Origin of the sequence: Erythrobacter tepidarius (genome assembly GCF_002155695.1) — a bacterium.
GTDB classification, from domain to species: domain Bacteria; phylum Pseudomonadota; class Alphaproteobacteria; order Sphingomonadales; family Sphingomonadaceae; genus Erythrobacter; species Erythrobacter tepidarius.
In genome coordinates, this window is the sequence record NZ_MUYJ01000008.1 from 1 (window position 1) to 110,079 (window position 110,079).

The following is a 110,079-nucleotide window of genomic DNA, read 5'->3' on the forward strand; positions in this document are numbered from 1 at the left end:
AGGTCTGGCAGCCGCGCCCCGTCATGGGCGTTGGCCGCGCTGGCATCCCAGGTCCTGATCAGCCCATGCGCCCGGTCGATGCCGATGTGGTTCTTGTAGCCGAACATCGGGATGGCAAGATCGACCGGCTTGAACGCCGCAGGATCAGCACCCTCCTTCACCTTCGCCTTGGAGTATTTGACCGTCCAGCGCGCATCGCGGTCCTTCTGGCGGATCCTGGCGGGCTTCTCCTTCCAGCGCTCCGGGATCTTGCCCTCCTTTATCGCGGCCTTTTCCTCATCGCTATTGCGCTGCCTGGGCGCCGGCACCACGGTCGCATCGATGATCTGCCCGCCCATCGCCAGATAGCCGCGATCGGTCAGCACGGCATCGAAGCGCGCAAAGAGCTTGTCGATCGCCTTGGCCTTCACAAGCTGCTCACGAAACAGCCACACCGTGGTGGCATCAGGCACCTTGCCATCGAGCCCTAACCCCAGGAACCGCTGGAACGAGAGCCGGTCCTTGATCTGGAACTCTGCCGCCTCGTCCGAGAGCGAGTAGAGCGCCTGCAGCACCAGGATCTTGAACATCATCACCGGATCGAACGGCGGCCGGCCGCCTTTGCCACGATCGCTCCGCCTCAGCGCCACGATCAGCGGCCCGCGGAACACTTCAAAATCCACCACCCCCGCCAACCGCTCCAGCGGATCGCCCGCCGCGCTCAACGCCGCATACCGATCCGACAAATCAAAGAAACCCGGCTGACCAACCATCATCGCCTCCGCTCATCGCAGCGCAGAGTGAATCAGATCAGCGCATCAAAGGCGAGGGTTTTTCGAGGTGTCCACGTGCTCAAGAAGCTGCGCGTCGCCAAGGTGCAGACCCCGGTGCTGATTCTCTCGGGCATCAGTGAAATGGATTCCAAGGTGCGCAGCTTCGGCTTCGGCGCGGACGATTACGTCACCAAGCCGTTCCACCGCGAGGAGCTGGTCGCCCGCATCCATGCCGTGGTGCGCCGCTCGAAGGGCCACTCGCAGTCGGTCATTCGCACCGGCAAGCTCGCCGTGAACCTCGATGCCAAGACGGTCGAAGTCGATGGCGCCCGCGTCCACCTGACCGGCAAGGAATATGCGATGCTCGAGCTGCTCAGCCTGCGCAAGGGCACGACACTGACCAAGGAGATGTTCCTCAACCACCTCTACGGCGGGATGGACGAGCCCGAACTCAAGATCATCGACGTGTTCATCTGCAAGCTGCGCAAGAAGCTGTCGCTGGCCTGCGGCGGCGAGAACTACATCGAGACCGTGTGGGGCCGCGGCTACGTGCTGCGCGATCCGAACGAGGAAATGGAAGCCGCGTAATCTGCTTTTCGCAGCCGCCTCCGCGGCTGCGTCCTCGCTGCGTTTCCTCAGCGGCCGAAAATGTTTTCACCTTCCGCGATATTGAGAAGTTCTGAAAAAACATAGACAGCTGGGGAGCGACCTGCTGCGGGGATTATCTCACCTAGCATACCGTTCTCGCGAAGGGCGCGGATGATTGTGCGGGCTGTCGGTCCGGGGATTTGAACCGATTGAATAAAGTCTGGGGTTGTGAAGATCGGCCTTTGAAATAGCCAGTCGAGAGCGCGGACCGCATATTGTGAATGCGTGACGTCGACTACCCAGTCGCGCTTGCGTTGATGCAATGCCAAGATCGCCTGCGCTTTTTCGGTGTTAATCTCGGCTTGGGCTATGATTCCTTTAAGGAAGAAAGCGATCCATCCGGTCCAATCTCCGTTTTCGGAAATTGCCAATAGTCGAGCATAATACTCATCTCGATTTCTTTCGAGGAAATCTGACAGATAGAAATTTGGTGCCGACAGCAATCCATGAGCATACATAAACAACGGAATTAGCAGCCTGCCCAGACGCCCATTGCCATCAAGAAACGGATGGATCGACTCGAATTCTGCATGAACGACAGCCAGTTGAACCAGCCGGTCGATTGCGTCTGCGTGTATGTATTGCTCCCAGAGGTCCATAGCATTGGCCAGTATGTCTGCGCCCGGAGGGACGAAGCGCGCCTGCTCTATGGTGCAGCCATCAGGTCCGATCCAGTTTGGAATGCGCCGGTATTCTCCTGGGTCTTTGTTTCTCCCTCGCACTCCGTCCATGAGGACCCGATGCGTGGACTTAAGCAGCCGCTGCGCCAGCGGCATACCTTCTTGCATCTGTCTGGTCGCATGATTGAGCGCGGCGCGATAATTGAGGACTTCGCGAGCGTCAGCCTTCTTGGGCGTGCTCTCGTCAAAGAGATTTCCTTGTGCCTCAAATTCAAGGACCTCTCCCAAGGTCACCTGGGTGCCTTCGATCTTGCTTGAAAGAACCGCTTCCCGGTTCGTCAAAGGCGAGAGGAGGATATTCCGATTTGGAACTCCAGCCAAGACTCCCTCGTAGCGCGCTATTGCGGCGTTTGCGGGCCCTACGAGAGGGAAAAGTGTTGCCAAATCAATTTCTGCGGGTGGGAATTGGCCTTGGTGGTAATTTACCGGCACTGGAATGAGGCTCCGAATTTGATGATCGTTCGTTCAAAGCAAACGAGTTTGATGATCGCAAAATGAGGTTCTGCTTACATCAAGGCGCTTTGTGTTCAAAGCACGATCATCAAGCTCTAGCTGGGTAAAACGCCCCCGTGAGTTGACCATAGGCATTGCCGGTGCCAAGCGCCCGCCTCATGACGGCATTCAAGGAAGGCGATCCGACCACCATTGCGCGGCTCTATGGCCGCAGCGTGGGCAAGAAGCTTCGTAAGCACCAGCAGGGACTGGTCGACAATCTGCTGCCCCAGATCAGCGTGCCGGCGCAAGGCGCGGTCACCAGCCGCGCGCTGTTCGGGGATGATCGGCCACTGCATTTCGAGATCGGCTTCGGCGGGGGCGAACATCTCGCCTATCGTGCCGACCTGCTGCCCGATCATGGCTTCATCGGGGCCGAACCCTTCCTCAACGGCGTGGCGCAGGCGCTGACCCATATCGAGGACCAGCGCCTCGGCAATATCCGGCTGCACCATGGGGATGCGCTGGAAGTGCTCCGGCGGGTGCCCGACGGGGCGCTGACGATGCTTTACCTGCTCCATCCCGATCCCTGGCCCAAGGCGCGCCATGCCAAGCGGCGGATGATGAACGACGGACCGGTGCGGCTGTTCGCCGAGAAGCTGAAACCCGGCGGCGAGTTCCGCTTTGGCACCGATCATGCGGTCTATCTGCGCCATGCGCTGATGGTGATGCAGCGCCACACGGACCTGTTCGAATGGGTGGTCGAGAAACCCCTTGACTGGCAGGTGCGCCCCTCCGGCTGGCCCGAGACGCGTTACGAGCACAAGGCCCGCACCGTGTACGGCCACGAGGTGTGGTATTTCCGCTTCCGGCGGCGCTAGACGCCGCGGCGCATCCGCCACCACGGCATGAGCGCGAAGGCGCCCTGTCCCGCCAGCCCCAGCAGCGCGTGCGGCTGGCGGAATTCGGCGAACCATTGCGCCGGCGTCATCCCCATCATGGCAACACCCAACGCGCATTCCGCCGCCATCAGCAGCACAAAGGCAAGTCCGCCGGCAGCCAGCCCCTCGCCCGCGCTGGCAATCGCAAGGCGTCGCACCAGCCAGCCGCTCGCCAGCCAGCTCGCCCCCAGCATCACCGGCAATTCCATCAGCGTGGCAGGCACCAGTCCCACGAGCGGCGCCAGCCATAGCACCCGCAGGATGCCGAGCACGAACCCCAGCGCAAAGACCATCGCCCCATAGGCGATGGCGGCGCCGACAATCCTCACCCCACCACGCCCGCGCTCGCCAGCACCGCCAGCGTCAGCACATCAGGCACGGCGGCGGTCATCGGCACGATCTGCACCGGCTTTTCCATCCCGATCAGCATCGGCCCGATCGTGGCATTGCTGCCGAGCTCGCGCAGCAGCTTGGCCGAGAGGTTGGCCGATTGCAGTCCGGGCATGATCAGCACATTGGCCGGGCCGGACAGGCGGCTGAAGGGATAGAGCGCCATCACCTTGGGGTTGAGCGCGGCATCGGGCGCCATTTCGCCTTCATATTCGAAGCCGACATCCTCCCCGTCGAGGATCGCCACCGCCTCGCGGATATTGCCCAGCCACTGGCCCGAGGGGTTACCGAAGGTCGAATAGGACAGAAACGCCACCCGCGGTTCGTGCCCCATGCGCCGCGCCACCGCCGCCGTTTCCTTGGCGATATGGGCGAGCATCGCGGCATCGGGCCGTTCGTTGATGGTGGTATCGGCGAGGAAGGTCGTGTGGTTCTTGCCGATCATCATGTGGATACCGAAAGGGACCGCGCCTTCCTTGGGATCGAGCACCAGATTCACCTCGCGCACGCTCTGCGCGAAGGTGCGGGTCATGCCGGTGATCATTCCGTCGCCATGCCCGAGCGCGACCAGCAGCGAGGAAAACACGTTGCGATCCTGGTTGACCATCCGCCGCACGTCGCGCTGGGTGAAGCCGCGCCGCTGGAGCCGCTTGTAGAGATAGTTGACCATCGCCGGAACATGCTCGCTGTCGGCCGAGTTCTGGATCTCGAAGCTGCCGGGATCGCTGACCGAAAGCTGGTGGAGCTTGTCGAGCACCGCCTTGGTGCGGCCGACCAGAATCGGCGTGCCATAGCCGAAATCGCGGAACTGGATCGCGGCCCGCAGCACCACTTCTTCCTCGGCCTCGGCGAAAACCATCCGCTTCGGGTTCGCCTTGGCGGTCTCGTAAACGCCGGTCAGCACCGAGGTGGTGGGGTTGAGGCGCGAGCGGAGCGCGACGCGGTAGGCGTCGAAATCCTCGATCCGGCTCTGCGCCACGCCCGAATCCATCGCCGCCTTGGCCACGGCGGAGGACACCACCTCGATCAGGCGCGGATCGAAAGGTGCGGGAATGATGTAATCGGTGCCGAACTTGTGGTTCTTGCCATAGGCGCTCGCCACTTCCTCGGGCACCTGCTGGCGCGCGAGCTCGGCGATGGCCTTGGCGGCGGCGATCTTCATTTCCTCGTTGATGGTGGTCGCCTGCACGTCGAGCGCCCCGCGGAAGATGAAGGGAAACCCCAGCACATTGTTGACCTGATTGGGAAAATCGCTGCGCCCGGTGGCGACGATCGCGTCGGGACGTGCCGCCTTGGCTTCATCGGGCATGATTTCCGGCACCGGGTTGGCCATGGCGAAGATGATCGGCTTGTCAGCCATTTTCTTGACCCACTCGGGCTTCAATGCACCCGCCGCCGACAGGCCGAGAAAGATGTCTGCGCCCAACAGCGCCTCTGCCAGGCTGGTGGCGGAGGTGGCGACCGCGTGCGCGCTCTTCCACTGGTCCATGCCTTCCCGGCCCGGGGTGATCGGGCCGGAACGGTCGCACATGATGACGTTTTCGTGCGGCACGCCCATCGCCTTGATCAGCGCGGTGCAGGCGATGGCGGCGGCGCCTGCGCCGTTGACCACGACCTTCACGTCCTTGAAGTCGCGGCCGGTGATGTGACAGGCGTTGAGCAGGCCGGCGGCGGTGATGATCGCGGTGCCGTGCTGGTCGTCATGCATCACCGGGATCTTCATCCGCTCGCGCAGCGCGGCTTCGATGATGAAGCATTCGGGCGCCTTGATATCCTCAAGGTTGATGCCGCCAAAGGTCGGCTCCATCAGCGCGACCGCGTTGATGAAGGCTTCCGGGTCCTCGGTGGCGAGTTCGATGTCGATCGAATCGACATCGGCAAAGCGCTTGAACAGCACCGCCTTGCCTTCCATCACCGGCTTGGAGGCGAGCGCGCCGAGATTGCCGAGGCCGAGGATCGCGGTGCCGTTGGAGATCACCGCCACCAGATTGCCCTTGGCGGTGTAGCGCGCAGCAAGCGAGGCATCGCCGGCAATCGCCTCGACCGGCACGGCAACGCCCGGCGAATAGGCAAGGCTGAGGTCGCGCTGCGAGGTCATCGGCTTGGTCGCGACGATCTCCAGCTTACCGGGGCGGATCGTTTCGTGATAGAACAGCGCCTCGCGCGCGGTGAAGCCGCCCTTGTTGTCTTCGGCCATGATCGCTGATCCCCTGCTTCGCTCCGGTTCTTCGCGGCCCGTCTTAACCGCGCCACGCCAAGAGCGATAGGCCCGAAATCGCCCCGCTTCCGGGGAAAGCGGGCGGGCCTGACATTCCGAATCGCAGGCCTTGGGGCTAGGCGTGCAGCATGGCCGCGCGCGACGATCCGAAACCCACCCCGATGATGGCGCAATACCTGCGCCTCAGGGAAGAAGCGGGCGATGCGCTGCTGTTCTACCGCATGGGCGATTTCTTCGAACTCTTCTTCGAGGATGCACGCAAGGCGTCGCACATTCTCGATATCGCGCTGACCACGCGGGGCGAGCACATGGGCGAGCCGATCCCGATGTGCGGGGTGCCGGTGCATTCGGCCGAGAGCTATCTCGCGCGGCTGATCAAGGCCGGCTGCCGGGTGGCGATCGCCGAGCAGGTCGAAACCCCCGAGGAGGCCAAGGCGCGGGCCAAGCGCGAAGGAACGCCTGCATCCAAGGCTCTGGTCGGCCGCGCGATCGTGCGGCTGGTGACGGCGGGCACCCTGACCGAGGAAGCCCTGCTCAATCCGCGCCGGGCCAATGTGCTGGTGGCGCTGGCCGAATTGCGCGGAACCATCGGCATCGCCTCCTGCGACGTTTCGACCGGCGCCATGGTGTTGGAAGAATGCGCAGCGGACCGGCTCGGCGCGGCGCTGGCGCGCATCAGCCCGAGCGAAGTGGTGGTGCCGGAGGAGTGGCAGCACGGCCCGGATGGGGCGATTACCCGCCCGCGCAGCACCTTCACCAGCGATGCCGGGGCCGATAGGCTGAAGGCGATCCACGGCATCGCCACGCTCGATACTTTCGGAGACTTCAGCCGCGCAATGCTGGCGGCGGCGGCGGGCCTGGTGGCCTATCTTGAGCATGTCGGGCGCGGCAGCCTGCCCTTGCTGTTGCCGCCGGTGCTGCGGGCGGCCGAGGCGGGCATGGCGATGGACGAAGCGACCCGCGCGAGCCTCGAAATCCTCGAGGCCACCGGCGGCGGTCGGGCGGGCAGCCTGATCGGCGCGGTGGATCGCTGCGTGACCGGCGCAGGCGCCCGGCTGCTGGCCGAGGATCTGTCGGCCCCGCTGCTCGACATTGGCGCGATCGAGGCGCGGCTGGCGCTGGTTCAGTTCTGGCGCGATCGCCCGATCGAACGCGCCCGACTGCGCGACATCCTGCGCACCATCCCCGATCTCGGACGCGCGCTGGGACGGGTCGTGGCCGGGCGCGGCAGTCCGCGCGATCTCGGCCAGTTGCGCGACGGGCTCACCGAAGCGGCACGGCTGCATCACTGGCTTGCCGCCGCACCCGACCGGCCGGAACTGCTCGATCAGGTGCTCGAGCGCCTGACCGGCCACGGCGCCCTGACCGACTGGCTGGCGCGCGCACTGGTGCCCTCCCCGCCGACCGAACGCGCGGCCGGCGGTTTCATCGCGGATGGTTACGACCCCGCGCTGGACGCGCTGCGCGCCAGCTCGGGGGATGCCCGCCGCGCGATTGCCGCGATGGAGGCCCGCTACCGCGAGGAGACCGGGATCGCGACGCTCAAGATCCGCCACAATGGGGTGCTGGGCTATTTCATCGAGGTTCCCGCACGTCACGCCGATGCGCTGATGGCGCCGGACAGCGGCTTTACCCATCGCCAGACAATGGCCGGGGCGGTGCGATTCAACTCTCTGAAACTTCACGAGGAAGCCACGCGGATCGCCGAAGCCGGAGGCCATGCGCTGGCAGCCGAGGAGGCCCATTTCGAGGAACTGGTCGCGGCCGTGATCGCAGCGCGCGAGGCGATTGCCGCCACTGCCGCCGCGCTGGCCCGGCTGGATGTCGGCGCGGCCAATGCGGAACGGGCAGCCGAGGGCGACTGGTGCCGCCCCGCGCTGGCCGAGGATACCGGCCTGGCGATCACCGGCGGGCGCCATCCTGTGGTCGAGGCCGCGCTCGCCAGAACCGGGGAACGCTTCGTCGCCAATGATTGCGTGCTCGCCGAGGACAACCGGCTGTGGCTGATCGGCGGCCCCAACATGGGCGGCAAATCGACCTTCCTCAGGCAGAATGCGCTGATCGTGCTGCTGGCGCAGGCAGGGTGCTTCGTCCCGGCTGCCTCGGCGCGCATCGGCCTTGTCGACCGTCTGTTCAGCCGGGTCGGCGCGGCCGACAACCTCGCACGCGGCCGTTCCACCTTCATGGTCGAGATGATCGAGACTGCGGCCATTCTCGCGCAGGCGACGCGGCGCAGCTTCGTGATCCTCGACGAGGTCGGGCGCGGAACATCGACCTATGACGGCCTCGCTCTTGCTTGGGCCGTGGCCGAAGCGGTGCATTCGCAAATCCGCTGTCGCTGCCTGTTCGCGACCCATTATCACGAACTCGCGCGCCTCGCAGAAACCTGCGACGCGCTGAGTCTCCACCATGTCCGCGCCCGCGAATGGCAAGGCGATCTGGTGCTGCTCCACGAACTGGCCCCCGGCCCGGCGGATCGCTCCTACGGCCTTGCCGTCGCGCGGCTCGCCGGGGTGCCCGCGACGGTTATCGAGCGCGCCAGAGCGGTGCTCGCAAAGCTCGAGGCGACGCGCGAGGCCACCGGCGGCATCGCCGCCGGGCTGGGCGATCTGCCGCTGTTCGCCGCAATGCGTGCCGAGCCTGCCTCGGCCTCTCCCGAACAACAGCTCGCCGAAACCTTGCGGAACACCGATCTCGACGCGCTCACCCCGCGCGAGGCGCTCGATCTGCTCTACGAATGGAAGCGCACCCTGCCCCGCTCCAAGGGATGATTTCAACCAAGGCTTAACCGCGCCGGCGCTAGCCTGCGCGGCATGTCCAATTCCCCGCTAGCCAGCACCAAATCTGCGCTGATGTTTGCCGCGATCACGATCTTCGGCACGCTTGTGATGGTGGGCCCGGGTGGCGGTCTGCTCGACCGGACGATGGAACGCTTCGGGCAGCCGAGCGCGCCCGCACCGGAGGAGAACCCGGTCATCGTGCACAGGCAGCCCAAGCCGGAAGCCGAACCGCTCGACCCCGCGGCCGGCTGGGGCCTTAGCGGCGAGGCGATGCTCGGCAATGATGCCAGCACAGAGGTGCCCGCGTCCGAGCTGCTGCCCGAAGAAGCCAGCCCTTCGCCCGACAGCCCGGCCAGAGCGGCCTTTGCCCCGCCACAGGTGCGGCGCAGCTCGGCGCTGCCGCAGAACACCGGTGGGCCGGTGCAGGCGGATTCGCTCGGCGAACTGGTCCCCCGCGACGGCAGCAGCGGCGAGGCTGCGGGCGCCGAGGCGGCCGTGCCCCCGCGACCGATCGGCAACCAGCTTCAGTGAGCCGAGACCTAGCGGGTCGGAACCGGCACCTCGCCACTGTAATCGTAAAAGCCCCGCCCGGTCTTGCGGCCGAGCCAACCCGCCTCGACATATTTCACCAGTAGCGGCGCCGGACGATACTTGCTGTCGCGCGTGGTCTTGTAGAGCACCTTAATGATGTCGAGACAGGTGTCGAGCCCGACGAAATCCGCCAGTTGCAGCGGGCCCATGGGGTGATTGAGGCCAAGGCGGCAGCCCTTGTCGATATCCTCGATCCCCGCGGTTGACTGACCCAGCACGAACACCGCCTCGTTGATCATCGGCAGCAGGATGCGGTTGACGACGAAACCGGGTTCATCCTGCGAAAGCACCACTTCCTTGCCCAGCCCTCTGGCAAAAGCGGTGACGGCTTCGGTGGTCGCGGCCGAGGTGGCAAGGCCTGGAATGACCTCAATCAGGCCCATCACCGGCACCGGATTGAAAAAGTGCAGGCCGATGAAGCGGGCCGGATCGGGCGTGTGGTTGGCCATGCGGGTGATCGGGATCGATGAGGTGTTCGACGCCATGATCGCTGCGGGCGCGAGCACCTGTCCGGCCTTTTCGAAGATCGCGTTCTTGATTTCCTCGCGCTCGGTCGCGGCCTCGATGATGAGGTCGGCATCGGCAAAGTGGGCATAGTCGGCCACCGGCGTGATCCGAGCGAGCAGGGCCTCGGCCTCGGCCGCCTCGATCTTGCCTCGGCCCATCAGCTTGACCAGCGCCGCCTCGATATTGGCCTTGCCGGCCTCGGCGCGGGGCAGGTCGACGTCGGTCAGCATGACCTTCATGCCGTGGGCGGCGACAGTCTGGGCGATACCGGTTCCCATCTGACCGGCACCGATGACAGCGATATTGCGCATGTGGGCTTGGTTCCTCCGCAAGTGCAGCAAGGGCGCTGCCCTAGCGGGGAAGAACGCGGCTGGCCAGCGATTAGCGCGCTATCTGTTCTGGCCCGGAACCCACTTCACATCCGTGCGGCCATCATCATTGGCCACGCGGGCGAGCACGAAGAGCAGATCGGAAAGGCGGTTGATATAGGCCAGCGCTGCGGGATTGACTGGCACTTCGGCGGCGAGCTGCACCATCGCACGCTCGGCAGCGCGGGTGGTGGCGCGGGCGACATGGATGCGCGCGGCTGCCTCGCTTCCGCCCGGCAGGACGAAGCTGGTGAGCGGTTCGAGGCGCTCGTTGAGCGCGTCGATCTGCCCCTCGAGCCAGCGCGCCTGCTGCGGAACGATCCGCAGCACCATGTCGGACGGCGTAAAGTCGTCGTTCTGCGCGGGGGTCGCAAGGTCTGCGCCGAGATCGAACAGATCGTTCTGAACCCGCGTCAGCAGCGCCTTGTGGCTGGCGTCAGCCAGAGCGCAGATCGCAAGACCGATCGCCGAATTGGCCTCGTCCACCAACCCCATCGCGGCGATCCGCGCCGAGTGCTTGGGGCAGCGCGACCCGTCGACGAGGCCCGTCGTTCCGTCATCGCCGGTGCGGGTGTAGATCTTGTTGAGCTTGACCATGATGCGAAGAAATCAGCGCGACACCGCCAGCAGGATCGCCACCACCACGATCGCGAGCGCCTGATACTTGATGCGCGCGAACATCGCCTTGTTCTGGAGCAGCTGCATATCGGTCGCGGTGCTTGCCTCGCCGCTTTCGAGATCGATCTTGGTCGTCTTGAGGAACGCGACGATGCCGCGGATCAGCGAATAGGCCACCAGTCCCATGAGGACGAGCAGAACGGGGACGAGTACATATGCCATGCCTACCTAAATGGACGCCTCCGCCTCAGGTTCCAAGCCTCAAATGTTGCATTCTGAGTTGTTCGGCAAGCATCCGTCCATTCTCGCCCGCTGCACGCCGCTCGGCAAGCGCCGGCGAGCCGCGCCGCTTGGCGAGCTTCTGGCCGGTCTCATCGGTCAGCAACGGGTGGTGATACCAGCGCACCGCCGGCAGGCCGAGCAGGGCTTGCAGGGTGCGGTGCACATGGCTCGCCGCGAACAGATCGGCGCCGCGCGTCACCAGCGTCACCCCGTCGGCGGCATCGTCGAGCGTCACCGCGAGATGGTAGGAGGCGGGCAGATCCTTGCGCACGAGCACCACATCGCCAAGGCCGGAAAAATCGACCGCCTGCGGCCCTGCCAGCTCATCCTGCCACAGCAGCGGGCCGGTTGCGGCGAGCGCCTTGGCCGCATCCAGCCGCCATGCCGCAGGGCGCGCCGGGTCGGGCGGGCGGTGCTTGCAGGTGCCGGGGTAGATCAGGCCTTCAAGGCCGGGGCGCGCGCCCGCTTCTGCGATTTCCTTGCGGGTGCAGGTGCATGCATAGAGCAATCCGCGCGCCTTCAGCGCCTCGGCCGCGGCGGCGTAGCTGGCGAGGCGGGTCGATTGCGCGGGCACCTCTTCCCATTCCAGCCCCAGCCATGCGAGATCGCGGCGGAATTCATCGGCGAGGTCAGGGCGCGAACGCGGGCCGTCGATATCCTCGATCCGAAGCAGGAACCGCCCGCCGCTCGCCTTCGCCAGATCATGCGCGATAATCGCCGAAAGCGCGTGGCCGAGATGCAAGCGCCCGTTGGGGCTGGGCGCGAAACGGGTTACGAGAGGCGTGACGGCAGGCATCCGGTCGCCCATGCCACACGACAGATTGTTACGCTATCCACAGGCTCTCCACAGCGTGTCCCTGTGGATATGCGCCTTGTCACGGGTTTGACTCTTTGCCGTGCAAGGTCAGGATGCAGTCAATCAGGGAGGAACGCGCACCGTGTTCAACGCCGAACTGATCGAAAAGGCAGCCCGGTTCCGCGGTGTCGACGAGGATCCGACCCGCAACCTTTCGGCCTGCCCCGCGCTGGTGCTGAACGCGGATTACACCCCCCTGTCCTACTACCCGCTCAGCCTGTGGCCCTGGCAGACCGCGATCAAGGCGGTGTTCCTCGACCGGGTGGACATTGTCGCGAGCTACGAGCGAGAGGTGCATTCTCCAAGCCTCGACATGAAGATCCCGAGCGTCATCGCGCTCCGGCAATATGTGAAGCAGAGCGAGTTTCCCGCCTTTACCCGGTTCAACGTGTTCCTGCGCGACCGCTTCCAGTGCCAGTATTGCGGCAGCCACCAACATCTGACCTTCGATCATGTCATCCCGCGCCGCCTCGGCGGGAGGACGACATGGGAGAACATCGTCACCGCCTGCGCCCCCTGCAACATGAAGAAGGGCGGGCGCACCCCCAAGCAGGCAGGCATGAGCCTGCATCAGGCGCCGATCCGGCCCACCAGCTGGCAGTTGCAGCAGGCAGGCAGGCTCTTCCCGCCCAACCACCTGCACGAAACCTGGCGCGACTGGCTCTATTGGGATGTCGAGCTGGAAGCCTGACCGGCATCGCCCGGTGCCGTTCCGCCCCCGCCCGCGCCCAGCCCCGACGGGGCGGGCCGGCAAGGCGCGATTCGCGAGCGATCCGCGCGCTCGTCGAGACAGAGACTTCCGGATCAGGCCCGGCCCGGATGACCACAGCAGCACCGCACCATCATCGCCTGGCGGGTGGCCGGGTGAGATCGGGGCAGGGTCGCACGCGCGGGTTCTCTGCGGCGCAGGCAGCGCTTGCCAAGGTCGCGCCGCAGCCTAGGTTACCGCGGCCCGCTGGCCAAACGCGGCATTCTGCCATTCACCGCTCGCCAGCACCTCGGCGAGATGACGCGCGGCAGCCGCAACCTCGGCAAAGCGCAGATAGGCCGGCGCAAAGCCCAGCCGCAGCACATCCGGATCGCGAAAGTCGCCGATCACGCCGCGCGCGATCAGCGCCTGACAGATCGCATAGGCCTCGGGATGGCGGAAGGAGAGCTGGCTGCCGCGCGCGCTGCTGTCGGGCGGGCTGACGCATTCGAGCGCCACCCCATGCGCTGCGAGACACGCGAGGAAGAACTGCGAAAGCGCCTGCGACTTCTCGTAAAGGCGCGCGACGCCGATCTCCGCGATCAGATCGACGCCGACTTCGAGCGCCGCCAGCCCGAGAACCGGCGGGGTGCCGCATTGCAGCTGCGCTATCCCCGGCGCAGGCACATAGTCGTCGGAAAAGGCGAAGGGCGCAGCATGTCCGAACCAGCCGGTGAGCGGCTGCACGAGATCGGCATGGTGACGGTGCGCCACAAAGGCGAAGGCCGGCGCCCCCGGCCCGCCGCACAGATATTTGTAGCCGCAGCCGACCGCGAAATCGGCCTCCGCCGCAGTGAGATCGACCGGCACCGCCCCGGTCGAATGCGACAGGTCCCACAGTACCAGCGCGCCCGCCGCGTGCGCGGCGCGGGTAAGCGCGGCCATGTCGTGCATCGCGCCGGTCTTGTAATGGACATGGGTGAGCAGCAGCAGCGCGATATCATCGCCCAGCGCATCCACCAGCGCCTCGCGTTCCACCAGCCGCCGGGTGGCGAGGCCTTGGGCCTCAAGCCCGGCGATCATGTAGAGATCGGTCGGGAAATTGCCCGGCTCGGACAGGATGACCTTGCGACCGGGGCGCATCCGCAGCGCGGCGGCGATCAGCTTGAACAGGTTCACCGAGGTGGAATCGCAGGCGATCACCTCACCCGGGGCAGCGCCGATCAGCGGTGCTATCTTCGCGCCCACGCGGCCCGCCATCTCGAACCAGCCGGCATCATTCCATGAACGGATCAGCCCCTCGCCCCACTCCTGCTCGAGCACGCGGCGCAGCACTTCGGGCGTCGCCCTGGGCAGCGCCCCCAGCGAATTGCCGTCGAGATAGATCACTCCCTCGGGCAGGCTGAACCGTGCGCGGAAGGGGGCCAGGGCATCGGCGGCATCGAACTCGGCGGCGCGCGCTTGCGGGTTCATATCGCCGTCCTGACGGTAAGCAATTCGGGAAAGAAGGCCTGATTCAGCACCCCTTCAAGATAGGGCACGCCCGCGGTGCCGCCGGTGCCGCGCTTGAAGCCGATGATCCGCTCCACGGTTTTGAGGTGCCCGAAGCGCCAGCGCTGAAAATGATATTCGAGATCGACCAGCTTTTCGGCCAGCTCGTAGAGGTCCCAATGCGCCTGTGGATCGCGGTAGATCGCCGCCCAGGCAGCCTCGACGCTGGCATCGGGGAGGTAAGGCGCGCCCGGATCGCGCTCGACCGCAGCCTGGTCGATCGCGAAGCCGCGCCGCGCCAGCAGGCGGATCGCGGCATCATAGAGGCTCGCGCGCCCGGCCTCGGCGGCCAGCCGCTCGGCCCAGTCCGCGTCGCGCTTGTGCAGCTTGACGTGCTTGCCCTCGCGCCCGCCGAGCATGAATTCCATCATCCGGTACTGCGCCGACTGGAACCCGCTCGACGCGCCGAGATAGGGGCGGATCGCCGCGTAGTCGTGCGGGGTCATGGTGGAGAGCACGTCCCAGCTCTGGATCAGCTGCTGCTGCGCCCGCGCCACCCGCGCCAGCATCTTGAAGGCGGGACGCAGATCGTCGGCCTCGATGGATGCGCGCGCGGCGGTCAGTTCGTGGAGGCACAGCTTGAGCCACAGTTCGCTCGTCTGATGGACGATGATGAACAGCAGCTCGTCATGCGCACCGGATGCGGGATGCTGGGCCGCGAGGATGCGGTCGAGATCGAGATAGCTCGAATAGGTGACTTTGCCGGCCATGCTCCGCTCCTAGCGGGCGGCGGCGCGCGAGGAAACTACCCCTCGATCACCCGCGCTTCGGGATGGTGCTTGTCGATGTGCCTGAGGATGATCTTCAGGTTCTTCGTGTTCGAGCGGAACAGCGCGTCCGCCGCGTCGCCCACCAGCGGGATTGCGCCGATCGCGGTATCGAACAGGACGTTTGCCCCCATCCGCGCCAGCTGCCAGCGCGACATCCCAAGATTGCGCGCTTCCCAGATGATATAGGCGCCCATCGCGGTGGTGATGATCTCGCCCAGCACCGGCACGAGGCCGATCAGAACGTCAAGCCCGATCGGCACATTGATGCCGGGGATCACGAGGCTGCGTTCGAGCAGCTGTTCCATCGCCGTCACCCGGGCGCGCACCGACGCGGCATCGGTGCCGGTCGGCAGCTGCATCGCGATGATGCGGGGCGGAGCGGGGCGGCGATCCATGGTCTTGTCCATGCCGCTTATGTGGTGGGCTGAGACAGCGGGAACAAGGGGTGCAGCCCCCACTGGTTGGCGAGATAGTTGCGGATCGACCCGCGCACCAGCGACCAGCGCACCGGCGCGCCGAGCGGGATATAGACCTCGCTTGCCATCAGCGCGGCATGGGCCTCGCCCAGCAGCTGCTCGCGCAGGGCGGGATCGCGTTGTTCGAGCGACTCGCGCACGAGCGCGTCGGCCTTGGCCGAGCACAGGCCGGCATTGAGCGCGCAGTTGAACTGGTTGAGATACCACAGCGGCGAGGAATAGCGCGCAACAGTGTCCCTTAGCTCGATCTGCGCGCCTTCGCCCGGAGCCACCCGCTCGATCGAAACCCCGATGCTGGCCCAGGCGCGGGCGAGCTGACGAAACAGCAGATCACTGCCCGGGCCGGGCGGCAGGCCGACCCGCAGTCTGGCCTCCTTGCCGGTCTGGATGGTCCACGCCCGGATCCGCGCGGCGGCCGTCGTGCGACGCTGTTCGAGCGTCAGGTTCTGCCAGCGCTGCGCCGGGTAGCGCGGCTGCGCGAAGGCTTCGGGCGGGACGATCCAGCTGCTCGATTGCCAGCCGCTCAGCCCGAAGGGCTGGATCAGCGATCCGCGATCGATCGCCATCGACAGGGCCTCGCGCCGCGCGGGGTCGGCCAGCAGGCCGGTGTCGTCGCGGATCGCCAGCCCCAACAGGCCCATCGCGGGATCGACCTGAATCGTCCCGCGCGACAGCGGGCCGACCTCGGCCAGCGGGAAATCGACGATGCTCCCGCCCAGCACCAGATCGACATCGCCGCGCGAGAAGGCATTGACCGCCTGCCGTGCCGGGCGCGCTTCGACATTGAGCGGGCGGGCGATCTCCTCCCAGTCCTCCTGCGCGGGCTGGCCGCGGGCTTCAGGCGGCAAAGCGATCAACCGCACGATCGGCGCGTTCGCATCGCGCGAGAGCGCCATCGGGCCGGCCCCGGTGCCGTTCTTGATGAAGCCGAGTTCCGGCTGGGCCAGAAGCCGCAGGAAATCGGGCATCGGGCTCGACAGGCGCACTTCGATGACGCGCCCGGTCATGACGCGGATTTCGTCCACCCTGGCCAGATCGAGCCCGAGCGATGTGCCTGCGAGCCGCGCAATCGATTCGCGCAGCAGGCGACGAATCTCGCTGGCAGTGATTTCCTCGCCATCGGGCCAGGTCCTGTCGCGCAGGCGGAAAATGTAGCTCAACCCGTCATCGGTGACGATCCAGCGCTCGGCGAGCGCGGGCACCACCTGGCCGCCGGCATCGAGCGCGACAAGCCCCTCGAACGCGGCGGCGCGCACGTGCTGGGCTGGGGGCGACAGGCGCACGCCTTGCTGGAACAGGCTCTGGGGCGAGCCGATGATGGCGATATTGACCGGCATGGCGCCAGTCGACGGGCCGCACGAGGCGAGCAGCAGCAGAAGCAGGGCGAGCCGGAATCGCATCGCTCCTGCCTAGCAGCTTGCACGGCGATGGTCAGCTTGCCTGGAGCACGATTGCCCGACGCAAGCCGGATCGTCCCTGATCAGATCTTGCGCAACTTGCCGGGCTCGGGCGGCGGCGGGGTGCGGTAAGCCCACAAGGGCCGGAGCAAGGCGGCGGCCTGGTCGTCACCCGACTTGAGCGGGCGACGCGCCTTTTGCGAATCGATTTCCTCATCGAAAGCGATGCCGAAACGATTGTCCTGCACCCAGGCCACGCTGCCGGTGATGCGGCCGAGATTGCGCAGTTCCACTTCGACGCGGTGGCCGCGCTGCACCCTGACGTTGCCTTCGGCCATCATCCCGCCATCGGAAAGATTGCGCACCCGCACGCGCTGGGTTTCGGCGTGCTGTTCAATGCGAATGTCAGCCAACAGGAACAGGCTGTCGCGCGCCACGCTCCGCGTCTCAACGCCCGTCATCTCAGGATCGCCTCCGTGTCATGCCCCGGCCGATCGGCCACGCCAGCGAGCGTATAGCAGCGTGCCGACGGTTGCCCCCCACTGCTAGGCAAAGTCGGTTAACGGGCGGTAAAACATGGCCGGCTGGCAGGCCCGTTCTGTGCGGGTGTCCCGCGACGGCACAGCCCGCCACCGGAAGGTAAGCGATCAGTCGTCGCGCGAGATCTTCTCGCGGCGCTCGTGGGCTTCCTGCGCCTCGACCGTCATGGTGGCCACGGGCCGGGCAATCAGACGCCTCAGTCCGATCGGCTCGCCGGTAACCTCGCAATAGCCGTATTCGCCCTCGTCGAGCCGGCGTAGGGCGGCATCGATCTTGGATATCAGCTTGCGCTGGCGATCGCGGGTGCGCAGTTCGATGCCCCAGTCGGTCTCGCTCGAAGCGCGGTCGGTCAGATCGGCCTCGCGGATCGGCCCGTCGGCGAGCGATTGCAGGGTCTGTCCGGCGGCCGAATGGATGGCCCGCTTCCATTCGATCAGCAGCATCCTGAAATAGGCCTGCTGGCGCTCGTTCATGTATTCCTCGTCCTCGCTCGGGACGTAGCCCTCGGCAACGAGGCGCTTGGCCTTTTCAAGGATATCGATTTCGTCAGACGCCGCAGATGCCATGTGGCCCTCTAATCCCAAAAAGCGGCTCGCGGGGCCATTATGTCCTGACACCTGATGTTCTGCATGGCTCACTTGGTCCCGCAAGATGAAGCTACCGCCGCGCTATAGGCAAGCCCCCCAAGGCGCACAAGCGGCTTTGGCAATCGACTCGGCCAGGCATGGCAAGGCCTGCGCCCCGGCCTCGGATTGCCTTGTCCGGTTAACAAAGTTGCCGTCCCGTTAACCAAAAATTGACCATGATCGCCGACTTTTCGGGGGACGGAGGGCCGCAGGGGGCGGCTCGGACAACTGACGGGGCCAAACCATGCAACTGATAACGATCACCGATCGCGGCACGGATGCTTCACGCGAGACCATGGCCGATCTCGGACTGGCGCGCTTGCTCAGCGCCGCAGCGCAGGGGGACATCAATGCCTGCTTCGATCTGGGAGTCGCCTTTTCGACTGGCAGTAGCGGGGCCGAATGCGATCTGATCGAAGCCCACAAGTGGTTCAACCTCGCCGCCGCGCGCGGCCACGAGGAAGCCGCCCACTGCCGGGCCGACATTGCCGACGAGATGACCGCGCGCGAAATCGCCGAAGCCCAGCGCCGCGCGCGCCAGTGGCTGGCACAGGATGCCCGTCGCGCCGCCTGAGCGGTGTCAGCCATCCTTCCTGAACGGGGTGCGCCGGCCGAGATAGAGCTGGTCGTCCGCCACGCCCGCCCGCTCGCGTTCGAGGAAATCGGCGACAGCGGCGCGAAAGCCTGGATCAGCGATCCAATGGGCCGACCATGTCTGCACCGGCTCGTAGCCGCGGGCGAGCTTGTGCCCGCCCTGGGCACCCGCTTCGACCCTGGCCAGCCCCCGGGCGATGGCGATATCGATGGCCTGGTAGTAACACAGCTCGAAATGCAGGAAGCGCACCGCGCGCGTGCAGCCCCAATAGCGCCCGTAGAGCGCATCCTTGCCGACAAAATTCAGCGCACCGGCAATCGGCATCGCACCATCATAGGCAAGGATCAGCACGATCCGCTCCCCCATCCGCTCGCCCAGCAGGCTGAAGGCCGCGCGGGTGAGATAGGGCCTGCCCCACTTCCTTGCGCCGGTGTCCTGATAGAACACCCAGAAGGCGTCCCAGTGCTCCTCGCGAATCTCCGCACCGGTGAGGTGGCGGATTGTCAGCCCCTCCACCGCCGCCGCGCGCTCCTTGCGCAGATCCTTGCGTTTGCGCGACGACAGCGCGCCGAGAAAGTCCTCGAAACTGGCATAGCCGCGGTTGAACCAGTGGAACTGGATATCGGCCCGCGGCATCCAGCCGCCTGCTTCGAACAGCCGCAGCTGGGCAGGCGCGATGAAGGTCGCGTGGGCGGATGACATCCCGTTCTGCAGGCACACCGCCTCGGCCCCCTTGAGCAGATGCGGGGCGAGGCCTTCGTCAGACAGCAGCAGGCGCGGGCCGGTCGCCGGAGTGAAGGGCACGGCAATCTGGAGCTTGGGATAGTAGCGCCCGCCCGCACGGTGCCACGCATCGGCCCAGCTGTGATCGAAGACATATTCGCCTTGGCTATGCCCCTTGGCGTAGGCGGGCATGGCCGCGAGCAACCGGCCCGCCGCGTCGGTGATGACGATGGGTGCGGGCTCCCAGCCGGTGCCGGGGCCGACCGAGCCCGAATCTTCCATCGCGGTGAGGAATTCGTGGGAGACGAAGGGATTGTCCTTGCCGCCCAGCGCGTTCCACTGCGTGCGATCGAAGCTGCCGACCGAGGCGGCGATGCGGACCGCAAGTTCCGGCGCGTCACTCACGCAAGGCCCTCTCGTTCGACGATCAGCGCATCGGCATGGGCAGATCCCCGCGCGCGGGTCTCGGGCGAGCGGACGGTCCATGTCAGCAGCGCACGGCCGCTCTCGCGCCACAGGCCGGTCAGCGCATTGGGAAGGTCGCGCACATCGCAGGCAAGAAAGTCGGGCTTAGCGCGTTCGAGCGCGTGGGGCGCGCGCCAGGCGTTGCGGTAGCCGTGATCGAGCGTGTCGGTGATGACGAGACCGCGCACCATCGCGGGCGCGTGGCGGGCGAACCATTCGCCCACGCGCAAATCGAAGCTCATCACCGCGAAGGCTCCGGCATAGCCTGCCAATGCCCTGGCGATCGCCATGCACGGCGTGACGATCGCAAGATGAGGCTGGGCCTTGATCTCGACGAGGATCGGCACCCGGCCCGCCACCAGTTCAAGCAAGTCGGCAAGGGTCCAGATCGTCTGATCGGTGTCCATCAGCGCAATCCGGCACAGATCATCGGCGCTGCGCCCGGCGGTCTTGCCGCGCTCCCTGGTGAGCCGGTCAAGCTCCCAGTCGTGAAACACGAGCGGCACGTTGTCGCGGCTCATCTGGATATCGCACTCGATCCCCATGCCGGCCGCGATCGCCGCCTCGGCTGCGCCGCGCGAGTTTTCAGGCACGCCTGGATGGTGCAGGCCACGGTGGGCATATTCCCACTGGGTCAGCCAGTCGGGAGCGCGCCTTTCGCTCATGGCCTGAGCGCGATCACCGCATCGACTTCGACCGCCGCGCCGCGCGGCAGGGCAGGCACGCCGACTGCGGCACGGGCGTGCTTGCCGGCATCGCCGAACACCTGCTCCATCAGGTCGGAGGCGCCATTGGCGACTTCGGGCTGATCGGCGAAATCGGCGGTGCAGTTGATGAACGCGCCCAGTTTGACGATCCGCTCGACGCGCTCAAGCAACCCGGCCGCATCGAGCTGGGCTATGATCATCAGCGCGCAGGCGCGAGCGGCAGCCTGGCCCGCGGCAAGGCTCAAGTCATCACCGAGCCGGCCTTTGACCACCTCCCCGTCGACGAAAGGCAGCTGGCCGGAGACATGGGCAAAGCCGCCATGCACCACCACCGGCACATAGCTCGCCACGGGCGCAGCGGCCTTGGGCAGAGCAATGCCGAGTTCGGCGAGGCGGGCGCGGGCGCTTGTCATGTCGTTCACTCCTCCAGTCGTTCCAGCAGCCACGGCAGAGCCTCGTCCCAGCGGTCGATCCGCGAATGGGCGTGGCCCGCCTTGTGGGCACAATCAATGGCATGGGCAATCATCGGCTCGCCGCACAGGTGCAGCCGCGTGACATGCGGCGTGATCTCGGCAACCGAGGCATGGTGCTGGGCAAGATCGTCGATAAACAAGGCCTTGGTCGGCGCATATTCGTCGATGATCGCCTTGAGCGCCGGTCCCTTCGGCCCCTGATTGGTATAGACGCGGGCCTTGATGCCGACCTTGGCCAGCTGCGCGGCGCGGGCATCGCGGTGCTGATCGGTAAGGTTGGTAAGGATCACCACTTCGGCCTTTTCGGCAAGAGTGTTGATCCCTTCCACCGCACCGGCAATCGGCGTCTGCGAATCCATTTCGGTGTCGAAGAAATGGCGCAGCATCCGCCAGATATCGGCCGGCGCAAGCAGCTCGCCGCTGTCCTGCCAGCGCAGCGCCTCGGCGAAGTTGTGGCCTTCGAGATGGAAGCTGACACCCTGCGTCGTCTCGAGCCATTCCTTGAATGGCGCGACCATGTGCAGCAGCACCTCATCGCAATCGGAAATGATCAGGGGACGGGTCATGCGCGTAAAGCGTCCTTGGCGGCAACCAGTTCCTCGGGGCTTACCGCCAGTGCCTCGGCGGCGCGGATCAGGTCTGGTTCGTGATTGGCGAGAAATTCGAGGCTCGAAGCCAGAATCGCCGGATCGCCCAGCCCGGCCCGCAGACGATCCGGATCGAGTCCCGTCAGTGCCAGGTAGCGCGCCGCCCGCTCATCGCTCTCGAGCACCCAGCCGAGCGCCGCCAGCGCGAGCGTGTGGGGATAGTCGGGATCCGAGGCGGGGCGAAGCGGGATTGTCCTGTCCTTCGGGCAAGAGTAATGATGGGCGCGGGCGATAGGGGCGCGATGTGACAAAGCGGATCATGGTTGTCGAGGACAATGACCTCAACCGGAAATTGTTCTGCGACGTGCTCAAGGCCAACGGCTTCGAAGTCGAACCTGTGTCTGATGGCAATGTCGTGCTGGAAATCGCGCGCGCAAAGGCACCGGACCTCATCATCATGGACATCCAGCTGGGCGGCGTTTCCGGCGTCGACCTGATTGAGGCAGCCAAGCGCGACCGGCACCTTGCGGCCATCCCGGTGCTCGCGGTCACCGCCTTCGCCGCCAAGGGCGACGAGGAACGTATCCGCGCGGCTGGGGCGGAAGGCTATCTGTCCAAGCCGGTTTCGATCGGACCCTTCATGTCGGCGGTCAATGCTTTGATCTAGGCCGCAAACCTGCAGGGGCGGTGTCAGACGCGATTCCAAGCATATTCGATGAGGAAGGTCACCCCCGTCAGGCACAGGCCGACCATGAAGCTCTTGTAGGCATAGGTGAGGAACCTGTATTTCTTGCGCTGAAGCACCTGCCCGTTCTGGTAGATATCGTGCAGCATGGTGCGGAACACGGTTTCGTCGGCTTGCAGCTCGGCGAGCACGCTGTCGACCCACTCGTTTTCTTCCATGTGGGTGAAATATCCGAAAAACAGCTTGTTGGGCTGCCCGTGGGGGAACTTTGCCGAGCTGGGGCTGCTGACCGAAGGCAGCACCGCGAACACCGCGCACATCGCCGAGATGAAGGCGAAGAGCGCGAGCACGCCGAGGGCCACGGGCATGGTGCCATTGGTCGCCTGCCCGACCGAGATGGTGAAGACCAGAAAGGTCGCCCCCATCAGGATCGAGGCCTTGGTATCGGCCATCTGGCTCAGGACGAGGTTGGCCTGCTGGCTGGTGCGCACCAGATGGATCGCGTGGTTCGAATAGCCCGAGGGCGATGGCAGCGACGGCGCTGCCTTGGGCGCATCGGCTTGCCCATGATTTTCGGCCATGTTCATCCCCCCGGCCCGGCCGTGCGCCCCCGGCGACGCGGCCAGAACTTGACAAGCTGCATCATCCGCCGCTTTGCAGCCGTAATAAAGGGCTACAGCCCGCCCGACAACCGATCCCAAGAAAGCACCCAGCATGACTCCAGCTGACGTTGACGCTGCGATCCGCGCTCTGGTCGAGCCCTTCAACAAGAAGGGCATTGCCATCGAGGACTCCACCACCTTTGCCGGCGATCTGGAATTCGACAGCCTCACAGTGATGGATTTCGTCGCTGCGATCGAGGACGAGTTCGACATCATCATCAGCATGAACCAGCAGGCGGAGATCGAAAACTGGGGCCAGCTCGTCGCGGCAGTGCACAAGCTGCAGGATAGCTGATAATGGCCACTGCCATGAACGAAACGACCACCACTGCCGCATCGATCGATCTGCTGGCGAAGTTCGACTCCGTAATCCAGACCCGCGAGCAACTTCTCGCCGCTGGGGTGGAGGATCCGTTCAACCTCGTCATGGAGCAGGTGCTTTCGCCCACCCGTGCGATCTGCAACGGGCGCGATACCATCCTGCTTGGCACCTACAATTACATGGGCATGACCTTCGACGATGACGTCATTGCCGCGGGCAAGAAGGCGATGGAGGATTTCGGCGCCGGGACCACCGGCAGCCGCGTGCTCAACGGCACCTTCCGTGATCACCGCGATGTCGAAGCCGCACTGCGCGACTTCTACGCCAGGAAACACGCGATGGTGTTCTCGACCGGCTATCAGGCCAATCTCGGGATCATCTCGACGCTGGCGGGCAAGGGCGACTACATCATCCTCGACATCGACAGCCACGCCTCGATCTGGGATGGCTGCAAGATGGGTGACGCCGAGGTTGTGCCCTTCAAGCACAATGACATCGAGGCGCTGGAAAAGCGCCTGAAGCGTGTGCCCGAAGGCGCGGGCAAGCTGGTGGTACTCGAAGGCGTCTATTCGATGCTGGGCGACGTTGCCCCGCTCAAGGAAATGGTCGAGATTTCGAAGCGTTACGGCGCGATGGTGCTGGTTGACGAGGCGCATTCGATGGGCTTCATCGGCGAGCACGGCCGCGGCGTCGCCGAAGACCAGGGCGTGCTCGATCAGGTCGATTTCATCATCGGCACCTTCTCCAAGAGCGTCGGAACGGTGGGCGGCTTCTGCGTCTCGAACCATCCCAAGTTCGAAGTGCTGCGGTTGGTGTGCCGCCCCTATGTCTTCACCGCCGCCCTGCCGCCCAGCGTGATGGCGTCGAGCGCGGCTTCGATCCGCAAGCTGATGCAGGGTGGGAACAAGCGCGCGCACCTGTGGGAAAACAGCCGCACGCTCCATAAAGGGCTGCGCGATCTCGGCTTCCGGCTTGGTACAGAAACCCCGCAAAGCGCGATCATCGCCGTGATTATGCCCGATCTCGAAAAGGGCGCGATGATGTGGGAGGCGCTGCTGAAGGAGGGTCTCTACGTCAATCTCGCGCGTCCGCCGGCCACTCCGGCCGGGATGACCCTGCTGCGCTGCTCGCTGTGCGCGGAGCATTCGGCCGAGCAGGTGCAGACCATTCTCGGCATGTTCGAGCGCGCGGGCAAGGCGATCGGGATTATCTAGTTCGCAGGGGCGCCGCCCCTAGTTGATCGTGATGATTCCGTCGACGGCGCGCCATTCCTGTGGTCCGATCAGGTGCTTGTGCGCCACCCGGACCGAGTGCAGCACCGCATCGATCTCGCGCCGCCAGAAGGTCAGGAAACGGTCAAGCTCGGGGAAGCCCGGGGCGACGTCATATTGCTGCATCACGAATTGCTGCAACAGACTGCGGTGATCGGGCATGAAGTAATGGATCTCGACCGTGGACAGGCCATAGCCCTGCAACTGGGCAAGGAACGCGCGATCGCTCATCAACTCTCCTCCTGTAATCGTTGAAGAAAGCTGCGGCCAGACAATCGCACGAATCGGTCAGCAGTCAATGCCATGTTGCAATTTCATTGCGCAGATCGCCGCAATGGGTGAAAGCAGCCCCGATGGAAAATTAACCTATATGGTTATTTCGCTTGACATCGTGACGCTTATTGGTTAAAAGAAGGCATAGTCGGAAAATTGCGATTCGCCCGCAGGCGGCCTTCCCCCACCGGAAGTGCCGCCGATTTCGTTTGTGCTTCAGGAGTGCCCGCATGGCCAAGCCGCCCGGCAAGCGCATTGCCATCCGTCCCGATCTCAAGCTGGGCGAAAGCGGGCGCATCAACAAGAACTGGCGCAGGCTGTTTCTCGATAGCCTCGCCGAAAGCTCGAACGTGACGCTGTCGGCCGAAAGAGCCGGGGTCAGCACCAGCCGCGCCTATAAGGTCCGCCGCGAGGACGCCGAATTCGCCCGCGCATGGCAGATGGCGCTGGCAGAGGGCTATCTCCACCTCGAAATGGAAGTGCTGCGCCGGCTGCGCGACGGCGATTCCAAGACGACCGACGATGGCAGGTTCGACTTTGCCAACGCCATCCGCCTGCTTGCCGCACACCGCGACAATGCCGTGCGCGCAGCCGGCGAGGTGCGCGATGTCAGCCCTGCGGAGATTCGCGCTTCGATCGACCGCAAGATCGAGGACATCCGCCGCCGCATCGCCCGCCAGAAGGCCGCGGCCGAGGGCAAGGGCGCATGATCGGCCCCTACGACGACATGATCGCCGATGAAAGCGAGGATGGCGAAAGGCTCCGCTACGAACTCAGCGAGGCGCTGGACCGCGCGGAACGCAACAGCTTCGCATATCTGTGGGACTATCAGGCCCGGCCGGAGCAGCTCCCACCGCCCGGCGACTGGCGGATCTGGATGATCATGGCCGGGCGCGGCTTCGGCAAGACCCGTGCCGGAGCGGAATGGGTGCGGATGATCGCCGAAAGCCATCCCGAGGCGCGCATCGCGCTGGTTTCGTCCTCGCGGGCCGAAGCACGCGCTGTGATGGTCGAAGGCGAGAGCGGACTGCTGGCGATCTGCCCTCCCGGCCGCAAGCCCCTCTTCGAACCCTCGTTGCACCGGATCCGCTTTGCCAGCGGGGCGCAGGCGCAGCTGTTTTCCGCCGCCGAGCCAGAGAGCCTGCGCGGACCCCAGCACAGCCACGCCTGGTGCGACGAGATCGGCAAGTGGCCGCTGGCGCACGCGCGGGCAACCCGCTGCTGGGACAATCTTCTGCTCGGCCTGCGGCTCGGCAGCGATCCGCGCATCGCTGTCACCACCACGCCCCGCGCCGTACCGCTGGTCCAACGCCTTGTGCGGCAATCCGCCAGCGGCGAGGTGGTGATCACGCGCGGTTCGACGCTGGATAACGCCGCAAACCTCGCCGCACGCTTCATGGAGTCCATCGCCAGCGAATTCGCGGGCAGCCATCTTGCCCGGCAGGAGATCGACGGGGAATTGCTCGAGGATATCGAGGGCGCATTATGGACCCGCGGCCTGCTCGAACAGGTCCGCGAATCCCGCTGCAATGCCGATCATGCGCGGGTTGTCGTCGCGGTCGATCCGCCGGGCGGTACCGTCGGTGATGAATGCGGAATCGTCGTCGCGGCACTGGGCGAGGATGGGATCGCGCGGGTGCTGGCCGATTGCTCGATCGCGGGCGCGACGCCCGAGCTCTGGGCGCGCAACATCGCCGAGGCCGCACGGCAGTGGGGCGCGGATCGGGTGGTAGCCGAAGCCAACCAGGGGGGCGCGATGGTCGAAAGCGTGCTGCGCGCCGCCGATCATGCCCTGCCCCTGCGGCTGGTTCACGCCAGTCGCGGCAAGGTCGCCCGGGCAGAGCCGGTCGCGGCGCTCTACACAGCAGGCAAGGTGCGCCATGTCGGCCTGTTCGCCCATCTCGAAGACCAGCTGTGCGGCCTGCTCACCGGCGGCACCTATGCCGGCCCCGGCCGCAGCCCCGATCGGGCTGACGCACTGGTCTGGGCGCTCAGCGAACTGATGCTCGGCCGCAACGGCCGGCCGCGGCTGGTGCGCTTCGACTAGCGGACGCGAAGCGCCCGCCCAACAGAGGAATATCGATGGCCTTACTCGACATCTTCCGCTCCGCCTTCAAGGGCGGCGCGCCCGCCCGCGTGCCGCTTGCCCAGAGCATGATGGCCGGCTGGATCCCCGCCTGCGAGGGCGGCTTCGGCACGGAGCACTTTGACTATGCCCGCGCGGTCGAGGAGAGCTTCCTCGCCAATCCCATCGCCCAGCGCTCGATCCGGATCGTCGCCGAGGGCGTCGGGCAGGCACCGCTGACCTGCACCGAGCCGCGTCTTGCCGCACTGGTGAATGCCACCAGCGCAGGCCAGTCACTGATCGAGACGCTCGCGGCGCACCTGCTGCTGCACGGCAATGGCTATGTCCAGATCATCAAGGATGCTGCCGGCGTGCCGATCGAGCTGTTCGCGTTGCGTCCCGAGCGGGTCAGCGTGGTGACCGGCCCCGATGGCTGGCCCTGCGCCTATGACTACACCGTGCAGGGCAACCGCACCCGCATTGCGGTGCTGGACGAGGATGGTTGGCCCGGCATCATCCCGATCCGGGCGATGAATCCGCTGGACGACCATCGCGGGGCCAGTGCGCTGGAGGCCGCGCATCAGGCGGTGACGATCCACAATGCCGCAGCCCGCTGGAACCGCGCATTGCTGCAAAATTCGGCCCGCCCATCGGGAGCGCTGGTCTACGAGACAGGCGATGGCATGACCCTCAGTCACGAGCAGTTCGAAAGGCTCAAGCGCGAGCTCGAGATCGCCTTTTCGGGTGCCGGTCATGCCGGTCGGCCGATGTTGCTGGATGGCGGGCTCAAGTGGCAGAGCATGGCCCTATCCCCCGCCGACATGGATTTTGCGACGCTCAAGAGCGCGGCGGCTCGTGACATCGCACTTGCCTTCGGGGTGCCGCCGATGCTGCTCGGGCTGCCGGGAGACAACACCTATTCGAACTATCGCGAGGCCAACCGCGCGCTGTGGCGGCTGACGCTGCTGCCCCTCGCCGAAAAGCTTTTCGCCGCGCTGCGCGAGGGCCTTTCTCCGTGGTTTCCAGACGCCGAACTCGGGATCGATCTCGATCGTGTGCCGGCGCTCTCGGAGGACCGCGAGCGGCTTTGGTCGCAAGTGTCCCAAGCCGATTTCCTGACCCGCGCCGAGAAGCGCCAGATGCTGGGCCTAAGCCCGGAGGAGAATAGCCAATGAGCCGCGAAGACATCCTCGCCGCCCTGATGGCCCAGGCCCGCACGCAAGGGGCCGAACTCCTCACCCTGCGGGCCATTGTCGAGGAGGCAAGCGTGCTCGCCGGCGACCGCGTGCTCGAACGGCTTGGCCTCGGCGATGCCGGGGCCGAGAGCGATCTGATGGAACTGCGCGAACTGCTGCGCGCCTGGCGCGACGCCAAGACCAGCGCGTGGAAAGCGCTCGTCGACTGGGTCATCCGCGGCGCGCTCGCGCTCTTGCTGATCGGGATCGCGGTGCGGCTCGGCGCATGGGACCTGCTGTGAGCGCCCCGCTGCGATTTGCCGGCTATGCCGCGCTGTTCGACGTTGCCGATGCCGGGCGCGATACGATCCGGCGCGGGGCCTTTGCCCGCACGCTGGCCGAGCGCACCGTACCGCTCCCGCTCTACTGGCAACACCGGCCCGATCAGCCAATCGGCATCATCGAGCAAGTGGCCGAGGACGCGCGCGGCCTGCGGGTGGTGGCCCGGATCGACCGGTCCGACAGCCGCGCCGCACGCCTTTTGGCGAAAGGCCAGGTCAACGGTCTCAGCTTCGGCTTCCGCGCGCGCTCGGCCCGTCGGAATCCGGCCGGCCGCGAACTGCTGGACATCGATCTGTTCGAAGTCAGCCTTGTCACCCACCCGCTGCAATATGGTGCCCGCGTTCACCTGGTCGGCTGAGCCGCACGGACGCCCGCCGCACCCACCCCTTCCCACCGGCCGCCATCGGGGCGGCCTTCTTCCCCGCGCAACCGAAAGGCCCTTGCCCCATGGAGAAAATCCCCAACCCCACCACTCTCACCGCAACCGTCACCGATCCGTTCGAGGCCAGCTTCGATATCGTCGCCCGACAGGATCGCGCCGAGGCAGATATCGCCGCGCTGCGCCACGATGTGGACGAGGTGAAGTCGCGCCTCGACAAGGTTGCCCGCGCGGCGTCGCGTCCGGTGATCAGCGGCGGCCCGGCGAGCTACAACAACGAAGTCAAAGGCTTCGTCGATGGCTATCTGCGCCGTGGTCGCGAGACCGAAATCAAGTCGATCAGCGGCGCGAACCCCGCTGACGGCGGTTTCGCGGTACCGCGCCAGATCGACGCGCTGATCGCCAGCCAGCTGCGCGACATCAGCCCGATCCGGGCCATTGCCCAGATCGTCCAGACCGGCACGGCGGGCTACCGCAAGTTGGTCGCGACCGGCGGCACCGCCTCGGGCTGGGTCAGCGAGGTCGCGCCGCGCCCGGAAACGGCGACCCCCCAGTTCGCCGAGATCGCTCCGCCCTCGGGCGATCTCTACGCCAATCCGGCGGCGAGCCAGGCCATGCTCGATGATGCCGCCTTCGACATCGAATCCTGGCTGGTCAGCGAGATTGCGCTCGAATTCGCCCGCGCCGAGGGCGCTGCCTTCGTCACGGGCACCGGAATCAACCAGCCCGAAGGCTTCCTTACGGCGGCCAAGAGCACGGCCGAGGACGGGGTGCGTGCTTTCGGCACCTTGCAATATATCGGCTCGGGCAGTGCCACCGGGCTCGGTTCCGCGCTCGATGCCAAGCTTATCGACCTGATCCATGCGCTGAAATCGGGCCACCGGCAGGGCGCGTGCTTCGTGATGAACTCGGCCACGCTCGCCAATGTCCGCAAACTCAAGACCGCCGATGGCGCGTTCCTGTGGCAGCCGGGTCTGGTCGAGGGTCAGCCTGACCGCCTGCTCGGCTATCCGGTGATCGAGGCCGAGGACATGCCCGATGTCGCGGGCGGCGCCTTCCCGATCGCGTTCGGCAACTTCCGCCACGGCTATCTCATCGCCGAACACAGCGCCACGCGGGTGCTGCGCGATCCCTTCACCAACAAGCCTTTCGTCCATTTCTACGCGACGAAGCGAATCGGCGGGAAGGTGCTCGATTCGAACGCCATCAAGCTGTTGAAGATCGAAGCCTAGGCCTAACGCCAGGCTTCGCTGCAGCGGCACGGCCCGGGGCCCAGGCGCTCCCGCGCCGGCAGCTCGCGCCCGCATCGCTCCAGGCCATCCCCGCCTGACCCGGCGATGCGGGCGCACTTCGTCTTGATCAGAATGTGGGAGAACCCGCGATGCAGCGTATAATCGTGCAGCCGCCGGTGATTGGCGGTGCCGCGCTGGCGGAACTGAAGCACTGGCTGGCCATCACCCGCCCGGACGAGGATGCCGCGCTTGCGCAGCTGCTCGAAACCAGCGTGACCATCTGCGAAGCCTTCACCGGCCAGTCGCCCCTGCACCAGACCATCGAGGAAATCGTGCCCGTCGCCAATGGCTGGCAGGAACTTGCCGCGCGACCGGTCCAGGCTCTGGTGGCAGCCGCAATCATCGCGCAGGACGGCGCCAGAACCCCGCTCGACGAACCAGACCTCGTGATCGAGCTCCGCGCCGCCGGGAGCGCCTGCATCCGCATTAGCAAGCCAATCACAGGCCGGGCCGTGGCGCTCCAGCTGAGGGTCGGGATCGCCGCCGAATGGGACGCGCTCCCGCCGCCTCTGGCGCAGGGCATCATCCGCCTTGCCGCTCATCACTACCGTGACCGCGACAGCAAGGCCAGCACGGTGCCCCCCGCCAGCGTTGCCGCCCTGTGGCGCCCCTGGCGCCAGGTGCGGCTCGGATGATCCGCGCCAGCGCCTCTTGGGCCGGGCTATTCCAGCGTCTGCAGCAGCGCACCCGGCGCCTTGCCGACCGACACATGCGCGCGATCCGCCGCCGCAGGCGCAGTGGCTGGGATTCGGCCGCGGCTTTGTGGCCTGACTTCGTTGACGACAACCCGAGGAGCTGAGCGCCATGGAAAACCAGCTGCGCACTGCCCTGATCGCATGGCTGCGTTCCGACCCTACCCTCGCGAGCATCAACAGGATAGCCGAAGAAGCGCCGCTGTCCGCCAGCCCGCCGTGGCTGGGCATCGCCGCGAGTGCCTCGATCGACTGGGGCACCAAGGACAGGGCGGGCCGCGAAACCCGGGTCGCGCTTGAACTCGAGACCCGGATCGACCTGCCGGGTGCCGACGCCGCTCTGCTCGGCGCGATTGAGCGGCGCGTGCTGGACATGCCGCCATTCCAGCCCGGCTTCGAAATCGCCTCGATCCGCTTTCTGCGCTCGCGCAGCGAGGCCCGCGACGACAACCGCCGGGCAGCGCTGCTCGAATTCCGCTTCCGCATCCTCGAACCTTCCACGGAGTAAGCCCATGCCCGCACAATCCGGTTCCGCCTTCCTGCTCAAGATCAGCGACGGCGCCTCGCCCCCCGCCTACCAGACCGTGGCAGGCCTGCGGACCACGCAGATGTCGATCAATGGCGACACCGTCGTGGTGACCCACAAGGGCTCGGGCGGCTGGCGCGATCTGCTCTCAGGGGCAGGCACCCGTTCGGTTTCGGTCAGCGCCTCGGGGATCTTTCTCGGCAGCAGCGCCGAAAGCGCCGTGCGTGCCCATGCGCTTGCCGGCACGCTCGACGACTACGAGCTGTCGTTCGAGGACGGCGAGAAGCTGCGTGGACGCTTCCTCGTCCAGCGGCTGGACTATGCCGGCGATTTCAACGGGGAACGCAGCTACACGCTCCAGCTCGAAAGCTCGGGGCCGGTGATCGCCGTATGAGCGCTGCTGCCAATCCCTTGCGCGGCGAATACGACTTGGTGATTGCCGGCCAGACGCACCTGCTTCGCCCGAGTTTCGAGAGCCTCGTGCTCGCCGAAGCCGAGCTCGGCTCGCTTTTCGCGCTGGTGGAGCGGGCCGCGCAGGGGGTGCTCACCCTCGCAGAGATCGCTGCGCTGCTGTGGCACTGCCTGCCTGCCGAGACCCGGCCCGAGCGGAGCATTGTCGGACAGGCGGTTGTCGCCATGGGGCTGGTCAATGCCACCCGCCCGGTACGCGCCATCCTCGCGCAGGTGCTTCAGGGCGAGACATGATGTCCTTTGCCGACGCGGCGCGGCGGGCCTGCGCGCTGTCAGCCAGGCTGCTCGGCTGGCGTCCTGCCGAATTCTGGGCCGCCACTCCGGCCGAGCTCGCCATGGCGCTGGCCGACCCTGCCCAAGCTGCCACCCCTGCCCCACCCGACCGCGACATGATTGAACGGATGATGGAGAGCGATCCCGATGGATGACAATTTCGACGCACTGGTGATCGACGTGCGCGCCAGTACTGACAGCTTCGCCGCCGACCTCCAGAACATGCGCCGCTCGCTCGATACCTCGCTGCTCGACGGCTTCGGACGGGCGGGAGCCGTGCTTGAAAGCGGTCTGCTGTCGGCCTTGCGTCGCGGCAGTATCGGTTTCGACGATCTCAAGCGGATAGCCTTCCGTGCGCTTGACGAGATCGCATCCCACGCCCTGCAATCCGGCCTTGCCAATCTGTTTGGCGGCGCGGGCCTGGGCGGTCTCGGCGGGCTGATCGGCCAGTCACTCGGCGCACTTTTCGGTCTGCCGGGCCGCGCGACCGGCGGCTTGGTCTCACCCGGACGCGCCTATCTGGTGGGCGAGAACGGCCCGGAAGTTTTCCTGCCGACAGCCTCGGGCCGGATCGAACGCGGCGATGCGATTGGCAGCGGCCGGGGGCGCGATGTCAATGTTGCGATCCAGCTTGCGGTACCGCGCGGCACGGCTGCGCCCACCGCGATGCGTCGCTCCGCGCGCCAGATCGCCAGCGCGGTTCGCCGCACCCTCCAGCAAGTCTGACAGAGCAAAACCCATGGCATTCTGGCTCGCCCGCGACCGTCGCACGCAGGAAAGCAGCTTCATCCAGCGATTCGATCCGCGCTTTTGGACCGTCAATTTTCCACGCCCGGCGATGGCCTCGGTGGTGACGCTCGGTCCGGATGCGCTGCGGGTGGAAGTCGAACTCCACCATGCCGGAGAGCTGGTCGGATTGATCTGGGACAGCGCGGACACGCTCGATCATCCGCTGCTCGCCTACCAGACCGACCGGGACTACTCGCACACGACGCTGAGCTTCCGCTGGCAATCGGACGGCGTGATCCCGCTCGATCAGCCCAATGGACCGACTCTGACGATCGAAGGACGCGACGCCGCTGGCACTCAGCGCACTTGGTATGTGCGATTGTGGAACTATGCCGAGGGCACCCCGAACGATGCGCAGGTGACGCTGCGCTTCTCGGAACTCGAAAGCGGCTATCACCTGCCCGGCGAACCCGTGCACCCGGACGATATCGACCGCATGTTCATTTCGCTGGTGGCGCCTGGCTATGTCGCGGGCAGCACCGCGCCGTTGCCGGGGCGCTGCAACGGATCTGTGACGATGTCGAGGATCACCACCACTGGTGGACGCGGGATGCTCGAAATCGGCGATGTCCTGCTGCCACCCCATGGCGAGCGGATGGCCACGGCCTATGACGATTCCTACAACCAGACCCCGGCACGGCTGATCCGGTCCATCACCGGCCTCGGCTATCGTGACGATCTGGTCCACTATGTCGGCATGAGCCACTTCATGCGGCTCGAACGGCAGGGCGAAACCGGACTGCTTGTGACCGCATCCGGCACGCTGTGCGAACCCGCGCGCGCATGGCACCGCAACTTCTTCGACTTGGCGCAGGCCGCCGATCTGGAGGTGATCGTCTCGCTCTCCTACGAGCTGTTCGATGCCTACTGCCCAGAGGAATGGAAGCAGCGAACCGCGAGCGGCGCTCCGGCGCTCACCGGATGGGTGCCGCCATCGTCGCTTCTGTCGCCCGCCAACAGTGCCGCGATGGGCTGGCTGATCGATTGCGCCGAAGCCTTTGTCGCTCTCGTCGCCGAAGCCGGACTTCCGGTGCGGTTCCAGATCGGCGAGCCATGGTGGTGGGTGACGGCCGCCGGTGAGATCTGCTTGTACGACCATGCCGCGCGCACCGCCTTTGGCGGGCTGCCGCCGGTGATAGCCGACCTGCGCGCGCCGCTCGACCCAGCCGCAATAGCACTTCTCGACGCCGCCGGAGCACTGCTCGCGCAATCGACCGCCAATCTCACCGCCGCGATCAGAGCCGCAGCGCCAAACGGCGCCGAGGTGCTGCTGCTGGCCTTCACGCCAACCATTCTCGATCCCGCGATGCCCGAGCTTTATCGCGCCAACCTGCCCACAGGCTGGGCCGCCCCGGCGTTCGACCGCTTGCAGCTGGAAGATTACGACTGGCTGACCAGCGGTGCCGATGCTGCGCGGCGCAAGGCCTATGCCTTGATTTCTGCCCGCCTTGGCTACGCGCCTGCCGCTCAGGACTATTTGGCAGGTTTCGTGCTCGATCCGGGCGATGCTGAGCCCTTCTGGACCCGGATCGACCGCGGGCTTGACGAGGCCGCCGATCGCGGCATCGCCCGCCGATATGTCTGGGCGCTGCCGCAGGTCAACCGCGACGGATACACCCGCCTCCCCCCGTCCCCGGAGCAAGCCATGGATGCCTTCGATGATGTCCTTTATCCTCTTGCGTTGGGGCGCAACACCGCCGTAGCGCCCGAATTTTCGACCTCGATTGCGGTCACCGCATCGGGCCATGAGCGGCGCAATGCGCTATGGTCCGACGCGCGCTTGCATTTCGATGTCGGGCCGGGAATCCGCTCGGAAGCGGAACTGTCGGAACTGCTCGCCTTCTTCCGCGCCCGGCGCGGGCCGGCGCGGGGCTTCCGGATCATGGATCCGTTCGATCACAGCTCCAACGGCATGACCGGAACGCCGACTATGTCCGACCAGCTGATCGGCATTGGCGACGGGCTTGCCTCAGATTTCCAGCTGACCAAATCTTATGGCTCCGGGCCGGAACCGCAGATCCGGCCAATAACCCGTCCGCGCCCCGAGACCCTGCTGGTGAGCATCGATGATGTAGCGACATCGGCCTGGACCCTGCGCGCCGGCGGTGTGCTCAGCTTTTTCTCGCCACCCCCTGCTGGAGCCAAGATCAGAGCCGGATTCCTTTTCGATGTGCCCGTGCGTTTTGCCGAGGACCGGATCGATATCTCGGCGGTCAACTTTCGCGCGGGCGAGGCACCTTCGATCCCGCTGATCGAACTGCGCGAGGTGACATGATGCGCGTCTTCTTCGATCGCGAACTCGATACGGTGGCGACCTTCTGGCGGATCTATCGCCGCGACGGGGTGATGCTGGCCTTCACCAGCCACGACCGTGATCTCGCCTTCGGCGGGATCACTCACCGCGCGGCGCCGGGCATGGTGCCGGCTGCGATCCGTCTCAGCGCCGATATCGCCCATGACAGCGCCGAGGCCGAGGGCGCAATCAGCCATGCCTCGATCCGCGAGACCGACCTCGCCGCAGGCCTGTTCGACGCGGCGGCCATCGAGATCGGTGCGGTCGACTGGCAGACCTGCGAGCATCATGTGCTCTACACCGGCGAGATCGGCCGGATCGAGGACGACCAGTCGCAGTTCTCGGCTGAGCTGCGGTCGAGCAAACAGTTGCTCGAACAGGATCTTGTGCCGCGCACCAGCCCGACCTGCCGGGCCGAGTTCTGCGGCCCCGGCTGCGGGCTGTCGGCCACGCGGTTCACGATGATCCATGCGCTGGCCGGGATCGATTGGGATCGCAACCGGGTAAGGTTCGAAGGCGTAAGCCCGGCCAGCTGCGTGGACGGGCGTTTGCGCTTCCTGGCCGGACCTCAGACCGGCATCCGCTTCGACATCATCGATGCCGATGGAGACTGGCTGCTGCTTGACCGGCCGCTCGCCCGAGGCACCGCACCGGGCACCAGAGCGGAGCTGACCGAAGGGTGCGATCACACGATCGCGACTTGCGCAGCCCGTTTCGACAATGCCATCAACTTCCGCGGTGAACCCTTCCTGCCCGGCAATGACCTGCTGTCGCGCTATGGCCAGCCGTGATCACCGACCGCTAACACTCGGGCAAGCGGCAGGGCGACTGGTCGGATGCCGGTTTCGGCTGCACGGCCTTGATCCTGCGACCGGCATCGATTGCGTCGGCCTCGTCCATGCCAGCCTGGCCGCCATCGGTCGGCACCCCATCCCGCCGCGTGGTTACGGATTGCGCAATATCGCGATCGATCCATGGCTTGTATTTGCCGCAAGTTCGGGCCTCGCACCCGCCGCTGGAGAGCCGGGCAATGACGAGGTGCTGCTCGCCAGCCTCGGCTATGGCCAGCACCATCTGATGATCACGACGGGGCAGGACGAGATTGTCCACGCCCACGCAGGACTGGGCCGAGTGGTGCGGCTGCCCCGCGACCGGGCCATGTCCATCCTTTTCCGCTGGCACGTGCCACCAACCACCGAAGGCTAAGCTGATGGCGACACTGCTTCTTACCGCGCTGGGCACTGCTATCGGCGGACCGGTCGGCGGGGCGATCGGCACGTTGATCGGACAGCAGGCTGATGCCGCGATTTTCGGCGGCGGCAATCGGCAGGGCCCGCGCCTGCGCGAACTGAACGTCAGCAGCTCGAGCTATGGCCAGCCGATCCCGCGCCATTTCGGGCGGATGCGGGTGCCGGGAATCGTGATCTGGTCGACCGATCTGATCGAGAGCAAGCGCAAGCAAAAGGGCCGCAAGGGGCAACCTTCAATCACGGTTTATTCCTATTCGGCATCTTTTGCGGTCGCCCTGTCGAGCACCCCGGTCGCGCGGCTCGGGCGGATCTGGGCCGATGGCCATCTGCTGCGCGGGGCACAGGAGGATCTGAAGGTCGGCGGCCGGCTGCGATTCTATCGCGGTTTCGGCGATGATCCGGTCGATCCGCTGATTGCCGGGGACAAGGGCGCAAGCGCGCCCGCTTTCCGCGACTGCGCCTATGTCGTCTTTGAAGATCTCGAACTGGGCGATTTCGGCAACCGGATTCCGGCGTTGAGTTTCGAAATCTTCGCGCATGGCGGCGACACAAGCGTGTCGCTAAACCACATGGTTCCGGCTGCCGTCCAGACCGCGGATACAACCATCGCCCATATCCGGGGCTTTGCTGACGAAGGCGGCGAGCTGGCATCGACTCTCGCGGCGATCGACGAGGTGATTCCGCTCGTCTGCACCTCCGGCAGAGACGGTCTGCGCGTTGCGCCTCGCAGGCTCGGCACCGATGCCCCGGTCACGTTGCCGGCACAGCTGTCCCTGCGGGACCGGGCGCAGGAGGAGGGCCGGCACAGGCAGCGCACCGGCCTGCCTGCACGCGAACCTGCGGCGCTGCGCTACTATGATGAAGAGCGCGACTATCAGCCGGGGGTGCAGCGCGCGCTCGGCTCGCGGCGGCCCGGGCGCGAGCTGATGCTGGAGCTGCCCGCAACGGCGTTCGCGCGCGACGCGCGCCAGCTCGCCAATGAGCGCGCCAACCGTGCACGCTGGCAGAGCGAAACCATGACCTGGCGCATTGGCGAACTCGATCCACGCCTGCAGCCCGGCGACATGGTGCGCGTGCCCGATACGCCTGGTACGTGGTTCGTCCGCAGCTGGGAATGGCTGGACCGCGGTGTTGAGCTGGTGCTCGAACGCGTGCCGCCGGGTCTGATGGCGATGCCAGCAGGCGATCCGGGCACTGTCAATCCGCCACCCGATCAGGCCCTGCCGCAGACCAGCCTCGCGGCCTTCGAGGTCCCTGCTGATGCCGCAACCGGATCATCGACCCCGCTGATCTTTGCCGCGGCTTCGGCTGCAAACAACGCGTGGCGGGGTGCGGCGCTCTATCGCGTGCAAGGCAACACGCTGATCGCACTCGGCAGTTCGGGCACCGTGCGAGCGGTGATGGGCACACTCGCCGAACCGCTCGGCCCATCGCCCGGCGTCATGTTCGAGCCCGAAGCTAGCCTGACGCTCGATCTGGTTGCGGCAGACCTGTCCTTTAACGATACCGATCTCGAGGGGCTGGCCATGGGTGCCAATCGCCTGTTGGTCGGCGGTGAAGCGGTGCAGTTCGCGCGCGCGACGCCTCTGGGTGAACGCCGCTGGCGCTTGCGCGGGCTGCTCCGTGGACGGGCAGGCACGGAAGCGGAAGCAACGTTGGGGCATGGTGCGCAGACAAGCGTGATCCTGTTGGATGAAAGACTTATCCCGCTCGATCCCACCGATGTGCCCCCGATCGCCTCGACCCGGATTGCCGCCATCGGCACTGCTGATGCGGAAGCGGTGATCGCTCCGCTGGCCAATGCCGGACTGTCTCGCAGACCCCCAACGCCGGTCCATCCGCGACTGCTGATCGAATCCTCCGGCGCCTGGGAATTGCGCTGGACGCGGCGAGCACGCGGCCACTGGCGCTGGGAAGACGGCGTCGAAGTGCCGCTGGTCGAGGAACAGGAAAGCAATCTGGTCGGCTACGGGCCGACCGCTGCACCCCACACGGCGTGGTCGCTCGGCGAAGCCCGGTTGCGCCTGTCGCAGGAGGAGCGGGCCGGGTTGATCTCAGCCTACGGCCCCGCCGCTCTCTGGGTGAAGCAGGTTGGCACCTTCGCGCATTCGCCTGCCCTGTTTCTCGCCATGATCAGCTCAGTCTAAGGAAAACGTAATGTCCGACCCGATTGTCTTCCCCGCCGGCACACCGAATGCCCGGCTACCCTTGCTTTTCGCCGGACAGGCGCAGAAGGAGTTTTTCGTGAACCAGTCGCTGGCGATCCTCGACGCCCTGGTACCGCGGACCGTGATCGCCACCCTTGCCGAGCCGCCTGCCCTGCCCGCAGAAGGCGGGTGCTATCTCGTTGCGCAGGAGGCCGCGGGCGCGTGGAGCGGTAGGGCCGATCAGCTCGCGCTGTCGATCGGAGGCAGCTGGCACTTCATCGCTCCCGACGAAGGGATGCTGATGTTCGACCAGAACGCGGGGATCTGGCTCTGCTTTCGGAATGGTTGGCAAGGCGCCGGCGCGATCACGGCACCCAGTGGTGGCGGCGTGATCGACATCGAAGCACGCAATGCACTCGCACAGTTGGTCGAGAATCTGCAGGCTCTCGGCCTGATTGCTTCCCCTCCCGCGTGAAAACCCGCCCAGGAGGGCCAAAAGCCTATTGCGAAACGGAGCAGGAACTTGTCTTTTTTATCACAAACCGCGGATAGAGACATTCTTGCAACACATAGCTGTTATTGAACGCTTGCCTCTTGGATGTGGAAAAGATACAGACTTCGCGTGCCTCAAGCCGATAACAAAGGGGAAATTTGAATGCGCAAACTCGTCATTGGCATGGCGATGGCTTCGACCGCGCTGACCACGCCCGCCATGGCCCGCGAAGGGCAATGGTACATTCAGGGCGATGGCGGCGTGATGATCGTCGAAGACCAGAGTCTGGACGTGAACGGCGTTGCCGGTGATGCCGGTGCTGAATACGACACCGATTATGACTTCGGTGCAGCCGTGGGCTATGACTTCGGTTCCTTCCGTCTGGAAGCGGAAGCCAGCTACCGCGCTGCCGATCTCGACAAGGTGAGCGCTGGTGCGCAGGGCCTCGCTCTGAACCCGACGCAGAATGCCCCCGGCGGTTTCAGCAAGTTCACCGGGACGCGTGATGCGCTTGGCGAAGTCAATGCGCTGAGCTTCATGCTCAACGGCATGTTCGACTTCGGGAAGGACGATGGGCTGCAGGCTTTCGCCGGGGGCGGTATCGGCGTGGCCCGGATTGACATGGATGGCCGCGTGAATGCGAACGGCCCGGGCGTTTGGAACGACTCCGACACTGGCCTCGCGTGGCAACTTCTCGCCGGTCTGCGTGCGCCGATCAGCGATTCGTGGGATGTCGGCCTGAAGTATCGTTACTTCAATGCGCCCGACGTCAATCTGGTGGATCCGCTGGGTCGGCCTCTCGAGACCAAGCTGAGCACGCACTCGCTGCTCGGCTCGATCACCTACAACTTCGGTGGCGAAGAAGCTCCGCCGCCTCCGCCGCCGCCGCCGCCGCCGCCACCGCCCCCGCCGCCCCCGCCGCCGCCGCCGCCGCCGCCGCCGAAGGCGCCGTGCAACACCGGCCCGTACATTGTGTTCTTCGACTTCGACAAGTCGGACATCACGGCTGAAGCGGCGACCATCCTCAATAACGCGGTTACGGCCTATGCCAACTGCGGCACCGCCAGCGTCATGCTGGCTGGCCACACCGACCGTGCGGGTACCGTCAAGTACAACATCGGCTTGGCCGAGCGTCGTAACGCGGCGGTGCGCAGCTATCTGACCAGTCGTGGCATCCCCGATGGTCGCATCTCGAGCGAAGCCTTCGGTGAATCGCAGCCGCGCGTCCCGACTGCTGACGGTGTGCGCGAAGCGCAGAACCGCCGCGTGGAAGTGACTTACGGCCCGGGTTCGGGCATGTAAGCCGCAGCCTCTCGTAAAATCATGGAAGGGGCCGGAGCGATCCGGCCCCTTTTTCTTTGTCATCCAAGCACGCAGGGCATGAGCCCGAAGCTGGGCCCCTCAGCCAACTGCCCGTAAGGGCAAGCCTCTAGACCATAGGAGGGCAAGGGCGCCCGACACCGACCATACAAAGACCGCTTGCGGACTAAATCGTAGGCTTTCGCCCAGTGTCATCCAACGCGGCTCCGCACGCTTTAAGCGCGTGTCGGATGCGCTCAGAAAAATCCGGACGCCAAGGATCGGCGTCAGTCTCTAGCCCGCCGCTGCCGCCGCTTCGGCGCGCTGCGCAATCGTAGCCTCGGCCGTTGGCAGGGCGCGATAGGTGTAGAGCAGAAGCGCAAGAGAGACGGGCGCAACACCGATCAGTGACAGGACGCCGGTGCGCATGCTGCCGCTCAGCTCGGAAATCTGACCGACCATGTACGGCCCAAGCCCGAGGCCAACCAGCGTTGTGGCGAGGAAGAAGGATGCCGTAGCCGTGCCACGCATGTGCGGCAAAACGAGATCCTGGGTGGTGGCGGCTGCTGCCCCCAGCGCTGCCGCTGCAAACATCCCGGCCAGAAAGTTCATCACATAAAACACCACGGCGCTTTCGGTCGTGAATCCAACCCAGATAGGAATCACTGGCGCCAAGATACCGAACATGATCACGAGGATCCGCCCCGAGGTATGGCGCGAGCGCAGCCAGTCCGACATCCGGCCACCGAGGATAACGCCGAGAAATCCGGAAACAGCACCATTCCCCCCGAGAACCAGTGCCAGCTCGTCTTTTGGCAGTTTGAGCACGGTCTCGGCATAGGGCGCCGCCCAGAAGGCAAGCGCATAGGCGCCGAGCGACACCAATCCGTATCCGAGCGCTGTGCAGATGAAGGCGGGCGTTCCCCAGATCAGGCTGAAGGTGGCCGGATCATGTCGCCGCAGGGTCGCAGCCCAAGAAAACACCGCGTAATAGCCGAAAGCGATCGCCGACCACTGCGGCAGGTTACCGGTCAGCCTGATCATGATCAGCGCGAGCATCATCATCGCCGCTGCCATCGCGATATTGACCAACAGCGCCTTCGGCCCCCGTTGCATCGCATGGTAGAATGTCAGCGGTGGCAGCAGCATCGAAAGGTCGAAGAAGAAATCGGCCAGCGGGTGGCGCCCTTCGGGACTCGCGTCTGACTGGCGCGCAGGTTCGCGCAGCGATGCCACCCACAGCGCCAGCAGCAGCCCCGGCACCCCCACGGCGATGAACGCCGCCTGCCAGCCGACCAGCCCCGCCAGACCACCGCCGGGAAAGGTTTGGTCCCAAACCTGCGAGATCTTGGCTCCGATCAACAGCGAAACCCCTCCCCCGATGTAAAGCCCCGAGGAATAGATCGCGAGCGCAGTCGCACGCTGGTGCGAGGGGAAGTAGTCCGAGATCAGCGAGTAGGCGGTCGGACTGGCCGTGGCTTCGCCGACACCCACGCCCATGCGCGCCAGCGACAGCGTCAGATAGTTGCGCGCCAACCCCGATAATGCCGTCATCGTCGACCACAGCACTAACCCGATGGTCAGCAAGCGCACCCGGTGCCAGCGGTCCGCCAACCTCCCGAGCGGCACGCCGAACAGCGCATAGAACACCGCGAAGGCCGCGCCCCCCAGAAAGCCCAGCTGGCCATCGGTCAACGACAGGTCGCGCTTGATGTCAACCGCGAGGATCGAGAGAATCTGCCGGTCAATGAAGTTGAGAATGTAGACCACAACCAGCACCACCAGCACATACCAGCTATAGGCAGACGCAGCCTCTTCGCTGCGGCCGCCGGTCGCTCTGGTGTTGTCGTTCAAAACCAATCCCCTATCCCGTCATTCTGCCCAGAACCAGCACGCAGCCGGTCAAGCATCATAGCGCGTGCTATCGACAATCCCCGCCTCGGAAAAACCCTTTTTCCTGAGGCGACACGAATCGCACAGTCCGCAGGCCAGTCCTTCTGGCGTTGGATCGTAGCACGACCAGCTCCACGCCGGATCGAGGCCGAGGCGCGCGCATTCGCGGGCGATGTCGGCCTTGGTCATGTGCTGGAGCGGCGCGTGGATGGTGAAGGGCGCCCCTTCGACCCCTGCCCTGGTGCCCAGCCTTGCGGTCTCGGTGAAGCTGGCGATGAATTCGGGGCGGCAATCGGGATAGCCCGAATAGTCGAGCGCATTGACCCCGATGAACACGTCGCGCGCTCCCGCCGCTTCGGCACAGGCAGTGGTGAGCGCCAGAAACACCAGATTGCGCGCCGGGACGTAGGTCACCGGGATATCCTTTCCCACCCCGCCCTTGGGCACATCGATCGCATCGGTCAGCGCCGATCCCCCGAAAGCGCGCAGATCGAGCGCGATCTGCGTATGTCGGACAAGTCCAAGCCGCTCGGCGATGCGCGCGGCCGACTGCAGCTCCAGCTTGTGGCGCTGGCCGTAATCAACCGTCAGTGCGTGAACAGCGAAGCCCGCTTCCAGCGCCAGTGCGGCGGTCACCATCGAATCCAGCCCGCCGGAAAGCAGCACCACGGCCAGCGGCTTGAGCGGTTGCAGATCAGTCATGACAGCGGCACTATCACGCCCCCGCACAAAGGCAATCGGGCCAGCCTGCTCAGCAAGAGCCGGTGCGGCGCGCTTCGGCGATGAACTGGAACGGCAGGCCGCCTTCGATGCCCTGGCTCTCCAGCTGGACGAGAACGGGGGTCTCCCGGCGGATGCTGGTGCGGCCATAGCCCTTGCCGGCACAGGTGTATTGCACGGTGACCTTGGTTGCCGCATCCTCCACCACGAAGCGGTTGCAGCCGCTTTCCCGGTGCCGGAGCTGGATCAGTTCCTGACCGCTGCGCAGGCAGATCTTGCGATCGGGCGAACCGTCTCGATAGCGCACCGTCCATTCCCCTTTGGTCAGGGTTCCGAGCATGGCGAGCCCGCTGCGCTGGGCCAGCCCCGGGATCGCAGCGAGACCGATCACGCCTGCCGCGACGGCGCCGAGGCTGATCGCCCGCATCCGGATGATGGCAAGGTGCTTCATCGCCCCTTCATGCCTGCGTTTTGCCAGTTTGGCTTGGAAAAATTGTCAGGCTTGGCGCAGAAGCCGGACGATTTTCGACGAATCGTCAAACCGCAAGCTCGAACAGACGCGAACAGAACGCGCAATCGATGACGATCACGCCGTCGTCATTGCGCATCGCTGCCCGCTCCTCCGGCGGGAAACGGGAGATGATCGTCGCGTAGTGCTCAGCACTGCAGCGGCAACCCCGCGAAAGCGCCGCGCCGGACTGCACCCGCACCTCATCCTCTTCGTGAAACAGCCGCCATATGATCGCCTCGAGCGACAGGCCCGGATCGAGCAGTTCGTCATGGCTGATCGATCCGGCCATCATCGCGACGTGCTCCCAGTCGGGATGCTCCGTCCGCACATGCAGGCGCTCGCGACCTTCCTCGCCATCGGCCAGATGCTGAACCAGCAGGCCCGCCGCCGACCGGCCGCCCGCACCCGCACGGCTGGCGACGCGGATCAGCGTCGGGATCTGCTCCGACTGGCCGAAATAGACCTCGCACGCCTCAGCCAAGCTGCCGCCTTCCAGCGGCACGATACCCTGATAGCGCTGGCGTCCCTCGGTCTCGAAGGTGATCGCGAGGTAGCCATCCCCGAACAGCGCTGTGAGCGACGGATTGGCGCCAAGCCGCGCCAGGCGTCCGGAATCGAAGTCGCAATAGCCGCGCACCGCGCCTGCGCGATAATCGCACACCAGCAAACGCACGATCCCGCCATTGGTCTGCGCCTGCATGGTCATCTGCGCGTGATCGCCCTTGAGCAAGCCCCCCATCAGCGCACCCAGCACCAGCGCCTCGCTCAACAGGTGGGTGATCGGCGCAGGGTAGTCATGCGCCGACAGCACTTGCTCCAGCACGCCGTCGAGCCGCACCACCCGCCCGCGCGCACTTCGGCCGGGCAGGGTGAAGCCCATCAGCTTGTCGGAAAAGGTCTCGCTCGTTTCAGCCATGTGCCGCTATATGGGGACTGATCGCAACGAACGAAAGCCCGGCTTCGGCCCGTTCAGGGAGCGAGCAGCCCGAAGCTCCACAACAGCACCGATTTCTGTGCATGGATGCGGTTTTCGGCCTCGTCGAACACCACCGATTGTGGGCCCTCGAAGACCTCCTCGCTGACTTCCTCGCCAACATGGGCAGGCAGGCAGTGGAGGAACACGGCATCGGGCTTGGCCAGCGCCATCAGGTAGGGGTTGACCTGATAGGGCGCCATCGCGGCAAGCTTCGCCTCGGCATGCGCCTGCCCCATCGAGATCCAGGTGTCGGTGACGATCACATCCGCGCCGCGCGCCGCTTCGGCCGCGTCCTGGGTCAGCGTCACCCTCGCCCCGCCCGCGCGCGCCAGGGCAACGAAGGCCGAATCAGGCTCATATCCTACAGGCGTGGCCACACGGACGTTGAACTTCATCAGTCCGGCCGCCTCGAGGATCGAGTGCAGCACATTGTTGCCATCCCCGAACCACGCCACCTCAAGCCCGGGCAGCGCCTTGCCATGCTCGATCACGGTAAGCAGATCGGCGAGGATCTGACAGGGGTGCGACCTGTCGGTCAGCCCGTTGATGACCGGCACGCAGGCATGGCGCGCCATGTCCTCGATCTTGGCGTGATCGTCGGTGCGCAGCATGATGGCATCGACCATCCGGCTCAGCACCCGCGCGGTGTCGGCGATGGTCTCCCCCCGCCCGAGCTGACTTGAGCCGGAGTCGAGGATCAGCACGCTCCCGCCGAGCTGCCGCATGGCGATGTCGAAGCTGACGCGGGTGCGGGTCGAGTTCTTCTCGAACACGAGCGCCAGCACCTTTCCACTGAGCGGCGCGTCGGCATCGGGCGCGCCCTTCGGCAGGCCGGCACGCCCTGCCTTGCGATCAATTGCGTCATTGATCATCGCCGCGATCGCGTCGCCGCCGGCATCGCCGAGATCGAGAAAGTGCCTGAAACGTGCTGCCCCGGTCATGCCGGCTCCGCCACCTTGAAGCTCGCCGCACCAGCCGAAAGCTTGTCCATGAATTCGTCGATCTCGGCATCGCCGATCACCAGCGGCGGCAGCACGCGAATCGTATTGTCGCCCGCCGCCACGGTCAGCAGCTGGTGATTGTCACGCAGGTGCACGTAAAACGGACGGCTCTCCATCTTCATCTTGAGGCCGAGCATCAGTCCCTTGCCCCGGACGAGTTCGAACAGTTCGGGATAGTTGCCGATGAACTGTTCGAGCCGGGCGCGCAGCCGCTCGCCCTTATCGCGCACGGCGGCGAGGAATTCCTCGTTGGCCACGGCTTCCATCACCGCAAGGCCCGCCGCCATCGCCAGAGGGTTGCCGCCATAGGTCGAACCGTGGGTGCCGAAAGTCATGCCGCGGGCCGCCTTCTCGGTCGCGATGCAGGCACCCAAGGGGAAGCCGCCGCCAATGCCCTTGGCGGTCGCCATGATGTCGGGCGTGATCCCGTAATGCTCATAGGCATAGAGCTTGCCGGTGCGCGCGACACCACATTGCACCTCGTCCAGCACCAGCATCAAATCATGCTCGTCCGCCAGCGCGCGCAGGCCCTGCATGAACGCCACCGATGCCGGACGGATCCCGCCCTCGCCCTGAATCGGCTCGACCAGAAAGCCCGCGGTATGCGGGCCGATCAGCGCCCGGGCCGCTTCCAAGTCATCGAAGGGCGCATATCTGAACCCGTCGAGCAGCGGCGAGAAGCCGTGATGCATCTTGGCCTGGTTCGAGGCCGAGATCGTCGCCATGGTGCGCCCGTGGAAGGCGTTGTGAAAGGTGATCAGCTCGAACCGGCTGGCATCACCCGCATCGCCGGCATTCTGATGATAGGCACGTGCAGTCTTGATCGCGCATTCCACCGCTTCGGCGCCCGAATTGGTGAAGAACACCGTATCGCCGAAGGTGTTGTCGACCAGCACCTGCGCCAGCGCCTCGCCCTGCGGACTGCCGTAGAGGTTCGACACGTGCATCAGCGTCGCCGCCTGGCGCTGGATCGCCGAAATCAGCCCCTCGTGCGAATGGCCCAACAGGTTGACCGCGATACCGCTGGCGAAATCGAGATAGCGGGTGCCGTCCTCGTCGATGAGGTGGCAGTGCTCGCCGCGCACCGGTCGCACACCGCAACGCGGATAGACGGGCATGAGCGGGGTAATCGACATGATGCTCTTTCCTGAAATTGCAAATGCGGATGCATAGGGAGTATCAAATGCAAATGGCGGCCCTGAACCAGAGCCGCCATCTGCATTCCGTTTACTCGTCCGCTTCCCCTTGGTCAAACCGCACAGTGCGGTTCGGGCCGGGTTCAGCCTTGGATCGGCGCCAGATTGACGGCGGAATATTTTCCGCGTCGGTCCACCTCGAGATCGAACTCGTAACGCTCACCCTCGTGGATACCGGCAAGGCCCGAACGTTCCACCGCCGTGATGTGCACGAAGGCATCCGGCTGGCCGTCATCACGCACGAGAAACCCGAAGCCTTTCATCGCGTTGAAGAACTTGACAGTGCCTCTGGCACGCTCCCCCGTCAGTTCGCGCTGCGGGGCTGCGCCCCTCTGCGGAGCGGTGATCACGTCGCCGATAATCTGGAGATCCTGCGCCGACACTTTGCCGCCGCGATCAACCAGATTGTACTGGAGCTCCTGACCTTCGGCGAGCCCTTCAAGGCCAGCGCGTTCGACCGCGCTGATGTGAACGAAGACATCGTCTCCGCCGCCTTCCTGCTGGATGAAGCCGAAGCCCTTCTGGGCGTTGAAGAACTTCACGATGCCCCTGCCGGTGCCGACGACCTGGGCAGGCATGCGGCTGAAGCCGCCGCCACCGCCGGGGCCACGCAGGCCGCCACCGCCGGGGCCACGCAGGCCGCCACCGCCGGGGCCACGCAGGCCGCCACCGCCGCCGCGAGGGCCGCCACCGCCAAAGCGATCGCCGCCGCCAAAGCGATCCCCGCCAAAGTCGCGCGGGGGCGGAAAACCGTCATTCCCGCCGCCAAACGGATCGAAGCCGTCTTCGCCGAAACCGTCGCGCTTGTCGCGGCCGCGCCGGCGTCCCCTATCGTAACCCATATATCAGAACACACCTTGCCACACTGCCCGACCTCCAATGTTCCGATGGCGTGGACAGTGAGCCGCACCGGATACAGATGCACCGGCCCTGCCGACCGGAGCACCCTGTGCGCCATGCATAGCGCACAACGAGTTGCTTTGCGAACGATTTTACCGAGGCCCGCCGCACACTCGGCAGGTCGATGCAGCGTATGGTTCTGCCGGTGCTTGTGCGATCCCGCACGGTTGGGCATGAGGCGAGCAATCGCAAACCCCCGGGCGGCAGGATTTGGACATGAGCGGATTTCGCAAACTCAATGAAAATGTGCTTGTAAGCCCGCAGCTTGCGCTGGAGGACGTGGCCACGGCTGCGGCGCTTGGCGTCACCACCATCGTCAACAACCGCCCCGATGGTGAAGATCCGGACGCACCCCAAGGCGAGGAAATCAACGCCGCAGCGGCCGCGGCCGGGCTGAATTATGTGGCTATCCCGGTCGGTCATTCGGGCTTCAGCCAACCCCAGGTGGATGCCATGATCGCCGCCTTGGAACAGGCCGAGGGGCCGATTCTCGCCTATTGCCGTTCGGGCACGCGCTCGACTTTCCTCTGGGCGCTGGCGGCGGCAAAGCTGGGCGAGGAACCCGAGACCATCGCCCGTGCGGCGATGCAGGCGGGTTACGATGTCAGCCCGATCAGGCCATTGATCGATATGCTCGCCCAGCGTTGAGGCGCTGGCGATGGAATTCCTGCTCCAGACTGCCGGGTCGCTGGTCGCAATTCTTGCGCTGGCGGGGCTGGCGTGGGCGATGAAGCTGGGCGGTATGCCGCGGCTGGACAGCGAAGCGGCCGTGCGCCGGGCGGCCAGCGAAGTCGAGGACGGCTTCATTCCTGTCGCGCTGGCCCGCGATGCGGAAGGGGCGGCCGCGCTGGCCCGCGATGCGGGGGGACGGATCATCGTGATCAAGCGCCACGGCAACCGTTTCGCCGGCCGGGTGCTCGGCCCTGCTGCCCGGGCACGGCTGGAGGACAGTCCGGGCAAGTTCAACCTCATTGTCGACCCGGGCGAGCCGCGCTTCGGCAAGGTCTTTCTCACGCTGCCCGACCCGCAGGCTTGGGCCGAGGCGATCAATGCGGTAGACGGGCCAAGCGATGCCTGATTTCGACCCCACCCAATACGCCGTGCCGTTCTTCGTGCTGGCGGTGCTGGCCGAGATGCTCTGGGCGAAATTCCACGCACCGGAAGCTTACGAGCCGAAGGACACGCTGGTCAGCCTCGCCTTCGGGCTGGGCTCGACCGTCGCAGGTGCCCTGCTCGGCGGGTTCGCCGTGGCGGTGTTCATCAAGGCCTACCAATATCGTCTGTTCGACTTCGGGCCGCAGTGGTGGAGCGTTTGGTGGGCCTGGCCGCTGTGCTTCGTGCTCGATGACCTCAAATATTACTGGGTTCACCGCGCGGGGCACCGCGTCCGCTGGATGTGGGCGGCGCATGTGAACCACCATTCGAGCCAGCACTACAACCTCTCCACCGCGCTGCGGCAGACATGGACCGGCTCGCTGACCTTCGGCTTCCTGTTCGCGGTGCCGCTGGTGCTGCTCGGCTTCCATCCGGCGATGATCGCGATCTGCGGCGGCTTCAACCTGATCTATCAGTTCTGGATCCACACCGAGGCGATCAAGCGCATGCCGCGCTGGTTCGAGGCGGTGATGAACACGCCCAGCCACCACCGCGTGCACCACGCCACCAACCCGCGCTATCTCGACCGCAACTACGCGGGCGTCTTCATCGTTTGGGACCGGATCTTCGGCACCTTCCAACCGGAAGTCGATGGCGAGCCGATCCGCTATGGCATCGTCAAGCAGCTCGGCAGCTTCAACCTCCTGTGGGCGGTGTTCCACGAATGGATCGAGATGATCGCCGACATCTGGCGCGCACCGTGGCGGCACAAGCTTTCCTACCTGCTGCGCGAGCCGGGCTGGAGCCATGACGGCAGCCGCGAAACCTCGGATATGATCCGCGAAAGATGGCGCGCGCGCACCGGACAGGGGGCCTTGCCTACACCAATGTCAGTGGCTGATCGAAACCCGATTGCGCAGGCCAACGAAGCTTTCTAGTCTCCTCCACCAAAGGGAGAGATCATGGAAAGTTTCGACTACATCGTCATCGGCGGTGGCAGCGCCGGCAGTGCGGTTGCCGGGCGTCTGGCCGTGGATGGGACGCGCCGGGTGTGCCTGCTCGAAGCGGGCGGGCGCAATGACAACATCTTCATCAAGACCCCGGGCTTCATGCCCTTCATTCCGGAAAAGTCGAACTACCGCTACGAAACCGTGCCGCAGAAGGGCCTGAACGGGCGCACCGGCTACCAGCCGCGCGGACGCGGCCTCGGCGGTTCCTCGGCGATCAATGCGATGGTCTATATCCGGGGCAACCGCTGGGATTACGACAACTGGGCAGCGCAAGGCTGCACCGGCTGGAGCTATGACGAGGTGCTGCCCTATTTCAAGCGCGCCGAAGCCAACCAGCGCGGGGCGGATGATTACCACGGTGCAGGCGGGCCGCTGTTCGTGTCGGACCAGACGGCGGCCAATCCCGCCTCCCATGCCTTCGTCGAGGCCGCCGCCGCGCTCCAGCTGCGCACCAATCCCGATTTCAACGGCGAACGCCAGGATGGCTTCGGCCTCTACCAGGTGACCCAGCGCAAGGGGGAACGCTGGTCGGCCGCACGCGCTTACGTCGAACCGATCCGCGAGCAGGGCAACTTCGCCGTGCGCACCGACACGCTGGTCGAGAGGCTTGTGATCGAGGCCGGACGTGTCACCGGTGTTACAATCCGTCGCGGGAGCAAACGCGAATCCTTGCTGGCGCGCCGTGGGGTCATTCTGTCGGCCGGGGCGTTCAATTCCCCGCAGATCCTGATGCTGTCGGGGATCGGCCCGGCTGAGCACCTGAAGGCGCACGGCATCGCAGTGGTGCTCGATCGCCCCGCCGTCGGCAGCAACCTTCAGGACCATATCGACTACGTCTCGGGCTGGGAGACGCAGAGCGACGTGCCGATCGGCAGTTCGCTCAAGGGCACGCTGCGCATGGCCGCCGCAATCGTCGAGCACCGGCGCAAGCGGACCGGGGTGATGACGACGCCCTATGCGGAAGCGGGGGGCTTCTGGACCGTGATGCCCGATAGTCCCGCCCCGGACGTGCAATGGCATTTCGTCCCGGCCGTGCTGGAAGATCATGGTCGCGAGAAGGTCAAGGGTCATGGCTTTTCGCTGCATGCCTGCGTGCTGCGCCCCGAAAGCCGCGGCACCGTGCGGCTGGCTTCGCCCGATGCCGCCGCCGCACCGGTGATCGATCCCAACTTCCTCGATGATGAACGCGATATGGCGACCTTGCGCGCCGGTGTGCGGCTTTCGCATCGGATCGTCGAGACCCCGCCCTTGCAGGCCTTCGGTCCCAAGGACCGCCACCCGGTCGATCTCGCTGACGACTCCGCGTTGGACGCGCTGATCCGCAGCCGCGCCGACACGGTCTATCACCCGGTCGGGACCTGCCGCATGGGGAGCGATGCCGATGCGGTGGTCGATCCGACACTCAGGCTCAACGGCCTTGAAGGGCTGTGGGTGGCCGATGCCAGCATCATGCCCACGATCGTCAGCGGGAACACCAACGCCCCGAGCATCATGATCGGCGAAAGATGCGCCGACTTCGTGATCCAAGCCGAGCGGGGCTAGCCCCTAAACCTGGGCAAGCGCGCTGATATTGGCCAGCGGGGCCGCAAGCGCGGCAGCGCGCCAACAGGGCTTGAAATGGCACCGAGGACCCCCGCCTAGGTGGGGGCGAAACACAAAAAAGGGCCGGAGACGCTGGTGGCGGCTCCGGCCTGCTCAAGTCTGTTCGTTCGCAGGAGGAACGAGGTGAGGCGGGGGGAAGGGAGAGGGAGAGAGAGTATCCTCCCCCCGCCAAGCTGCTGAGGGGCGCTTAGTTGTAGGCACGCTCCCCGTGTTCGGAAATATCGAGGCCGTTGACTTCGCTTTCCTCGTCAACGCGCAGGCCAGTGAGAGCCTTGGCGATGGACATGGCGATCGCGGTACCGACGGCGGAGATCACGATGGTGGCGGCGACTGCGCTGACCTGAGTCACCAGCTGCGCACCGATTGCGAAGTCATCGCCGCCCGGTCCGCCGAGCGCCGGCGAATAGACGATACCGGTGCCGATCGCGCCGACGATGCCGCCCACGCCGTGAATGCCGAATGCATCGAGCGCATCGTCATAGCCGAGCGCCGGCTTCACCTTGGCCACGAAGACGTAGCACACCACCGAAGCAATCGCGCCGAGCAGGATGGCGCCGAACGGGCCGGAGTTGCCCGCCGCCGGGGTGACGGCGACCAGACCGGCGATCACACCAGAGCAGAAGCCCAGAGCGGAACCCTTGTGGCCCATCACCCGCTCGGTCAGCATCCAGAACAGCCCGCCGGCCGCCGTGGCGACGAAGGTATTGATCATGGCGAGCGCGGCCGAGCCGTTGGCTTCAAGCGCCGAACCGGCGTTGAAGCCGAACCAGCCCACCCACAGCAGACCGGTGCCGACCATGGTCAGCGTCAGGCTGTGCGGCATCATCGGCTCGGTCGGGTAGCCACGGCGCTTGCCGAGGATGTAAGCGGCGACCAGCGCCGAGACACCGGCGTTGATGTGCACCACGGTGCCGCCGGCAAAGTCCAGCGCGCCCATCACGAAGAACACGCCGCGCGCTTCCCACACCATGTGGGCAATCGGGAAATAGACGATCGTGAGCCACACCAGGGCGAACACCATGGTGGCGGAGAACTTCATGCGCTCGACCACAGCGCCCAGCACCAGCGCGACGGTGATCGCGGCGAAGGTCATCTGGAAGCTAATGAAGATATATTCGCTGATCACCTCGTCGGTGAAGGTCGCCGCGGTGGAATCCGCGGTGACACCTTGAAGGAAGAACTTGCCCCAGCTGATGAACTGGTTGCCTTCCGGCCCGAATGCGAGGCCATAGCCCCACATCACCCACACGAGCATTGCGAGCGAGGCCACGGCCCCGATCTGGGTCATCGTCGAAAGCATGTTCTTGGAACGGGTAAGACCACCGTAGAACAAAGCCAGACCGGGCAGGATCATCAGCAAGACCAGCACCGTCGCGGTCATCATGAAACCATTGTTGCCCGGATTGGGCAGCACTGGCGCGGCTTCGGCCACTTCACTGGCCACGGCGGTCGCCTCGGCGGCGGCCTCGGCCGCCGCAGCGACCGGAGCGGCGAGCGCGGGCGCGGCCAGCAGGACCGCCCCCGTCATCAGCGCCGCAGCATTACGCAAGATACGTTTCATTGAATGTGCCCCCTTACAGCGCGGTTTCGCCGGACTCGCCGGTGCGGATGCGGGTGACGCCGACCAGATCGAGCACGAAGATCTTGCCGTCGCCGATGGCGCCCGTGTTGGCGGTCTGCTGGATGGTTTCGACGATCTGCGCGGCGATCTCGTCACTCGCGGCGATCTCGAGCTTCACCTTGGGGAGCATGTTGGTGGAATATTCGGCCCCGCGGTAGATTTCGGTTTGGCCCTTCTGGCGGCCAAACCCCTTGACCTCGGTGACGGTCATGCCGGCAATGCCCATATTGCTGAGCGCCTGACGAACCTCATCGAGTTTGAACGGTTTGATGATGGCGATGATGAACTTCATCGAAGCCCCCTTTTGCACCGGAAATGCCCGGCACCATCGCACTGCAACAAGCGTGCCACATTGGCGCAACGCCTGCGCAACACGAGAATCCGCGAATTGCTTCGCAACCGCGAAAAAATCCCTGCCTAGAGATTAATCATCTGGTTATAAATTAGGCAGCATTGGCGGTGAGCGGCCGCCGAAAGCCGGGGGTCAGAGGAAATTGCGCAAGGTGGCGATGAAGCGATCGAACTGGTCGTGGTGGAGCCAGTGGCCCGCCTTCTCGAACTCGATCACGCGCGCGGTCCTGAAGTGGGCGATGCGCCCGTCCTTCTCCGGGTTCGAGGCCCATGAATCCGCGCCGTAAAGCAGCAAGGTCGGACACCGGATCGCGCCCCACAGCTGCTCGATGAATTCATCGCCGATGTCTTCGACCGGCCAGACGTTGAGGTGCGGATCGAACTTCCAGCTATAGGTGCCATCCTCGTTGCGGTTGACCCCGTGGACCGTCAGATGCCGCGCCTGTTCCTCGGTGAGGTAGGCGTTCTCCTCGATCATGCGGGCAAAAGCCGCCTCGATGCTTTCGTATTTGCGCGGTGTGCGCCCGGCGGCCTGGCGCTTCTTTGCGATCCATTCGGCAAGGCGCTCGGGATAAGGCACGGCGCGTTGCTGTGCGCGGTATTCGGGCGAGGGGCCAAGGCCCTCGATCGCCACCAGCTTGGTCACCATGTCGGGGAAGGCCCCAGCATAGCGCAGCGCGACATTGCCGCCCATCGAATGCGCCACGATCCGCACCGGACCGACGCCCAATTGGTGGATCAGCTGGGCGAGATCATAAACCATGTCGGCGGCGCAATAGACCCCGTCCGAAACCCAGTCCGAATCCCCATGCCCGCGGTGGTCCATCGCGATGACGTGATAATCCTCGCGCAGCGCCTCGGCGGTCCAGTCCCAGCTGCGCGCATGATCGCGCCCGCCATGCACCAGCACCAGCGGCGGCTTGCCCCGGCCGCCCCAATCAAGATAATGCAGGCGCAGGCGCTGCGAAATGAAGGTTTGCGAAGTCGGACCAGTGCTGTGCATGGGTTTCGCCATGCCGCGAACCTCGCCCTGTCGCAAGACTAGCGTTCCTTGGTGGACGAGAAGGCAAGCTGCGGGTTCTTCTCGATCTGATAGCTCACGTCCCACGGGCTCTTGGCCATGAACACGAGGTCGCCGTCGCGGTCCCTGGCGAGGTTGGCGCGGTTGAAGCTGGCGAAGTCATCCAAGGCCTTGGCGTCCCCCCTGATCCAGCGCGCGGTGGCAAAGGGCGAGGGTTCGAGCACGGCTTCGACCTTGTATTCCACCTCGAGCCGGGAAATCAGCACTTCGAGCTGAAGCTGGCCGACCACGCCGACGACATGGGCCGAACCGATCTCGGGATAGAAGACCTGAATGACGCCCTCTTCGCTGAGATCGTCGAGCGCTTTGCGCAATTGCTTGGTCTTGGTCGGGTCCTTCAGCTGCACCCGCCGCAGGATTTCGGGCGCGAAATTGGGCAGGCCCGTGAAACGCACCTGATTGCGCTCGGACAGCGTATCGCCCACCCTGAGCGTGCCGTGGTTGGGGATGCCGATGATGTCGCCCGCTTCGGCGGTGTCGACCAGTTCACGATCCTGCGCGAAGAACAGGATCGGCGAGTGGATCGCTATCGGCTTGCCGAGGCCCGAGGGCGTCAGTTTCATGCCCCGCTTGAAGGTGCCCGAAACCTGCCGCATGAAGGCGATCCGGTCGCGGTGGTTGGGATCCATGTTGGCCTGCACCTTGAAGATGAAGCCGGTCACCTCGTCGCGGTCGGGGCTGATCTCGACTTCGCCCGCAGGCTGGGGCCGGGGCGGCGGCGCCCACTTCGCAATCGCGTCGATCAGTTCCTCAACCCCGAAATTCTTGAGCGCCGATCCGAAGAACACCGGGGTCAGATCGCCCTTGCGATAGGCATCGAGATCGAAGCCGGGATAGCCCTCGCGCACCAGTTCGATTTCTTCGGCGAGGCCTGCGGGCAGCTCCCCCAGCGGCTCGCGCTTGCCAAGGTATTCGCGGCTGCCCCCCTCGGGCCGGGCGACGGTGTTGCTGGCGAAGTCGAGCACGCCGGTGAACAGCCCGCCCATCCCCAGCGGCGCGCTCTGCGGGCTGACGTCGAGCGCGAGCGCATCGGCGACCTCGTCGAGGATCTCGAACAGCGAACGGCCTTCGCGGTCGACCTTGTTGACGAAGGTGATGATCGGCACGCTCCGCAACCGGCAGACCTCGAAGAGCTTCCTCGTCTGGCTCTCGATCCCCTTGGCGACGTCGATCACCATCACCGCCGAATCCACCGCGGTGAGCGTGCGGTAGGTGTCTTCGGAGAAGTCCTCGTGGCCGGGGGTGTCGAGCAGGTTGAAGACGATGCCGTCCTTCTCGAAAGTCATCACCGAGGAAGTGACCGAGATCCCGCGCTGCTGCTCGATCTTCATCCAGTCCGAGCGCGCCCGCCGCGCCGCCCCGCGCGCCTTGACCTCGCCCGCAAGGTGGATCGCCCCGCCCTGCAGCAGCAGCTTTTCGGTAAGCGTGGTCTTCCCCGCGTCGGGGTGCGAGATGATCGCGAAGGTGCGCCTATTGCTCGTCATTGCGCGCGACGCGGAAGCCCGCGAAGTCCTGGTTGACCGGCATCAGCTCGATCCGGTTGATGTTGAGATGCGGCGGCAGGGCGGCGATCCAGCCGATGGTGTCGGCGATATCCTCGCCGGTCATCGGGTTGACGCCGCGATACAGGTTGTCGGAGGCCTCCTGACTGCCGGTGCGCACGAGGGTGAATTCGGTCTCGACCATCCCCGGCTCGATGCTGGTGACGCGCACCCCCGTGCCGTGGAGATCGGCGCGCAGCGCGAGGGTGAAGTGGTTCACGAAGGCCTTCGAGCCGGCATAGACGTTGCCGCCCGGATAGATGTAGTTTCCCGCGACCGAACCGATCGCGATGATCGCGCCCTTGCGTTCGATCAGCGTCGGCAGGAGCTTGCGGGTCAGCACCACCATCGCGGTGATGTTGGTGTCGATCATGGTCTGCCAGTCGTCGAGGCTGGCGTTCTGCGCCGCCGACAGCCCCCGCGCGAGGCCGGCATTGTTCACCAGCAGATCAATGTCGCGAAACGCCGCCGGCAGGCTGGCGAGCGCGGCATCCATCGCAGGCGTATCGCGCACGTCGAAGCACAGCGGCAGCACCTTGTCCGCCCCCAGCTCCGCGACCAGCGCGTCCAGCCGCTCCTGCCGCCGCCCGGTGGCGATACAGCGCCAGCCGTCCTTCACCAGGCGGCGCACGGTGGCGCGGCCGATCCCGGCTGTCGCGCCGGTGACGAAAGCGATCTTGCTCATCCGCGCAGCTCCCCGCCCAGCTTGGCCGCCGCGGCGACGACCTTTTCGGCGATGGCCTTGAGGTCGGCATCCTTGAAGCTCGCCTCACCCGGCTGGAGGGTGACTTCGAGCGCGATCGACTTCTTGCCCTCGGGCACGCCCTGCCCGGCAAAGACGTCGAAAACGCGCACGCCGGTGATGAAGGCCTTGTCCGCACCCTGCACCGCACGCACCAGATCGCCCGCCGCGAGTGCAGCGGGGACAAGGAAGGCGAAATCGCGGGTGACGGCTTGCAGCGCGGGCGGGGTGAAGCCGGGACGCGCGAAGACGGCGTTCTTCTTGGGCGGGATCGCATCGAGGAACAGCTCGATCGCGGCCACCGGCCCGTCCATGTCGAAGGCCTTGAGCGTCGCCGGATGCACCATCCCGAAGCGCGCCAGCACCATCTTGGGCCCGAGCCTGAGGGTGGCCGACTGGCCGGGGTGGAACTGCGCCCCGGCCTCGCCCATCACCATCAGATTGGCGATGGGGGCACCGGCCGCTTCGAGCAGCTGGAGCGCCAGCGCCTTGGCGTCATAGGCATCGAAGGCCCTGGCCTTGCCGCTCTGCCAGCCGCGCGGGGTCTTCTCGCCGGCCAGCACGATACCGAGGGTGGGCCTTTCATCGCTGAGGCCATCGCTGCGGCGGAAATACCGCCGCCCGATCTCGAACAGGCGCGATGAGGCCGCGCCGCGATCCGCGTTGCGCTTGGCCGCCATCAGCAGGCCGGGCAGAAGCGAGGGGCGCATCGCCTTCATGTCCTCGCTGATCGGATTGGCGAGCACCCACAGGGGTTGGTCGTCCGCCGCGAAGTGCTCCGCCGCCCAGACGGGCAGGAAGCTCCACGTCACCGCCTCGTTGAGGCCGCTTGCGGCGGCGGCACGGCGCAGGCCCCGCTCGAGCTTCTGCAGCGGCGTGGCGGTGGGGCGGGCGACGCCTTCCGCTCGCGGCAAGGTGACGCTCGCGACCTTGTCGAGCCCGTGGATGCGAACGACTTCCTCGACGAGGTCAGCCGGGCCTTCGATATCGTGGCGGCGCAGCGGGCAGGTCACCCGCCAATCGCTTGCCACGCTGAAGCCGAGGCTTTCGAGGATGCGCTGCTGTTCGGCATCGGGCACCGCCACCCCGCCGAGGCGGAGCGTCAGGCCGGGATCGAAGGCGAGGACCTTGGGCTGGGACGGCGGCGAACCGGCACGGATGACTTCGCTGGGCTTGCCCCCCGCCAGCTCCACGATCAACCCGGTGAGCAGATCAAGCCCCTGATCGAGAAACGCCGGATCGACCCCGCGCTCGAACCGCGTGCGGGCATCGGACGACAGGCCCAGCTTGCGCCCGGTGGCGCCGATGCGGGCGGGATCGAAATAGGCGATTTCAAGCAGCACGTCGGTGGTCGTCTCTGACACCCCCGAATCTTCGCCGCCCATGATCCCGGCAATGTCGTGCACTTGGCGCTCGTCGGCGATCACCACCATCTCGGCATCGAGCGTATAGGTCTTCCCGTTGAGCGCCATCACCTCCTCGCCCTCCTGCGCTCGGCGGGCAACCACTGCGCCCGAGAGCTTGGCGAGATCATAGACGTGCGCCGGACGGCCGAAACCGAGCATGAGGTAATTGGTCAGATCGACCAGCAGCGAGATCGGACGCTGGCCTGCGCTCTTGAGCCGCGCCTGCAACCAGTCGGGCGAGCGGCCATTCTTCACGCCCTTCACCACGCGGCCATAGAAGGCCGGGCAGCCTTCCGGATCGTCGGTGCGGATTTCGACCGGGCACGCGCCGCTCGCCGCAAAGGCGGGCATGGAAATCGGCTTCAGCGTCCCCAGCCCCTTGGCCGCGAGATCGCGGGCAATGCCGTAAACGCCCATGCAATCGGGGCGGTTGGGGGTGACGGCGACCTCGATGACCGGATCGGAGCCATGATAGACCGCGAAATCGGTGCCGACCGGGGCATCCTCGGGCAGCTCGATGATCCCGTCGTGATCATCGCCCAGCTCCAGCTCGCGGCTTGAGCACATCATCCCGTTCGATTCGATTCCCCGGATCGCGCTTTTCTTGAGCACCATGCCGCTGGCAGGCACGGTCGCCCCCGGAAGCCCCAGAACGCCCTTCATGCCCGCGCGGGCATTGGGCGCGCCGCACACGACTTGCAGCGGCGCGCCGTCTCCGGCGTCGACGGTAAGCACCTGAAGCTTGTCGGCATCGGGGTGCCGCGCGGCGGTCAGCACGTGGGCGACGCGGAAACCCGCGAGCCTTTCCGCCGGGTCTTCCACGCCCTCGACCTCGAGGCCGATGGCGTTCAATGCATCGCAAATCTCCGCAAGGGTGGCGTCGGTTTCAAGGTAATCCTTGAGCCAGGTCAGCGAGAACTTCATGCGCGCGCTCCCACGCCAGCGGAAAGGGTGGGCTGGTCGAAAGGCGAAAAGCCGTAATGCATCAGCCAGCGCGGATCGCCGTCGAAGAAGGCGCGCAGGTCGTTCATCCCGTATTTGAGCATGGCGATGCGGTCGATCCCGAGGCCGAAGGCGAAGCCCTGCCATTGCTTGGGGTCAAGCCCGGCAAACTCGAGCACGCGGGCATTGACCATCCCGCTGCCGCCGAGCTCCATCCACGCATGGCCCGGCGCATCGCCATGCCCGCCAACCACACGGCGGCCGCCCTCGGTGGCGTAGCCGACATCGACCTCGACGCTGGGTTCGGTGAAGGGGAAGTAGGAGGGGCGCAGGCGCAGGACGATGTCCTCGCGCTCGAAGAAAGCCTTGAAGAAGGTCTCCAGCGTCCACTTGAGGTGGCCTAGGTGGATGTCCTTGTCGACCACCAACCCTTCCACTTGATGGAACATCGGCGTGTGGGTGGCGTCACTGTCGCTGCGATAAACGCGGCCCGGAGCGATGATGCGGATCGGCGCGCCCTGTTCGAGCATCGCGCGGATCTGCACCGGCGAAGTGTGGGTGCGCAAAAGAACGTCCTTCCCGTCCGCCGTCTTGTCCGGAAAGTAGAAGGTGTCGTGCATCGCCCGCGCCGGGTGGGTCTCGTCCATGTTGAGCGCGGTGAAATTGTGCCAGTCGTCCTCGATCTCGGGCCCGGTGGCGACCGCGAAGCCCAGGTCGGCGAAGATTTCGGCAAGCTCGTCCATCACCTGGCTGACAGGATGCACCGAGCCCTTGGGCACAGCTGGCGCAGGCAGGGTGAGATCGATCGTCTCGCGCGCCAGCTGTTCCTCCAGCGCGGCGGCTTCGAGCGCGGCCTTCTTGGCATCGAGCGCGGCGGCGATGCTGGCGCGCGCCGACTGGATCGCCGGCGCCGCGGCGGCGCGCTCCTGCGGGCTCATGCCGCCCAGGGTCTTGAGCGCAAGGCTGACCCAGCCCTTCTTGCCGAGCGTTTCGAGCCGCTGCGCTTCGAGCGCCTCGAGGCTGGCTGCCGCAGCAATCGCGGCGAGCGCGGCATCGGTCTGGGAAGTGATATCGGTCATGGCGTCTGGATGTTCTGCCCGCAGGGATCTCGCCGCCGCCCGCTAGCGGCAAATCGCGGGATTTGCAAAGCGCCAGTGGCGCCGGCGGCCGATCAGCTTGCCGGGCGATGCAGCCCCTGCACTGCTTGCCCGGCCACCGCCATGCGGGCCCGCGCGGCCGCGACCAGAAGCGGCTTGTCAAGATCGGCATAGGCCGAAGGACTCATCCCCATGAAGCGGCGGAAGTCGCGCACGAAATGCGACTGGTCGTGATAATGCGCATCGAGCGTGCCGATCCATTTGAGCGAGGGGTCGAGCATGAAGCGCGCGAGGCTGCGCAGGAAGCGCTGGCGGCGCAGCAGCAGCTTGGGCGGAAAGCCGAAGGCGCGGTGCGACAGGCGTTCGAGCGAGCGCACATTCATCCCGAGCCGCTCCGCCAGATCGACCACCGATATCAAATCGGGATCGATTAGCGCCGCGGTCAGCGCCTCGATCGCCGGATCGACCGGCTGGGCGGCGGCGAACAGCGCATCCATGTGCTGACCGATCAGCGCGAGTTCGGCGGCATAATCGCCATCGCTTCGTGCCAGCGCCAGCGCCAGAGGGACAAGCCGGGCGAAGGCGGGGTCGGCCATGCCGTCAACGATCCGATCGGCATAGTCGCCCGCCTTGGCGGGAAACAACGCCGCCCAGCCCGATGGCATCAACCCGATCCCCCAGATCCGCCCCGATCGCAGGCGGAACCGCGCGGCGCGGCTGGTCGGCCCGGTGACCGCGAAGGCAGGGCAGGGCAGCGGTTCGCCAGTGCCGATCACCGAATGGGCCTCGGTGCGCGACAGGAAGCGCAGATTGGCCCATTCGGGATGGAGATAGTCCTCCAGCCACGGCTCGTGCGGGGAGCACGCCGCCTCGATGTAGTAATAGGTGGTGACGAAAGGACGCAGCGGTTCGCTCGGCAATGCGAAGCGCAGATTGACCGATTTGCCGAAAACGGCGCGCATGTTCTGGCTCTGTCCCGTCGTGACTCGCGCTGCACCATGCGCCCGGCATTGCCGCGATTGCAATCCCCCCGCCGGTCATCCGCGGAGGTTCCCCGACAGGACAAGCGCCCCGGGGGGGCGGAGGGCGTCAGGCACCCCCGGACGAAAGACCGGCCGGCGGATCGAGCGTCTGCGCAGCGCTTCCCCACACCCGCGCACGGGCCTCCATGAACGAGGTCAGGATCGGGTGATCGAGCGCGGCATATTCGCTCGGGTTCATGGTCATGAACTCGCGGAACTCGCGAGTGAATTGGGCCTGATCGTGGTAGTGATCGTCCATCGCCTCGGTCCAGCGACGGCCGCGCTGGAGCATGAAGGTGGTGAGGCTGCGCATGAATCGCTGGCGCCGCATCAGCAACTTGGGCGAGAAGCCGAAATAGCGCATGCACACCCGCTCGAGCGTGCGGATGCTCATCGCGCAGGCGTCGGCCAGTTCGTGCACCGAGGCGTGATCCCCGCGCACCAGCGCGGCATTCACCCGGATGATGCGGGCATCGTCGCGCGTTGGGCGCATGGCCTTGGTCATCGCGGCGACGATCGCGGCATATTGCTCGTCGCGCGTGGCCTCGGGATCACACAAGGTATCGGCCAGACCGGCGAAGCGGCTGAAGGCCGGGTGACTTGCGCCGTCACAAATCATGTTCGCACAAGTGCTGGCATCGGCATCGAAGAACCGCGCCCAGCCCAGCGGCAGGAAGCCGATTCCCCACATCCGCACCGCCCCCAAGCTGAAGCGGCACGGCAGCGAGCTTGGCCCGGTGGCGACGAAGGACGCGCCCGAAACCCGGCTGCTGCCGATCGACGCATCGGGCGTGCTGCCGCAGAAGAACCGGAGATTGCCCCATTCCGGCTGGAGATAGTCGGTCAGCCGCGCGTCACCGGCGGGCATCTCGAGCGTGAGGTGATAGAATGTCGTGAAGCAGCCTTCGAAAGCCGCCGGGGGTTCGCGGAACTCGGCCGCCAGGCGGTATGGCACGGGCGCCGATGCCATGGCCTGCACGCTCTGCAAAGCATTGTTCCCCATGCTCGCAGATAGCCGCATTTGACGCAGTTATACAAGGATGTCGGCGAAATCTTACAAGAGCGCCAATGCAAAGGGCGGGGACCCCCAGGCACCCGCCCTCCGAACTTCAGGAAAGTAAACCCGCAATCCTTCAGGCCGCAAGCGCGGCCTTGGCCTGGGCGATCACGGCCTTGAACACCCCGCCCTCGTTCATGGCGAGATCGGCCATCGCCTTGCGATCGAGCTCGATGCCGGCCAGCTTGATGCCGTGCATGAACTGCGAATAGGTCAGGCCTTCCATGCGGACAGCCGCGTTGATGCGCTGGATCCACAGGGCGCGGAAGTTCCGCTTTTTCACCTTGCGGTCGCGATAGGCGTACTGCCCGGCCTTCTCGACCGCCTGACGGGCGATGCGGATGGTGTTCTTGCGGCGACCGCGATAGCCCTTGGCCTGATCGAGGATCCGCTTGTGCTTGGCGCGGGTGGTAACACCGCGTTTGATGCGAGGCATGTCAGTATATCCTTATCTTGAGGATGCAGGGCGCAAGGCCGCCTGCATCAATCCAGCCCGTAGGGCGCCCACTTCTTGATCGTCGGCGTATCGTTTTCCGAGAGAACCGAAGTGCCGCGGTTGGTGCGGATATACTTGGCGTTATGGCTGATCAGGCGGTGCCGCTTGCCAGCGACGCCGTGCTTGATCTTGCCGGTGGCGGTGATCTTGAAGCGCTTCTTCACACCGCTCTTGGTCTTCAGCTTGGGCATTTTCATCTCCTGTTCGGGGACACGTCTGAACCGGCCCTGGCAGCCCTTGTCGCCAGGCTGGCTGATTGATTCGTGTCAGTGAAGTGCGCGCGCTTAGGCGGGAGACGCACGAAAGGCAAGAGGTTCGGACAATCCCGCCCTATCCCCTTGCATCCGGCGAAAAGTGCAACGCCCGCATTGCTCCTCGGCCCGAATCGCCTATGGGGCGCATGGCATGACCTTTGAAAATCCCAGCCCCACGCTCGATCGCCCGCCGCGCGGAGAGTTCCTGCGCTTCCTTCGTGCGGCCGCAGTCTTCTTCCGCGGGTTTCTCGAAAACCCTGCGATGGTTGCCTCGGTCGTCCCCTCCTCGCAGGCCACGATCGATGCGATGCTGGCCAAGGTCGATTGGGCCCGGTGCAAGCTTTTCGTCGAATACGGCCCCGGGGTCGGCACCTTCACCACCCGCATCCTCGACTGCCTGCCGCCGGACGGCAGGCTGCTGGCGATCGACACCAACCCGCGCTTCGTCGCCTTCCTCCGCGAAACGATCACCGATCCACGCCTTGAAGTGGTGCTCGGCTCGGCCAGAGATGTCGAACGCATCGTACACGAGATCGGCGAATCCCATGCCGACTACATCATCTCGGGCCTGCCCTTCTCCTCTTTGCCGGAAGATGTGGCGCAGGAGATCGTCGCGGCGAGCTACGCGGTGCTGCGCGACGGCGGCGCCTTCATGACCTACCAGTTCCGCCCGACCGCGCGCGCCCTTACCGCCGCGCAGTTCGAGCGGATCGATACCGGCCTTGCCCTGTTCAACATCCCGCTCTGCGTGCTGGCATGGGGCTGGAAGGAAGCGCCGGCTGCGGCGCGCGAAGCGGCCTGATAGGCGGCTGCCTCCTAGCCCATCGCCGCAAGCACGTCCTCAAGCCGCGCCGGATCGCCAAGCGCGATCACCGTGCCGTCGCTGCCGGCATCGAGCGGATGGCCCTGCCAGTCGCTCATCATGCCCCCGGCGCCTTCTACCACCGGCACCAGCGCGGCATAATCGTAGAGCTTGAGCCCCGCCTCGATCACCAGGTCGATATGGCCGCTCGCAACGAGGCCGTAATTGTAGCAGTCCCCGCCGAACAGGATCTTCTTTTCCGCCACTTGCTTGGCGACCGACATAAAGGCGTCGGCCTCCTCGCTGGTGAACAGGTGCGGGCTGGTGGTGGCGAGCACCGCATCGGACAGCTCCTTGAGCGGCCGTGCGGTCGCGGGCTTGCCGTTGAACAGGGTCGGCTGGCCGATCCGCCCGACCCAGCGCTCTCCGGCAATCGGCTGGTCGATGATGCCGAGCACCGGCCAGCCGTCCTGCAGCAGTGCGATCAGCGTGCCGAAGATCGGACGGCCGGCAATGAAGCTGGTGGTGCCGTCAATCGGATCGAGCACCCACTGCCGGCCCGCGCTCTCGTTGCGGGTGCCATATTCCTCGCCGATGATGCCGTCGGCGGGGAAGGTGTCCTCGATCAGCTTGCGCATTGCCGCTTCGGCCGCGCGGTCGGCTTCGGTGACGAAGGAGCGGTCGGCCTTGCGCTCGTGGCGCCATACCCCGCGAAACAGCGGCCGGATGGCAGCGCCAGCGGCGTCGGCCAGCGCCATGGCAAGGGCGAGGTCTTTATCGGTCATGGGATTCCCAATAAGCAAAGGCTTCCGCCTGTCGAGCCTCGGTGTAGCGCCTGGCCTCGGCCCCTTCCCATTCGAGCGGCAGGTCGGGATGGATCCGGCTGCGACTGACGAACCAGCCCTGTCCCGGCAAACCATCCGATTGACGCACCACCAGCACCGCCAGACCCGGCTCGCCCGCCGCGCGTGCGTTCTCGTCGATCGCGTCGAGCACCTTGCATAATTGGCGCATCAAGGGGCGGGTAAAGGTGTGGCCCAGCAGCGCAAGCAGCCCGCCATAGGTAAGGGTCGAATGCGCGCGGGCCGCTGCAATCAGCAGGCCGCGCACTTCCGACGGATCGAACATCAGTCAAACAGGCTCGACACCGAGCTCTCATCGGCGATCCGGCGGATCGCCTCGCCCACCAGCGGGGCGATGGTCAGGACGCGGATGCGATCGGAGGCTTCGGTCGCCTCGGTCGGGCGGATCGAATCGGTTATCACCAGCTCTTTCAGTGCCGAACCGTTGATCCGCGCCACCGCGCCGCCCGACAGCACGCCGTGGGTGATGTAGGCCGCAACCGACTTCGCCCCGTTCGCCAGCAGCGCCTCGGCCGCGTTGCACAGCGTGCCGCCCGAATCGATGATGTCGTCGATCAGAATGCAGTGGCGGCCCGAGACGTCGCCAATGATGTTCATCACCTCGCTCTCGCCCGGACGGTCACGGCGCTTGTCGACGATCGCCAGCGGGGCGTTGTCGAGCCGCTTGGCGAGCGCGCGGGCGCGCACCACGCCGCCGACGTCGGGGGAGACCACCATCAGGTCCTGCTCGCCGTAGCGCGCCTGGATATCCGCGGCCATCACCGGCGCGGCATAGAGGTTGTCGGTCGGGATATCGAAGAAGCCCTGAATCTGCCCGGCGTGGAGATCGACCGCGAGCACGCGGTCAGCTCCGGCCTCGGTAATCAGGTTGGCGACCAGCTTGGCCGAGATCGGGGTGCGCGGGCCGGGCTTGCGATCCTGCCGGGCATAGCCGAAATAGGGCACCACCGCGGTGATCCGCCGGGCCGAGGCGCGGCGCAGCGCATCGATGCAGATCAGCAGTTCCATCAGGTTGTCATTGGCCGGAAAGCTCGTCGGCTGGACGACAAACACATCCTCGCCGCGCACGTTCTCATGGATCTCGACGAAGACTTCCTCATCGGCAAAGCGCCGGACGCTGGCATCGGTAAGCGGGATTTCGAGATAGGCCGCGATGGCCCTGGCAAGCGGCAGGTTCGAATTGCCGGACATGATCTTCATGACGCGCGAATCCCCGAAGGCAGGTGGTAAGGCCCGCCTAGCGCCGCGTCATGGAATTGCAACGCGCGAGACCCGCTTGTCGTCAGGCGTGCGCTCGCGGGCCTGCGACGGGACGCGAGAAACATTGTCGTAAATGTCACAAATCTGACACGTGGCAAACATAGAGGCGCCCGCAAACGGTCACATCCGGCCGCACTTCTGGCAGGCAGTCTATCATGTCCTCTGTTTCCGGTGGCTCGGCCATCGCCCTTCTCGCCGCCGTCCTGCTGGCCGGCACCAGCACCCCCGCGATCGCCCAGAGCGCGGCTTCCGCCCCGGCGGAGGACACCGATCAAAGCGCGACGATCGCCGATCTCCAGCGCCAGATCGATGAACTGAAGGCGATGGTGAGCGCCTTGCAGGCCGCGCAAGCGGCTCCCGCCCCGGCAGCGCCCCCCGTTATCGCCCCGGTCCCGATGACGGCGCAAGCCGCCGCGCCCGGCGCATCGCCGGCTCCGGCGGTCACCACGCTGCCGGCGATGGCGCCGACGCAGGCTCCGCAGCAGGCCGCACAGGTTGCCGTGGCCACAGCCCCCAAGAGCAAGGCGTGGTACGAAAAGCTGCGCCTGCGCGGCTATACCCAGATGCGCTTCAACCAGATCGTCTCGGGCGATGCCGACGCGCCCGCGGGCGTTTCGCGCCTGCGCACCATCGGTGACAGCGACGTGCGCGGCGCCAGCAATTTCAGCTTTCGCCGGATACGCCTTGTGCTGCAGGGCGACCTGAGCAAGCACGTTTCGATCTACTTCCAGCCCGATTTCGCCGCCGCGGTCTCGAACCAGTCGGTCGGCGAACGGCGCGAAGGCACGGTTTCGCTGCGCGACATGTATGCCGACGTCTTCCCGACCGGCGACAAGGCCTTCCGCATCCGCCTCGGCCAGTCCAAGGTGCCTTTTGGCTGGGAGAACATGCAGTCCTCGTCCAACCGTCTCGCGCTGGATCGCACCGACGCGATCAACTCGGCTGCGCCGGGCGAGCGCGATCTCGGCATCGTCGCCTATTACACGCCGCCGCGCGTGCAGAAGATCTGGGACCGCCTGGCTGCCGACGGGCAGAAGCTTTTCGGCAATTACGGGGCCTTTGGCTTCGGCGTGTTCAACGGTCAGGGCCTCAACCGCACCGAAACCGACAATGACGTGATGCTGGTGGGCCTTGCGACCTGGCCGTTCGCGCTCGACGGGCTGGGCCTCGACGGGCAGGTGTTCGAAGTCGGCGGCTCGATCATGCGCAACACCATCCGCCCGGAAGTGCGCAGCGGCGGCGTCAGCACCATCGGGTACAAGGACAACCGCGTGAACCTCCATGCGATTCTCTATCCCAACCCCTTCGGCCTTCAGGGCGAATGGAACTGGGGCACTGGCCCCGAATTCGATCCCGCCACCGGCCGGATCGAGGAGCGCCCGCTGCGCGGCGGCTATGTGCAGGCGATGGCCAGGATCGACGAATCCCCGATCGGGCCGTTCTATCCTTTCGCCCGCTGGCAATATTACCGCGGCGGATTCAAGGCGGCGGTCAACGCGCCGCGGCTGGAGACCGAGGAGCTGGAGCTGGGCCTCGAATTCCAGCTCGATCCATCGCTGGAGATCACCGCGACCTACGGCTGGGCCGCGCGCAAGGAGCCTGACGAGCGCCGTTTCGGGCAGGCGGAAGGGCAGATCCTGCGCGTGCAGGCGCAGTGGAACTACTGATCGCGGGGCTTGCCAGACGACGTGGACGAGGCAAGTCCCGGCGCGCACCGCTAAGGGGGCGATGCGGCGCACGGCGGCAGGGGCGCAATCCCCCGGCCAGGTTGGCCCGGTGCGATGAGGCCGTGTGGCCGAGGATGTGCAGCGCGCGCTACGGTCACAGCGCCATCAGCAGGCCTGCCGCAACAAGCCACCCGCCTGCCGCCAGCAGCATGATGAACGCCGGCGCCGGCACGAAGGTTCAGGCGATTCGGTGTTCCCCGCGAATCCAGCGCACCGTGCCGCTCGAAGCCCGCATCACCACGCTTTCGGTGGTCATGTAGACCTCCCCCGTCGGCTTGCGGCGGCGCTTGACCCCGTCAAGCAGCGAGCCGCTGGTCACGCCGGTGGCCGCGAAGATGCAGTCGCCCTTGGCCAGATCCTCGAGCTTGTAGATGCGGTCGAAATCGGTGATGCCCCACTTGCGGGCGCGGGCTTTCTCGTCCTCGTTGCGGAACACCAGCCGGCCGTTGAACTGCCCGCCGACGCAGCGCAGCGCCGCAGCGGCCAGCACGCCTTCGGGCGCACCGCCCTGGCCCATGTAGAGATCGACCGTGGTCTCCTCGTCGGTCACCGCGATCACCCCGGCCACGTCACCATCGCCGATCAGCACCACCCCGCAGCCCAGAGCGCGCAGCTCGGCAATCAGCTCGGCGTGGCGCGGGCGATCGAGCACGCAGACATTGATCTGCGAAGGATCGCAGCCCTTGGCGTCCGCCACCGCCTTGACGTTCTCGGTCGGCGACTTGGCGAGGTCGATGATGCCTTCGGGATAGCCCGGGCCGACCGCGATCTTGTCCATGTAGGTGTCAGGTGCATTGAGTAGGCAGCCCTGTTCCGCCGCCGCCAGCACCGCGAGCGCGTTGGGGCCGGCCTTGGCGGTGATGGTGGTGCCTTCGAGCGGATCGAGCGCGATGTCGATCTTCGGGCCCTTGCCCATGCCCACCTTCTCGCCGATGTAGAGCATCGGCGCCTCGTCGCGCTCGCCCTCGCCGATCACCACCGTGCCGTCGATATAGAGATTGTCGAAGGCCTTGCGCATCGCTGCCACGGCGGCTGCATCGGCCGCCTTCTCGTCGCCGCGCCCGATCAATCGGGCTGCGGCGATCGCCGCCGCTTCGGTCACGCGCACCATCTCCAGCACCAGCACCCGCTGGATCGCATTCTCCGCAGAAGCTTGCCTGGCCGCATCAGCGTGCGTATCGTTCGCCGAGTTCATGTCTAATTCAGCCCCTTGTCGCTCTGGTGCCTCCCAAGATCGCCACCAGACCATGTATTGCCCCGGCGCATAAGCGGATGGAGACGGGTTTGTCGAGCAATGCCATGCCCGTCCTGTCGGGTTTTCATCTCTCCCTGTCGGCCTTGGCGCTGTTCGCCGGATTGCCGCTGGCCGCGCAGGATGACACGCCTGCAACAGCGATGCCCGCCGACCGTTCGGCGCCCGATCCGGCTGCCACCCCGGGCGAGCCGCCGCGCCCGCGCATCAACGTGCTGGTCACCGTGCCGCGCGGCGAAGTCAATCAGGCGCAGGCGAAGGAATGCGTCGATCGCGCCGATGCGGGCACGATCAGCGGCGAGATCGTGGTGTGCCGCGAGGTCAGCGTGGACAATTCCGCCCTCACTGGCGATCGTGCGACGAGTCAGAAGCGCTATGCCGAGGAAACCGCCTTCAAGGGCGCTCCGGCGGCCCCCGACCTGTTCGGTATCCCCGACAACGGCAAGGGCATCGGGTTCGGCGGAGTGCCACCGCCAGCGCTGTTCATCGATGTCGAGGCCCTGCCCAAGGCGCCGGCCGGATCGGACGCGGACCGCATCGCGCGCGGCCTGCCCCCGCTCAATCAGGATGCCGAGCTTTCCGAGGAAGAGGAAAAGGCCCGGCGCGAGGCCGCGGGGATCAAGACCACCGTACCCGCGCGCCCCGACAGGAAGAAGAAGGGTTAGTTCGGCAGGATCGGCAGCACCAGCGGCGCGCCGACCAGACTTTCGGAACCTTCGAGCAGCGCCAGTGCTGCGGTGACCGCCGCTTCCGGCCCCTCGTGGGTCACCATTGCCACCATCACCTCGCCTTCGGCCGTGCCGCGACCCTGCTGGATCAGGCTCTCGATCGAAACCGCCCCGTCGCGCATCGCGGCGGTGATCTCGGCGAGCACGCCGGGCCGGTCTTTCACCATGAAGCGGATATAGGTGCGCGCTGGGCGCGCGCCCGGCTCAGCCGGCGGCAGCGCGGCAAGCTGGGCAACCGGGATCGAAAAGGGCGCGCCCACCTCGTCGCGGGCAATGTCGATCAGATCGGCGGCGACCGCGCTTGCGGTCGGGCCGTCGCCCGCACCCGCGCCCTGGAACAGCAGGCGGCCAGAGAAATTGCCCTCGGCCACCACCGCATTGGTCGCGCCGTCGACCGCGCTCAACGGGTGGCCCTTGGCGATGAGGCACGGGCGCACGCGCTGGAGCAGCCGGGGGCCATTGGCGGTGTCCTCGACATCGGCCTCGCCGATCAGCCGGATCACGAAGCCGAGCGCATCGGCCTGGGCGATGTCGGCGGCGCGCACCTGGGTGATGCCGGTGATCCTGACACCGGCAAAGTCGATCCGGGTGCCGAAGCCGATGCTGGCGAGGATCGCGAGCTTGTGCGCGGCATCGATTCCCTCGATATCGAACGCGGGATCGGCCTCGGCAAAGCCCAGCCGCTGGGCTTCGGCCAGAACCGCGCCGAAATCCGCGCCGGTGCGCTCCATCGTCGAGAGGATGTAATTGCAGGTGCCGTTGAGGATGCCATAGACCTTGGTGAGCGCGTTGGCCGAGGTGCCCTCGCGCAGCCCCTTGATCACCGGGATGCCGCCCGCCACCGCCGCCTCGAACTTCAGCGCGGCATTGTTCGCCTCGGCGATTTGCGCCAGTTCCAGCCCGTGATGCGCGATCATCGCCTTGTTGGCGGTGACGAGGCCCTTGCCCGCGCCCAGGGCAGCGCGCGAGAGCGCGAGCGCCGGGCCATCCGCCCCGCCGACCAGCTCGACCACCACGTCCACATCATCCCGCCGGGCCAGCGCGGTCATGTCGTCTTCCCAGGCGAAGGGAGTGATATCGACCCCGCGATCCTTGCCGCGATCGCGCGCCGAGACGGCCACCACCTCGATTCGCCGTCCCGCGCGCGCCGCGATCAGGGCGGCATTGGTCGCCAGCAGCCGGATCACGCCTGCGCCGACCGTGCCAAGCCCAGCGATGGCGATACGCAGCGGAGCGGGTGCGGTGGTGGTCAAGCGGGCCTCCATGAATGATGCAGACGGCGCTTAGCCCGCACCGCCGCGCGGTCAAGCGGCCTGCGTGATCCGCCGCTCGCAGGGGCCGAGCTGCGCCATCACGAAGGCATAGTCGCCCGCCGCCAGCCGCCGCGCCGCCGGATCGCGCGCGAGGTTGGCGCTGGAGGGTAGCTGGGCCGGCAGCGCGCAGGCGAGGCGATACCAGCGCAGCGTCTCTGGGCTTGGCGGGCGCGCGGCCGAATCGATGATCTCGCCCCACGAAACGCCCCACTGCACCCGCTGGCCCGGACGACGCAGGACCGTGATCGAGACCGGCGAGCCGTCCTCGGTGGCAAGGAAGATCTGCGTCTCCGATTCGCCCGCCAAGGTGCCCGGCACGGCCAGCGCATCGCTGATCCCGATCACCCGTGGCGGGGCGCTTGATTCGTACAGCTCGGTCAGGATCGGACGCAGGCGCGCTTCAAGTTCGGGGGTGAAGGCCAGCTGCGCGCCCGGCGCCACCAGTTGCACCTCGCCCGGCCGCCCTGCCACCGCATCGGCGAACAGCAGCATTTCGCGGTTCTTGAGCTTGGGCACCTTGCCCCTGGCATCGAGCGGCACGTCGACGAGGTAGGCCAGGCCTGCCCCTACCGCACGGCGTCCGGCAATCAGCGCCAGCGTATCGGCCTCGATGTAGAGGCGTGCGAATCCGGCCGCGAGGCCGGGCGCGCGTTCGGGCTTGAGCGCGGTCTGCTTGCGAATCTTGGCCCGGATCACGAGGTCCGAGGCATCGGCAAGGGTGGCCAGATCGGCATAGGTCGGCGCTCCAGGCGCGCTTGCAGCAGGTGCACCGGGCGTTTGTCCGTGAGCCGGAAGCGGCCCCGCCACAAGCCCCGCGCTCACCCCGATCGCCATCATCAGGCGCTTGAAAAACAGCTTTAAATTGCAATTAACCTGTGGTCGCATCGCACCCTGCACCTGACTGCCATTGCCTTGCTTCTAGCAGCCCTGAAAGGACATTGCGCGCCGTGAATCCGCGCTGAACCGATAAAGCGTTTGATTGGGTAGGGGTTGCCCGTTAAAGCCGCGAAAGCTGGCCGGACGGGTTTGGGGACATTACGCGTGCGGGCAGAAAGGTTGTGCTCTGCACGGATTTGCGTTTTTGCGAATCATGTTCAGGGCTTGCCAGTCGGGGTTGGACATTCGCGCAAGGTGCCCACACCTGCCGTCCTTTGTCCCGGCGTGGGAGGACCGAAATTCTAGGGATCTGTTCGTCGGCAGGATTGGCCGGCGGGCGGGAATCGTGCCGGACGGGCGAACCTGGCCGGCTCGCAATTGGAGAGAAAGCGCTGGATGTCCTACGCTAGCAAACAACAAGGATTGACCGGCACCAAGCTCGTCGCATTGATTATCGCACTAGCGATCGTCGGTGGGATCGGGGCGGTGATGGTCATCGGCCTTGCGGTCAACGCCATCAAGAAAGAGATCGAGCGGGTCACCACGGTCGATATCGAAGAGCCGCCGCCGCCCGAGGAACCGGACGAGCCGCCGCCACCGCAGGAAAACACGGCTCCGCCGCCGCCGGTTGCGCCGCCGCCGCCGATCAGCATCGCGCCGGCACCGCCGCCGATCCAGACACAGCCGACCATTCCGCCGCCGTCTCCGCCGGCGCTGCGGATTCCCCCGCCGGCCCCCGCTGGTCCGCCGCCTGCTCCGCCGCCGCCGTCCATGGCCCGGCCGGCGCGCACCAAGAACGAACGCAGCTGGGCGGCCCGCATCCAGGAAAACTATCCGGCCCGCGCCCTGCGCGAGGAGATCGAGGGCACCGTCGGGGTGCGCGTCACCGTCACGCCGGACGGCCGCGCCACCGGCTGCACGGTGACTTCCTCGAGCGGATCGGACATCCTCGATTCGGCCGCGTGTCAGGGGATGGAGCGTTACGCCCGGTTCGAGCCGGCGCTGGACGATGCCGGCAACCCGACCAACGGCAGCTATTCGACGCGCATCACCTATCGTTTGAACTGACGGATCAATCCCGCCCCGGCCTTCCAGCAGGGCCGGAGCCACCCGGAACATTTTTTCAAAAGGACTACTCGCAATGAACCTTTACATCCTTGCCGCCGCCGCGGGCGAAGCACCCAAGAACCAGTTCGGCTTCATGGAGGCCATGAGGGAAGGTGGCCCGGTTGCCTGGTCGATCCTGACCGTGATGATCATCATGTCGGTCGGCACCTTCTACATCATGTTCACCAAGCTCTTCGAGCAGAACAAGATCATGAAGCAGTACAAGAGCGTGCAGTCCTCGTTCTGGCGTGCGGCCAGCCTCAAGGAGGGCGCGGCCAAGCTCGAAAAGGACAGCGCATGGCGCCAGCTGGCCGATGACGCGATCAAGGCCCAGGAAGACCACGGCAAGATGGCTGACGCCCTCGAATCGCATGACTACATGCACGGCACGCTCAAGCGTTCGGAAGATTCGATCAACGCGGTGCTCGCGGGCGGCCTGCCGTTCCTCGCCACCGTCGGCGCGACCGCTCCCTTCGTCGGCCTGCTCGGCACGGTGATCGGCATTTACCGCGCGCTGATCAATATCGGCATCGAAGGCTCGGCCTCGATCGACAAGGTTGCCGGCCCGGTCGGTGAAGCGCTGATCATGACCGCGATCGGTCTGCTCGTCGCGGTGCCCGCGGTGCTCGCGTTCAACTGGTTGCAGTCGCGCAATCGTCGCATCAGCGAGCTGCTGACCGGTTTCTCGACCGACATCCTCGCCTACATCAACTCGAACGGTGCGGTGAAGCCGGCGGTTTTGGCGGCTCCGGCGGCCAAGCCCGCTGCCAAGCCGGCCAACGCCCCGGCTACCAAGGCCTGATCGCCATTGCCGTAGCGCGGCGGGGAACCGGCTGACCCGGCCAACCCGCCGCGCCCCGGCTGCCAACCCGGCCAAGCCAGGGTAGAACAGCCGGGTCGCCTTCGGGCGGATCCATGCAGTCATTGCTTTGACAAGGTAGGAATTCACAATGGCGATATCGACGGGAGGCGGGGGCGATACCCCCATGTCCGACATCAACACCACGCCGCTGGTGGACGTGATGCTGGTGCTCCTGATCATCTTCCTCATCGCGGTCCCGGTGGCGATCCAGACGATCGAGAAGCTGAGGATCCCTGTCTTCGAATCAGTCGAATCGAAGAACAAGGTCGAAAACCTCCAGCTCACCGTCAGCACCACCGATGCTGCCGGCCGTAGCGCCGGGGAGCCGGGCTACGAAGGCGCCTCGCGCACCGGGGAATGCCGGGTCTATTTCAACAACATCACCCCCGTTACCTCCGAAGAGCTGTATGATCAGGCGTTCAACCGTCTCGAGGCGATCGTGAAGAACGCGGGCGGGGTTGAAGCGATCATGGCCGATCCCGAGAAGATCCCGCAGGTCCACATCCGCGCCGACGTGAATGCGCCGTGGCGCTGCGTCGCGGGCACGATCTACAACGTTCAGGCCGCCGGCTATCCGACCGTCGGGTTCATCTCGAACCCGGTCGAGCCTGGCATCTGAGCCTGAGGAAGAGGAGTAACTGACATGGGCATGTCCGGAGGCAAACTCGACGGCGAACCTATGATGGACATGAACATGACGCCGCTGATCGACGTTCTGCTCGTTCTGCTGATCATGTTCATCATCACCATTCCGGTGGCGACCCACTCGGTCGACATCGATCTTCCGCAGGGCAACCCGCCACCGCAGGACATCGTGGTCGATCCGGTCAAGAACAAGCTGATCCTGACCCAGACCGACCAGATCCTGTGGAACGGCACCCCGGTGGATTCGGGCCAGCTGGTGACCCTGCTGAGCGAAACCACCCGCATGGCGGTGGAGCCCGAACTGCAATTCGAACCCGAACCGCTCGCCAGCTACGACATCTCGGCCAAGGTGCTGCAGATCATCAAGAGTTCGGGCGTGACCAAGTTCGGTTTCGTCGGCAACGAAAAGTACCGCCAGTTCGGCAAGTAAGCGCCGCGGTGCCGGCATTGACCGGTAATCACCAGCCACGGCATGATAAGCGAAGGGGCGTTGCGAGCGATCGCAGCGCCCCTTTTGCATGGGGGCGATCCGTCTCGCACCCATGTTTCACGTGAAACATTTCAGGAACAGCGGCGCGACCTAATCCGCTTCCGTCGGGTCGTCCGGGCGCATCGCGGCGGAAATCAGGCCCTCGGCCTCGAGCAACAGTTCGTCATCCACCGCCCCCTGCGGCACCGCTTCGCGCCCGATCATCGTCATCACCGGCACCGCCAGCGGGCTGACCCGATCGAGGGTCACGTGCACCAGTTCGCGCTCTGACCGATCGAGCAGATCGGCGAGCCGGCTCACATCCGTCATCCGCGCCCGCGCGTCGGCCCAGGCGGCTTCGATCAGCACGTGATCCGGCTCGTATTTTTTCAGCACGTCGTAGATCAGATCGGTCGAGAAAGTCACCTGCTTGCCGCTCTTGCGCCGCCCCGGATGCTGGCGCTCGACGAGGCCCGAGATCACCGCCACCTCGCGGAAGGCGCGGCGCAGCAGATGGCTTTCGGTCACCCACTCGGTGAACTCCCTGGTCAGAATGTCGGGCGAGAGCAGGGGTGCGGGATCGGTGACCGGCTTGAGCCCCCACACGGCAAGGCAGTAATCGTTGGCCACGAACCCGCCCGGAAGCAGGCCGCGATCCTCCATCCGCCGGGTGATCAGCATGCCCAGCGACTGGTTCGCGTTCCAGCCTTCGAAGGTGTAATAGGCGGTGTAGTGCTTGCCCGCATGCGGGAAGCTCTCGACCAGCAGCTCGCCGGGGGCAGGCAAGCGGCTGCGGCAATCCTGCATCTCCAGCCATTCACGCACATCGTCGGGAAACCGCGCCCACCCCGCGCGATCGGAGAGCATCGCCTGCACGCGCGCGGAAAGATGGGTGGTGAGCGGCAGCCGCAAACCCCCGTAGCTCGGTATCGTCGCGCTCTTCTTCGCCGCACGCACGATCACGTCCATGTCCTTCACGCCTTCGACCTCAAGGCTCATGCCCGCGAAGAAGAAAGTGTCCCCCGGCGAGAGCTGGGCGGCGAAACGCTCCTCGACCTTGCCCAGGCTGCGGCCGTTCCTGAAGCGCACGCTGAGCATCTCGCTATCGACGATGATGCCTGCGTTCATCCGGTGGCGCTGCGCCTGATCGGGGTGGGCGAGCCGCCAGACGCCTGATTTGTCCCGCACAATCCGCTGGAAGCGGTCATAGGCCCTGAGCGCATAGCCACCATTGGAAACGAAGCCGAGCACGCGGGAGAAAGTGCCCGCATCGACCCAGCTATAGGCAAGGCTCGAACGCACCTCAGCGAGCAATGCGTCCTCGTGGAACGGCCCGGCACAGGCGCAGGCCATGACGTGCTGGGCGAGCACGTCCAGGCTGCCGGGACGGAAGACCTCACCATCGCGCTGGCCCTCGTCGACCGCCTCCTTGGCGGCCATCGCTTCGAGGAACTCGAAGCGGTTGCCCGGCACCAGCACCGCGCGGCTCGGCGTTTCCAGACGGTGCCCGGCCCGCCCGATCCGCTGCAGCAGGCGCGAGCTTCCCTTGGGTGCGCCCATCTGCACCACCAGATCGACATCGCCCCAGTCGATGCCCAAATCGAGGCTCGCGGTGCACACCAGCGCGCGCAATTGCCCCCGCGCCATCGCCTCCTCGACCTTGCGCCGCGCCTCGGTGGAAAGGCTGCCGTGGTGGATGCCGATCGGCAGGTTGTCGTCATTCGCCTCCCACAGGCACTGGAAGATGAACTCGGCCAGGAAGCGGGTGTTGGTGAAGACCAAGGTGGTGCGGTTGGCCTTGATCGCCTGCATCAGCTGCGGGACGGCCCAGCGCCCGGCGTGGCCCCCCCAAGGCACGCGTTCTTCCTGCGGCAGGAGGATGGCGACTTCGGGCGCTGCGCCTTGCTCGCCGGTTACGAGATCGGCCGCGGCGATCGCGCCGGTCTCGGCGCTCTGGGGCGCGAGCCATTCCTGAAAATCCCGCGGATTGGCGAGCGTGGCCGAAAGCGCAACCCGCTGCGCCTGCGGGGCGAGCGCGTGGAGCCGTGCCAGTGACAAGGCCAGCAGGTCGCCGCGCTTGTCGGTGGCGAAGGCGTGGATCTCGTCGATCACCACCCGCTTCAGCCCCGCCAGCAGGCCCGCGCTTTCGGGGTAGGACAGCAGCAGCGAGAGGCTTTCGGGCGTGGTCAGCAGGACATGCGGCGGGCGTTCGCGCTGGCGCTTCTTGCGATCAGAAGGGGTATCGCCGCTGCGGGTCTCGACCCGGATGGGCAGGCCGATTTCCGCGATCGGCGTGAGCAGGTTGCGCTTCACGTCCTGCGCCAGCGCCTTCAGCGGCGAGACGTAGAGCGTGTGCAGGCCATCGGGCGGCGCCGCCCCGGCCGAGGGCGCGAAGTCGCACAAAGTCGGCAGGAACCCGGCGAGCGTCTTGCCCGCGCCGGTATCGGCCACCAGCAGCGCATGGCGGCCGGCGCGCGCCTTGGCCAGCATCTCCAGCTGATGGCGCCGCACCCGCCAGCCGCGCTGTGCAAACCAGTCGGCGATTTCCGGGGGAAGGCAGACGTCGGTCACCCCTGCGACATGGCGCGCCCCGCCCCGGACATCAATGCCCTACGCTTTCCCCGCGTTCCAGCCCCGATGCCGCGAGCTGGGCGTCGATCTGCGCGAGCAGGCGCTCCAGCCCCGCCGCGCTGTCGCTCTCGGCGCGGGCGACCAGCACGTCCTGCGTGTTCGAGGCGCGCAGCAGCCACCAGCCATCGGCGGTGTTCACCCGCACGCCATCGGTGGTGTTGACGCTCTCGACCTCGGGGCCGGGATTGGTGGTCAGCCGTCCGGCGATTTCCTCCATCGCGGCGAACTTGCGGCTCTCGTCAACCTGGAAACGCATTTCCGGGGTGTTGAGCATCGGCGGGATCGCCCCGCGCAGCTCGGTGACGGACTTGCCCAGCCGTGCCGCCGCCGCGAGCAGCCGCACCCCGGCATAGAGCGCGTCGTCGAAGCCGTAATAGGTGTCGGCAAAGAACACATGGCCGCTCATCTCGCCGGCGAGCGGCGCGCCGGTTTCCTTCATTTTGGATTTGATCAGCGAGTGGCCGGTCTTCCACATCAGCGGCTGCCCGCCCAGTTCGGCGACGCGGTCGAACAGCGCACGGCTCGCCTTCACGTCGGCGATAATCGTGGATCCGGGCCGTTCCCGCAGCAGGTCTTCGGCATAGATCATCAGCAGCTGGTCGCCCCAGATCACCCGGCCAGTGCCGTCTATCGCGCCGATCCGGTCCCCGTCCCCGTCGAAAGCCACTCCGAAATCGAGCTGCTTGTCGGCGACGAGTTTCCGCAAATCGGCGAGATTGGTCTCCACGGTCGGATCAGGATGGTGGTTGGGAAAATGTCCATCGACTTCGGTAAACAGCAAGTGGTGCTCGCCCGGCAGGCGGGCGGCCAGCGCCTCGAGCGCGGGGCCGGCGGCGCCGTTGCCGGCATCCCAGCCGACGCGCAGGCCTGCGAGCTTGCCCGGCTCGATTCCGGCCAGTCCCTCGAGCAGGCGCTCGACATACTCGCCAAGGATGTCCTTCGTGGTGACGCTGCCGGTGCCGCTGGCGAAGGCCCCGTCTGCTGCCAGTTTGCCGAGCTGCTGGATATCGGCGCCGAAGAACGGCCGGCCCCGAAATACCATCTTGAAGCCATTGTAATTGGGGGGATTGTGGCTGCCAGTTATCTGAATGCCGCCATCCACCTCTTCGGCTGAGGCCTCGGCATAGTACAGCATCGGGGTTGGCCCCAGTCCGATCCGCACCACATCGCAGCCGCTCGCGGTCAGTCCCTCGACCAGCGCGTGCTCGAGCATCGGCGAACTGACCCGCCCGTCATAGCCCACCACCACGGTCTTGCCGCCCGCCGCGCGCAGCAGCGTGCCGAACCCCCTGCCAATCGCGCGCGCATCATCCGCGCCCAGCGTCTCGCCGATGATCCCGCGAATGTCGTATTCGCGCAGCACGGTGGGGTGGAAATGATGTTGCATGGCAGAAAATACTCCTTGCACAGGTTCGGGCAGCACCATCACGCCGGATCGCAGCGGCCGGGGATCGAATCAGGCATTAGTTCAGGAAAACGGATGAAGCGGCGCGATCATTCCCGCGAATTGACGCTTGCTTGCGACAAACCCCTACCGCGCGATCGTGTCAATCCCGCGATACTACGCAACCGCGCTCAACCGTCCCCACCCGCGTCCGACGCGGAAAGCTCGTCGAGCAGCAGATCGCGCGCCGCATTGGCCTCCTGCATCGCGGCATTGGTGCCGCCGCGATCGGGGTGGACCAGCGTGGTGAGCCGGCGGTGCGCCGCGATGATCTCCTCGCGGCTCGCGCCCGCCCCGATCCCGAGCAGCCTGCGCGCCCGCAACACCGCCTGGCTGCGAGTCGGCGCGGGGCGCAGATAGTCCCACGGCCACTTGCCGAAGGCCCAGCGGCAGACGATGCACGCTGCCGCGATGATGAGGAGGTAGCGCAGCACGCGATCAGGCCAGTTCCAGCTCGCTCTGGGCGCGCGCGAAATCGGGCAGGGCCAGCGCCTTCACCAGACTGCGCAATTCCTGGCGCGCAACCAGATGGCTGGTGCCGAGCTCACCGAGATGGCCCTTGTCGAGCAGTGTCAGCCCGGACGGGAACAGCTCGCGGTAAATCACGCGCTCGCTGAGGCCCTGTGTCACCCGGAAGCCGACCCGCTTGGCCATTTCGGAAAGCGCCCTCTGGAGGCGTGCCTGGTTGCGCGCCTCGACATGCCCGGTGCGGTTGCGCACCACGATCCAGTCCATTTCCGGACGCTGCTGCTCGATCGTCAGGCGGCTGCGCTTGAGCCGGGCTTCCCAGATCAGCTCGGCGAAGAACGACAGCTTCTTGACCTTGAAAGTCTCGGCATCGACCTGGCCGATAAGGTCGAAATCGACGAAGCTGTCGTTCATCGGGGTGACCAGCGTATCGGCGTTTTCCACCGCCGTGCGGGCCAAGGGATCATCCCGCCCCGGATTGTCGATGATGAGGAAATCGCAGGTCGCCTCCAGCCGGGTGATCATCGCCAGCAGTTCCGCCTCGGTCTCCCCGCGGAACACCTCGCAATCCGGGGTCGGCAAGGTCAAATGGCGCTTTTCGAGCGTGGCAAGGCGGTTCTCGACATAGCGGTGCATGGTGCGCTGACGCGGATCGAGATCGATCGCGGCCACCCGCGCACCGAGATAGGACAGGGCAACCGCGACATGGACCGCAGTGGTCGATTTGCCGGTGCCGCCCTTCTCGTTGGCAAAGACGACGCGATGGGCCTTGCCGGGGATCCGCCGGGGAAGGGCAGTGGTGGCCATGGTGACTGAAAACCTCTTGTTCATGGCGCCGGGCTGCCGGGGCGCTTTGACAAGCGCGAGCGCACGGCTAGGGAACCGCTCACGGTTTTATCGGCAGGGGAAGCCGCGTGCAAATTGCGACGACGCGCGATGTGTTGAGAAATGCGGTGACGGCGCTGCGCCAGCAGGGTGGCGGCCGGATCGCGCTGGTGCCGACCATGGGGGCGCTGCACGAAGGCCATCTGACGCTGGTGCGCCGCGCGCGTGCAGCGGCCGACCACGTCGTCGTCTCGATCTTCGTCAACCCCAGGCAGTTCGGCCCGAACGAGGACCTCGACGCCTATCCCCGCCAGCTGGCGACGGACGCGGCGCTGCTGGAAGCCGAAGGGGTTGCGCTGCTGTGGGCGCCGACGGTCGAAGAAATGTATCCGCAAGGCTTTCTCACCAACATCAGCGTTGCTGGCGTGAGCGAGGGGCTGTGCGGGGCTGCCCGCCCCGGCCATTTCGACGGGGTGGCGACCGTCGTGTGCAAGCTGTTCAACCAGGTCCGGCCCGACATGGCCTTCTTCGGCGAGAAAGACTTCCAGCAGCTCGCCGTGATCCGGACAATGGCGCGCGATCTCGATCTTGCCCAGCCGCAAGTGAACAACATCATCGGAGTGCCGACCGTGCGCGAGGCGGACGGCCTCGCGATGTCGAGCCGCAACCGCTACCTCTCGCCCGCGCAGCGCGAACAGGCCGCGGCCCTGCCCCGCGCGATGCAGGCTGCGATCGCCGCCATCGAAGGGGGCGCGCCGGTGGCAAAGGCACTGGCAGAGCTGGAGGCCGACATCATCGCCGCAGGCTTTGCCAGCGTCGACTATGCCGTGCTGGCAGACAGCGCGAGCCTTGCCCCGCTGGAGGCGCTCGGCGATGGGCCGGCCCGCCTGCTGGTCGCCGCGAGGATCGGCGGGACGCGGCTGATCGACAACATGGCGGTGGGTTGAGACCGATAGCGCGCGAGCTTATTGACGCACCGGCACCTTCGGTGGCATGGGCGCGAACGACGGCCCGAGCGGGTATAGCTTAGTGGTAAAGCTCCAGCCTTCCAAGCTGGCTATGCGGGTTCGATTCCCGCTACCCGCTCCACTCGCCTGTCGGTTAATGTCGGTGTTCGACTAGACAGCCCCCTAAAATCTCTAGCATTCTGCGGCTTCAAGGCCGCTTGCGGCTACCTGCGTTCATTTCCAGCCGCAACTGGCTGGGGGTATGTTTGGGGGGTATCTGCCAGAGGCCTGGCGAATAGCGCCAACCGCGGGGGTATCCATGGCGGCGGGCTCCGGAAAGGCGGGCGCGGGCAAATGGCTCTTTCAGACGCGGTCAGCCAGCACGCCAAGCTCCGTCGGCTTGCTCCAGAACGGCAGCACCACGTGGCCGCGCTTGACCGCCTTGTAGGCAAGGAAAGCGCCAGTGCTCGTCGCAAAGATACAGGGGATCAGGCTCGCTTCGAGCCCGAAGCCGCCACCCGTCACCAGATCAGGGCCGTTAAACACCGTCTTGAACAGGCCCGGCTGGGCGATGCTGCCCGACACCACCCCGCCGAACACCGCCGACTGGGTGTAGTTCCAGGCGATGTGAAAGCCGATGCCCAGCCACAGCCGCCGGGTGAGCATATAGGCCGCCGCGAGCAGCAGGCCGGCCTCGATGCTGATGAAGATCGCGCCGGTCAGCGTCGCATCGGGGTTGGCGAGGTGGACCGCGCCGAACACCACCGAGGACACGATCACCGAAATCCAGCTGCCGAGCCATTCCTCGACGATCCGGTAGAGCGCCCCGCGGAACAGCAGTTCCTCCAGAAAGCCCGCGCTGCACGCCTGATAGAGCGCGGGGATCATGACCGCCACCGGGTTCATGCCCTCGATCCGCCCGTAGCCGAGCACGATCAGCACCAGCACGCCGAGGGTATAAAGCCCCGAGCCGACCAGCATCCCGATGCCCAGTTCCTTCAGACCCGGATTGAACGCCAGATCGCTGATTTCCCGGCGCTCGATGAAGCGCCCGAAGCCGACATAGATCCACATCGCCAAAGCGACCATCCCGGCCACGGCGAAGGCCGATGCCACGTGGTTGCCCTTGGTCAGCTCCTGGAAGGCATTGCTGAACCCGATGCAGTAGAACAGCGGGGTGCCGAGCAGGAACAGCTTGATCGGCGGAAACTGCAATATGCGCAGCCACAGCGGCATCTCTTCGGCGCGGTCGGTCATGGCATGATCCCCCTTGTCGTTGATTGCGATTGTGCCTTTCGCGGTCGTCACCAGATCCGCACCCGCCGTTCGGGGGGCAGGTAGAGCTTGTCGCCCGGTTTCACCCCGAAGGCTTCATACCAGGCGTCGACATTGCGCACGACGCCGTTGACCCGGAACTCGCCGGGCGAGTGGACGTCGGAGAGCACCTTGCGGCGGATTTCGGCTTCCCCGGTGATGTTGCGCCACAGCTGGGACCAGGCGAGGAAGAAGCGCTGCTCGCCGGTGAAGCCGTCGATCACCGGTGCCTTGCCGCCCTGCTTGTCGGCGACGTAGGCGCGGTAGGCGGCATAGGCGACCGACAGGCCGCCGAGATCGCCAATATTCTCGCCGAGGTTCTGGCGGCCGTTGATGGTGAGGCCGGGCAGGGCCTCGTAGCCGTTGAACTGATCGACCAGCCCGGCGGTGCGCTTTTCGAACTCGGCGGCACGGCGCTTGGGGACGGATTGCAGGCGCTTGCTGTGAAAGTCGAAATGGGCCTGCACCCAGGGTTCCGACAGCGACGGTGCCCAGTGATCGAGCGTCTTGAACATCAGGAAGGACTGCAGGTCGCGCACCGGGGTGGCGGCGAACAGCTGCGCCATGTCCTTCACCGCGCTATCGGTCATCACCTTGAGGCGCTGCTGGCCGGCAAAGCCCTGCTCGGCGAGGAAGGCGTCCATCCACGGATAGGCCATGATCCGCGCGAAGCCGGCGCGGTCCTGTGTGCCGCCGATGATCGCCAGCGTGCTGGCAATTGGGGTGAGGCCGAGCGCATTGCGCCGCGCCATGTCGGCGTGCGAGCGATGGAAGTCGCTGATCATCTGTTCGGGGCTGCCCGGCGCGTCGGTGCTCTCGCGCGCCATCGCAATCAGTTCGGCGACCCGCTGCTCGGTAGCGAGATAGACCTCGACCGAGGCGTCGATATAGGGGAGGCCCTCGGCGGCTTGGCGGTTTTGAGCCAGCCTTCGTTGACATAGCGGTAGAAATCATCGCCCGGACGCACTGTGGGCGAAAGCCCATCGCGATCAACGCCCCCTGCGGCGCTCTCCGGTTCCGAATGCGCCATGGCAGCCGAGACCGGCTGACGCAGCACGGCGATTGCGGCGGTAGATGCAAGCAGGGTCTTCATCGCAGCCCTCCTGACCCAAGGCCATCGGTCGGCACACGGGAGGACTGCGGCTGACCGGGATTGCCTCACCCCCCGGTCAGCCGCCTCACGTCATGGCCTGCGCGCTGGACTTCGAGCCGTCACACGGTCGATGAACGGCCTAATCCCGACAGGTGCGGGGCGAGACGCTTTCGATCGAGTAGATGTAGCCGTTACGCGAATTGACCACGAGGCACTGCTTCGAGGCCGCGCGCCAGTAGGTCATGTACCGGCCCTCGTCGGTCTTCTTGTTATCGAGCTGGGTGAAGCCCCGGCTCATCAGCTGGCCGGTGGCGTAGTTGCGTTCCTGCCCGTTGAGATCGTTGAACTCGGCATAAGCGCTGTAGCCGCCGCCACCCCGATAGCCGCCGCGGTAGCTGGTCTGGTGCTCGCGCTCGCGCACGCCGCTGTCATAGCCCGACGAATAGGCGTCCGAGCGGCTGTAGTTGTGATAGGGCTGCCCGTAGAGCCCGTCGCGGTGGCCGCGCTCGAACTCGGCCATGCCGCGCTCGTCATAATCGGCATCGCCGCGGTGGTGCGACTTGCTGGCAAGCGCCGCGATACCGAGCAGCGCCGCCGCCCCGACCGCGACTGCCGCCGCCTTGTCACCGCTGCTGCCCTTCTGGTTGCAGTCGGCATTGGTGGTCTGGTCGATCGACTGGAAGTTACCATCATAGGTCACGACCTTGATGCATTCCTTGGTGTTGCCGTTCCACCAATAGTTGATCTTGCTGTCGTATTCGGCGTGACCTGAAATCAGGTGAAAGCCGCGGTATTCGAGCTGTTCCTGACCGCTTGAACCCTTGGCGCCAACCAGATCGCGAACCGATCCCGGCGTCTTGGCCACGGCCGCAACCGGTGCGGCGACCATGGCCGCCGTCGCCAGCAGCGCGCCCATTTTTCCTGTAAATTTCATTATCCTTCCCCCTGCGCAAATCCTGCCATGTCGCCCAGAAGCTGACACATAAGCCCCTTTTGAGCATTGGACATTTCGAGCCACGCTGTGGGCGTTTCGCGCCAGCCGGCAGGTTTCAGCCCGCGCTTGGGCCAGATTGCACCCCGTCGTCCTGCCAGCCGGCGCGCACGGTTTCGTTCCGCACCAGCCACAGGCCGTAGAGAAACAGCGGGCCGGTGAGGACCAGGCCGAAGGTCAGTTGCTGCTGCAACAGGGCGGGATCGGGCGCAGCGCTCTTGTCAGCGCCGCTGCCGGCGAGGAACACCACGAAATCCCACAAGGCGTGGATCACCATGATCGGAATGATCGAACGGGTGCGGATGCGAATCGCGAGATAGGCCGCGCCGCTCATGAAGGCATTGAGCGCCTGCACCCCGGCTGCAGCGAGCTCACCGGTCAGGATCGCGTTGAACACGTGCACCGAACCGAAGGCGAGCGAAACCAGCAGGAAGCCGGCCCAGAACGGCAAGGCCTTGCGCGCCGCGCCCCACAGCACCCCGATCCCTGCCAGATAGAGCGCCGGGAGCCACAGCAGCTTCCACCATCCCGGCGGCGAGGGAGCGCGAAAGCCCATGTCCCGCCAGCCGGCGATCAGGACCGCGATCATCAGAAACGCCGCGGCTCCGGCCACGCCCCAGGCGAGGTTCTGCGTGATCAAATCTTGCAGGCTCGTCTTCGAATCGAGCAGCAGGGTCGGCACCACCAGGGTGATCGCCGCCCATATCGCGACCAACACAATGGCAAGGCCGAGCCGCTTGTTGGCATCCGTCATGTCTGATTCTCCTTCGCCAGGGCAAAGCCGATGAGCAGCAAGGTCACGATGATCAGGATGATGGCCGCCAACGTTGCCCCCACTGCGTTGGCCGCGGCCGCGACATAGCCGATGCCCAGCTTGGCCCGGAACCACAGCATCTCCTGCCAAAGGTACCAAAGGCTCCCTCCGGCCAAGATGATCAGCGCGGTCTGCGCCGCGGTCGCATTGCCGATCTGCCAGAGCACACCGACCGTCCCGACCACCAGAGTGATCGGCGCGGTGATAAAGCACTGACTGTAGAATATCGGGCGCAGGGTTTCACGGTCGAGCGCGATGCCGAGCTTGTTGAGCAGCCGCAGCGACAGGACGAGCGGCAGAAGGCTGAACATGAACACCCGGAACAAGAGCAGGTTCTGGGTGTCCTGAAGAAAGCCCGGCAGCTTGCCTAAGTCCGAAACGGGCAAGGCCAGCTCGATCAAGTGGCTGAGGCCGAGACACATCATCAGGAACAGCGGCGGGCTGAGCGTATCGCTGTATTGCCCGGACTGCACATCGCCGAGCTCGGTGTCGGCATAGTCCATCATGCGCTGCGGGTGGCGGATGGTGAGGTACAGGGTGCGCGGGAAGAACACCAGCATCACCATGACTTCGTAAAGCAGCTCCTCGAGCGACTTAAGCAGCCTCATGAAGTCCATGGCGGCCTATCCATCAGAGCGCCTGCCGCCGGGCCGCGTCAGGCTCAATCGCCGAGGACGAAGGCGTCGGGGATCTCGTAGGTTTCGGTGCCCAGCCTGGCGATGGTCACGTCGCCCTTCTTCTCCGAGCTGATCGCCATGGCCGCGGTGCCGTCGGCCTCGGCGGTGCTGAAGCTCAGGAAACTGCCATCAGGGTTGAAGAAGATCGCGCGCTTCGTCGCATCGGGCAAGGTCACTTCAACTGTCGTCCCGTCAGCACCGTTGCGGATCACGCCTGCATCGCACATCCCGGCAGCGGCGCCCTTGTAGCCGGCGCAGGAAATCTGTGCGGTGGCATTGTAGTTGGTGCCCGCGACCTTGGCATCGCCCTGGCTATCGCCATCGCCGGGAACGGCTGCGGCCTGTTCTACCGGCGCGGCATCGGTGGCTGCCGGCGCTTGCGGATCGGCGCCGCCGCAAGCCGCCAGCAACAGCAGCATTGCGGGCGTAGCGATCTTCGTGATGGTGTGCATGTCGGTGTTCCCCCTCAATCAACAACGGCGCCACGAACCGCACTGTCTTCGCGCCACACGGGATTGTGGGTCAGAAACCCTCCGCATGCCATTGTCATTCGCGGCCAGCGGCTGGACAAATCGCGCCACGCCGCATCGGCGCATCTGCTTGCACCGCGAAGAACTCCTGCATAAGCTCGCAGCTTGAATCGCGCGGGGCAGTATGGGCGCTATCGGCAATTCATCGCGGCAGTCCGGTTCCCGGATGCGGGCCGGCGCCCAGGGGCTTGCGCGCGCAGATGTCGAAGCCGCCATCGCGATGATGGGCACGCGTGCCGCAACCCGGGTGCCAACCGCAACCTTGCTGCATATCGGCCAATGGCTCGGCTGGCCTGAATGGCTGCGCGAGGGCACCTCGCTCGCAGGGACCAGCGGACCGCTGCCGGCGATGATCTCCCGGGCCGACGATGTCCGCATCATGGGCAATATCGTCGAAAACGCGGATATCTTCGCGATCGTCGCGGCCATTCTCACCCACCCACGGCCCGCGCTCAGCCTCGCGGGCGAGCTTGCGGTGCTGCACGGCCCGGATCTCGGCAGCGCGATCATGCTGATCGCCCGCGGTCTGGCGCTGCGCAACCTTTGGATCTGCCTCGAGGTGCGCGAGGATGAAGCACAGGTCGAGATCGCGATCCGCCCGGCCTTGCCGATGGGCGATCTGTTCGGCGCCTTCGCGATCTGCGCGCTCGCCAAACTCCAGCGCTCGATCGCCGTCTATCGCGGGGATGCGCTCGAAGGCCTGCGCATTGCCACCCAGCTGCATGACCTGCCGCAGGCTCAGGGCGCGCTGGCCACTTTCGGGTGCCCGGTCGTGCCAGCGAGGGGAGCGGAAGTCCTGCGGTTTCCCAAGGCGTGGACACAGCAGCTCAATCCGCATCACGATCCGCTGGTCTGGGACGTGGCCAAGGCCAAGATCACGCGCCTCGCCAACGATGCGGGGGGCATCGCCGATCGCGACCCCTTGCGCGACTTCATCGTCGATCACCTCTCGCGGTTGCACCGCGTGCCGCGGCTCAAGCAGGCCGCCGTGCATCTCGGCATATCGACCCGCACGATCGTGCGCTCGCTCGCGCGGCAGAACACGAGCTACCACAAGCTGGTCGAAGAGGAACGCAAGAGCCGCGCGCTGGCCCTGATCGCGGATCGCGCGCTGTCGCTGAAAGAAGTGGCCGAGGAGCTCGGCTTCAACGACATGTCGAGCTTCGGGCGCTCGTTCCGCCAGTGGTTCGCAGACACCCCCGGCAATATGCGCAGGCAGGCGTGCGGATAGCCGTCTGCCGCTCGCGCGGATCAGCCCGTCCGGCAGGACTGACACGGCCAGCCTTACCCGCGCGGCGCCAGCTTCGCCAGTTCGGCCTCGATCCGCGCGCGCAATTCCACCGGGAGATAGATCCCTTGTCCGTGCGCGCTCAGGCGGCCGGTGCTGATCCGGTCGATCCGCACGGCGTAAACCACCGGGCCATCGGTGCGCCGCGCCAGCGCGCGGTCGATCCTGGTCTTGAGGCTGGCGAAGTCGCGCTCGAAATTCTGCGCCAGCGCTTCGGCGATGATGCCCTTGAACTCGGCGGAATTGGCCAGCGCCAGCAGCAATTCCTCACCGATCATGTCGGTCTCGCCGGTGATCGCCACCTCGGTAAAGGCAACAGCGCGCGAATTGGCCGCGTTGACCGGCCTGCCGGTGAGCCACAGCCGCCCCTTCGCCCGCTGCCACAGCGCCAGATCCGAGCTGGCATCGAAACTGACCCCCACCGCGATGCGGTTCGCGCTGGTGCCATAGACCACCACATCGCTGAAGCGCGCCGTGACCGTGCCGTAAGTGCCGAGGGGGAAGGGCCTGGCGGCGCGTTTCGCCAGCGCGCGGGCGATAACGGCTTCGAGCACTGCGTAATCGGCCACCACCGGAACTTTGAGGATCGCCTCCCCGCCCTTCATCGCCAGCCGCTCGACTGGCGGCAGCGGGCCGGGTTCGGGCGCAGCGGGGCGGGTTCCGACAAAGGTCGCCAGCGCGCCTTCGAGACCGAGCGACAGCACCATCCGCTGGCCGGTGATGCTGTAGCCGCCGTAAAGGAGCCGCTGGGGCGTGATGCGTCCCCAGACGGGCGGGTTCTCGTGATTGAGCTCGATCACGGTATGCGCCGCACGCCAGCCGCGCTCGGCCGCATCGCGCAGTGAGACCTCGGCCAACGCGCGTTCGAGCCTCGCGGCGATCCGCGCCTTGAGCGGTGCCAGCTTCTCGTCGGCTCTGTCGGTGAAAACGATGCGCCGCCCGAGAAAATCGATCCCCGGCTCCCGTGACCAGGCATAATCCACCGCAACCTTGCCGCGCAGCTGCCAGTCGCGGGTGAGATCGAAGGTCATTGCGAGCCGCAGGTCGAGCGCCGCAGTTGCGGTCTCGCGCTTGAGGATCCCGCCGATGTCGCGGGCCACGAGCGTGGCTGTGATCGGCAGGCGCAGCACCAGTTGGCGTCCGCGCCCGGCGAGCCGCAGCTTGCCGCGCCGCACCTTGGCATCGATGTCGCACCTGATCTTGGGCGTCTTGGCCTTGAACAGCGCGAGATCGACCTTGCGCGGCGGCACGCACAGTTCACCCTTGCGCGATATGGCCCACAATTGCCGGGGCAGTTCGGCTTCGAGTTCGCGCTCGAGTCCGGCAAGATCGATCCCGAGATCGACCGCCACCACCGACGATTCTTTCGGGAAGAGGATCGGATCAGCCGCCCGCACAGGCGCAGCTGGTGCCTCGGCGGCTGGCGCACAGCCCAGCAGCGCGAGGAGCAGGGGCACGAGAGCGGCGCGGCGCATGATCACCGACACGAGCGGCGCAGCCGCAGAATCGCGCGCGCTTCGGGGGGCGTGGCACCGGGCGCGCGGCGCCGCCGGATGGCCTTCCCTGCGAAGCGGTCTGCGCCCATCAAAGCCCTCCCTGCGCTGCCCGGGGCGATTCGCGTGCGGCCCCGCTTACCTCGTCCGCGGCGCATTCTTGCATCGAACCGGCCAACCGGCAAAGGCGCAGGGCCGGCACCCCGTGCTAATCCTCGTCAAAACAGCCGGGCGTGCCAGCGCGCGGCGCTGTGTAGGTAGCCCAGTCGCTGTCCGCTCCGGCGCTTGCCGGAGGACCGGCAGGGCCAGGCCGCGCCCCCAGCCGCAGACGGTGGAGATGCACCTTGGCAATCATGTTGGCGGTGATCGGCGCGGTGACGAACAGGAACAGCGACACCAGCAGTTCGTGCGTGGTCCACTCGCCCTTCACCAGCTGGAAGTAGATGATCGATCCCACCAGCATCGCCCCCAGCCCCAGCGTGCTGGCCTTGGTCGGCCCGTGCAGCCGCTCCATCAGCGAGGGCAGGCGCACCAGCCCCCAGCTGCCGATCAGCGCGAAGCTCGCCCCCAGCACGATCAGCACGCTGGCGAGGATTTCGCCGAGAGAGAAACCGTTGCTCATTCGATGATGTCCCCCCGCAGCAGGAACTTGGCATAGGCGACCGTGCCGACGAAGCCAACCAGCGCGAGCAGCATCGCCGCCTCGAAGGACGTGCCCGACCCATCGGCGATCCCGCCGAGGATGATGATGCCGATCGCGTTGATCGTCATCGTGTCCAGCGCAAGGATGCGGTCGGCCATGTCCGGCCCCTTGATCAGCCGCCACAGGTTCATCGCCAGGGCGATGGAGATTGCGGCAAATCCGAAGCCGAGCGCCCATCCGATCATGGGAAGATCCTCTTGAGACGCGCCTCGTAGCGCGCCTTGACCCGCGCGATCTCAGCCGCCGGATCGGGCGCGTGCAGCGCGTGGACCAGCAGAAAGCGTCCGCAGGCCGAAACGTCCGTCGAAACCGTGCCGGGGGTGAGGCTGATGGTACCGGCAAAGACGGTGATCGCCTCGGGCGTGTCGAGCTCCAGCGGGATCGCCAGCCAGGCCGGGCGCAGATCGCGCTCGGGCTTGAACAGGATGATCGCAGCCACCACGAAATTGGCGAGGATGATGTCCCACAGGACAAGGCCGACATAGGCGATCGCCGGGGCAAAGCTGATGCGCGGCCGCGCGGGCCAGTAGGCATCGGTGAACTTGGGCACCCCAAGCCCGACGACGAGGCCAAGGAACAGCGCGCCGAAGGTCAGATCATTGACCATCACCACCCAGACGACGACCAGCAGCGCCGAAAGGCCGGGATGCGGGAGGATGCGGTTCATCATGACGCCCCCGTTCCCAGCACCGCGCGCGCGGTCGTCTCGCGGTCGAGCGCCTGCGCGGCGGCAGCATCGGCATAGGCGCTTGCCCAGCCCGCGCCTGCCGACAGCGCCGCGAGCAGCGCCAGCGCGATGGCAGGCGCGATCATGTCGGCGCGCGACACGGCGGCAGGAGCCGCCACGGCATCCTCCACCTTCCAGAACACCGCGCTTCCGGCGCGCGCAAAGCCGATCACCCCGAACAGGGTGGTGAAAAGGATCACGCCCCAGGCCCAGCCCCAGTCGGGCAGCGCGGTCAGCGATTTCAGGATCAGCAGCTTGCCGATGAAGCCCGAGAGCGGCGGCAGGCCGCTTGCAGCGATGGCGGCGGCCATGAAGAACAGGCCCGCCTGCTGTCTGGCGGCGAAATCGGGGCCGGGACTGCAATTGTCCGCCGCGCCCGCCCGCCGCCGTGCCACCACATCGGCCACAAGGAACAGCGCCGCGCCGGCAATCGTCGAATGGGCGAGGTAATAGAGCGCCGCACCGAGCGTCGTCTCCTGCCATCCGGCGACCGCGATCAGCAGCGTGCCGGTCGAACCGATGATGACATAGCTCGCCTGTTCGGAGAGGCTGCGCGCGGTGAACACCCCGGCAAAGCCGACCGCGGCCGTCACCAGCGCGGCGGGCATCAGGAACGGCGCGGGCGCCCAGGCCGCCGCGCCGGCATCGGGGCCGAACACTTGCGGCACCACCCGGATCAGCGCATAGACGCCCACCTTGGTCATGATCGCAAACAGACCCGCAACCGCCGGGGTCGCCACGTCATAGGTGCGCGGCAGCCACAGGTGGAGCGGCACCACCGCAGCCTTGATCGCGAACACGCTCGCCAGCAGCAGCGCGGCGATGCGCAGCAGGCCCTGATCGGCGGGCGCAACCTCGGCCACCCTGGTGCCGAGATCGGCCATGTTGAGCGTGCCGACAAGCGCATAGAGCAGCCCCAGCGCGATCAGGAACAGCGATGAACCGACGAGATTGACCACCACATATTGCACCCCCGCCTTAAGCCGCGCCGGCCCCTTCCCGTGCAGCAGCAGACCATAGGAAGCAATCAGCAGCACCTCAAAGAACACGAAAAGGTTGAACAGGTCGCCGGTCAGGAAGGCGCCATTGAGACCCATCAGCTGGAACTGGAAGAGCGGGTGAAAATGCCAGCCCTTGCGGTCGATCCCGGTGATCACGGCATGGAGCAGGGCCAGCAGCGCCAGGCTGGCAGCAAGGGTCAGCATGATCGCCGCCAGACGGTCGGCCACCAGTACGATCCCGAAAGGCGCAGGCCAATCGCCCAGCACATAGAGCGTGATCGCCCCGTCACCCGCACCTCGCAGCAGCGCCAGCGCGCAGGCCAAGATCGCCCCGCAGGAGGCAAAGGCAATGCCGATGGCAGTGCCCGGATGACGCCGCAGCAAGAGCAGCGTCAGCGGCGCGGCCAGGGCGGGGATCGCCACCGGCAGGATCGGGAGATGGTCGAACAGGTTCACTCGCCCTTCTCCTGCGCGCCATCATCCTCGCTCGGCACGCTCTCGCCATCGACATGGTCGCTGCCCGTCTCGAGGAAGCTGCGCAGCGCAAGGATGACGATGAAGGCAGTCATGCCGAAGGTGATCACGATCGCGGTCAGCACCAGCGCCTGCGGCAGGGGATCGGTGTATTCGGTGACACTCTTGTCCCAGATCGGCGGGCGGTTCAGCACCAGCCGGCCGCTCGCGAACAGGAACAGGTTGACCGCATAGGACAGCAGCGTGAGGCCGAGCACCACCTGAAAGGTGCGCGCGCGCAGCAGCAGGAAGATGCCGCCTGCCACCAGCACGCCGACCGCGCTCGATACAAGCAGTTCGTAGGTCATGGCGCGCTCTCCTGCGCCTTGTCAGCCAGCGTTCTGGCATGGGCGCGGGCCGCGCGCTGGGCGATCTGGCTCAATTGCGCCAGCGTCAGCATCACCGCGCCCAGCACGGTCAGGAACACGCCTGTATCGAACAGCATCGCGCTCGCCAGCTCGAACTTGCCGATCAGCGGGAGCGAGAAATAGTCGAACCAGCTGGTCAGGAACGGCCCGCCGAAGGCCATCGCGCCCAGACCCGTTGCCATCGCCACCAGCACGCCCCAGGCAATCATCTGGTGCTCGCCGAAGCGCCGCCGCCGGTCGCTCCAGTCGTAGCCCGCCGCGAGATATTGCAGCAGGAAGGCGATTGCCACCACCAGCGCGGCGATGAACCCGCCGCCCGGCTGGTTATGGCCGCGCAGGAACAGGTAAATACCCACGGTCAGCGTCAGCGGCAGAGCGATGCGGCTGGCCATCACCAGCATCATCGGATGGCGCTCGGGCGAATGCGGCATATCCTCCTGCCAGCGCGCCAGCCGCGCCCCGGCGGCACCGCGCGCGGTTCCTTCGAGCAGGGCGTAGATCGCAAGACCGGCGATCCCCAGAACGATGATTTCGCCCAGCGTGTCGAAGGCGCGGAAATCGACGAGGATCACATTGACGACATTGGTCCCGCCACCGCCGGGCTTGGCGTTGGCGAGATGATAGGCAGAGATGCTCGCGCCCGGCTCGCGGGTCAGGATCGCCCAGGCGATAGCTCCCATCAGCGTGCCCCCCGCCAGCGCCAGCGCCCCGTCGCGCCATTTGCGCGCAGGCGACGACAGTGTCGGCGGGGCCTTGGGGAGCAGATTGAGCGCGAGCAGCAGCAGCAGGATCGTCACCACCTCGACCGAAATCTGCGTGAGCGCCAGATCGGGCGCTGAGAAGCGCACGAAGGCAAGGCTGACGACGATCCCGATCACGCTGACATAGACCAGCACCCGGAGGCGCTGACGCGCATCGTTGACCACGGCCGCGGTCGCCACGATCAGCAGCGCCCAGGCGATGATCGCAGGGCCGGAGGCGGGCAGACCGGGACGCGTCCCCGTCAGCACCCCGCCGCCTGCCAGCGCGCCGTCGATGATCAGCAGCACGATCACCGCGACACTCACCAGCACCATCCGCTGGAGCGAGGGCGTGTGCACCGCGACCATCGCCTTGCGCAGGCGGGAGTCGGCATAGCCGAGCACGGCGTCGAACATCCGCTTGGCATCGGGCAGCGCCGTCCGCTCCCACAGCGCGAGCAGGCCCGCGTGCCGCCACAGCAGCACCGCCCCGCCCGCGACCGCGATCACGCTGAGGATCAGCGCGAGGTTGACCCCGTGCCACAGTGCAAGCTCGAACACGGGCGCAGACGCGCCGGTCACCGCCGCTGTCGCCGTGCCCACCAGCGGCGCGGCGAGCGCCATCGGCACCAGGCCCAGCAACACCGCCAGCACGGTCAGCAGCGCCGATGGCACCCACATTCCGGCAGCAGGATCATGCGCGCGGGCGAAGGGTTCGGGATCGCGGGGTTGCCCGAAGAACAGGTGCCACACCAGCCGCAGCGAATAGCCGACCGAGAAGGTCGCACCGATGGTTGCCAGAACCGGAACCAGCCACGGCAGGCCGAACGGCGCCACATGAAGCGTTTCGTAGAGCATCATCTCCTTCGAGATAAATCCGCCCAGCGGGGGCAGGCCCGCCATCGATGCCGCCGCGAGGGTCGCGATCCCGGCAGTCACCGGCATCGCCTTGGCCAGCCCGCCCAGCCGCCGGATGTCGCGCGTGCCGGTCTCATGGTCGACGATTCCCGCGGCCATGAACAGCGCGGCCTTGAAGGCGGCGTGATTGAGGATGTGCAGCACCGCTGCCAGCGCCGCCATCTTGAGACTGAAGCCGAGCAGCATCACCAAGAGACCGAGCTGGCTGATGGTCGAATAGGCAAGGATGCTTTTGAGATCGTGCCGAAACAGCGCCACCACCGCGGCGAAAACCATGGTGACGAGGCCGACGCTGCTGACGGTCACGGTGTAAAGTTCCGTCCCCCCCAGCACCGGCCACAGCCGCGCGAGCAGGAACACGCCCGCCTTCACCATCGTCGCCGAATGCAGGTAGGCGCTCACCGGGGTCGGCGCGGCCATCGCGTGGGGGAGCCAGAAATGGAACGGGAACTGCGCCGATTTGGTGAAGCAGCCGACAAGCACCAGCGCAAGGATCACCGGATAGAGTGGCGAGGCCTGCACCTGCGCGCCGCGCGCAAGGATGGTCGCCAGATCGAAGGAACCGGCCACCAGCCCGAGCAACACCATCCCGCCGATCAGCGCAAGACCGCCACCGCCGGTAACCGCCAGCGCCATGCGCGCGCCCTGCCGGCCCTCGGCCTTGTGCTGCCAGAAGCCGATCAGCAGGAAGGAAGAAAGGCTGGTCAGCTCCCAGAACACCAGCATCAGCAGCACATTGCCGGCCAGCACAATCCCCAGCATCGCCCCCTGAAACAGCATCAGGCTGGCGAAGAACCGCCCCGTCGCCTCACCTTCGTTAAGGTAGAAACGGGCGAAGATCACCACCAACAGCCCGATCCCCAGGATCAGCCCGGCGAACATCAACCCGAGGCCATCGACCATCAGCGCCAGATCGAGTCCGAGCGAGGGCACCCAGGAAGCCGTGACCGAGGGCACAGCGCCGCCGACAACCGGTCCGGCGAGGCTTGCGAGCAGCGCAAGGCCGGCCGCACTGGCCACCCCGGCAATTCCCGAATGCAGCAGGCGCGATCCGCCGGCCAGCAGCGCGATCAGCAGTGCGGCAATAAAGGGCAGCGCCACCAGCATGTAAAGCGTCAAGGCATAAGCCATTGGCGTTCCCGGTGTTCCCCTGCTCCAGACGCGACATTGCGAACGCGCCGGTGGGCGCGGCCCCCGCCATAGACGAGGGGTTTGCGCAAGGACAAGTCAAACCACCCAACGCCCGGATGCGGCGGCCCGTTCCCGCCAGGGCGGCGGGGCGCGGCTCAATCGCCTTCGAATTCCATCAGCGCGGTGACTTCAATGCCGGCCTCGCGCAGACGCCGCGCCCCGCCGAGGTCGGGCAGATCGATCACGAACAGCGCGCGTTCGATCACCGCCCCGGCCTTGCGCAGCAGCTCGGCCGACGCCAGCGCGGTGCCGCCGGTAGCGATGAGGTCGTCAACGATCACCACCTTCTGCCCCGGCGCGATCGCCCCGGGATCCATCTCGAGCCGGTCCGTGCCGTATTCGAGCGCATAGTCGATGCCGATGGTGGCGATCGGCAGTTTGCCGGGCTTGCGCACGGGCACGAAGCCGACCCCGAGCTGCACGGCCACTGCCGCGCCGAAGATGAAGCCGCGCGCTTCCATCCCGGCGATCTTGTGCGCGCCGGCTTCGTCGGCAAGCGCGGCGAGGTGGTGGACGCTCGCAGCCATGCCCTGTTGGTGGCCAATCAGGGTGGTGATGTCGCGGAACTGGATGCCGGGTTGCGGGAAGTCCGGCACGGTGCGCACCAGCGCTTTGAGGTCTTCGCGGGAGAGTTGCGGCGTCATGGCGGATGCTGGCCCCTTTCGCGCCCTAGAAAGCAAAGCGCCTCGCCATCCGCAAGGGACGACGAGGCGCATCGGCATCGGGATGGCAGAAACCTACTTCTTCTTCGGCTTCACTCCGGCCCAGATCTGCTTGTACGACAGGAACGCGAGCGCCGTGGCGAACAGCAGGAAGCCAAGCACGGCCCAGCCGGTCTGCTTGCGGGCCACCAGCGAAGGCTCCGCGGTCCAAGTCAGGAAAGCTGCGACATCTTCGGCCATCTGCGGGATGGTCGCGTCGGTGCCGTCGGCATAGGTGACCTGACCGTCGATCGAGAGCGGCGGCGGCATGGCAATGTTCACGTTGGGGAAGTGCTTGTTGAAATAGAGGCCCGCCGGGGTCTCGAAACCAACCTTCTTCGCCTTTTCGGGATCGGGCTCGCCATAGCCGGTGAGCAGCGAATAGAGGTAGTTCGAACCGTCGTGCCGCGCCTTGGTGATCAGCGAGAGATCGGGCGGGATCGCGTTGTTGTTGGCGGCTGCCGCGGCGATCGCGTTGGGATAGGGCGAGGGGAAGTAGTCGGTCGGCTCGCCCGGACGGGTGGTCGCCTCGCCCGTATTGGGGTCGATGCCCGGAACCGTCCAGGTGGCGGCTTCGGCGTCGACTTCGGCTTCCGAATAGCCCAGATCGCGCAGATTGCGGAAGGCCACGAACTTCAGGCTGTGGCAGGCCGAACAGACTTCCTTGTAAACCTGATAGCCGCGCTGCAACTGGGCCACGTCCCACTTGCCGAACGGGCCGTCGAACGAAAAACCGCCCGCGGGGCCTTCGCCATGCTCGTAGAAGGCGGCGGACGGCTGCTTTTCCGGCGCAGGGCCGAAGGCAAGGTTGTAGGCACCCGGAATCAGCGACCACAGCACCATCACCGCGGTGATGGCGAGGCCGAAGATGATGCCTCCGAGACGAATAGTCATGACCGAACTCTTTCTCGTTATCGGGTCAGAATGCGTGTGACATGCAGCCCGCCGGTCATTCGGCAGGCTGCAGCGAAACTTCGGGCAGGGGGCCGACATCGCCCGCAGCTCCAGCGCCGGTGCGCGCTTCGGCGGCAGCGTCCTTGCCGAGCACCGCTTCGGTGATCGAGAAGGGCAGCGGCTTGGGCACTTCGATCTGGCTCACGATCGGCAGGATCACGAGGAAGTGCAGGAAGTAGTACGCCGTCGCGACCTGGCTGAGGATCACGTAAGGCTCTTCCGCCGGGGCCCCGCCGCAGACGAACAGCACGATCATCGCCGGGATCAGGCCGAACCAGAAGAACTTGTTGAACAACGGACGGTAGTGGCCCGAGCGCACCGGGCTCTTGTCGAGCCAGGGCAGGATGAACCACAGCAGGATCGAGCCGAACATCGCGATCACGCCGAGCAGCTTGGCCGGGATCAGCACGATTCCGGTGAAGGGGATGGTGAGATCGCCGGTGAAGGCCCGCAGGATCGCATAGAACGGCCAGAAATACCATTCGGGCACGATGTGCGCCGGGGTCGAGAGCGGGTTCGCCTCGATATAGTTGTCCGGATGGCCCAGCGCGTTCGGCAGGAAGAACACCATGGTGGCGAAGGCGATCAGGAACACGCCAAGGCCGAACCCGTCCTTCGCGGTGTAGTAGGGGTGGAACGGCACGGTGTCGCTTTCGCTCTTCACCTCGACGCCGGTCGGGTTCGACGAGCCCGGGATGTGGAGCGCCCAGATGTGCAGAATCACCACACCCAGGATCACGAAGGGCAGCAGGAAGTGGAGCGAGAAGAAGCGGTTGAGCGCGGCGTTGTCGGGCGCGAAACCACCCAGCAGCCAGACCTGCAGCGGTTCGCCCACCAGCGGGATCGCGCTGAACAGACCGGTGATCACCTGCGCGCCCCAGAAGCTCATCTGGCCCCACGGCAGCACGTAGCCCATGAAGGCGGTCGCCATCATCAGCAGGAAGATCACCACGCCGAGCAGCCAGATCATCTCGCGCGGGGCCTTGTAGGACGAATAGAAGAAGCCGCGGAAGATGTGCAGATAGACGACGATGAAGAAGAAGCTCGCGCCGTTGGCGTGGGCGTAACGCAGCGCCCAGCCCCAGTTGACATTGCGCATGATGTGCTCGACCGTGGCAAAGGCCACCGCCTGATTGGCGGCATAATGCATCGCCAGCACGACACCGGTGACGATCTGGATCATCAGGCAGAAACCGGCGAGCACGCCGAAGTTCCACATGTAGTTGAGGTTGCGCGGCACCGGGTAGCCGGCCCCGACCGCATTATAGACGAGGCGCGGCAGCGGCAGCTTTTCGTCAAGCCACTTGGTCAGAGCGGTCTTCGGTTCGTATTGCTTGGCCCAGGCGAAACTCATGGCGTTCTCTCGGCTTGATCGATATTGAAAGGCGGGAGCGATTATCGTCTTGCGTAAACTACGGAAGCTCAGCCGACGCGGATGACGGCGTCGGAGGTGAACTCGTATTCCGGAACCCTGAGGTTAAGCGGCGCCGGACCTTTGCGGATGCGCCCGGCGACGTCGTAGTGCGAACCGTGGCAGGGGCAGAAATAACCGCCGAATTCGCCCTTGTTCTCGCCCTCGGCAGCGCCCAGCGGCACGCAGCCGAGGTGGGTGCACACGCCCATGGTGACAAGGATGTCCTCATGGCCTTGCTTGGTGCGTTCAGCCAGCGTCGCCGGATCGCGCATCGGGGCGCCGTCATCGGCCTTGGCCTTGGCGATTTCCTCGGGGGTGAGGCGCTTGACGAACAGCGGCTGCTTGCGGAACACCGCCTTGATGCTCTGCCCCGGCTGGATCGCGCTGACATCGACATCGGTGGTGCTCGCGGCGAGCACGTCGGCCGAGGGCGCCATCTGGCTGATCAGCGGGAACAACAGCGAAGCGCCGCCGACACCCGCGGTGCTGAGCGCGGCGATGTGAATCCAGTCGCGGCGACGGACGCCCTCTTCAGAACCCGTTTCGCTGATTACGGCCGTGTCAGAAGCCATTTCGTCTTACCCTGCTCGTTTTGCCGCGCTGATATAACGGCCCGCGCGGCGTAGTGTTCCAGTGACGGGGCTGCAGCCCCACGTGCGTTCCGTCGATTGATCCCCGCTCCGGCGCCGCGCGCTCGTGCCGCGCCCGACCCGAAGCTGGCGCGGCAATTAACGGCAAAGCTGCAAGAATCCAACCGTGTTTTAAGCAAGCCCTGTTCGCAGTCGCTCAAGACTTCATCGTGGCAAGGCGATCATGCTGATCTGTCTGCCATAATTCGTCTCGCACGCCTGCGTGGACCTGCGGTGAGAATGGTAACGCGCGACGTGTGAGAATGTATCCCGGCCGATATCGGCGATTTTGCCGAGGCCGGCCGCGGCCAGCCGCGCGATGATGAAACCGGGCAGGTCAAAATGCCAGCGCGCGCGCCCTTCGCGCGGCGGAACAGGGGCGAAGAACGGCGCGTCCGCGGCAGCAAAGCGGGCGCGGAACGGAGCATCGACCTCGTAGCTCGCCTGGGCGATGGTCGGGCCGAGGACGGCGGCGATGCCGGCGCGGGTGGCGCCGAGCGCCTCCATTGCGGCGATGGTATTTTCCAGCACGCCCTCCACCGCCCCGCGCCAGCCGGCATGGGCCGCGCCGATCACGCCGGCCTCGCGGTCGGCAAACAGGATCGGCCCGCAATCGGCGGTGACGATCCCGAGCACGATACCCGACGTCGCGGTGACGACCGCGTCGGCGACGGGACGGCCCTCGGCCTCGTCTTCCCACGCGGCGGTCACGGTCACGACATCGGGAGAATGGACCTGATGCGGCGCGGCGAGCTGCCCGCCGGCGAGAATGGCGTCCGCCGCCGCCGCGCGCAGCATGCGGACCCTGCCCGGATCGCCCGGGCCGCCGAAGCCGAACTGGTGGGCCCCGCCCGCGCTGCCGAAGAAGCCGTGCGGCACGCCCGCCAACAGCGCGCTGCGCTCGATCTGGAAGGCGCTCACGTCAGCCTTCCAGACTGCGGCTGACCTGCTCGAAGGTGTCGCGCGAGAGGTTGCCGGCGGCCATGATCCGCTCCAGCTCGCCCTTCGTCAGCGCCGCCCGCCCCGGCTCCAGCCGCCGCCAGCGCCCCAGCGACGGCACGAACCGCGCCGCAGTCTGCGGGTTGATCGGATCGAGCGCGAGGATCACGTCGGCCACCATCCGGTAGCCCTCGCCGCTCGCGGCATGGAAGCCCTTGGGGTTGCCCGCAAAGGCCATGTAGAGCGCGCGCACGCGGTTGGGGTTTTTCAGGGTGAAGTCGGGATGCCCGGCCAGTTCGCGGACATGCCGGATCACGTCCGGATGGAGCGACAGGGCCTGGAGCGTGAACCACTTGTCCACCACCAGCGCATTGTCCTTGTAGCGCTCGTAGAACGCCGCCAGCCGCTCGGGCCGCTCGGGACAATCCAGCCCGCTCAGCACCATGAGCGCGCCCTGCCGGTCGGTCATGTTGTCGGCCGCGTCATATTGCCGCGCGGCCAGCCTCGCCGCCAGCACAGGGTCGGCAGCGGCGATGAGAGCGAGCGCCGTGGTCTTGACCTTGCGCGCCCCGCGGCCCGCCGGATCGTCGAGCGCGACCGCCGAGGTGCGCGCGTACAGCGCATCCAGCTCACCCGCCAGCGCGATGCCGATCGCCGCCTTCAGCCCCTTGCGCGCGGAATGGATCGCGCCCGGATCGCCGCGCCGCTCGCCGGCAGCCATCACCTCGAACAGATAGGTCTCCGACGGCAGCATCAGCAGTTCGCCGCGCATCGCGTCGTCGAGGGCGCTGTCAGCGATACTGGCGCGGAACGCAGCGATGATCGCCGCCTCACCCGCCGCCCGCTCCTCGGCGGTGAGCGTTCCGCTGGCGATGCCGACAAGGTGGCCGACCGCGAGTTCCTGCAAGGCCTCGAAGCGGGCAAAGGGATCATCGTCATGGGCGGCGAGGAACACCAGATCCGCGCGCTTGAGCTCGCGCTCGATCACCACCGGGGCGGTAAAGCCGCGATTGATCGAGACCACCGGATCGGGGCCGGCAAGCGGCAGGATGAAGGTCTGCTCGGCCTGCGACAGCACCACCAGCTGCTCCGCACCAAGCTTTGCTGCACCCCGCGAATGCACCGCAATCCGCAGCGGAATCGGCATCGGCGCCTTGTCGGGCTGGTCGGGGGTGGGGGGCACGGTCTGCCTCAGGGTCAGCACCAGCGCATCATCGTGGACGTGCTGCGCCACCGCAACGCGCGGCGTGCCGGCCTGCGAATACCACAGGCGGAATTGCGCAAGGTCGAGCCCCGCCCCGTCCTCGATCGCCTTGACGAAATCCTCGCAGGTCGCCGCCTGCCCGTCATGGCGCTCGAAATAGAGATCGGTGCCCGCCCGGAACCGCTCGGCACCGGCCATGCTGCGCATCATCCGGATCACCTCGGCGCCCTTGTTATACACGGTGGCAGTGTAGAAATTGTTGATTTCGCGGTAGGAATCCGGGCGGATCGGGTGAGCGAGCGGCCCCGCATCCTCGGGGAACTGGGCGGCGCGCAGGATTCGCACATCCTCGATCCGCTTGACCGCGTGCCCCCGCATGTCCTGGCTGAACAGCTGGTCGCGCAGCACGGTCAAGCCTTCCTTCAGGGACAGCTGGAACCAGTCGCGGCAGGTCACGCGGTTGCCCGACCAGTTGTGGAAATACTCGTGCGCGATCACCCCTTCGACCGCGTCGAAATCGGCATCGGTCGCGGTGTCGGGGTCGGCCAGCACGTATTTCGTGTTGAAGACGTTGAGCCCCTTGTTCTCCATCGCCCCCATGTTGAAGTCGCTGACGGCGACGATGTTGTAGAGATCAAGGTCATATTCGCGCCCGAACACCTGCTCGTCCCACGCCATCGCGCGGTGCAGGGATTCGAGGGCATGATCGGTGCGGCCCAAGTCTTCCTTGCGCACCCAGACGTTGCATTCGACCACGCGGCCCGAGCGAGTGGTGAAGGGTTTGCTGTTCGCCACCAGATCGCCCGCCACCAGCGCGAAGAGGTAGCACGGCTTGGGCCAGGGGTCGTGCCATTCGGCCCAGTGGGTGCCATCGGCGTTGTCGCCCGCGGCCACGCGGTTGCCGTTGCACAGCAGGATCGGGAAGGCGGCTTTGTCCCCCGTCATCCGCACGGCATAGACCGAAAGCACATCGGGCCGGTCGGGGAAGAAGGTGATGCGGCGGAAGCCCTCCGCCTCGCATTGGGTGCAAAGCATCCCGTTCGAGGCATAAAGCCCCATCAGCTGGGTGTTGGCGCTGGGATCGATTTCGGTTTCGATCGCGATCAGGTGGCTGTCGCCGCGCAACGGCACGATCAGGTCCGGCCCGTCCATGCGCCAGTCAACCGCTTCGCCATCAACCGCCACGCTCAGCGGCGTGAGGCTGTCGCCATTGAGGCGGATGGTGTCGGCGTGATCGGCGCGGGCGTTGCGCTGCACCGTCAGCTGGCTGCGCACGCGGGTGCGGGTAAGGGCGAGATCGAAGTCGAGCTTCACTTCCGGCACCAGCCAGCCGAACGGACGATAATCCTTGCGCAGGATCACCGGCGGTTGATGCGGGCTCGGCGCGGCATCGGCCAGTTCGGGGTTGGTGTCGGGGTTCGTCGGGGTGGTGGCGATATCCATGGCCGCCGATTTAGGTTGATTCGCGCGCGGGTCCAATCTTTAGGTTGGGGCCATGGCGCATTTGCTGATCTTCGGGCTGGGATACACCGCATCCCGCATCGCAGCGACGATGCGCGCCGCGGGCTGGCGCGTGCAGGCGACGGGCAACGCGGGCGACATCGCCTTTGCCGATCGCGCTGCGGTGCTCGCGGCGCTGGGTGAGGCGAGCCATGTCCTCTCCTCCGTCCCGCCCGCGCGCAACGGGGGCGATCCGGTGCTGGAGACCTATGGCGCGGCGATCGAGGGCAAGGCGCTGTTTTACCTGTCGTCCACCGGCGTCTATGGCGACCGCGCCGGGGCCTGGGTGGACGAGGCAACCCCGACCATCGCGCAAGACGGAAAAGGCCGCCGCAACGCGCGGGCCGAGGCTGATCTGGCCTGGCTGGAGCGGGGTGCGCGGGTGTTCCGCCTGCCGGGGATCTACGGGCCGGGCCGCTCGGCGCTCGACCGGGTGAAGCAAGGCAAGGCGCGGCGGATCGCCTTGCCCGGGCAGGTGTTCAGCCGCATCCATGTCGATGATATCGTCAGCGCCGTGGTTGCCGCGCTGGTCCAGGATGCGCCCGCCGGAGCCTACAACCTCGGCGACGATTACCCGTGCAGCGGCAATCAAGTCACCGAACACGCTTGCCGCTTGCTCGGCCTGCCACCGCCGCCGCTGGAGTCGCTGGAGGAGGCGAACCTCTCCGACATGGCGCGCGGCTTCTACATGGAGAACCGCCGCGTCGCGAACGGCAAGGCGAAGCGGGTGCTGGGCTGGGTGCCGCGCTATCCGACCTATGTGGAGGGGCTTGGAGGTTTGCTTTAGTTTGGCAGGCTTCGGCGGCGCAGCAGCCGCAAGGGCGACCGCCCGCCCGCAGCGACGCGACCTTCAGGTCGCATGAGCGAGGATATCGCAGCGCGGAGGCGCTGCGCGAATCAACGACTCTTTGACCTGAGTGCCAGCCCCATCCCCACCAGCGCCAGCGCCATGCCTCCGGCCGAGAGCGCGTCCCACACGAACCCCTCGAACAGGGTCGACAGCCCCATCGCCACGCACACGGTGAGGATGCCGTTATAGGCGGTCTTGCCCGCGCCGATCTGGCGCACAAGATTGTAATGCAACGGAAAGGTCACCACCGAGCCGATAATCGCGAGATAGGCCGTGCCCGCCCAGAACCGCCACCCGTCCGGCACCTGCGGCGGGCCGGCGGTGAGCAAGGCATAGACGAGATCGAAGACGAGGCCATAGACCATCGCCCAGGCCAGAAAGCTCACCATCGGCACCCCGCGCCCGGTGGGGTTGGCCTGCACGACATTGGCGATCGAGGCAGCCAGCATCCCGCCCACCGCCAGCGCGATTCCCAGCATCACATTCCCGCCCAGCGGTGCCGCTTGCCATTCGTGCATCAGCAGCAGCGCCACGCCGACGATCGCGACAAGGCTCCCGCCGATGAAGCCGCCCGCCACTCTCTCGCCGATGAACACCCGCGCGAAGAGGGCATTGGGCACCATCAGCAGCGCGAACATCACCGCCACGATGCCCGAGGTGATGTGCTGTTCGGCATGATAGACGAACAGGAAATTGCCGGAAAACTGCGCGATCCCGACGCCCAGCGCCAGAAGGTGCTCGGGCCGGGTGAGCTTCAGCCGCTGGCCCATCGCCGCTGCCAGCGCGAACAGCGCGGGCGTTGCCAGCAGGAAGCGGTAGAACACGCCCCACGCCGCAGGCACATCGGCAATCTGGCCGGTGATGACGAACCAGGTCGAACCCCAGATCGCGCCGGTCAGCATGAAGGGGATCAGCACACGGGGGCTGAGCATCGACGGCGGGAACGCGGAGGTCATAGGGCGGCGATGGCCTTGCCGAGCGCCGTCGCATCCTCAGGGCGGGTGTTCCACGCGGTGACGAAGCGGGCCGATTCCGCGCCCCAGTCGTAAAAGGCGAAGCCCTGCGCCCGCAGCGCCGCGCGCTCTGCCGGCGTCAGGCGCACGAACAGTTCATTGGCCTCGACCGGATGGAGCAGCCGTTCAGCGCAGCCTGCGGCCACCTCCTGCGCCGCCGCATTGGCGTGCGCGGCGTTCGCCAGCCACAGCCCGTCATCGAGCATCGCGAGGATCTGCGCCGCGAGATAGCGGCCCTTGCATTGCAGATGCCCGGCGCGCTTGCGGCGATAGCGCACTTGGCTAGCCGCTTCGGGATCGAACAGCACCACGGCTTCCGCCCCCATCCCGCCGTTCTTGATGAAACCGAAGGCGAGGCTGTCGACCGGCCCGCTCGCCGCGCGTGCGGCATCCTCCGCCGATCCGCCGAGAAAGGCCGCGGCATTGGCAAAGCGCGCCCCGTCCATGTGCAGGCCGAGGCAACGCTCCCTGGCAAAGGCGCCGAGCGCCGCCAGTTCGCCGGGGGTATAGGTGCGGCCATATTCGCTGGCCTGGGTGATCGCGATGGCGTGGGGCTGGACCTGATGCACGTCATTGCGGATCGGGTCCAACAGCGCCGCGATGCCTTCCGGGGTCAGCTTTGCGCCCTCGCCTTCGGCCAGCATCAGCTTGGCGCCGTGGAGGAAGAAGCCCGGAGCGCCGCCCTCGTCGACCTCGATATGCGCCTCGCGGTGGCACACCACCCCGCCGTGGGGCGCGCACAGCGTGGCCAGCGCCAGACAATTCGCCGCGGTCCCCGTCGCTACCCACAGGCCTGCGCATTCGCGCCCGAACAGCGCGGTGAACGCTGCGTCGAGCTCGCCCGAAAGCGCGTCCCCGTCATAGGGATTGTCCGGCTGGTCCGCCGCGCGCATCGCCTCCCAAAGCTTGGGGTGGACGGCGGCGGCATTGTCGGAGAGAAAGGGCTTGGTGAGGGTCATCGTAACATCGCCTCTAGCCGCGCGCGCACGGCTTGCAAGCGGCAGAGGCCAGCGGGAAGGCGAAAGATGGGCGAGGGGCACTGCGAGGTCGGGATCACGCATCATGTGCAGGGCCAAGGCGGGTGCTATCTGGCGGTGGTGCCGGATTGCGCGCATGAGGCCTATCTCCAGTGGGAACCCGGCGGAATGCAGGACGGCAAGGAGGTGCGCATCGCCGCGCATACTGTGGTGCCGCGTGCGATCGGCGGGCGCGGGATCGCGGCGCAGCTGGTGCTCAGGATGGTCGCCGATGCCGAGCGGCTCGGTTTCCTGATCCGCCCCGATTGCTCCTATGTCGCGGCCAGATTTGCCGAAAACCCCGATTGGGCCTCACTGCGCGCCCGAGCCGGCGGCGGCGCGCCATCGAGCCGCGAATAATCGGTCGCGGTGATGGTTTCGAGCAGATTGGCCCTGAGCGCAAGGGCCTCGGCGAGCGGCACCCCGGCGATCGCGAAGCTGCCGCCCGCCAGCCCGAGATGCACCGTGGCATAGCCGCGCCGCCGCGCCACCGGCCCTTGCGCGATCTCGACCGAATGGAGCTTGCGCCGTGTCGCGATCCGGCTGGTGGGTGACAGGAACCCGCTGCTGGCGATGATCTGCGTTTCGCCGAGCGCAAAGCGGCGGAACTCCCACGCGTAGAGATTGGCGGCGACTGTCACCAACGCCGCGCCGAGCGGGATCAGGAACAGGCCGGGCGGGGCGAAGATCGCGACCGGAATCGCCGCCAGCACGAAGGGGGCCGAACCGAGCACGGCCTTGTCGGTGCGCTGCCGCTTGCTGGCGCGGTGCCAGACGGTGCCCGCGTCGGGCAGGCAGAAACCCGCCGCAGCGACGATCGGGGCGAGTTCCTCCATCTTCGCAAAGGGCGCAACCACGTGGCTTTCGCTCTCGCTGTCCTGCGCCAGGCTGACAAAGCTGAGGCTGTGCCAGCCGAAGCGGTAGCGCAGCGGGCCCGTGCCGATCACCAGCCCCTGCACCCGGTGCGCGGGAATCACCACATCGGTGCGGGTCAGCAGCCCGCGCCGGCGCCGGAACCCGCGCGCCGAAAGGGTCAGCGTGAAGCCCCAGTCGCGCAAGCCGGTGCGCGCCACACCCGTGACAAAGCCGATCACGATCAGCCCGACCAGCCCGGCCAGCGCGCCGATCGCCTGCGCATAGGGGCCGAGCGCGGCGATCGTGCTGCCTTGCTGCTTGAGCCAGCGGTACCAGAAATCGGCATTCCACACGTCGATGTCGGTGATATTGTCGACATATTGCAGCGCCCCGCCGAGCACCGCGAAGACCGCAAGCGAGAATTCGAACAGGCCGAAGGTGACGAGCCGCGCCGGGCCCATCGTGAACAGCACCTCGTCTTCGCCACCTGCCGGGACGGCGCCAGCCGGGGTCCGCGCCGCCGGCTGTTCGTCATGCCGCTCGCGCACCAGCCGGCGCAGCCGCTCGCCCTCGCTGGCAGCGAGGTATTGCAGGACAAGATCATCCCCCCCGCCCGCCCCGGTCTCGAACTTCACCGTCACCAGCCCCAGCAGGCGCGGCAGGGGCCTGGCTTCGAGGCTGACGTCCTCGATCCGCTCGAACGGCACCGAGCGGGCCGAGCGGCTGAACAGCCCGCTCTCCACCCGGATGTCGGTCTCGCCGATGGTGTAGGTCAGCCGCCGCCAGCCAAGCCAGCTGGCCGCGGTGCCGATCACCGCCGCCGCAATGCCCACGCCCAGCGCCATCCCTATGCGGTCACCGCCCCCGATCCCCGAAAAGGCGATCGCGATCGCCGGGATGATGGCGCTGCGGATGCTGCCGAGCGCACCGAGGACCACGCCGAGCAGGGCGGTGCGGCGGGTGTCGCTCACGGCCAATGGCTCACTGGGTTTCGCGGCGGATATGGGCACGGATCGCCTCGCGCATCTCGCGCGCCAGTTCCTCGCCGAGGCCGGGCAGCGAGACAGAGGCATTGTGATTCCCGGCAGTGTGCAGGGTCAGCGTGGCGATGCCGAAGAAGCGTTCGATCGGGCCTTGATCCACATCGATATGCTGCACCCGCCCGAAGGGAACGACCGTGTCGGAACGGAACAGCAGCCCGCGCACCACCCGCAGCCGGTCAGCCGCAATCTGGTACCCGCGCGCGTTGTAGCGGCGGGTGGGCACGCGGATGATGCAGGCCAGCGCGATCACCAGGACCGGCCCGGCGATGAGGCCGGTCGGGAACAGGCCCTCGCCCTGCAAGAGGCTCTCCAGCACCAGCGCCCCGAAGAGCAAGGGGATTGCGGCCAGCGTGGTGCGCACCCGCAGGGCGTGGGCATAGTTGGGGTGAAGACGGGTCAGCGCGCCATCGTCATCACTGGGCGCGGCAGACGGGTTGATTGCGGGGGCGAGATCCATGGTGCCTTACTGGCGCAATACACTGCTGGCGCGCAAGGCTTTTCGTGCGGCTAGCGGCGCTGATCGAACCTCCGGCCCACCAGCGCGGCGGCGATGTTGGTCTTCTGCACGTCGATGCTGCCGCCCGCGATCCCCCAGGCATAGGCATCGCGCAAGCGCTGCTCCATGCCGTAGTCCTTGTGATAGCCATAGCCGCCCATCACCTGCATCCCCATCGCCGCGACCTCGCGCACGATCTCGTTGGCGAAGCACTTGGCGAGCGAGCTTTCATAGACCGTCGGCAGGCCATCGGGCTGCGCAGCGGCGTTGGCGGCGGCGCGGTGGATGAGGAGGCGCGCGGCCTCGACCTTCATCGCCATCTCGGCGATCTTCAGTTGCACCGCTTGGAATTCGATGATCGGCTTGCCGAAGGCGACACGCTCCTGAACATATGCGGTCGCCGCTTCCAGCGCCGCCGCCGCCACCCCGAGGCTCTGGGTCGCATTGCCGCAGCGCTCCAGCCCGAAGGCGCTCATCAGCTTGGCAAAGCCACCCGCGCCGATGATCACGTTCTCGGCCGGAACGCGCACATCCTCGATCGCGAAGTCGGCCGTGGCGATGCCGCGGAAGCCCATCAGCTGCTCGCGCTTGCCGAACTGCATCCCCGGCGCGTCCCGCTCCAGCAGGATCGCGCCGATGCCCTTGGCCCCCGGCTCGTCGGTGAAGCGGCAATAGGTCACGTAGTAGTCCGAATGGCCCCCGCCGCTGGTCCAGCGCTTGTAGCCGTTGACGACATAGGCGTTGCCATCGCGCACCGCGCGGGTCTTGAGATCGGTCAGCGCGGTGCCGGCGTCAGGCTCGGACATCGACACCGCGACGATCTTCTCCCCGCGGATGACTTGCGGCAGGATGCGGGCCTTCATCTCCGGCGAGCCGAAGCGTTCGATGGTGCGCACCGGCCCGGCCAGCGCCTCGAACACCGGGAAGGCGACCGCGTTGGAGATCTTGGCAAACTCCTCGAGCACGATCAGCGCCTCGAGATGCCCCAGACCGAGCCCGCCATACTCCACCGGCAGGTTGACCCCGAGAAAACCCATCTCGCCATAGGTGCGCAGCATGTCGTGCGGGACGGGATAGTCCTTGGCCTCCATGTCGCGGGCCAGCGCGGGGAGTTCCTTCTGCGCGAACCTGCGCGCTGTTTCCTGCAGCTCGCGCTGCGCCTCGGTCAGGTTGAAGTCCATGGCCGTCTCATTCCCTCCTCTAGCGGTGCACGTCCCCTAGCGCATTTGCGAGGCGGGCGCGCAAGTGCGTGCCGACTAAGCTAGCAAAAACGCATATCGGGAGAGCAACAGATGACCATCCTCCATTCCAGCCTCGGCCCCAACCCGCGCCTCGTGCGGATGTTCATGATCGAGAAGGGGCTTGAGGAAGGCAAGGATTTCACCCGCGTGCATTACGATATCATCGCCGGCCAGAACCGGCAGGATGCCGCCTACATGCGCAAGAACCCGCAGGGCACCACGCCGATGCTGGAGCTGGACGACGGCACCTGCCTCACCGAAAGCTGGCCGATCTGCGAATTCATCGAGGAACTGCACCCGCAGCCCAACCTGTTCGGCGAAACGCCCGTGGAGCGCGCCATGGTGCGCAAATGGGCGCGGCTGTTCGACCAGGAAGTGGTGGTGCCGATGACGATGGGCTTCCGCGCCGGGGCTGGCCGGGCGATGTTCGCGCCGCGCATGAGCGTCGTCTCGCCTGAAGCCGGGGCGGAGCTTTCGGCGCTGGCGGACGAGAAGTGGCGGATGTTCGACAGCTGCCTCGGCGCCAGCAACCACATCGCCTTGGGCCGCTTCACCTTTGCCGATCTCCTCATCTTCGCCTTTGCCAATTTCGGCTTCACCATTGGCTGGAAGCTGCCGGAGGGCACCGACAACCTCGCGCGCTTCATCGACACCCACAACCAGCGCGCCTGCGCTGCGATCTGGCAGCAGGCCGAGTAATGCCCGACCTCGCCGGCAAGGTCGCGATCGTCACCGGCTGCGCGAGCGGGATCGGCGCGGCAACCGTGCGG

General features: G+C 66.2%; 117 protein-coding genes, 1 tRNA gene and 1 pseudogene (1 of these 119 only partly in view). 45 read left to right on the forward strand and 74 right to left on the reverse strand.

Going from position 1 to position 110,079, the window contains the following annotated elements; all coding sequences use genetic code 11:
• Window positions 1-752: IS5 family transposase (locus BZF61_RS08955; protein WP_086616887.1), on the reverse strand; the 752-nt coding region annotated here is incomplete at its 3' end.
• Between the two features lie 66 nt (window positions 753-818).
• Here BZF61_RS08955 and BZF61_RS08960 point away from each other — a divergent pair.
• Window positions 819-1,340, forward strand: a pseudogene (locus BZF61_RS08960) (response regulator transcription factor); the annotation flags it as partial.
• A gap of 47 nt (window positions 1,341-1,387) precedes the next feature.
• Here the strand turns inward: BZF61_RS08960 and BZF61_RS08965 are convergent.
• Complete coding sequence (locus BZF61_RS08965) at window positions 1,388-2,512, reverse strand: Fic family protein (protein ID WP_086618637.1); 1,125 nt, start codon at window positions 2,510-2,512, stop codon at window positions 1,388-1,390.
• Between the two features lie 179 nt (window positions 2,513-2,691).
• On the opposite strand from BZF61_RS08965, the gene trmB reads away from it, so the two are divergent.
• Entirely contained in the window at window positions 2,692-3,393 is a 702-nt protein-coding gene (trmB, locus tag BZF61_RS08970) for a tRNA (guanine(46)-N(7))-methyltransferase TrmB (RefSeq protein ID WP_086618639.1), read from the forward strand.
• On the opposite strand, the gene BZF61_RS08975 is transcribed toward trmB, so the two are convergent.
• Entirely contained in the window at window positions 3,390-3,782 is a 393-nt protein-coding gene (locus BZF61_RS08975; protein ID WP_086618646.1) for a hypothetical protein, read from the reverse strand. The two genes, trmB and BZF61_RS08975, sit on opposite strands and share 4 nt — an antisense overlap.
• Window positions 3,779-6,040 (reverse strand): NADP-dependent malic enzyme, encoded by a 2,262-nt coding sequence (locus tag BZF61_RS08980; RefSeq protein WP_086618647.1) that lies wholly within the window; start codon window positions 6,038-6,040, stop codon window positions 3,779-3,781. The genes BZF61_RS08975 and BZF61_RS08980 overlap by 4 nt, the downstream gene beginning before the upstream one ends.
• Window positions 6,041-6,189: 149 nt before the next feature.
• Between BZF61_RS08980 and mutS the strand changes: the two genes are divergently transcribed.
• Both mutS and BZF61_RS08990 read left to right on the forward strand, forming a co-directional pair.
• Entirely contained in the window at window positions 6,190-8,832 is a 2,643-nt protein-coding gene (gene mutS, locus BZF61_RS08985) for a DNA mismatch repair protein MutS (protein ID WP_245804559.1), read from the forward strand.
• A 42-nt stretch (window positions 8,833-8,874) separates the two neighbouring features.
• On the forward strand, window positions 8,875-9,372 hold the full coding sequence (locus BZF61_RS08990) for a hypothetical protein (RefSeq protein ID WP_143736978.1): 498 nt from the start codon (window positions 8,875-8,877) through the stop codon (window positions 9,370-9,372).
• A gap of 8 nt (window positions 9,373-9,380) precedes the next feature.
• On the opposite strand, the gene BZF61_RS08995 is transcribed toward BZF61_RS08990, so the two are convergent.
• From BZF61_RS08995 to gluQRS, 4 genes are all read right to left on the reverse strand, one after another.
• Entirely contained in the window at window positions 9,381-10,250 is an 870-nt protein-coding gene (locus BZF61_RS08995) for a 3-hydroxyacyl-CoA dehydrogenase NAD-binding domain-containing protein (RefSeq protein ID WP_086618651.1), read from the reverse strand.
• 78 nt (window positions 10,251-10,328) lie between these two features.
• The gene (locus BZF61_RS09000; protein WP_086618657.1) at window positions 10,329-10,904 is read right to left on the reverse strand and encodes a cob(I)yrinic acid a,c-diamide adenosyltransferase; all 576 of its coding nucleotides are present in this window, start codon (window positions 10,902-10,904) and stop codon (window positions 10,329-10,331) included.
• 12 nt (window positions 10,905-10,916) lie between these two features.
• Window positions 10,917-11,147 (reverse strand): HIG1 domain-containing protein, encoded by a 231-nt coding sequence (locus BZF61_RS09005; RefSeq protein WP_086618659.1) that lies wholly within the window; start codon window positions 11,145-11,147, stop codon window positions 10,917-10,919.
• A gap of 25 nt (window positions 11,148-11,172) precedes the next feature.
• Window positions 11,173-12,015, reverse strand: a complete 843-nt coding sequence (gene gluQRS / locus BZF61_RS09010) for a tRNA glutamyl-Q(34) synthetase GluQRS (RefSeq protein WP_245804560.1) — start codon at window positions 12,013-12,015, stop codon at window positions 11,173-11,175.
• Window positions 12,016-12,145: 130 nt separating this feature from the next.
• Here gluQRS and BZF61_RS09015 point away from each other — a divergent pair, with 130 nt between their 5' ends.
• Window positions 12,146-12,754: an HNH endonuclease gene (locus tag BZF61_RS09015; RefSeq protein ID WP_086618898.1), complete on the forward strand. Its 609-nt coding sequence runs from the start codon at window positions 12,146-12,148 to the stop codon at window positions 12,752-12,754.
• 246 nt (window positions 12,755-13,000) lie between these two features.
• Here BZF61_RS09015 and kynU read toward each other — a convergent pair whose 3' ends face one another.
• The 6 genes from kynU to dksA all read right to left on the reverse strand — a co-directional run bounded on the left by kynU (window position 13,001) and on the right by dksA (window position 18,051).
• Window positions 13,001-14,224: a kynureninase gene (gene kynU, locus BZF61_RS09020; protein ID WP_086618661.1), complete on the reverse strand. Its 1,224-nt coding sequence runs from the start codon at window positions 14,222-14,224 to the stop codon at window positions 13,001-13,003.
• Entirely contained in the window at window positions 14,221-15,012 is a 792-nt protein-coding gene (locus BZF61_RS09025) for a tryptophan 2,3-dioxygenase (RefSeq protein WP_086618662.1), read from the reverse strand. Before BZF61_RS09025 ends, kynU begins: the two co-directional genes overlap by 4 nt.
• Window positions 15,013-15,047: 35 nt before the next feature.
• A complete protein-coding gene (locus tag BZF61_RS09030; RefSeq protein WP_086618664.1) occupies window positions 15,048-15,479 on the reverse strand; it encodes a DUF4112 domain-containing protein in 432 nt (143 codons plus the stop codon).
• A 5-nt stretch (window positions 15,480-15,484) separates the two neighbouring features.
• Window positions 15,485-16,948, reverse strand: a complete 1,464-nt coding sequence (locus BZF61_RS09035) for an ABC transporter substrate-binding protein (protein WP_086618665.1) — start codon at window positions 16,946-16,948, stop codon at window positions 15,485-15,487.
• 80 nt (window positions 16,949-17,028) lie between these two features.
• Window positions 17,029-17,406 (reverse strand): PilZ domain-containing protein, encoded by a 378-nt coding sequence (locus BZF61_RS09040; RefSeq protein ID WP_086618667.1) that lies wholly within the window; start codon window positions 17,404-17,406, stop codon window positions 17,029-17,031.
• 186 nt (window positions 17,407-17,592) lie between these two features.
• Window positions 17,593-18,051 (reverse strand): RNA polymerase-binding protein DksA, encoded by a 459-nt coding sequence (gene dksA, locus BZF61_RS09045; RefSeq protein ID WP_086618668.1) that lies wholly within the window; start codon window positions 18,049-18,051, stop codon window positions 17,593-17,595.
• A 304-nt stretch (window positions 18,052-18,355) separates the two neighbouring features.
• Between dksA and BZF61_RS09050 the strand changes: the two genes are divergently transcribed.
• Window positions 18,356-18,685, forward strand: coding sequence for an SEL1-like repeat protein (locus BZF61_RS09050; protein WP_086618670.1), 330 nt, complete (start codon window positions 18,356-18,358; stop codon window positions 18,683-18,685).
• 6 nt (window positions 18,686-18,691) lie between these two features.
• On the opposite strand, the gene BZF61_RS09055 is transcribed toward BZF61_RS09050, so the two are convergent.
• Genes BZF61_RS09055 through BZF61_RS09075 form a run of 5 tightly spaced genes read right to left on the reverse strand, consistent with a single transcriptional unit; the run spans window position 18,692 to window position 21,972 of the window.
• Complete coding sequence (locus BZF61_RS09055; RefSeq protein WP_245804561.1) at window positions 18,692-19,834, reverse strand: GNAT family N-acetyltransferase; 1,143 nt, start codon at window positions 19,832-19,834, stop codon at window positions 18,692-18,694.
• Window positions 19,831-20,559, reverse strand: coding sequence for a glycerophosphodiester phosphodiesterase family protein (locus BZF61_RS09060; protein WP_086618673.1), 729 nt, complete (start codon window positions 20,557-20,559; stop codon window positions 19,831-19,833). Before BZF61_RS09060 ends, BZF61_RS09055 begins: the two co-directional genes overlap by 4 nt.
• Window positions 20,556-21,014, reverse strand: coding sequence for a RidA family protein (locus BZF61_RS09065; protein WP_086618675.1), 459 nt, complete (start codon window positions 21,012-21,014; stop codon window positions 20,556-20,558). The genes BZF61_RS09060 and BZF61_RS09065 overlap by 4 nt, the downstream gene beginning before the upstream one ends.
• Before the next feature lie 5 nt (window positions 21,015-21,019).
• Window positions 21,020-21,640, reverse strand: coding sequence for an HAD family hydrolase (locus BZF61_RS09070; protein WP_086618676.1), 621 nt, complete (start codon window positions 21,638-21,640; stop codon window positions 21,020-21,022).
• A complete protein-coding gene (locus tag BZF61_RS09075; protein WP_425429613.1) occupies window positions 21,637-21,972 on the reverse strand; it encodes a DUF3572 domain-containing protein in 336 nt (111 codons plus the stop codon). Before BZF61_RS09075 ends, BZF61_RS09070 begins: the two co-directional genes overlap by 4 nt.
• Between BZF61_RS09075 and BZF61_RS09080 the strand changes: the two genes are divergently transcribed.
• A complete protein-coding gene (locus tag BZF61_RS09080; protein WP_086618678.1) occupies window positions 21,966-22,328 on the forward strand; it encodes a response regulator in 363 nt (120 codons plus the stop codon). The genes BZF61_RS09075 and BZF61_RS09080 overlap by 7 nt on opposite strands.
• Window positions 22,329-22,351: 23 nt before the next feature.
• Here BZF61_RS09080 and BZF61_RS09085 read toward each other — a convergent pair whose 3' ends face one another.
• Window positions 22,352-22,927 carry a Pycsar system effector family protein gene (locus tag BZF61_RS09085; protein ID WP_086618900.1) on the reverse strand — a complete coding sequence of 192 codons (576 nt, stop codon included), beginning with the start codon at window positions 22,925-22,927 and terminating at the stop codon, window positions 22,352-22,354.
• Between the two features lie 133 nt (window positions 22,928-23,060).
• Between BZF61_RS09085 and BZF61_RS09090 the strand changes: the two genes are divergently transcribed.
• Together BZF61_RS09090 and spt are read left to right on the forward strand one after the other, a co-directional pair.
• Window positions 23,061-23,303 (forward strand): acyl carrier protein, encoded by a 243-nt coding sequence (locus tag BZF61_RS09090; RefSeq protein WP_086618680.1) that lies wholly within the window; start codon window positions 23,061-23,063, stop codon window positions 23,301-23,303.
• 2 nt (window positions 23,304-23,305) lie between these two features.
• Window positions 23,306-24,544, forward strand: coding sequence for a serine palmitoyltransferase (spt, locus tag BZF61_RS09095; RefSeq protein ID WP_245804562.1), 1,239 nt, complete (start codon window positions 23,306-23,308; stop codon window positions 24,542-24,544).
• A gap of 18 nt (window positions 24,545-24,562) precedes the next feature.
• On the opposite strand, the gene BZF61_RS09100 is transcribed toward spt, so the two are convergent.
• Window positions 24,563-24,832, reverse strand: a complete 270-nt coding sequence (locus tag BZF61_RS09100) for an usg protein (RefSeq protein ID WP_086618681.1) — start codon at window positions 24,830-24,832, stop codon at window positions 24,563-24,565.
• A 272-nt stretch (window positions 24,833-25,104) separates the two neighbouring features.
• Here BZF61_RS09100 and BZF61_RS09105 point away from each other — a divergent pair, with 272 nt between their 5' ends.
• From BZF61_RS09105 to BZF61_RS09190, 18 genes are all read left to right on the forward strand, one after another.
• Window positions 25,105-25,584 carry a hypothetical protein gene (locus tag BZF61_RS09105; RefSeq protein WP_245804563.1) on the forward strand — a complete coding sequence of 160 codons (480 nt, stop codon included), beginning with the start codon at window positions 25,105-25,107 and terminating at the stop codon, window positions 25,582-25,584.
• Window positions 25,581-26,921, forward strand: coding sequence for a DNA-packaging protein (locus BZF61_RS09110; RefSeq protein WP_245804564.1), 1,341 nt, complete (start codon window positions 25,581-25,583; stop codon window positions 26,919-26,921). Before BZF61_RS09105 ends, BZF61_RS09110 begins: the two co-directional genes overlap by 4 nt.
• Before the next feature lie 35 nt (window positions 26,922-26,956).
• Window positions 26,957-28,114, forward strand: a complete 1,158-nt coding sequence (locus BZF61_RS09115) for a phage portal protein (RefSeq protein WP_086618683.1) — start codon at window positions 26,957-26,959, stop codon at window positions 28,112-28,114.
• Window positions 28,111-28,416, forward strand: a complete 306-nt coding sequence (locus BZF61_RS09120; protein ID WP_086618685.1) for a DUF6127 family protein — start codon at window positions 28,111-28,113, stop codon at window positions 28,414-28,416. Before BZF61_RS09115 ends, BZF61_RS09120 begins: the two co-directional genes overlap by 4 nt.
• On the forward strand, window positions 28,401-28,814 hold the full coding sequence (locus BZF61_RS09125; protein ID WP_086618687.1) for an HK97 family phage prohead protease: 414 nt from the start codon (window positions 28,401-28,403) through the stop codon (window positions 28,812-28,814). The genes BZF61_RS09120 and BZF61_RS09125 overlap by 16 nt, the downstream gene beginning before the upstream one ends.
• 89 nt (window positions 28,815-28,903) lie before the next feature.
• On the forward strand, window positions 28,904-30,067 hold the full coding sequence (locus BZF61_RS09130; protein WP_086618688.1) for a phage major capsid protein: 1,164 nt from the start codon (window positions 28,904-28,906) through the stop codon (window positions 30,065-30,067).
• A 149-nt stretch (window positions 30,068-30,216) separates the two neighbouring features.
• Window positions 30,217-30,762 carry a head-tail connector protein gene (locus BZF61_RS09135; protein ID WP_086618690.1) on the forward strand — a complete coding sequence of 182 codons (546 nt, stop codon included), beginning with the start codon at window positions 30,217-30,219 and terminating at the stop codon, window positions 30,760-30,762.
• 169 nt (window positions 30,763-30,931) lie between these two features.
• Window positions 30,932-31,327: a DUF3168 domain-containing protein gene (locus BZF61_RS09140; RefSeq protein WP_086618691.1), complete on the forward strand. Its 396-nt coding sequence runs from the start codon at window positions 30,932-30,934 to the stop codon at window positions 31,325-31,327.
• 4 nt (window positions 31,328-31,331) lie between these two features.
• Window positions 31,332-31,739: a phage major tail protein, TP901-1 family gene (locus tag BZF61_RS09145; protein WP_086618693.1), complete on the forward strand. Its 408-nt coding sequence runs from the start codon at window positions 31,332-31,334 to the stop codon at window positions 31,737-31,739.
• Complete coding sequence (locus BZF61_RS09150) at window positions 31,736-32,050, forward strand: gene transfer agent family protein (protein WP_086618694.1); 315 nt, start codon at window positions 31,736-31,738, stop codon at window positions 32,048-32,050. The genes BZF61_RS09145 and BZF61_RS09150 overlap by 4 nt, the downstream gene beginning before the upstream one ends.
• On the forward strand, window positions 32,050-32,244 hold the full coding sequence (locus BZF61_RS09155) for a phage tail assembly chaperone (RefSeq protein ID WP_086618696.1): 195 nt from the start codon (window positions 32,050-32,052) through the stop codon (window positions 32,242-32,244). Before BZF61_RS09150 ends, BZF61_RS09155 begins: the two co-directional genes overlap by 1 nt.
• Window positions 32,237-32,815, forward strand: coding sequence for a tail tape measure protein (locus BZF61_RS09160; protein ID WP_086618698.1), 579 nt, complete (start codon window positions 32,237-32,239; stop codon window positions 32,813-32,815). The genes BZF61_RS09155 and BZF61_RS09160 overlap by 8 nt, the downstream gene beginning before the upstream one ends.
• Window positions 32,816-32,828: 13 nt before the next feature.
• The gene (locus BZF61_RS09165) at window positions 32,829-35,153 is read left to right on the forward strand and encodes a DUF2460 domain-containing protein (RefSeq protein WP_086618699.1); all 2,325 of its coding nucleotides are present in this window, start codon (window positions 32,829-32,831) and stop codon (window positions 35,151-35,153) included.
• Window positions 35,150-35,962, forward strand: coding sequence for a DUF2163 domain-containing protein (locus BZF61_RS09170; RefSeq protein WP_086618701.1), 813 nt, complete (start codon window positions 35,150-35,152; stop codon window positions 35,960-35,962). The genes BZF61_RS09165 and BZF61_RS09170 overlap by 4 nt, the downstream gene beginning before the upstream one ends.
• Window positions 35,949-36,377 carry a hypothetical protein gene (locus BZF61_RS09175; protein WP_086618702.1) on the forward strand — a complete coding sequence of 143 codons (429 nt, stop codon included), beginning with the start codon at window positions 35,949-35,951 and terminating at the stop codon, window positions 36,375-36,377. The genes BZF61_RS09170 and BZF61_RS09175 overlap by 14 nt, the downstream gene beginning before the upstream one ends.
• Window positions 36,378-36,381: 4 nt before the next feature.
• The gene (locus BZF61_RS09180) at window positions 36,382-38,568 is read left to right on the forward strand and encodes a phage tail protein (RefSeq protein ID WP_086618703.1); all 2,187 of its coding nucleotides are present in this window, start codon (window positions 36,382-36,384) and stop codon (window positions 38,566-38,568) included.
• A 10-nt stretch (window positions 38,569-38,578) separates the two neighbouring features.
• Entirely contained in the window at window positions 38,579-39,043 is a 465-nt protein-coding gene (locus BZF61_RS09185) for a DUF2793 domain-containing protein (RefSeq protein ID WP_086618705.1), read from the forward strand.
• Between the two features lie 180 nt (window positions 39,044-39,223).
• Window positions 39,224-40,363 carry an OmpA family protein gene (locus BZF61_RS09190; protein WP_086618706.1) on the forward strand — a complete coding sequence of 380 codons (1,140 nt, stop codon included), beginning with the start codon at window positions 39,224-39,226 and terminating at the stop codon, window positions 40,361-40,363.
• Window positions 40,364-40,654: 291 nt separating this feature from the next.
• On the opposite strand, the gene BZF61_RS09195 is transcribed toward BZF61_RS09190, so the two are convergent.
• The 7 genes from BZF61_RS09195 to BZF61_RS16065 form a co-directional block, all read right to left on the reverse strand.
• A complete protein-coding gene (locus tag BZF61_RS09195) occupies window positions 40,655-42,220 on the reverse strand; it encodes a spinster family MFS transporter (protein ID WP_425429616.1) in 1,566 nt (521 codons plus the stop codon).
• Window positions 42,221-42,262: 42 nt separating this feature from the next.
• Window positions 42,263-42,955 carry a 7-cyano-7-deazaguanine synthase QueC gene (gene queC, locus BZF61_RS09200; protein ID WP_086618709.1) on the reverse strand — a complete coding sequence of 231 codons (693 nt, stop codon included), beginning with the start codon at window positions 42,953-42,955 and terminating at the stop codon, window positions 42,263-42,265.
• 49 nt (window positions 42,956-43,004) lie between these two features.
• On the reverse strand, window positions 43,005-43,424 hold the full coding sequence (locus BZF61_RS09205; protein WP_245804565.1) for a hypothetical protein: 420 nt from the start codon (window positions 43,422-43,424) through the stop codon (window positions 43,005-43,007).
• Between the two features lie 85 nt (window positions 43,425-43,509).
• Window positions 43,510-44,400, reverse strand: a complete 891-nt coding sequence (gene hslO / locus BZF61_RS09210) for an Hsp33 family molecular chaperone HslO (RefSeq protein WP_086618712.1) — start codon at window positions 44,398-44,400, stop codon at window positions 43,510-43,512.
• A gap of 53 nt (window positions 44,401-44,453) precedes the next feature.
• A complete protein-coding gene (gene argF / locus BZF61_RS09215) occupies window positions 44,454-45,401 on the reverse strand; it encodes an ornithine carbamoyltransferase (RefSeq protein ID WP_086618714.1) in 948 nt (315 codons plus the stop codon).
• Window positions 45,398-46,597, reverse strand: coding sequence for an aspartate aminotransferase family protein (locus BZF61_RS09220; protein ID WP_086618717.1), 1,200 nt, complete (start codon window positions 46,595-46,597; stop codon window positions 45,398-45,400). Before BZF61_RS09220 ends, argF begins: the two co-directional genes overlap by 4 nt.
• Before the next feature lie 143 nt (window positions 46,598-46,740).
• Entirely contained in the window at window positions 46,741-47,499 is a 759-nt protein-coding gene (locus BZF61_RS16065) for a cold-shock protein (protein WP_086618719.1), read from the reverse strand.
• Between the two features lie 274 nt (window positions 47,500-47,773).
• Between BZF61_RS16065 and BZF61_RS09230 the strand changes: the two genes are divergently transcribed.
• The 4 genes from BZF61_RS09230 to BZF61_RS09245 are packed head-to-tail and all read left to right on the forward strand — an operon-like array spanning window position 47,774 to window position 51,204.
• Window positions 47,774-48,205 (forward strand): protein tyrosine phosphatase family protein, encoded by a 432-nt coding sequence (locus BZF61_RS09230; protein WP_086618721.1) that lies wholly within the window; start codon window positions 47,774-47,776, stop codon window positions 48,203-48,205.
• Window positions 48,206-48,215: 10 nt separating this feature from the next.
• On the forward strand, window positions 48,216-48,635 hold the full coding sequence (locus BZF61_RS09235) for a hypothetical protein (RefSeq protein ID WP_086618723.1): 420 nt from the start codon (window positions 48,216-48,218) through the stop codon (window positions 48,633-48,635).
• Window positions 48,628-49,590, forward strand: a complete 963-nt coding sequence (locus BZF61_RS09240; RefSeq protein ID WP_086618724.1) for a sterol desaturase family protein — start codon at window positions 48,628-48,630, stop codon at window positions 49,588-49,590. Before BZF61_RS09235 ends, BZF61_RS09240 begins: the two co-directional genes overlap by 8 nt.
• 24 nt (window positions 49,591-49,614) lie before the next feature.
• Complete coding sequence (locus tag BZF61_RS09245; protein WP_086618726.1) at window positions 49,615-51,204, forward strand: GMC family oxidoreductase; 1,590 nt, start codon at window positions 49,615-49,617, stop codon at window positions 51,202-51,204.
• Between the two features lie 247 nt (window positions 51,205-51,451).
• On the opposite strand, the gene BZF61_RS09250 is transcribed toward BZF61_RS09245, so the two are convergent.
• From BZF61_RS09250 to rpmI, 11 genes are all read right to left on the reverse strand, one after another.
• On the reverse strand, window positions 51,452-52,825 hold the full coding sequence (locus BZF61_RS09250) for an ammonium transporter (protein ID WP_425429617.1): 1,374 nt from the start codon (window positions 52,823-52,825) through the stop codon (window positions 51,452-51,454).
• Window positions 52,826-52,838: 13 nt separating this feature from the next.
• Entirely contained in the window at window positions 52,839-53,177 is a 339-nt protein-coding gene (locus tag BZF61_RS09255) for a P-II family nitrogen regulator (protein WP_086618729.1), read from the reverse strand.
• Between the two features lie 192 nt (window positions 53,178-53,369).
• Window positions 53,370-54,239, reverse strand: coding sequence for an alpha/beta fold hydrolase (locus BZF61_RS09260; RefSeq protein ID WP_086618730.1), 870 nt, complete (start codon window positions 54,237-54,239; stop codon window positions 53,370-53,372).
• A 38-nt stretch (window positions 54,240-54,277) separates the two neighbouring features.
• Window positions 54,278-55,801 carry a peptide chain release factor 3 gene (locus tag BZF61_RS09265; RefSeq protein WP_086618732.1) on the reverse strand — a complete coding sequence of 508 codons (1,524 nt, stop codon included), beginning with the start codon at window positions 55,799-55,801 and terminating at the stop codon, window positions 54,278-54,280.
• Window positions 55,788-56,543 carry an SDR family NAD(P)-dependent oxidoreductase gene (locus BZF61_RS09270; RefSeq protein ID WP_086618733.1) on the reverse strand — a complete coding sequence of 252 codons (756 nt, stop codon included), beginning with the start codon at window positions 56,541-56,543 and terminating at the stop codon, window positions 55,788-55,790. Before BZF61_RS09270 ends, BZF61_RS09265 begins: the two co-directional genes overlap by 14 nt.
• Window positions 56,540-58,930, reverse strand: a complete 2,391-nt coding sequence (gene pheT / locus BZF61_RS09275) for a phenylalanine--tRNA ligase subunit beta (protein ID WP_086618735.1) — start codon at window positions 58,928-58,930, stop codon at window positions 56,540-56,542. Before pheT ends, BZF61_RS09270 begins: the two co-directional genes overlap by 4 nt.
• Window positions 58,927-60,027, reverse strand: a complete 1,101-nt coding sequence (gene pheS, locus BZF61_RS09280; protein ID WP_086618736.1) for a phenylalanine--tRNA ligase subunit alpha — start codon at window positions 60,025-60,027, stop codon at window positions 58,927-58,929. The genes pheT and pheS overlap by 4 nt, the downstream gene beginning before the upstream one ends.
• Window positions 60,028-60,119: 92 nt before the next feature.
• A complete protein-coding gene (locus BZF61_RS09285; protein ID WP_086618738.1) occupies window positions 60,120-61,007 on the reverse strand; it encodes a helix-turn-helix domain-containing protein in 888 nt (295 codons plus the stop codon).
• Window positions 61,008-61,134: 127 nt separating this feature from the next.
• Window positions 61,135-62,037 (reverse strand): helix-turn-helix domain-containing protein, encoded by a 903-nt coding sequence (locus tag BZF61_RS09290; protein ID WP_086618905.1) that lies wholly within the window; start codon window positions 62,035-62,037, stop codon window positions 61,135-61,137.
• Window positions 62,038-62,200: 163 nt separating this feature from the next.
• Window positions 62,201-62,560: a 50S ribosomal protein L20 gene (gene rplT / locus BZF61_RS09295; protein ID WP_086618739.1), complete on the reverse strand. Its 360-nt coding sequence runs from the start codon at window positions 62,558-62,560 to the stop codon at window positions 62,201-62,203.
• Window positions 62,561-62,607: 47 nt separating this feature from the next.
• Window positions 62,608-62,811 carry a 50S ribosomal protein L35 gene (gene rpmI, locus BZF61_RS09300; RefSeq protein WP_086618906.1) on the reverse strand — a complete coding sequence of 68 codons (204 nt, stop codon included), beginning with the start codon at window positions 62,809-62,811 and terminating at the stop codon, window positions 62,608-62,610.
• Between the two features lie 214 nt (window positions 62,812-63,025).
• On the opposite strand from rpmI, the gene BZF61_RS09305 reads away from it, so the two are divergent.
• Window positions 63,026-63,676, forward strand: coding sequence for a class I SAM-dependent methyltransferase (locus tag BZF61_RS09305; RefSeq protein WP_086618741.1), 651 nt, complete (start codon window positions 63,026-63,028; stop codon window positions 63,674-63,676).
• 14 nt (window positions 63,677-63,690) lie between these two features.
• Here the strand turns inward: BZF61_RS09305 and hisN are convergent, their stop codons facing one another.
• Genes hisN through BZF61_RS09320 form a run of 3 tightly spaced genes read right to left on the reverse strand, consistent with a single transcriptional unit; the run spans window position 63,691 to window position 65,739 of the window.
• Complete coding sequence (gene hisN / locus BZF61_RS09310; RefSeq protein WP_086618743.1) at window positions 63,691-64,461, reverse strand: histidinol-phosphatase; 771 nt, start codon at window positions 64,459-64,461, stop codon at window positions 63,691-63,693.
• Window positions 64,451-64,804, reverse strand: coding sequence for a ribose-phosphate pyrophosphokinase (locus BZF61_RS09315; RefSeq protein WP_086618744.1), 354 nt, complete (start codon window positions 64,802-64,804; stop codon window positions 64,451-64,453). The genes hisN and BZF61_RS09315 overlap by 11 nt, the downstream gene beginning before the upstream one ends.
• On the reverse strand, window positions 64,804-65,739 hold the full coding sequence (locus BZF61_RS09320) for a ribose-phosphate pyrophosphokinase (protein WP_086618746.1): 936 nt from the start codon (window positions 65,737-65,739) through the stop codon (window positions 64,804-64,806). Before BZF61_RS09320 ends, BZF61_RS09315 begins: the two co-directional genes overlap by 1 nt.
• A 215-nt stretch (window positions 65,740-65,954) precedes the next feature.
• On the opposite strand from BZF61_RS09320, the gene BZF61_RS09325 reads away from it, so the two are divergent.
• On the forward strand, window positions 65,955-67,466 hold the full coding sequence (locus BZF61_RS09325; protein WP_086618747.1) for a porin: 1,512 nt from the start codon (window positions 65,955-65,957) through the stop codon (window positions 67,464-67,466).
• A gap of 238 nt (window positions 67,467-67,704) precedes the next feature.
• Here BZF61_RS09325 and glpX read toward each other — a convergent pair whose 3' ends face one another.
• On the reverse strand, window positions 67,705-68,721 hold the full coding sequence (gene glpX / locus BZF61_RS09330) for a class II fructose-bisphosphatase (protein ID WP_086618748.1): 1,017 nt from the start codon (window positions 68,719-68,721) through the stop codon (window positions 67,705-67,707).
• 77 nt (window positions 68,722-68,798) lie between these two features.
• On the opposite strand from glpX, the gene BZF61_RS09335 reads away from it, so the two are divergent.
• The gene (locus BZF61_RS09335) at window positions 68,799-69,443 is read left to right on the forward strand and encodes a hypothetical protein (protein WP_086618750.1); all 645 of its coding nucleotides are present in this window, start codon (window positions 68,799-68,801) and stop codon (window positions 69,441-69,443) included.
• On the opposite strand, the gene BZF61_RS09340 is transcribed toward BZF61_RS09335, so the two are convergent.
• Window positions 69,440-70,759, reverse strand: coding sequence for a homoserine dehydrogenase (locus BZF61_RS09340; protein WP_245804566.1), 1,320 nt, complete (start codon window positions 70,757-70,759; stop codon window positions 69,440-69,442). The two genes, BZF61_RS09335 and BZF61_RS09340, sit on opposite strands and share 4 nt — an antisense overlap.
• Window positions 70,760-70,810: 51 nt before the next feature.
• Window positions 70,811-71,656: a hypothetical protein gene (locus BZF61_RS09345; RefSeq protein ID WP_143736980.1), complete on the reverse strand. Its 846-nt coding sequence runs from the start codon at window positions 71,654-71,656 to the stop codon at window positions 70,811-70,813.
• Window positions 71,657-72,118: 462 nt separating this feature from the next.
• Here BZF61_RS09345 and BZF61_RS09350 point away from each other — a divergent pair, with 462 nt between their 5' ends.
• The 4 genes from BZF61_RS09350 to BZF61_RS09365 all read left to right on the forward strand — a co-directional run bounded on the left by BZF61_RS09350 (window position 72,119) and on the right by BZF61_RS09365 (window position 74,739).
• Window positions 72,119-72,763, forward strand: coding sequence for an energy transducer TonB (locus BZF61_RS09350; protein WP_425429618.1), 645 nt, complete (start codon window positions 72,119-72,121; stop codon window positions 72,761-72,763).
• 73 nt (window positions 72,764-72,836) lie between these two features.
• Window positions 72,837-73,604 (forward strand): MotA/TolQ/ExbB proton channel family protein, encoded by a 768-nt coding sequence (locus tag BZF61_RS09355; RefSeq protein ID WP_086618755.1) that lies wholly within the window; start codon window positions 72,837-72,839, stop codon window positions 73,602-73,604.
• A gap of 148 nt (window positions 73,605-73,752) precedes the next feature.
• On the forward strand, window positions 73,753-74,283 hold the full coding sequence (locus BZF61_RS09360) for an ExbD/TolR family protein (protein ID WP_211276753.1): 531 nt from the start codon (window positions 73,753-73,755) through the stop codon (window positions 74,281-74,283).
• Between the two features lie 24 nt (window positions 74,284-74,307).
• A complete protein-coding gene (locus BZF61_RS09365; protein WP_086618757.1) occupies window positions 74,308-74,739 on the forward strand; it encodes an ExbD/TolR family protein in 432 nt (143 codons plus the stop codon).
• 150 nt (window positions 74,740-74,889) lie between these two features.
• Here BZF61_RS09365 and BZF61_RS09370 read toward each other — a convergent pair whose 3' ends face one another.
• The 4 genes from BZF61_RS09370 to BZF61_RS09385 all read right to left on the reverse strand — a co-directional run bounded on the left by BZF61_RS09370 (window position 74,890) and on the right by BZF61_RS09385 (window position 80,128).
• A complete protein-coding gene (locus tag BZF61_RS09370; RefSeq protein ID WP_086618758.1) occupies window positions 74,890-77,349 on the reverse strand; it encodes a ligase-associated DNA damage response DEXH box helicase in 2,460 nt (819 codons plus the stop codon).
• Between the two features lie 31 nt (window positions 77,350-77,380).
• Window positions 77,381-78,796, reverse strand: coding sequence for a phosphoglucomutase/phosphomannomutase PgmG (gene pgmG, locus BZF61_RS09375; RefSeq protein ID WP_086618908.1), 1,416 nt, complete (start codon window positions 78,794-78,796; stop codon window positions 77,381-77,383).
• 188 nt (window positions 78,797-78,984) lie between these two features.
• The gene (locus tag BZF61_RS09380; RefSeq protein ID WP_086618760.1) at window positions 78,985-79,287 is read right to left on the reverse strand and encodes a J domain-containing protein; all 303 of its coding nucleotides are present in this window, start codon (window positions 79,285-79,287) and stop codon (window positions 78,985-78,987) included.
• Window positions 79,288-79,291: 4 nt separating this feature from the next.
• Window positions 79,292-80,128, reverse strand: a complete 837-nt coding sequence (locus BZF61_RS09385; RefSeq protein ID WP_086618909.1) for a division plane positioning ATPase MipZ — start codon at window positions 80,126-80,128, stop codon at window positions 79,292-79,294.
• Between the two features lie 107 nt (window positions 80,129-80,235).
• On the opposite strand from BZF61_RS09385, the gene panC reads away from it, so the two are divergent.
• Both panC and BZF61_RS09395 read left to right on the forward strand, forming a co-directional pair.
• The gene (panC, locus tag BZF61_RS09390) at window positions 80,236-81,093 is read left to right on the forward strand and encodes a pantoate--beta-alanine ligase (RefSeq protein ID WP_086618761.1); all 858 of its coding nucleotides are present in this window, start codon (window positions 80,236-80,238) and stop codon (window positions 81,091-81,093) included.
• Between the two features lie 68 nt (window positions 81,094-81,161).
• A tRNA-Gly gene (locus BZF61_RS09395) sits at window positions 81,162-81,235 on the forward strand.
• Between the two features lie 221 nt (window positions 81,236-81,456).
• Here the strand turns inward: BZF61_RS09395 and BZF61_RS09400 are convergent.
• The 7 genes from BZF61_RS09400 to BZF61_RS09425 all read right to left on the reverse strand — a co-directional run bounded on the left by BZF61_RS09400 (window position 81,457) and on the right by BZF61_RS09425 (window position 86,434).
• Window positions 81,457-82,350 carry a CPBP family intramembrane glutamic endopeptidase gene (locus BZF61_RS09400; protein WP_143736982.1) on the reverse strand — a complete coding sequence of 298 codons (894 nt, stop codon included), beginning with the start codon at window positions 82,348-82,350 and terminating at the stop codon, window positions 81,457-81,459.
• Between the two features lie 47 nt (window positions 82,351-82,397).
• Window positions 82,398-83,234: a M13-type metalloendopeptidase gene (locus BZF61_RS09405; protein WP_086618765.1), complete on the reverse strand. Its 837-nt coding sequence runs from the start codon at window positions 83,232-83,234 to the stop codon at window positions 82,398-82,400.
• Window positions 83,235-83,239: 5 nt separating this feature from the next.
• Complete coding sequence (locus BZF61_RS15590) at window positions 83,240-83,500, reverse strand: hypothetical protein (RefSeq protein ID WP_143736984.1); 261 nt, start codon at window positions 83,498-83,500, stop codon at window positions 83,240-83,242.
• Between the two features lie 139 nt (window positions 83,501-83,639).
• The gene (locus tag BZF61_RS09410) at window positions 83,640-84,434 is read right to left on the reverse strand and encodes a hypothetical protein (RefSeq protein WP_143736986.1); all 795 of its coding nucleotides are present in this window, start codon (window positions 84,432-84,434) and stop codon (window positions 83,640-83,642) included.
• A gap of 115 nt (window positions 84,435-84,549) precedes the next feature.
• On the reverse strand, window positions 84,550-85,245 hold the full coding sequence (locus BZF61_RS09415) for a CPBP family intramembrane glutamic endopeptidase (RefSeq protein ID WP_086618768.1): 696 nt from the start codon (window positions 85,243-85,245) through the stop codon (window positions 84,550-84,552).
• On the reverse strand, window positions 85,242-85,865 hold the full coding sequence (locus tag BZF61_RS09420; RefSeq protein WP_158094082.1) for a hypothetical protein: 624 nt from the start codon (window positions 85,863-85,865) through the stop codon (window positions 85,242-85,244). Before BZF61_RS09420 ends, BZF61_RS09415 begins: the two co-directional genes overlap by 4 nt.
• Window positions 85,866-85,966: 101 nt before the next feature.
• Complete coding sequence (locus tag BZF61_RS09425) at window positions 85,967-86,434, reverse strand: hypothetical protein (RefSeq protein ID WP_086618771.1); 468 nt, start codon at window positions 86,432-86,434, stop codon at window positions 85,967-85,969.
• A 298-nt stretch (window positions 86,435-86,732) separates the two neighbouring features.
• Between BZF61_RS09425 and BZF61_RS09430 the strand changes: the two genes are divergently transcribed.
• Complete coding sequence (locus tag BZF61_RS09430) at window positions 86,733-87,743, forward strand: helix-turn-helix domain-containing protein (RefSeq protein WP_143736988.1); 1,011 nt, start codon at window positions 86,733-86,735, stop codon at window positions 87,741-87,743.
• 53 nt (window positions 87,744-87,796) lie between these two features.
• Here the strand turns inward: BZF61_RS09430 and BZF61_RS09435 are convergent, their stop codons facing one another.
• The 13 genes from BZF61_RS09435 to pepN all read right to left on the reverse strand — a co-directional run bounded on the left by BZF61_RS09435 (window position 87,797) and on the right by pepN (window position 102,738).
• Complete coding sequence (locus tag BZF61_RS09435) at window positions 87,797-89,287, reverse strand: DUF4403 family protein (RefSeq protein ID WP_086618774.1); 1,491 nt, start codon at window positions 89,285-89,287, stop codon at window positions 87,797-87,799.
• Window positions 89,288-89,501: 214 nt separating this feature from the next.
• Window positions 89,502-89,915: a Na+/H+ antiporter subunit G gene (locus BZF61_RS09440; RefSeq protein ID WP_086618775.1), complete on the reverse strand. Its 414-nt coding sequence runs from the start codon at window positions 89,913-89,915 to the stop codon at window positions 89,502-89,504.
• Window positions 89,912-90,181, reverse strand: coding sequence for a K+/H+ antiporter subunit F (locus BZF61_RS09445; protein WP_086618777.1), 270 nt, complete (start codon window positions 90,179-90,181; stop codon window positions 89,912-89,914). The genes BZF61_RS09440 and BZF61_RS09445 overlap by 4 nt, the downstream gene beginning before the upstream one ends.
• Window positions 90,178-90,663, reverse strand: coding sequence for a Na+/H+ antiporter subunit E (locus tag BZF61_RS09450; protein WP_245804567.1), 486 nt, complete (start codon window positions 90,661-90,663; stop codon window positions 90,178-90,180). Before BZF61_RS09450 ends, BZF61_RS09445 begins: the two co-directional genes overlap by 4 nt.
• Window positions 90,663-92,180 carry a monovalent cation/H+ antiporter subunit D gene (locus BZF61_RS09455; protein WP_086618780.1) on the reverse strand — a complete coding sequence of 506 codons (1,518 nt, stop codon included), beginning with the start codon at window positions 92,178-92,180 and terminating at the stop codon, window positions 90,663-90,665. Before BZF61_RS09455 ends, BZF61_RS09450 begins: the two co-directional genes overlap by 1 nt.
• On the reverse strand, window positions 92,177-92,545 hold the full coding sequence (locus BZF61_RS09460) for a Na+/H+ antiporter subunit C (RefSeq protein ID WP_086618781.1): 369 nt from the start codon (window positions 92,543-92,545) through the stop codon (window positions 92,177-92,179). The genes BZF61_RS09455 and BZF61_RS09460 overlap by 4 nt, the downstream gene beginning before the upstream one ends.
• On the reverse strand, window positions 92,542-95,394 hold the full coding sequence (locus tag BZF61_RS09465; protein WP_086618783.1) for a monovalent cation/H+ antiporter subunit A: 2,853 nt from the start codon (window positions 95,392-95,394) through the stop codon (window positions 92,542-92,544). Before BZF61_RS09465 ends, BZF61_RS09460 begins: the two co-directional genes overlap by 4 nt.
• A 155-nt stretch (window positions 95,395-95,549) precedes the next feature.
• Window positions 95,550-96,098, reverse strand: a complete 549-nt coding sequence (locus BZF61_RS09470) for an adenine phosphoribosyltransferase (protein ID WP_086618785.1) — start codon at window positions 96,096-96,098, stop codon at window positions 95,550-95,552.
• A gap of 93 nt (window positions 96,099-96,191) precedes the next feature.
• Window positions 96,192-97,049: a cytochrome c1 gene (locus BZF61_RS09475; RefSeq protein WP_086618786.1), complete on the reverse strand. Its 858-nt coding sequence runs from the start codon at window positions 97,047-97,049 to the stop codon at window positions 96,192-96,194.
• A 55-nt stretch (window positions 97,050-97,104) separates the two neighbouring features.
• The gene (locus BZF61_RS09480) at window positions 97,105-98,463 is read right to left on the reverse strand and encodes a cytochrome b (RefSeq protein ID WP_086618788.1); all 1,359 of its coding nucleotides are present in this window, start codon (window positions 98,461-98,463) and stop codon (window positions 97,105-97,107) included.
• Between the two features lie 68 nt (window positions 98,464-98,531).
• Entirely contained in the window at window positions 98,532-99,095 is a 564-nt protein-coding gene (gene petA / locus BZF61_RS09485; protein WP_086618789.1) for a ubiquinol-cytochrome c reductase iron-sulfur subunit, read from the reverse strand.
• Window positions 99,096-99,317: 222 nt separating this feature from the next.
• Window positions 99,318-100,073 (reverse strand): peptidoglycan editing factor PgeF, encoded by a 756-nt coding sequence (gene pgeF, locus BZF61_RS09490; RefSeq protein WP_086618791.1) that lies wholly within the window; start codon window positions 100,071-100,073, stop codon window positions 99,318-99,320.
• 1 nt (window position 100,074) lies between these two features.
• Window positions 100,075-102,738, reverse strand: coding sequence for an aminopeptidase N (gene pepN, locus BZF61_RS09495; RefSeq protein ID WP_086618792.1), 2,664 nt, complete (start codon window positions 102,736-102,738; stop codon window positions 100,075-100,077).
• Between the two features lie 52 nt (window positions 102,739-102,790).
• Between pepN and BZF61_RS09500 the strand changes: the two genes are divergently transcribed.
• On the forward strand, window positions 102,791-103,582 hold the full coding sequence (locus BZF61_RS09500) for a Rossmann-fold NAD(P)-binding domain-containing protein (protein ID WP_086618794.1): 792 nt from the start codon (window positions 102,791-102,793) through the stop codon (window positions 103,580-103,582).
• Between the two features lie 110 nt (window positions 103,583-103,692).
• Here the strand turns inward: BZF61_RS09500 and BZF61_RS09505 are convergent, their stop codons facing one another.
• Both BZF61_RS09505 and BZF61_RS09510 read right to left on the reverse strand, forming a co-directional pair.
• Window positions 103,693-104,601: a DMT family transporter gene (locus BZF61_RS09505; protein WP_245804568.1), complete on the reverse strand. Its 909-nt coding sequence runs from the start codon at window positions 104,599-104,601 to the stop codon at window positions 103,693-103,695.
• Window positions 104,598-105,617, reverse strand: coding sequence for a threonine aldolase family protein (locus BZF61_RS09510; protein WP_086618795.1), 1,020 nt, complete (start codon window positions 105,615-105,617; stop codon window positions 104,598-104,600). The genes BZF61_RS09505 and BZF61_RS09510 overlap by 4 nt, the downstream gene beginning before the upstream one ends.
• 66 nt (window positions 105,618-105,683) lie before the next feature.
• Here BZF61_RS09510 and BZF61_RS09515 point away from each other — a divergent pair, with 66 nt between their 5' ends.
• Complete coding sequence (locus BZF61_RS09515) at window positions 105,684-106,034, forward strand: GNAT family N-acetyltransferase (protein ID WP_086618797.1); 351 nt, start codon at window positions 105,684-105,686, stop codon at window positions 106,032-106,034.
• Here BZF61_RS09515 and BZF61_RS09520 read toward each other — a convergent pair.
• Genes BZF61_RS09520 through BZF61_RS09530 form a run of 3 tightly spaced genes read right to left on the reverse strand, consistent with a single transcriptional unit; the run spans window position 105,947 to window position 109,249 of the window.
• Window positions 105,947-107,500: a PH domain-containing protein gene (locus tag BZF61_RS09520; RefSeq protein WP_086618799.1), complete on the reverse strand. Its 1,554-nt coding sequence runs from the start codon at window positions 107,498-107,500 to the stop codon at window positions 105,947-105,949. The genes BZF61_RS09515 and BZF61_RS09520 overlap by 88 nt on opposite strands.
• A 10-nt stretch (window positions 107,501-107,510) precedes the next feature.
• On the reverse strand, window positions 107,511-108,029 hold the full coding sequence (locus tag BZF61_RS09525) for a PH domain-containing protein (protein WP_086618800.1): 519 nt from the start codon (window positions 108,027-108,029) through the stop codon (window positions 107,511-107,513).
• Window positions 108,030-108,079: 50 nt separating this feature from the next.
• The gene (locus BZF61_RS09530) at window positions 108,080-109,249 is read right to left on the reverse strand and encodes an acyl-CoA dehydrogenase family protein (protein WP_086618802.1); all 1,170 of its coding nucleotides are present in this window, start codon (window positions 109,247-109,249) and stop codon (window positions 108,080-108,082) included.
• Between the two features lie 111 nt (window positions 109,250-109,360).
• On the opposite strand from BZF61_RS09530, the gene BZF61_RS09535 reads away from it, so the two are divergent.
• Both BZF61_RS09535 and BZF61_RS09540 read left to right on the forward strand, forming a co-directional pair.
• Window positions 109,361-110,008, forward strand: coding sequence for a glutathione S-transferase family protein (locus BZF61_RS09535; protein WP_086618804.1), 648 nt, complete (start codon window positions 109,361-109,363; stop codon window positions 110,006-110,008).
• Window positions 110,008-110,079 carry the start of an SDR family NAD(P)-dependent oxidoreductase gene (locus tag BZF61_RS09540; protein ID WP_086618805.1) on the forward strand. The gene runs 708 nt beyond the window's last position, so only the first 72 of its 780 coding nucleotides appear in the window; the start codon lies at window positions 110,008-110,010; the stop codon falls past the right edge of the window. Before BZF61_RS09535 ends, BZF61_RS09540 begins: the two co-directional genes overlap by 1 nt.

Excerpts from the sequence above, each read along its gene's own strand:
- trmB (WP_086618639.1), top strand. The coding sequence starts at position 2,692 with ATGACGGCATTCAAGGAAGGCGATCCGACCACCATTGCGCGGCTCTAT.
- BZF61_RS08980 (WP_086618647.1), bottom strand. The coding sequence starts at position 6,040 with ATGGCCGAAGACAACAAGGGCGGCTTCACCGCGCGCGAGGCGCTGTTC.
- mutS (WP_245804559.1), top strand. The coding sequence starts at position 6,190 with ATGGCCGCGCGCGACGATCCGAAACCCACCCCGATGATGGCGCAATAC.
- BZF61_RS08990 (WP_143736978.1), top strand. The coding sequence starts at position 8,875 with ATGTCCAATTCCCCGCTAGCCAGCACCAAATCTGCGCTGATGTTTGCC.
- BZF61_RS08995 (WP_086618651.1), bottom strand. The coding sequence starts at position 10,250 with ATGCGCAATATCGCTGTCATCGGTGCCGGTCAGATGGGAACCGGTATC.
- BZF61_RS09000 (WP_086618657.1), bottom strand. The coding sequence starts at position 10,904 with ATGGTCAAGCTCAACAAGATCTACACCCGCACCGGCGATGACGGAACG.
- BZF61_RS09005 (WP_086618659.1), bottom strand. The coding sequence starts at position 11,147 with ATGGCATATGTACTCGTCCCCGTTCTGCTCGTCCTCATGGGACTGGTG.
- gluQRS (WP_245804560.1), bottom strand. The coding sequence starts at position 12,015 with ATGGGCGACCGGATGCCTGCCGTCACGCCTCTCGTAACCCGTTTCGCG.
- kynU (WP_086618661.1), bottom strand. The coding sequence starts at position 14,224 with ATGAACCCGCAAGCGCGCGCCGCCGAGTTCGATGCCGCCGATGCCCTG.
- BZF61_RS09025 (WP_086618662.1), bottom strand. The coding sequence starts at position 15,012 with ATGGCCGGCAAAGTCACCTATTCGAGCTATCTCGATCTCGACCGCATC.
- BZF61_RS09030 (WP_086618664.1), bottom strand. The coding sequence starts at position 15,479 with ATGGACAAGACCATGGATCGCCGCCCCGCTCCGCCCCGCATCATCGCG.
- BZF61_RS09035 (WP_086618665.1), bottom strand. The coding sequence starts at position 16,948 with ATGCGATTCCGGCTCGCCCTGCTTCTGCTGCTGCTCGCCTCGTGCGGC.
- BZF61_RS09040 (WP_086618667.1), bottom strand. The coding sequence starts at position 17,406 with ATGACGGGCGTTGAGACGCGGAGCGTGGCGCGCGACAGCCTGTTCCTG.
- dksA (WP_086618668.1), bottom strand. The coding sequence starts at position 18,051 with ATGGCATCTGCGGCGTCTGACGAAATCGATATCCTTGAAAAGGCCAAG.
- BZF61_RS09050 (WP_086618670.1), top strand. The coding sequence starts at position 18,356 with ATGCAACTGATAACGATCACCGATCGCGGCACGGATGCTTCACGCGAG.
- BZF61_RS09060 (WP_086618673.1), bottom strand. The coding sequence starts at position 20,559 with ATGAGCGAAAGGCGCGCTCCCGACTGGCTGACCCAGTGGGAATATGCC.
- BZF61_RS09065 (WP_086618675.1), bottom strand. The coding sequence starts at position 21,014 with ATGACAAGCGCCCGCGCCCGCCTCGCCGAACTCGGCATTGCTCTGCCC.
- BZF61_RS09070 (WP_086618676.1), bottom strand. The coding sequence starts at position 21,640 with ATGACCCGTCCCCTGATCATTTCCGATTGCGATGAGGTGCTGCTGCAC.
- BZF61_RS09085 (WP_086618900.1), bottom strand. The coding sequence starts at position 22,927 with ATGGCCGAAAATCATGGGCAAGCCGATGCGCCCAAGGCAGCGCCGTCG.
- BZF61_RS09090 (WP_086618680.1), top strand. The coding sequence starts at position 23,061 with ATGACTCCAGCTGACGTTGACGCTGCGATCCGCGCTCTGGTCGAGCCC.
- spt (WP_245804562.1), top strand. The coding sequence starts at position 23,306 with ATGGCCACTGCCATGAACGAAACGACCACCACTGCCGCATCGATCGAT.
- BZF61_RS09100 (WP_086618681.1), bottom strand. The coding sequence starts at position 24,832 with ATGAGCGATCGCGCGTTCCTTGCCCAGTTGCAGGGCTATGGCCTGTCC.
- BZF61_RS09105 (WP_245804563.1), top strand. The coding sequence starts at position 25,105 with ATGGCCAAGCCGCCCGGCAAGCGCATTGCCATCCGTCCCGATCTCAAG.
- BZF61_RS09110 (WP_245804564.1), top strand. The coding sequence starts at position 25,581 with ATGATCGGCCCCTACGACGACATGATCGCCGATGAAAGCGAGGATGGC.
- BZF61_RS09115 (WP_086618683.1), top strand. The coding sequence starts at position 26,957 with ATGGCCTTACTCGACATCTTCCGCTCCGCCTTCAAGGGCGGCGCGCCC.
- BZF61_RS09120 (WP_086618685.1), top strand. The coding sequence starts at position 28,111 with ATGAGCCGCGAAGACATCCTCGCCGCCCTGATGGCCCAGGCCCGCACG.
- BZF61_RS09125 (WP_086618687.1), top strand. The coding sequence starts at position 28,401 with ATGGGACCTGCTGTGAGCGCCCCGCTGCGATTTGCCGGCTATGCCGCG.
- BZF61_RS09130 (WP_086618688.1), top strand. The coding sequence starts at position 28,904 with ATGGAGAAAATCCCCAACCCCACCACTCTCACCGCAACCGTCACCGAT.
- BZF61_RS09135 (WP_086618690.1), top strand. The coding sequence starts at position 30,217 with ATGCAGCGTATAATCGTGCAGCCGCCGGTGATTGGCGGTGCCGCGCTG.
- BZF61_RS09140 (WP_086618691.1), top strand. The coding sequence starts at position 30,932 with ATGGAAAACCAGCTGCGCACTGCCCTGATCGCATGGCTGCGTTCCGAC.
- BZF61_RS09145 (WP_086618693.1), top strand. The coding sequence starts at position 31,332 with ATGCCCGCACAATCCGGTTCCGCCTTCCTGCTCAAGATCAGCGACGGC.
- BZF61_RS09150 (WP_086618694.1), top strand. The coding sequence starts at position 31,736 with ATGAGCGCTGCTGCCAATCCCTTGCGCGGCGAATACGACTTGGTGATT.
- BZF61_RS09155 (WP_086618696.1), top strand. The coding sequence starts at position 32,050 with ATGTCCTTTGCCGACGCGGCGCGGCGGGCCTGCGCGCTGTCAGCCAGG.
- BZF61_RS09160 (WP_086618698.1), top strand. The coding sequence starts at position 32,237 with ATGGATGACAATTTCGACGCACTGGTGATCGACGTGCGCGCCAGTACT.
- BZF61_RS09165 (WP_086618699.1), top strand. The coding sequence starts at position 32,829 with ATGGCATTCTGGCTCGCCCGCGACCGTCGCACGCAGGAAAGCAGCTTC.
- BZF61_RS09170 (WP_086618701.1), top strand. The coding sequence starts at position 35,150 with ATGATGCGCGTCTTCTTCGATCGCGAACTCGATACGGTGGCGACCTTC.
- BZF61_RS09175 (WP_086618702.1), top strand. The coding sequence starts at position 35,949 with ATGGCCAGCCGTGATCACCGACCGCTAACACTCGGGCAAGCGGCAGGG.
- BZF61_RS09180 (WP_086618703.1), top strand. The coding sequence starts at position 36,382 with ATGGCGACACTGCTTCTTACCGCGCTGGGCACTGCTATCGGCGGACCG.
- BZF61_RS09185 (WP_086618705.1), top strand. The coding sequence starts at position 38,579 with ATGTCCGACCCGATTGTCTTCCCCGCCGGCACACCGAATGCCCGGCTA.
- BZF61_RS09190 (WP_086618706.1), top strand. The coding sequence starts at position 39,224 with ATGCGCAAACTCGTCATTGGCATGGCGATGGCTTCGACCGCGCTGACC.
- queC (WP_086618709.1), bottom strand. The coding sequence starts at position 42,955 with ATGACTGATCTGCAACCGCTCAAGCCGCTGGCCGTGGTGCTGCTTTCC.
- BZF61_RS09205 (WP_245804565.1), bottom strand. The coding sequence starts at position 43,424 with ATGAAGCACCTTGCCATCATCCGGATGCGGGCGATCAGCCTCGGCGCC.
- hslO (WP_086618712.1), bottom strand. The coding sequence starts at position 44,400 with ATGGCTGAAACGAGCGAGACCTTTTCCGACAAGCTGATGGGCTTCACC.
- argF (WP_086618714.1), bottom strand. The coding sequence starts at position 45,401 with ATGACCGGGGCAGCACGTTTCAGGCACTTTCTCGATCTCGGCGATGCC.
- BZF61_RS09220 (WP_086618717.1), bottom strand. The coding sequence starts at position 46,597 with ATGTCGATTACCCCGCTCATGCCCGTCTATCCGCGTTGCGGTGTGCGA.
- BZF61_RS16065 (WP_086618719.1), bottom strand. The coding sequence starts at position 47,499 with ATGGGTTACGATAGGGGACGCCGGCGCGGCCGCGACAAGCGCGACGGT.
- BZF61_RS09230 (WP_086618721.1), top strand. The coding sequence starts at position 47,774 with ATGAGCGGATTTCGCAAACTCAATGAAAATGTGCTTGTAAGCCCGCAG.
- BZF61_RS09235 (WP_086618723.1), top strand. The coding sequence starts at position 48,216 with ATGGAATTCCTGCTCCAGACTGCCGGGTCGCTGGTCGCAATTCTTGCG.
- BZF61_RS09240 (WP_086618724.1), top strand. The coding sequence starts at position 48,628 with ATGCCTGATTTCGACCCCACCCAATACGCCGTGCCGTTCTTCGTGCTG.
- BZF61_RS09245 (WP_086618726.1), top strand. The coding sequence starts at position 49,615 with ATGGAAAGTTTCGACTACATCGTCATCGGCGGTGGCAGCGCCGGCAGT.
- BZF61_RS09250 (WP_425429617.1), bottom strand. The coding sequence starts at position 52,825 with ATGAAACGTATCTTGCGTAATGCTGCGGCGCTGATGACGGGGGCGGTC.
- BZF61_RS09255 (WP_086618729.1), bottom strand. The coding sequence starts at position 53,177 with ATGAAGTTCATCATCGCCATCATCAAACCGTTCAAACTCGATGAGGTT.
- BZF61_RS09260 (WP_086618730.1), bottom strand. The coding sequence starts at position 54,239 with ATGCACAGCACTGGTCCGACTTCGCAAACCTTCATTTCGCAGCGCCTG.
- BZF61_RS09265 (WP_086618732.1), bottom strand. The coding sequence starts at position 55,801 with ATGACGAGCAATAGGCGCACCTTCGCGATCATCTCGCACCCCGACGCG.
- BZF61_RS09270 (WP_086618733.1), bottom strand. The coding sequence starts at position 56,543 with ATGAGCAAGATCGCTTTCGTCACCGGCGCGACAGCCGGGATCGGCCGC.
- pheT (WP_086618735.1), bottom strand. The coding sequence starts at position 58,930 with ATGAAGTTCTCGCTGACCTGGCTCAAGGATTACCTTGAAACCGACGCC.
- pheS (WP_086618736.1), bottom strand. The coding sequence starts at position 60,027 with ATGACCGATATCACTTCCCAGACCGATGCCGCGCTCGCCGCGATTGCT.
- BZF61_RS09285 (WP_086618738.1), bottom strand. The coding sequence starts at position 61,007 with ATGCGCGCCGTTTTCGGCAAATCGGTCAATCTGCGCTTCGCATTGCCG.
- BZF61_RS09290 (WP_086618905.1), bottom strand. The coding sequence starts at position 62,037 with ATGGCATCGGCGCCCGTGCCATACCGCCTGGCGGCCGAGTTCCGCGAA.
- rplT (WP_086618739.1), bottom strand. The coding sequence starts at position 62,560 with ATGCCTCGCATCAAACGCGGTGTTACCACCCGCGCCAAGCACAAGCGG.
- rpmI (WP_086618906.1), bottom strand. The coding sequence starts at position 62,811 with ATGCCCAAGCTGAAGACCAAGAGCGGTGTGAAGAAGCGCTTCAAGATC.
- BZF61_RS09305 (WP_086618741.1), top strand. The coding sequence starts at position 63,026 with ATGACCTTTGAAAATCCCAGCCCCACGCTCGATCGCCCGCCGCGCGGA.
- hisN (WP_086618743.1), bottom strand. The coding sequence starts at position 64,461 with ATGACCGATAAAGACCTCGCCCTTGCCATGGCGCTGGCCGACGCCGCT.
- BZF61_RS09315 (WP_086618744.1), bottom strand. The coding sequence starts at position 64,804 with ATGTTCGATCCGTCGGAAGTGCGCGGCCTGCTGATTGCAGCGGCCCGC.
- BZF61_RS09320 (WP_086618746.1), bottom strand. The coding sequence starts at position 65,739 with ATGAAGATCATGTCCGGCAATTCGAACCTGCCGCTTGCCAGGGCCATC.
- BZF61_RS09325 (WP_086618747.1), top strand. The coding sequence starts at position 65,955 with ATGTCCTCTGTTTCCGGTGGCTCGGCCATCGCCCTTCTCGCCGCCGTC.
- glpX (WP_086618748.1), bottom strand. The coding sequence starts at position 68,721 with ATGAACTCGGCGAACGATACGCACGCTGATGCGGCCAGGCAAGCTTCT.
- BZF61_RS09335 (WP_086618750.1), top strand. The coding sequence starts at position 68,799 with ATGGAGACGGGTTTGTCGAGCAATGCCATGCCCGTCCTGTCGGGTTTT.
- BZF61_RS09345 (WP_143736980.1), bottom strand. The coding sequence starts at position 71,656 with ATGATGGCGATCGGGGTGAGCGCGGGGCTTGTGGCGGGGCCGCTTCCG.
- BZF61_RS09355 (WP_086618755.1), top strand. The coding sequence starts at position 72,837 with ATGAACCTTTACATCCTTGCCGCCGCCGCGGGCGAAGCACCCAAGAAC.
- BZF61_RS09360 (WP_211276753.1), top strand. The coding sequence starts at position 73,753 with ATGGCGATATCGACGGGAGGCGGGGGCGATACCCCCATGTCCGACATC.
- BZF61_RS09365 (WP_086618757.1), top strand. The coding sequence starts at position 74,308 with ATGGGCATGTCCGGAGGCAAACTCGACGGCGAACCTATGATGGACATG.
- pgmG (WP_086618908.1), bottom strand. The coding sequence starts at position 78,796 with ATGCAACATCATTTCCACCCCACCGTGCTGCGCGAATACGACATTCGC.
- BZF61_RS09385 (WP_086618909.1), bottom strand. The coding sequence starts at position 80,128 with ATGGCCACCACTGCCCTTCCCCGGCGGATCCCCGGCAAGGCCCATCGC.
- BZF61_RS09400 (WP_143736982.1), bottom strand. The coding sequence starts at position 82,350 with ATGACCGACCGCGCCGAAGAGATGCCGCTGTGGCTGCGCATATTGCAG.
- BZF61_RS09405 (WP_086618765.1), bottom strand. The coding sequence starts at position 83,234 with ATGGCGCGCGAGAGCACCGACGCGCCGGGCAGCCCCGAACAGATGATC.
- BZF61_RS15590 (WP_143736984.1), bottom strand. The coding sequence starts at position 83,500 with ATGAAGACCCTGCTTGCATCTACCGCCGCAATCGCCGTGCTGCGTCAG.
- BZF61_RS09410 (WP_143736986.1), bottom strand. The coding sequence starts at position 84,434 with ATGAAATTTACAGGAAAAATGGGCGCGCTGCTGGCGACGGCGGCCATG.
- BZF61_RS09415 (WP_086618768.1), bottom strand. The coding sequence starts at position 85,245 with ATGACGGATGCCAACAAGCGGCTCGGCCTTGCCATTGTGTTGGTCGCG.
- BZF61_RS09420 (WP_158094082.1), bottom strand. The coding sequence starts at position 85,865 with ATGCTGGTGTTCTTCCCGCGCACCCTGTACCTCACCATCCGCCACCCG.
- BZF61_RS09425 (WP_086618771.1), bottom strand. The coding sequence starts at position 86,434 with ATGCACACCATCACGAAGATCGCTACGCCCGCAATGCTGCTGTTGCTG.
- BZF61_RS09430 (WP_143736988.1), top strand. The coding sequence starts at position 86,733 with ATGATGGGCACGCGTGCCGCAACCCGGGTGCCAACCGCAACCTTGCTG.
- BZF61_RS09440 (WP_086618775.1), bottom strand. The coding sequence starts at position 89,915 with ATGAGCAACGGTTTCTCTCTCGGCGAAATCCTCGCCAGCGTGCTGATC.
- BZF61_RS09445 (WP_086618777.1), bottom strand. The coding sequence starts at position 90,181 with ATGATCGGATGGGCGCTCGGCTTCGGATTTGCCGCAATCTCCATCGCC.
- BZF61_RS09450 (WP_245804567.1), bottom strand. The coding sequence starts at position 90,663 with ATGAACCGCATCCTCCCGCATCCCGGCCTTTCGGCGCTGCTGGTCGTC.
- BZF61_RS09460 (WP_086618781.1), bottom strand. The coding sequence starts at position 92,545 with ATGACCTACGAACTGCTTGTATCGAGCGCGGTCGGCGTGCTGGTGGCA.
- BZF61_RS09465 (WP_086618783.1), bottom strand. The coding sequence starts at position 95,394 with ATGGCTTATGCCTTGACGCTTTACATGCTGGTGGCGCTGCCCTTTATT.
- BZF61_RS09470 (WP_086618785.1), bottom strand. The coding sequence starts at position 96,098 with ATGACGCCGCAACTCTCCCGCGAAGACCTCAAAGCGCTGGTGCGCACC.
- BZF61_RS09475 (WP_086618786.1), bottom strand. The coding sequence starts at position 97,049 with ATGACTATTCGTCTCGGAGGCATCATCTTCGGCCTCGCCATCACCGCG.
- BZF61_RS09480 (WP_086618788.1), bottom strand. The coding sequence starts at position 98,463 with ATGAGTTTCGCCTGGGCCAAGCAATACGAACCGAAGACCGCTCTGACC.
- petA (WP_086618789.1), bottom strand. The coding sequence starts at position 99,095 with ATGGCTTCTGACACGGCCGTAATCAGCGAAACGGGTTCTGAAGAGGGC.
- pepN (WP_086618792.1), bottom strand. The coding sequence starts at position 102,738 with ATGGATATCGCCACCACCCCGACGAACCCCGACACCAACCCCGAACTG.
- BZF61_RS09500 (WP_086618794.1), top strand. The coding sequence starts at position 102,791 with ATGGCGCATTTGCTGATCTTCGGGCTGGGATACACCGCATCCCGCATC.
- BZF61_RS09505 (WP_245804568.1), bottom strand. The coding sequence starts at position 104,601 with ATGACCTCCGCGTTCCCGCCGTCGATGCTCAGCCCCCGTGTGCTGATC.
- BZF61_RS09510 (WP_086618795.1), bottom strand. The coding sequence starts at position 105,617 with ATGACCCTCACCAAGCCCTTTCTCTCCGACAATGCCGCCGCCGTCCAC.
- BZF61_RS09515 (WP_086618797.1), top strand. The coding sequence starts at position 105,684 with ATGGGCGAGGGGCACTGCGAGGTCGGGATCACGCATCATGTGCAGGGC.
- BZF61_RS09525 (WP_086618800.1), bottom strand. The coding sequence starts at position 108,029 with ATGGATCTCGCCCCCGCAATCAACCCGTCTGCCGCGCCCAGTGATGAC.
- BZF61_RS09530 (WP_086618802.1), bottom strand. The coding sequence starts at position 109,249 with ATGGACTTCAACCTGACCGAGGCGCAGCGCGAGCTGCAGGAAACAGCG.
- BZF61_RS09535 (WP_086618804.1), top strand. The coding sequence starts at position 109,361 with ATGACCATCCTCCATTCCAGCCTCGGCCCCAACCCGCGCCTCGTGCGG.